Genomic DNA, 96,358 nt, shown 5'->3' with positions numbered 1-96,358 from the left:
ACCGGAATCGGCATTGGCGCCGCTGACGCCGAGCGACAGCGTCTGAGTACCCGGTCCGTCGGTGCCGAAGCTCGAGTTCGGCGTGACCACGGCGGAAGCGCTGGCCGCCCAGCCGATGGCCGTGCCAAGTGCCGCGAAGGCAGCGGGCAAGGAGATGAGCGTCTGGTCGTTCGAACTGGCATCGACGCCGGAAGTCTCGTCATGCAGCACCTTGGCCGCATTCTCGGTGAGGCCAGCCGTCGGGCCGTCATCGTTGGTGTGCAACTTGTCGCCGACGGATTCCGTGACCGTCACGCCTTGCGATAGGTCGACACGGCCGACGTCGAATTTTCCGACCACCGCCGTCGCCTGGAAGCGGTTGAAGGTCTCCACGGCCTGTGTGCCGCTGTTGTCGGTGAACCACTGCACCGTATAGCCATCGTTGAGATGCTGTGCGGTTATCGTGCCGCCATTGAAGGTGACGAAACTATTTGTCGCGGTCGTATCGGTGACTACCACCCCGTTGCCATCCCTGATGATGACGCGAACGATGGCGACCGCCGTGTCGTCTCTAAGCGCGCTTTGGTTGGCATCATTGCCAAGGTTGTTGCCGTTGCCGAGATTGTTGTCGATGTAGCTGCGGCCCGCCTCGGGATCAGTCGAAGCGCCGCCGGCGCTGAACGCGCCAATTTTCACGGTGAAGTTGGTGCCGGGACTCCCTTCCGTCTGGGAGATGAACAGCTTGGCGTCGGTGACGTCGATGAAGTCCGTATAGCTCATATTGTCGATGTCGCCGTACGTGCCCGGTGCCTGGCCCTTGACGAAGCTGAACACCGCGGTCTCACCCGGATCGAACATCTGGTTGTTGACGCCGATCGTGGCGCCGATGCCGCCCTGGCTGGTCTTGATGTTGTCGCCTGAGTTGTCGAGCGATCCGTCTGCCTTGATGACCGGATGTATGCCGCTCACCACCAGACCCGCGCCGGGTGTGCCTACGGCCACGAACAGATTGTTGCCCGAGGCGAGATTGTCGAAATTGAAGGATGTGGAGCCCGTCGCCGAGATGTTGAGAAGGTTGGTCCAGTCGATCGTGTCGTTAGGGTCGCCACTGTTCGGATGCGCAATGGCCTGGAAGGTCACCATCTCGACGCTGGCGGTGAGATTGTCGCCGGCCGCGTGCAGATAGAAGGCCGCGACGACATCGCCGACGCCTTCGGTGGCGCTGGTGGTGGCCAGCACGATCGTTCCGTTTGCATAGGAATGCAGATAGATAGATTGGCTGCCATCGACCGTCTGCAGCGGGCTGCCGTTGTAGATGACCTGGTCGCCGTCGAGCGGCGCGCCGCTGCCATCGGAGAAGAACAGCTTGCTGATCGTCGCCCCGTCCGCGTTGACCGTGACAAGGCCGGCGCCGCTGACCGCGGCCTCGACATTATCGGCAAAGGCCAGCTGGCCTGCCGACAGTTGCAGGTCGAGGGTTAGCCCATTGAGGAAATCCTTGAACGCCGTCGAAAGTCCGGTGAGATCGCTGCTGATGGCGGTATCGTTGGGTTGGATTCCGGAAGTCTGGTCGAGGGTCAGCGTGCCATTGATGACTATGGTGGTGGTCATGGAGATTCTCCCCTTTTTTTGAACGCATCAAGAAAAGGGCCCCCCTCTCCTGATGGCGGATGCCTCTACCCCGAGTGCATCCGCTGGCGCACATAATTGCGGCCTTTAATCCTCCATTGTGCCGCCGACGCGGAGGACGCGTCCATTCGCGGTTCGATAGTGTTATGGTGTACGCCCCTACCTGATCGAACGATATACATCCTTCGACAGATCGAGCCGCGACAGGCGCTGGCGGGTAACCGCGTTGGTATGGTGGATCGATCGATATGCCGTGGGTTTCCGGCCTGTTGCCGGTATCCTGTCGACGCAGCCTGCCTTGCCGGCTGGCCAAAGGGAGGGATCAAAGCCCGCTTTTGTGACCTGGTCCCAGATGGTCGGCGCCGTCGCCGAAAGTCGCCCAGGCGAGTTCCGCCCTGCTGCCGAGGCGGAGCTTCTCGTAGACGTGATGCAGGTGCATCTTCACCGTGCCTTCGGATACATGCAGCCGCTGCGCGATGATCTTGTTGCGCAGGCCGCGTGAAACAAGGCCGGCGACTTCCGTCTCGCGTCCAGTAAGCTTCGGCGCGGGCTGAGGCAACGGTCTCGGCATCAGCAGATGCTGGAGGATGTGGTTGTCGACCCACTTTCGGCCGGCTGCCACGGCATTGACGCATTCGACAAGGTAGCTATGGCTGACGCCGTCCATCAGCAGGCCGTCGGCATCGAGCCCCGGGATTTCGTTGAAGTCGAATCCGCCGTTTGGCTGCAGGATGTAGATGATGCCCAAACGGCTGCCGTTGGCTCTCAGCCTTGCCGAAAGACCGGCCGTCTGCCGGTCCGCAACATCCAACCCTATGATGACAAGATCAGGCCGGTGGCGCTCCACCAAGGGGAGAACCTCAATCGTGTGGTGGCATTCTGCGACAATGCTGTGCCCCGCCTTCCGCAAAACCCACTCCAGACCGGCGAGATACACCCCCCGCGGGTCCGCGACTACCAAGGTCGACATGTGTACACCGTCCGTAAAAAACGCAACGAACTTTGTTCAATATGTCAAGAAAACCAGAGCTTTGGGCGATTGTCAAGAAATTGCTAATATATCAATATAACCAAGGCTATAAAAGAACCCCTGGGCGTTCTCTGCGCGTTCGATGGGCACCACCGAGACGCTCATGATTGCGCAAGGTGCCTCTGAATTTTGACGACTGTTCATCAGCCAGTGATGACAGGTTTTTGAGGGATCTTCTCCCCGGGCAGACCGGTGGAGCTACTCGCAAAGCCAAATCATATGTTCTATGCTCGCGGGCATCACCGCGTTCGACCGCCGTGATCGGAACTGAGGTCTGTTGTCCTGAGGCGGGGCATCCATGTTCGAGGTCGGCGGATTTTTTCGGCAGCAAATGTCGATGTCAAAGGGCCGGCGCATCGTCGGCGCCCTTGCTCTGGCCGCCGCCGTATTCGGGCTGTTGCTGCTCGCACCGGAAGGGGCCAACGCGCAGCCGAACTGGACCCTCGATCCGGCGAATTCGACGCTCACCTATCAATCGGTGAAGAAGAACACCATTGTCGAAACCAACAAGATCAGAAACCTCTCGGGCACGCTGACAGCGGACGGCGCCGCCAAGGTCATCTTTGATCTCAACTCGGTCGACACCGGCATCGATCTCCGCAATGTGCGCATGCGGTTTCTGTTCTTCGAGACCTTCAAATTCCCGACGGCGGAAGTGACGGCGAAAGTCGACCCTGCCGCCTTCGCCGATCTGGCGACGAAGCGGCGGATGACGGCGCAGATTCCATTTCGGCTCAGCCTGCACGGCATCGACAAGGACCTTGTCGCCAATGTCGTGGCCACCATGATCACCGACTCGATGGTGTCGATCGCCTCGGAGGCGCCGGTCGCCGTGCATGTCGAGGACTTTGGCCTGCTTCCCAACATCGAAAAACTCCAGCAGGCGGCCAATGTCAGCAGCATCGTGCCGACGGCTTCGGTGTCCTTCGACTTCGTCTTCACCGCTGATGGCGCCAAGCCGGCCGCGCCGCCTGCCGTCGCCGCCGCAGCCGGGCCAGTTGCCACCGATGCCGGCAAGACCACCTTCAGCGATGATGAATGCCTGAATAGGTTCGAGGTGCTGTCACGCACCGGCGCCATCTATTTCCGGCCGGCCAGCGCCCGGCTCGACGAAAAGAGCCGCCCGCTGCTGGCCGAGGTGGTCGGCGTCGTCGGCAAATGCCCGAAATTGAAGGTCGAGGTGTCGGGCCATACCGATTCCGACGGCTCGCCGACGGCCAACAAGAACCTGTCGGAACGGCGCGCCAAGGCGGTCGCCGACGCGATCATCGCGGCGGGCATTCCATCGGCGCAGATCACGGCTTCCGGCTATGGCGAGGAAAAGCCGGTGGCGCCGAACGATACGCCGAAGAACAAGGCGCTGAACCGGCGGATCGAGTTCTCCGCCACGCCGCTCGCCAACTGAGCCGGCCCGTCAACCGAGAAGGAACCCGGTGCGTTTGGAGATGATGGCAGGTTGCGGCAATTTCATGCGCGGCATCGGCGTGGCCATGCTGGCGCTGGTGTTGACCGTGAGTACGGCCAGTGCCGAACGCCGCATCGCCCTGGTGCTCGGCAATTCCCACTATCAGAACGCGCCGGTGCTGCCCAATCCGGTGAACGATGCGCAGGCAATGTCCGATCGCCTGAAGGGCCTGGGCTTCGAAATCGTCTCCGGCCTCGACCTCACCAAGGCGCAGACGCAGGAAACGATCGCGCAATTCGCCAAACAGGTGCGCGGCGCCGATGTCGCGCTGTTCTTCTATGCCGGCCACGGCCTGCAGGTCTCCGGCAGGAATTACCTGCTGCCGGTCGACGCGGCGCTGGAGGACGAGACCTCGCTCGACTTCGAAGCCGTGCAGGTGGATTTCATCCTGCGGCAGATGTCGCGCGAGACCAGCATCAGGCTGGTGTTCCTCGACGCCTGCCGCGACAACCCGCTCGCCGATGTGCTGGCCAAGGAGACCGGCGGCGACAGCACGGCAAGCAGCGGCCTTGCCGAAATTCCGATCGAGAATGGCGGCGCAGGCACGCTGGTCGCCTTCGCCGCCAGTCCCAACCAGCTGGCCTATGACGGATCGGGCGAGCACTCGCCGTTTTCGGCGGCGCTGCTTGCTCATATCGGCGAGGCCAACGTCTCGATCAGCGAAGCGATGAACCGGGTTACGTCAGATGTGTTCAAGGCCACAGCCGGCCGCCAGCGACCCTGGATCAACGTCTCGCTGACCACCGACGTCGTGCTTCACAAGGTCGATCTCAACGCGCCGCTGATCGTCGGCGATTCGAACGCGGCTGCGCCCGAAGGCGATTCACAGGCGCGCACCGGCGCCGCCGCCAATGCGCCGGGTGCCGACGCCGGCGAGCAGGCGCTGGAACAGCTGCGTGAGGAAATTCCGAAGCTGGGCTCGGATGCGCCAGTCCTGTTCGACGTTCCGGTCAACTTTGGCGACCCGGCGATCGACGGCAAGAGCATCGCCCAGCTCATCCAGGGAAAGCCGCATTTCAGTCCGGTCGAGGGCCTGGAAAAGTCCGTCTGGGACAACCAATGCAGCAACTGCCATCAATGGACAGAGGAGCGGCTGTGCGACCAGGCCAAGACCTACGTCACCAATGATGTCTCGGTGTTGCGCCTGCAACACCCGCTGGGCACGCGCTTCAAGGTGGCGCTCGGCAAATGGGCGCAAAACGGCTGCAAATGAGACCGGTGCAAGTAGGAGCAGTCAGGCTCTGCGCAGCGCTTCGGTTTCGGCCAGATGGATGCCCATTTCGACAAAGGCGGTGAGCACCGAGAAACGATCCGCCACCGCAACCCGCGCCAGTCCGGCCAGAATGCCGGCGTTGACGGCATGGGCCGCGGGCAGCGGCCGCAGCCTCGACCCGTTGGTCTGATCCGCCAGGCCATTGATATGCCGTTGCACCGCCAGCGCGATCCAGCCGGCCGGCGTGTGCTGTCGCGTCATCGCCGCCTCGGCGACAGCCGCCCGGCGGCTTGCATTGTTGGGTTCGCCGACCCAGTCCTGGACCAACGCCAGCGTTTCGAGATCCTGCTCTTCGAGCAGCTCGGTCAGATGACCCAGGCACTCATGGCCCCACCAGATCGCTGCCCGATCGGGAAGGAGATAGGCGCAAAAGGTGATCGCTTCCTCGGGGATGCGCCCGGCCATCAGCCGGCGGCAGAACTCGAGCGACGGCTGGTCGGTGGGAACGGCCGTCATGTCCCAGGCAACGGCGCTGTTAGCGGCGAAGAGATCGCGTGCGGTCTGGAATTGAAGCCCGTTGACCATCGCTGCTGTTGTCCTCCCAGCTCTCACTCAACTCGCCTGCGAGGCGCGGGTCAAGCCTGCCGACCGCCACATGTCCATGACGTTGTTCACAGACAAACGCGCCGCGCTTTGGTATATTCCACAACCTGACCCACGATTCCGAAAAAAGGCGAAGCCGGCTTTCGGAGAGATGGTCGAACGGAACATGGAGCCTGACCGTCGTGGTCCGACGGATCGGGCTTTGGTGATATCGGAAGCTCAGAGCAATTCCAGGAAAGGTGTGAAGCGGCTTTCCGTCCGGAATTGCGTCGAAACAATGAGTCAGAGCAGGAGTAACCGTTATGCAGCGGGGCATTTCAGTCTTAGCGTTGGCGGCCGTGCTTTTTTCGACGCACGCCTATGCCGACCCACTTCAGAAATCGGAAGACATTGTGAAGTTCTTTGCCGGCGCGATCGATCACGGCGCTGCGCGCGGAATCTGCGTCGGCACCGAGGACGAGTGCAAGAGCAAGACCGGCCAGAAAGACAAGCCGCCGGAGAAGACCGGCCTCGACATGCTGATCAATTTCAGCCTGGATTCGTCCGAGCTCGACGCCAAGGCGCGCAGCGAACTCGACGAGTTCGCCAAGGCGCTGAAGGACGATCGGCTGAGCAAGCTGTCCTTCGTCGTCGAAGGCTATACCGACGCGTCCGGCTCAGCAAACTACAATGAGGGCCTGTCGCAGCGCAGGGCGCAATCGGTGACGGCTTTCCTCGAATCCAACGGCATCGAGTCCACCCGCATCAAGGCGGTCGGCCTCGGCGAGGCCAATCCGCGCAACCCCAACCCCTACGATTCCACCAATCGCCGGGTCGAGATGCGGATAAAGGCGCAGTAGCTTTGCTGGCTGCTCTCTGTCGATCTAACGGCAACGCCGCGCGTCCAGTGGACACGCGGCGTTTTTGTTGTCTGACGTGATCGATCAGTTCTTGAGCACGCCGCCGACCGCTACACCGGTACCGAAGATCAGCGCCTTGGTCAGGAAATCATTGTTGTCCTGAGGTGGCGGTTCGTCCTCGCGCACGACCTCGCGGTTGCGCCTTTTCTGCACGAACTGCTGTTGTCCGCGCGGCTTCTGGGCGTATTGCTTCTTGCGCGGCTTCTCCGCCACCGGCTTCAGCGTGCGGGCCTTTTGCACCACCTGTTTCTTCGGCTTGTCTACGCCGGCCTGGTCGGCCTCATGCTTGGCGCGCACGGCCCCCATCATCGGATCGGTCTGGATCTCCAGGAACGCCAGCTGCTCGCGCGTCAGGAAAGTGGTTGGCGGCAGCCCGTTCTCCTCTTGCCAGTCGCCGATCGCTTGCCGGGTCTTGGCGCCGATGTTGCCGTCGACGCGGCCAAGCTCGTTGCCCAGCGCCTCGACGCGCAATTGCAGGTCGATGCGGCCCTGGTGATCGAGACCGATGGCGTTTTCCGTCTCCGCGGTGCCGAGCACCTTCTTCATGTCGTCCGAAATGCCGACTGAGGTGCGCACGGCAGAGCCGGGGTTCGCCTCATCTGCATCAAGCGCCGCAACCTGGCGTTCCTGGGCTTTCGGATCCTTCAGCGCGTCGATGTTCAGCCGCGCCACCGTGGCGAAGCGGCCATTCGGGAACTGCTCGAGATAGGCTTCGTAGAATGGCGCGGTGTTGCGCTTCGACGCCTCGTCCCACAGGCGCTGCTCGACTTCCCACGCAGGCGGCTCGCTGGCGACGGGTGCAGGGGCGGGCGCAGCCGTGGCGTTGGCGGTATCGGCGGTTGGCTTCGCCGCGGCTTCCGCTGCTGGTTTGCCAAGGAAAACCTCGCGGCCCAGCGATGCGTTGTGCCATGGCCGCTGGCGGCCTTGGGTGGTCTCGGCGACTTCGCCGCGTACCCGGGTCAGCGCGCTCTGGATCTCGACGCCCGGTTCGGTCAGGTGCCTGGCGAGCGCGGTGGAGTAGGGGCTGTCGACGCCGTTGCCGTCAAAGGCGATGGCGCCCGGGTCGGTGGCATAGGCAATCAGGATGCCGCCGGTTCCGACACCTTCCGATTTCGGATCGATCGGCGCCAGGCCGGTGCCCAGCGCCGTGGAGCGGGTCTTCGGCATCGCGGCCGCCAGCGTCCGTGCCAGCGGATTGTCGCGGCAGGCATCGAGGATGATGACGCCGACCGCCGGATCGGGCGGCAAGGCGGCCATGAAGTCGTCGATCTGGATGGTGCGGGTCTTGAGATAGGCAGGTGACGTCAGTTCGGCGTCGACTGGGATCAAAAAGTTCTTGCCGTCGACCTGCATGCCGTGGCCGGCATAGAAAATGACGGCGAGGTCGGCATCGTAGGACTGCTCGGTGAATTTGCTGATCAGGTCGTGCATGCCGGCATTGTCCTGGTCGACGCCCTCGATCACCTCGAAGCCGGCATTGCGCAGCGTCGATGCGATGAGGCGTGCGTCATTGGCCGGATTGGGCAGCTCGACGGCATGGACGTACTTGCTGTTGCCGATGACCAGCGCGACACGTTTGGCGCCCGGTGCGCCGGCATCCGGCGCTGCAGCCTGGACGGTGCCAAGCGCGGTCAGCATTAACAGAAAAAATCCGCTCAAAAGGACGGCAAACGCTTTCATAGGATCAGCCCTCCGCCCCAATGGGGCGCGTTATTGATGTCTGCGCATGCTAAATTTCACCAGCGACAGCGTCGCTTCTGCCAAAATGGCTCCTGGGCGTATGTGATCCCAGCCACAGTTTTGGTTCACAAGGACCCAAAAAACCTTCCAAATATCCGCTAATATACCATTTTCCGGCCTCAAAACCAATCGGCTTGGCGAAAACCGGGGCGGCCACCCGCGGAAACTGCGGCTAGCCAGGCTCAAGGCTGTTCTGAAGCGAACCCACCAGCGCCGCGATGGCCTGCTTGTACTTTTCGAACTCCGGCGATGTCTGGCGAACTTCCGTCGTCGTCTGCTGGCCTGCATCGGTCGTAGCGGGCGTGGGCAATTTGTGGCCCATTTTCCGTTCCGCCCAGTCGACGACGTAGCTGGCGGTCTTGCCGGTGAGGAAAGGGTTGGCCTGGATGACGGCCGAACCGAGCACCGCGCTCAATTGCGCCGATCCCGGCGCCGCCAGCACCTGATGCGCGCCTTCCATGCCGAGGAAGTGGCAGAGATAGAGCCGGCCGGCGGTGATCTGATGACCGCGCGCCTTGAGATAGGCCTCGCCCTCGCGCGCCAGATTGCGCACCATCTCGCGCGAGATGGTGGCGTCGTAGCGCAGCGCCAAAAGATCGGCGGTCGACAGCGAGCGCGCCAGTTCGGGGCGATAGGTGTTCATCATCCGGATCCAGGTCTTGGAGATGAACTGGCCGGCGCCTGTCGCCGAAGACAGAGGGTTCTTCGCCCGAGCACTGCCGCCCGATTCGACATGGACGATACGGTCGGTCAGCGTTTCGACGGCGGGATCGCTGGACGTGGCGGCGATCGCGGCGGTTGCGGTGCCCAGGGGATCGATTGCCACGCCGCTCTGATAGAGTTCGAAATGCAGATGCGGCCCGGTCGACAGGCCGGTGGTTCCGATATAGCCGATGATGTCGCCGGCCTTCACCTTGGTGCCGACGCCGCTGGCAATGGCGAATTTCGACATATGCGCATAGCGCGTCTCACGACCGCCGGCATGCGCGATCTTGACCACATTGCCATAGCCGCCGCCGTCGCCTTGGAAGATGATCTCGCCATCGAAGGCGGCGGCGATCGGCGTGCCGACAGGTGCTGCCCAGTCGACTCCCTTGTGGATGCGGACCACGCCGAGGATCGGATGCTTGCGCGGCCCGAAGGTCGACGTCATGACGCCGCTGACCGGCGTCACCATGCCATTGGCCACTGTCAGCGAGCGCACCTGGTCGTCGCCCGAGACGCAGGAAAACTGGCCGTCGCTCTGCTGGAAAACGAAACAGTCGAGGGTCTTTTGCGTGCCTTGCACGCCGACATAGAGCACCCGCCCGTCGGTCTCGTTCTTGCCGCGCGGCGTCTGCGAATAGATCAGCACAAGGCGCTGGTCCTCGCTGGCAAAGGCGTCCAGATCCTGTCCGCGCGACAGATACATGATGGCTTCGCCGATGATGCCGCTCGGCACATTGTTGCGTGCGGCGGTCGAATAAATCGCGTCGAGCAGACGGTATTGCCGCTTCTGCGTGCCTTCGGTCTCGGCGCCCGAATAGTTGAACAAGTCCTCGCGCACCCAGGGGTCAACGCCTGACACGAACACGCCGGCCGCATTGCGTGTCAGCGTGCCGACAAAGACGTTCTTGGCATAGATCGAGACCTGCATCAGCGACATCGTCGTGGTCTCGCGCGTCGGCCTGAAACCGCGCATCGCCACGACATAGCCCGGCTGCAGCCCGTCCTTGTCGAACAGCGCCTTCAGCGCTTCGCCGGCAAGCTTTGCATCGTCGGCGGAAAAATGTGCATCCAGCGCAACGCTGTCCAGGCTGCGGTCGTTGAGGATTTTCACGAACGTGTCCTCGGTCGCCTCGAAGCGCTGATATTCTGAGGTGACGGTGGCAACGCTGGTGTTGTTTTCGACCGCTGTCTTCTGGAAGGCGGGGAGTGCTGCTTCGCCCTCATCGATCGTCTCGCCCCAGCCGGCTTCCGGGTCATCGGCGGCCGCCGAATCTGAAACCGCTGGTGCACCTGGAGCCGCCTGTGTATCCGGAGCTGCCTCTGGGCCGGGGGCCGCCGGAGCCTCGTCCGCGCCTGGCAATGGATTGAGATCGTTCTGCAGGTCATTCTGCTGATCGCCAGGTTCGGTCGGCGGCACAACTGCGGTCTTCCGCTGCGCCTGGAAGAAGGCAAAATCCTCCTGCGTCGACGGGATGGTCGTCATGAATTTTTCGCTGGCGCTCAGCATCACGTCGGACAGGACTTCGATTTGCGGAGAGATGCCGGCCTGGTCGAGCTCCGCCGGGCGCGGCATCTCGCGGCCTTTGGTTGCAGCGCCTGCCTCGGGCGCCAGCGTGATCCACATCGGGTCGCCGGCAAGATCGATGATGGCGGGCACATAGACGGAAGCGTCGGCCGGCACGTCGTCCGAGCCTTCGACGGCGTGCAGCTCCTCATCCTCGTCGCCAAACGACCAGTAGTCGGCGGTGAGGTAGAAGCCGGTGGCGATCGCGGCAAGGACGATTGTCGCCAGGCCAGCCGCCAGCCCGAGCCAGATCCTGCGCCTGCGCAGCGCGGCGCGTGCCTGCTTTTTCGCCTTGAAGCTGGTGTCGATGCTGTGCGTCACGGCGCGCTTCCGGTCAGGAAGAAGGTCCAGCGCACCTGTTCCTGCGTGTCGACTTCGAGAAACTTCGCTGCGATATGGCCGCGTTGCCAGCATTCATCGATGCCGCGGATCGAGAACCGCCGTCGCTCGATGCACATCTCGGTGGCGCCGGCCAGGATGGCGTGGCCGAAGACATCCGTGGCGTAGATGTAGATGTAGCGATTGGTCAGCTCCTCGCGGATGACGTTGACGCATTGATTGGCGCCGATGGTCCACCAGCCATCGGTCTGGTCGGCATCGTCGACCTTCTGGCCGACGGCAAGATTGACGACGTCGAGGGTCTGGTTGCAGACGGTGAATTCGGCACGCGCTTGTCCGGTGGAAAGAAGCGCCATGAAGAGCGTCGCAACCGCAATCGCGGCGAGCTTTGCGCGCGCATTCAGGGCAAGCAGGACGGGATCACGGCGACGGCGTTGCATCGGCGTCCGTGCTACCCGCCGAGGCGGAAATATTTGGCGGTCGCCGAAAATGTCGAGGTCCTGGCGCCGATCTCGTCGAGGATCCTGGGCAACAGCACCGAGGCCGGCGTCGGCGTCGAGAAGTCCGCCGCCTTGATCTCGTCCGGACCGGTGATCACCATGATGATCTGCGGCAGCGCCTTGCCTGCCGCCTTGTCGGCGGCGCCGAGCCCGATCGGGATGCTGAAGGTTGCCTTGTCGGCTTGTGCGACAACACGGTCGTCGAGGTTGAAGGCAATGCCCCTGTGGTCGATCAGAATCACACTCGACACCAGCCCGCCATGCGTCACCAGCGTGCCGTCGATCGGCGAACCGTCCGGCACCGATGTCTGGTCGAGCACCAGCTGCGGCCTGTCGGCCGCGCTTGCCCCCATGAAACGCAGAAAGTCGGTGATCCCGCATTGCGTCGGCTGGATGAGGCGGACGCTGATGTCCGGCTCGACATGGAACTTCGCCTGGAATTGCCCAAGCAACTGTTCGAACGGTGGCACCGACGTGCCGAAGCCTTCAATCGCGACACCCTTGTCGGTGGCTGATGTCACCGTTGCATAAAAACAGTCGCCACCATTGAAGGCGCGTACCCAGGTGACCCGCTCGGCGGCCGCATCGGCCGGCGGCGGCACCTCCGGCTTGGGCACATTCATGGCAATGTCGGGCTCTGCCGGCTTGTCGGCCTGCTCACCGCCGGCGATATCGGGCTGGATCGGCTTGGGCTCCGCGGTCGGTTCAGGCGCCTGCGCCTCGGGTTTGGGGGCTTGAGCGGTGGGTTCCGGCGTCGGTGCTACGGGTTTGGGTGCCTCGGCCGTTGGTTCAGGTATTTGCGTGGTTGGCTCTGTCGCCTTGGGCTCTACCGGCGGGCTGACAGGCTCGGGGTTCTTCGTGGCATCGGGCTGTGACGGGCCGGGTGACGGTTGCAACGCGACGGTCTTGTCGGTTGGTTCGGTAGGCTGCGGGGCCGTAGTGTTCGACCCGACTGGTGGTGTCGGCTGTTGCTCGACCGGCGCTTTGGCCTGATCTTCAGCCGGAGTCTCTGCTGGTTGCGGCTTTGGCACCATCTTCTCTATCGGCGCGAGGTCCGGGGCAGGCTTGTCCGCGACGATCGGCTTTGTCAGCTCGGGTTGGAGCGGCGGTGTCTTGGCGGTATCGGTGACGGGAGGCCGGTCTCCGAATCCCAGGATACCCGATGCATAGAGGCCCCCCAGCGATGCCACGACCACCGCTGCCAGTGCCGCGATCGTCAGGCTTCGGCCTGAAGTAGCAGGCTTCGTCGGTGTGCTCGCTCGCCTGGGAGTTTCAGCAACCGGTTTCGGTTGCGACAGATGCGCCGGGCGGACGTGCGGCACGAAGGATGGCTCTACCGTGCCACTTGCGGGGGCCGCACCGAGGCCCTGAGGCTGCGAGCCCTCGACCTTCGAGACGGGCCCGGCGGTTTGCCCGGTTCGCGGCAGACCGGGCCGGGGCGCAAGCGAGGCCGGCGGCAAGGTCGCGTCGCTGTCGTCGCGGGTCAACCGGGCGATTTCGGCCATGCTGGCCGGCCGATCGTTCGGATCGGGCTGCAGCATCGCTTCGACAATGTCCCTGAAATCGGCATCGATGCCGGAGAGATCAGGCACGGTCCGCCGCTTTTCGACGATCTCGTATTGCGAGCCGCCCATGTCGATCGGCTTGCCGCGCAGCGCCGCCGCCAGCACCAGTCCCAGGCTGTAGATGTCGGACTGTTCGCTGACCTCGCCGCCATAGAGCCCGAGCTGCTCGGGCGAGACGTAGTTGTATTTTCCGGCGAACTTGCCGCCGATCAGCGTCTCGCCACCGACCGCCGCAGATCGCGCAATGCCGAAATCGATGATCTTTGCCCGCTCGACCCGGCCGCCCGGCAGGATGATGTTGTCGGGCGAGAGATCGCGGTGAATGGCGCCGGCCTGGTGCACGGCGCTCAGGCCCGATGCCAGCCGGTGGCACAGCTTGCGCACATCCTGCGTCGCCATCGCGCCGCCGTGCATGACGTCGTAAAGCGACTGGCCGTCGACGAATTCCATCGCCAGATAGGGCCGCCCTATACCGGGATCGATGGTGAAGACGTGGTAGCGCACCACAGCGTCATGCGACAGATGGTTGAGGATCGAGGCTTCCTTGCGGAAAAGCGACAGGATCGTCTGGTCGCGGGCGAATTCCGGCAGCACGATCTTGATCGCGACGTGATCGCCGGTCTGGATGTTGTGGCCGCGATAGACCTCGCCCATGCCGCCCGACGCGATGCGTTCGTCGAGTTCGTAGATGCCGCTGAGCTGCGTGCCGACGCTGGTATCCGCCATATTGGGCAATAGCCGCGTCTTGTCGTCGGAGCTCATCGGTCGTGGCCTCCTGCGCGGGACAGGCCATTGCTTTTGTCTTTGATCTTGACCAGCACGATGGTGACATTGTCGGTGCCGCCGCGCTCCAGCACCATGGCAAGCAGCTTTTCGCAGGCAGCTTGTGGTGCTGCCGAGAGCACTGCGGCAGCGATCTCCGCATCGCTGACATGCGCCGTCAGACCGTCCGTGCTGAGGATGAAAATGTCACCGGCCAGCGTCTCGCCTTGCTGGAAGTCGATTGCGATCTCGTCGTTGACGCCGATGGCGCGCGTGATGACGTTGCGCCGCGGCCAGTTCTCGGCTTCGGCAGCGCTGATCACGCCGCTGTCGAGAAGCTCCTGGACCTCGGTGTGGTCGCGCGAAATCTGCGAGATCGCGGCGTCGCGCACCAGATAGACGCGGCTGTCGCCCGACCACAAGCAGGCAAACCTGCCGTCCATCGCCAAGAGTGCGGCAACAGTGGAGCCGATCGTCACGCCGCGCGAGCGCGAAATCCGGCGGATCTCGGCATGCGCCCGGTTCAACCGGTCCTCGAAGCGCGCACGCAGATCCGGCGCCGAGCTGGCGATGCCGATCGTTGCGAGATGCTCGACAATGCTTGCCGAGGCCACCTCTCCGGCCTCATGCCCGCCCATGCCGTCGGCAACCACCCAGAGGCCGATCTGCGGCTCGACCAGATAGCTGTCTTCATTGTGGTCGCGCACGCAGCCCTGGTGGCTCACGCCGTAGCTCTCAAAGGCGGCACCGCTCACTTGCCTACCCTCCGCAACGCATTGTCGGCCGTGCCTCGCCAGTCTGCCACAGGCCTATCCATTAGAGTATCGAAATCTAAGCCGCTGATGACGGACGGTGGGGTGCCGCTACTCTCTCTGCGCCCGGCAATCGCCGATTCTGCCATGCAATTCCCCATCAGAAAGCCTTCGGACAGCTGAAGGCGGAAAGCGCCGGCAGGGTGAACGGGTTGCCATCCTCGCCGGTCTTGATCGTGTAGGCGACATCGCGCCCGCCGATGACGAAATGCGCTTCGAGACTGTCGCCATTGGCGGTGACCTGTCCCTTGTCCAGCAATCGTTTCAACGCCCAGGGGCCGTCGAATTTGATCGCCGACTCGCGCCCCGGTAGCTCCGGCGTCAGGCTGAGACTGGCCGAGCCGGTCTTGCCCGGCCACGGAATCAGGCCCGGCGTGTTGCCGGCCTGGGTGGCCTGCAGCACCTGGCCATCGATGTTGAGCAGCGCCATGTCGGCATCGCCATGCAACGACAGCGGCGTGAAGGTGATGTTGATCGACGGCACCGGGCCACCAAGCGGAAAGAAGGCGGCGCGGATTTGTGCAGCAAGCTGGAAGTTCCTGAGCGTCGATTTCGCCAGATTGCGGCCGAACTTGGTATCCTGTTTCCAGTCCCAGTCCTGGCCGCTCATGTCGACCAGCGACGCCAGGTTTTGCGCGAAGAACCGGTCGAGAACCCCGCCCGGAGAAAACAGTCTGGCAAAGTCCGCCATGGCGACATCGTCGGTGCCGGCGGGGGCGAATGGAAAGCGGCCGGCAATCGCCTCTTCGCACGGCCGGCCGACGGTCTCTTCCAGCATTTCGTTGAGATGCGTGGTCGATGTTTCGGCGACGGTGCCTTCGAAATCATCCGCCGCCGCACTCACCATCCTGGCCAGCGCCTTGGGCAGCCGCGAGGCATTGGCGCGCAGCGTCGAGATCTGCAGCTGCAGATTGGCGTTGGCCTGGTCCGTCTGCGCGGGGACATCGGCCGCCAGCCGCACGCTCTGAAAGATTTCGCGGAAATTCTGGGTCAGTGCATCGAGCGGCCGCTGGCCGGACGCGCCGGCCACCAAAGCCTGGAAAGACCGGAACTGGGCTTCGATGTTGGCGCCGGGATCCTGGCTCTGCGTGCTGACAAAGGCGGTTCCGGCCCGGCTCTGCGATTTGCGCGCCGCAAGCTCGATGCCGATGCGGGCGAGACCCTTGGCGCGAGCGGCGATTTCCTGGTCGCTGTCTTGGGAAGGCGCGGCCGGATTACGCTCTTGCGTCAAAGCGGTTTCGCGCGCGATCGCCTCGAACAGCTGCATCAGCGGTGAGGTCGGCGAGCCGGCCGCGGACAGCGCCAGATATTGCGGCTTGTCGGCGGCCATCGCCTTGAACTTCAACCTGTCGAGCACCTCGTTCCACGCCGCAGCAAAACCCTTGCCATAGCGATCGAGAAGCTCGGGTCCGAGTTTGAGCAATTCCTGGTCGAAGCCGCCTTGCTCGCCGCCGCTGCCGATCACCCACTGGTCATCGACCAGCGCTTGCGCGATCTTGGCGAGCTGCGCCAGATAGAAGTCGAATCCGGCATGAGTGTAGAGACCGGGGACGCGAAGCGAGGTCAGGTCGTTGGCGTCGTTGCGCTCGAACAGCACCGGGGCTTCCGAGCCGGCCTGCTGCGACACCGAAAAATCCTCCAGCGCCGCTGCATAGGTGGCCGACTGGATGAGCGCGGTAGCCCGGTCGGCAAGGCTCATGCGGCCGAGCGAGCGCTGGGCGGATTCGACCAGCGAGCGGTTGAGCTCGAAAGTCGGATCCTGGTCGTCGTCGAGCGCCAGCATGGCGCGCAAATGCTTCTCCAGTTGCGCCCGGCCGTCGCGATTGTGGGCGCCGGGATAGCGGTTCTGTTCCCAGTCCCGCTTCAGCCAGGTGACGACCAGTTCGTCATCGACTTTCGGCGCCTTGCCGCCCAGCATCAGGTAGATCTTCAGCGGCTCGTACAGCGCCATCGGATCGGCCATCCTGGCGTCGATCGTGCGTTCGAGCTGGAACAGCAGGCGCGAGCGGAACATGCGCTCCAGCCCTTGCCGGTAGGCGGTCTCGGAGGCGGACAGGATACGCTCACGCTGGCTGAGGCCGAACGTCGCTTCGGCCGGCGTCGGCTGGTCTTTCGCGTCGTAGCCGGCCGGCAGGCCGCGCAGCGCATCGAGTGCTCCAATTACGGTTTCGAGGTCCGCATCGGAGACAGTCGTGGTTGTCAGCAATGGCGCGGCTGTCTCGCGGTATTGGCCTGCCGCCTGGCTGGTGGCGGCGACCAGCGATTTGTTTGTTGTAAAGCTCAGGCCGAGAACGCCAAGTCCGGCAGCCGCTACGGCCGCGATCGCCACCAGACCGGCATAGCGGGCGATCGCAACGCGCCTGTCGGCCGCCCTGTCATAGGAGACCCAGCCGGACTCGGCGAAGATGACCCGGCTCAACAGATCGTGCAGGAAGAAGCTTTTGCCGGTGCCGGAAAGATGCGCCTGGGCGTTCTTGCCGAAACTGCGGCCTATGCTGCCGAGCAGTTGGTCGATCGGCGTGCCTTCCTGCGTGCCTGAGGAAAAATACAGGCCGCGCAAGGGCGCGTTCAGCTGCTTGCGCGTCGGCTCGAAGACGCCGTCGAGGAAATTCACGATCCGGCCTTTCAGCGCGCCGAGCTGCGCGGCGAAGCCGAAAATGGCGATGCGGGCAACCGGGTCGGTCTCCGCCTGCAGCCGCTCGCTCATCTCCTCGCTCAGGCGCTTCACCAGCGCATCGAATTCGGCCGGCGCCTCGCCGACCATGTTCAGGCCGCGCTCGGCGGTCTGGAAGGTTGCGCCCCACACCTTGCGCCGGCGTGCTTCGTCGAATCCGCCGAAAGTCTCCATGAATCCGGAGACCAGGTCCGCCTTGGTGAACAGCACATAGACCGGAAAGCGGACCTTCAGGACCGCGTGGATTTCCTGCAATCGGCTGCGGATCTCGGCGACACGGGCGGCCTGCTCGCCGTCCGCCATCAGGTCGGCAAGGCTGATCGCCAGGATGACCCCGTTGATCGGCTGCCGCGTCCGATGCCGCTTCAGCAGCGACAGGAAAGCCAGCCAGCTTTTGCTGTCGGTCCCAGCATGCGAGTCCTGCGTCGTGTAGCGCCCGGCCGTGTCGATTAGCACCGCCTCGTCGGTGAACCACCAGTCGCAATTGCGCGTGCCACCGACGCCGGCCACCGGTTGCGCCTGGCCCGACCCGGCAAGCGGAAAGTTCAGCCCGGAATTGACCAGTGCGGTGGTCTTGCCGGCACCCGGCGGGCCGATGACGATGTACCAGGGAGCCTCGTAGAGGAAGTTGCGCTTGCCGCTCGACTGCCTGAGCGTCGCAACCGCCTCGCTCATGCGGGTTTCCAGAACCTTTGCGTCGCTGCCGTCATCCTCGGCGCTGGCCGTGGCGGCCTCCAGCGCCTTCTGCGCCTTGCGCCTTCGCCAGAACCGGACCGCGTAGGTGACCACCGCCGTTCCGACGACGGCGCCGATGATAAGTGCCCGCAGCCAGACGGGATCCAGCGGCCGGGCGCCGGCGAAGCGGATCAACGGGCCGGCGAACCAGACCGCGGCGGCAAAGCCGGCCAGCGCGAGCATGCTGAAGAGGCGCAGCAGCCAGCCGGTCACAGCGTCTCCTCCCGCGGGATCATCACATCGACACGGCGGTTTTTGGCGCGGCCCTCCGGCGTTGCATTGTCGGCGATGGGTTCGTCCTCGCCCTTGCCCTCGACCTTTGTCCGCGACGGATCGCTGAAATGCGCCGCGATCATCTTTTCGACCGACTGGGCGCGGGCGACGGAGAGGTCGAAATTCGACTTGAAAGCACTGGTCTTCTTCGGTTTCACGTTGTCGGTGTGGCCGACGATCCGGATCGGTCCGCGCTCGGCATTGAGAGCCGCCGCGATGCTGATGGCCACCGGCTCGAACTCGGCTTTGACGTCGGCCCGTCCGGACTGGAACAGCAAGGCGTTGCTGATTTCCACGACGATGAAATCGCCCTTGGTTCCGACGCTGACGCCACCGGCGTCTATCTCCTTGCCCAGCGCGGTGCGGATGCGATCGACCTGCGCAATCGTTGTTGGTGCGGCGACGACTTTCACCTCCTCGGTCAGCGGCACGAAGCCGGTGCGCTCGATGGTGACCGGCGTCACCGGGTTGAGCGCCAGCAGTTCGCCTGCGACTGCCTCGCCGTCATTGGTGATGAGAACCCGCAGCGTGAAAAAGGCTGCGGTCAAAACCGCGGCCGTCGCTGCGGCGACGGCCCAGAGCGGAATCCGCCTCGTGGCTTGCGCCGATGTGATCGACAGGCCTTGCCAGCGCGGCGAGATGTCGTCGTCGCTGCCTGTCCTGAAGTAGGCGAGCGTCTCGTAGACGTCGCGGCGGACACGTTCGAGGCCCTCGCGCGGCTGGCCGCGATACTGGCCTTCGAAGCCAAGCGACAGGCTGATATGCATCAACTCGATGAGGTTGCGATGCGGTTCGGGCGTCGCCAGCACCGTATTCAGCGCCTGGAAGAAACCGGCGCCGGTGGGTTTGACCTGGAAGAAGCGCAACAGCATGGCGTGCTGGGCCCACGCATCCCGGCCGGAGCCGGGCAGATTGGCGATGATATCGTCGGCGGTTTCGCAAAGCACATAGCTGGCAATGCGCGCATCCTCTTCCGAGGTGTCGGTCCTGGCGATCTTGCGGTCGAAATCCTCGATCAAGCCGGCGACATGCTCCGCCAGCGGCTCGGCCTGTCTTTCGACGGCCACCAGCCGCAGATGCCCAAGCAGCATCAGCAAGGGTGCTGCGGCAGCGACTATCGGGTTGGCCGTTCCATAGTCGACGCCGTCGCTGGCTTCGAGCAGCGCATCCCATGGCGCTTTCCCCGCCGTCTCGGCCGGGAACGACGGATCGGTGGGCGCTGCGGCGAACGGTGCACCTTGATAGATCACGGTCCCCGTGACGTCGGCCGGTGGTGGCGGCTGGCGACCGGCGTTGGGATGGAAAATCGTTGATTCCGGGATGCTGGCAGGGGCGATCACGGTGCTGTCGGGCGCCGGCGCATCGCGGGCGAGGACCGTCTTTTGCTTGCGGCCGGGATTGGGACGGCTGGGGCGGATGACGGTCTTGCCGGCCGGATCGAAAGGATCATCCTTCGAGCTCATCGCCGACCCTGCCTAGAGCAATTCCAGGAAAAGTGTGAAGCGGTTTTCCGTCCGGAATTGCGTAAAAACAAAGAGATAAACACCGGCGCGGCCGCGCGACGCGCAGCGCCAAGCCCGCGCGAACGCGGACCGCAGGACGCTATCTCGCCGTGACATGACATCTGCCGCAGACCCCCGAGGTCGACCAACCGTACCCGCGTGCTCAATTGTCGTATGTGATCGTAGTCTCAGAAGGTTCCGATTGAAACCCGGCGCAATTTTGGTCGCCAGCCCGTGCCCGGATCGGCCTCACGAAGTCTCGAGCGACAGGCCGCTGCGGCCAAACGGCCGGCACACTTGCAGGCGAGGTCAGTTCTTGCCTGTCGGTTTCTGTTTGGCGGCCTTGGCGTAGGCCTCGCTGAAATAGGTGAGGAATATGTCCAGCAGGCCGTTTTCGTGCGCTTCCTCCTTGGCCCGCCAGGTCGCGACCAGCGCGTCCCAGGCGCGCGTTTTCTTCGAGGCAAAGGAAGACGGCGGCAGTCTTTTGGCGATCGCCTCGGGCGACAGATCGTCGAGCAGCCGCGCCAGCGCCGCCTGCATGGCGGCGAAGGTGGCGAATTCGTGCGTCTTGAGGTCGTGGAAAGCGTCTTCGATGCTGTGCCTGGCATCGAGATAACCGGCTCTGCGCCGCGCAAACATGATGTCGAGGATTTCGTCCGTCCCGGGCACGAACTTCAGCGGATTGTTGTCGGCGGCGTTGATCATCGTTCGATCGCTGGTCTTGGCCAGGACCTTCGCGGCGGCGCGCGCCTTCAACAGCAGCACCAGTTCGTCGACGACGATCCGCAGCACGGCGCCGATCTCACCGGCAACCTCATGCGGCTGGCGCAGCAGAAGCACTTCGGGCGGGATGCCGGCGCCGGCGGCAATCGCGCGCAGGATCTCGTCGGCTGGCTGTGGCCGGCCGGAGACAGAAGCGGGTGGCGCGGTCGGCGACCGTGGCGCCGCAATATGGTCTGGAAAGGATCCGGCGACGGGCATTTGCCGTTGCGTTGAGCCATGGCCACCGAAGGCTTGGCTCCCGTCATCGATCGATACCGAGACGATATAGCGACCGATCCGGAGCCGGTCGCCTTGCGCAAGCCGGTGCGGGCCGGTCAGACGCTGGCTCGACCCGTTGACGAAGGTGCCGTTGCGCGAGACGTCGTGGAGAAAGAAAGCGCCGCCTTCATAGCGGATTTCGCAGTGCCGGCCGGAGATGAATTTGTCCGGATCGGGCAAGGTCCAGGCGCAGTTCTCGCGCCCGATCTCGAAGCCGCGGTCGCGCGATGCGTAACCGGGCGGCAGCCCGCCGGGCAGGACATCGACATTGCTGATCTGCAGACTGATGAACATCCAATATTGCCTGTTGACCGCTGGCTTTGCCGTTGATCCGATGCGCCACAGTCTAGCAGCTTGCGGGCACAGCGGGAGAGCGGCGTTTCACACTGGCGAAAGCGGCGCAAACAGGACCTGCCAGCCGCTCGTCCTCTTTGGTCTGCCACAGAACATGTGGTAGGCTCAACACGGCCTGGGGTGGCAAATTGCGAAAAGTCCCTGAACGTGAGGTCGTTAACACAAGAAGGGCTTCGAACCTGCCACACTAGCGTCCAGGAGGGGCACGACCCATGCCGAGTGAACAACGCGCCGCACTTGTGCAGACGCCGGTCGGCGCCGAGCTGCTGACCTTCACGCATCTCGTCGGTCGCGACGAGATCAGCCGCTGTCTTGCCTACACCGTGGGATTTGTCAGCACCAATGCGGATATCGACCCGCTGAAGATGCTGGGTGGCGTCGTTTCGATCGAAGGCGAGGCCGATCCCAAACGCTGGTTCAGCGGCCTCATCGCCGAGTTTCGCCTTACCCGCATCGAAGATCGGCAGGCTCACTACGAGGCGGTCGTCAGGCCGTGGCTGTGGTTCCTCGGCAATACCACCGACTGTCGCATCTTCCAGGACAAGACCGCTGTCGAGATCGTCGAGGAAATCTTCTCCAAATATGGCGGCATCGCCAAGTTCGAAAAGCGGCTGCAGGGGTCCTACCCGCCGCGCGAATATTGCGTGCAATACGACGAGAGCGACCTCGATTTCGTGCAGCGGCTGCTCGAGCATGAAGGCATAATGTATTTCTTCGAGCACGCCGAGGGCGAACACACGCTGATCCTGGCCGACGCCATGAGCAAGCTCAAGCCGGCGCCGGGCTATGAGACGGTGCTCTATCAGTTCGAAGGGCAGGGCTCGCGCCGCGACGTCGAATACATCACCGACTGGATTCCGGGCAGCGCGGTGCGCCCGGGCGCCTATGCCCACACCGACTACGATTTCGAAAAACCCGCCGCCGACCTGATGGCCAAGTCGGCGCAGCCCTTTGGCCACAAGCAGGCCGCCGGCGAGAACTATCGCCACCCCGGCGCGCATCTGGAAGTCGGCCGCGGCGATAGTCTGGCGGCGATAAGGCGCGAGGAAATCCAGGCGCCGCATATGCGCATTGCCGCCGTCGGCACCGTGCGCGGCCTGTTCTCCGGCTGCACCTTCAAGCTCGACGGCTTTCCGCGCGACGACCAGAACAAGGAATATCTGGTGGTCAGCGCCGAATACCGCCTGTTCGATCCGGGCTATCGCGCCGGCGTCGACACCGACGGCGAGAATTTCAAGGTCGTGCTCGGCGTGGCGCCGACCTCAGTTGCTTATCGGCCGCCGCGGATTACGGCGCGGCCGATCATGCGCGGGCCGCAGACGGCCACCGTGGTCGGTCCGTCCGGCGAGGAGATATTCACCGACAAATATGCCCGGGTGAAAGTGCAGTTCCACTGGGACCGCCTGGGCAAGAAGGACCAGAAGAGCTCCTGCTTCGTGCGGGTGTCGCAGACCTGGGCCGGCAGCGGCTGGGGCTTCATCCAGATCCCGCGCATCGGCCAGGAAGTGATCGTCGATTTCATCGAAGGCAATCCGGACCTGCCGATCATCACCGGCCGGGTCTACAACGCCTCGCAGATGCCGCCCTACGGGCTGCCCGGCAACGCCACGCAATCGGGCTGGAAGTCCAATTCGTCGAAGGGCGGTGGCGGCTACAACGAGCTGATGTTCGAGGACAAGGCCGGCTCCGAGCTGGTCAATTTCCAGGCGCAGAAGGATCATCACCTTCTGATCAAAAATGATCGCAAGAAGCTGGTCCAGCACGACCAGTCCGACCGCATCGACCACGACGCAAAACACTCCGTCGGCCACAACCTCGACGAGGACGTCGGCAACAACAAGACGGTCAAGGTCGGCGTCGACCAGACCACCAATATCGGCAACAACGATACCGAGACGGTGGGCGTCAACCGCTCGTTGACAGTCGGCTCGAACGAAACGATCAGCATTGGGTCGAACTCCACCGAGACGATCGGCGCCAATCACACGCAGACCGTGGCGATCGTCCAGACCATCACGGTAGGCGCAGCCCGCATCGACAGCGTCGGCGCGGCGGAGACGAGGACCGTGGGTGCGGTACAGACCAATACGATCGGCGCATCGCGCTCGGTCACCGTCGGCGCGGCGCAGTCGCACAGCATCGGCGCGGCGGACAGCTGGACGGTGGGCGCGAACCAGAGTGTGCAGGTGGCGGCCGATCAAAGCTTCACCGTCGGCGGGGCTCATTCCTCACAAATCGGCAAAGGGCGAGACGCCAAGATCGCAGAGGATGATGCGACCGATGTCGGTGGTTCGCGGTCGCTGAAGATAGCCAAGGGCAGCGCGGTCGAGGTAGGCGAGGATGGGCTCATCAAGATCGGCAAGGATTTGTTGATCGAGGCCGGCGACTCCATCGTAATCAAGTGCGGCTCCGCGGCGATCTCGATGAAGAAGGACGGCACCATCAATATCGAAGGCAAGGACATTTCGATAAAGGGTTCGGGCAAAATCAACGTGAAGGCTTCAAGCGACATCACGATGAAAGGCTCGGAGATCAAGCAGAATTGAGGGCGGCTGGATGACCAAGACCCGAAAGCGGATTGAGGGGGTGATAATCGGAGTTTTTCTTGGCTTCGATGACGAAGCACCGCTGGTCGTGTTCCCCGGGAATGCGAAGGAGACCGCGGTCAGAGCGCGCAGCCTGGCCGTGATGAGTTCGGACATGATCGGCTCGGAGGTTGCGCTGTTGTTCGAAGGTGGCGATGTTGGCCGGCCGCTGATTGTTGGGCGCATAGTGGGGCCAAGTCGCAAGCCGCGGGCGCAAGTCATACGCGATGGCGAACAGGTAAGGATAATCGGCGAAGAACGCATAGAGCTGCGTTGTGGCAAGGCCACGATCATCCTGGAAAAGGACGGCCACATCACCATCCGCGGCACTTATTTGACGAGCCATGCCAGCGCCACCAATCGCATTCGTGGCGGCTCCGTGAACCTGAACTGATGGCAGCGCCGGTTTTACACGATATTGTCCGGCAGCATGCCGAGATGGCGGCGTTCCTTTGGACGATTTACGACCACCACCTGCTTCATCCAGACGAAAATCCGGAGATGGACGAAGTGCGTCTTGGCCGCCTGATCGAAAGGCTGGAGGCGCATCTTGACGGTTTGCGTGTAGCTGGCGATCAGGGTCAAAAAATCGCGCAGGAGCGCTACGAGGAGTTCCCCGAGCCAGGCGAGCTCTTCGTGCTGCGAATGCTGGCCGCGCCGAAACCGATTCAGGTTGTCGATCTCGACCTTGCCAAAGTGAGGCAGTACCTGGTGGTAACGCTCAGCCAGACCCCATGAAACCGCCTTCGAGCTATCGATAGTTGTTCATATCGACGGTTCGAAGGAAGATGTTGCCGTCATACCCCATTTCGAAACCCGACCAGTCGGTGCCGTCGAACAGGAAGAATTCATGCCAACCGGCAACAACTAGAAATTCCTCGGTCGCGGTCATTGAAAAGCCCTGTTCGGTTTCCAGCAGAGGCACGAGCTCGCGCCCCTTCTGTACGGAGACGCCGTAGCTCATGTCCGACCAGTAGCGTGTGCCGCGAAACTCGCAGATATCGTAGTAGTCGACATCGTCCGCCTTCAGGGCAATCAGTTCGCTGTCACGCAGCTCGTAGGCTGCCCCGTTCGCACCGCCGAGGTATACCTCGCCCTGAGGTCCGGCCAGGACCGTATTGAAATTCTCCTCGACTCCCAGATCGATGCGGCTCCAGCGCCGCCCGTCGAGTTTGAGGAGAAGCCCTCGGTCACCGGCGCAATAGACCGGACTTCCGTCACGGCCATGTATATCGTTGAGCACTGCTTCTTCGAAGGTCTCCAACTGTCCCCATCGGCCCCGCTCCCGCAAATAACTTACGCCAAGATCTCCGACCGCAAAGACACGGTCGTGCGATGGCGCCCACAGGCGCGTCAGCGCGCCTTCCGGCAGTTCCGTGCGTGACGCCGAACCCGGTGGAAGGTCGTGGATGATCCCTCCCAACTCAAGCGCAATATGGTCCTGCGGTCCGAAACTAACGTGAGAACGGATCGCATCTTCGACCTGAAGGCGGGCATTGAAGCGAATGGTTCGGCCCAGCTCGATTTCCAGAAGGTAAGAGCGACTGAATTCGTCATCGGGGTCGCTCAGTTCAAAACTGGCGCTGAAGCGATTGCCGCCGTGATGATATCCGTCGACAGCCTGAACATCGATTTCTTCGGGGTCAAAGTCGGCGATGGTTTCGGGTTCACGCATCACTTCTTCCTTATCGGTTTGGCCAGCAACTCGGCGTGGGTTGGCTTGGGTGCCCGGGCACAATCAACGAGGTAGTCGAGGAGCACGAGCTTCAGGCATTCGAGTGCGTCCTTCTTCTCCTGCGGAGTGCTGCCCTGCAGCTTTTCGTGGTGGTCTCCCACGGCTTTCTGCACGGCCTTAATTGAATCGTCCAAGGTGGGACTGCGTTTTTTCTTCAGGAATTCGCGGACGGCCTTCGTCTTCTTGTTGTGCGGCGATCCGCGCTTCGATCCGGAGCCGGACTTGCGATATCCAGTCGCGGTCTTCTTGTAGGATTCCATACAGATGCAGGGTGCCGTGTTGACGTCGTAATTTCCCCAGCCAGAATAATTTTGGCCGCCGCGACTCCTCTGGAACATCTGGTTCTCAAAACAATGTTCGGACTCGGTTGGATGTTGGCAATCGGAATCCTTGTGCTGGTGGACGTAGATTTTGACGTTGTTCAGGATGGTCGCGCAGTCTTGCCCGTTGACGGTTATGGCTGCGGTGTGCGGCCACGTCACCGTGTTCCCGGTTGGTGAAGCGTGGTTGTTGGTGGCCAGATCCGTCATGCGTATGACTGGCTCGCCATCGAACTTCACATCGTTGGACCACGAGTTGAAGTAGCCCTTTCCGGTATTTTTGGATGTGATGACGCCCTTCTTTGCGGCGCAACCGGCCTCCGTGCCGGAGGTTCTGGACAGATCGGATTGGTTCTTGATGTTGACAGTCTTGCCGCCGATCTTGACGGTGCTGGTGCCCTGTTCGGTGTCACTGGCCATCCCGAAACTGGGGTATGGGACAGGCACCCCGGGCGGAGTCGCTGGATTTTCCGGGGGTGTGAAGCAGACGTCCGGGAAAGCGGCAATCGTCTGGGCGTTCACGGCCTTGCCGGAAATTTCAAGACCATTGGCGAACACGCCGCCCATCACGCGGCCCTCGACGCCACGATCGCCGCGCCGCAGGCGCCTGCATCGTTGGATGCCTCGATCAAGACCGGATTTCCGGCTGCGTAGCCTTTGCGTGCGGCGGTAAAGGCCATGCCGAGCATCAGCGGCACCACGGCGGCGCCGACATTGCCGAGAGATTCGCCTGGCGACCAGATGTCCTGGAATTCATGTCTGCCTCGCAGCAGGCGAAGGCTGGCCAGAGCGCTTTGCTTGAACCAGTACTGTTCTCCCACAAGGTCTGCGATCCGGTAGCCGAGACGGTTCATTTCAATCCCGGTTTCTTCGAATGCCGAGCGATAAGCGGCCGTCATGCCGTCTCCGCGCAGCGGCAAATCCTCGGCGTTGTAGATCGACGCATTTTCGCGCGTGAGTCCGAGGCCAAACAGCCGCATGCCCGTTTGCCGCCGTCGTGTGCAGATCACTGCGGCCGCAGCTTCGCCAGGTATGAACCCGTTCGGATTTTGTGGTGTCAGGATGCGGTTGCGTGAGATGTAATGCGCGACCGTCTGGCTCGTCAGGTAGCTGTCGACCCCTGCAATCATGACAAATGGCACTTCGCCAGACGCCAACAGCCGGCGAGCATGATCCAGAGCGACAATGCCCGAGGGCCGCCCATGCGCTATGATCCTGGAACTTGGATGCGGCTCGGTCTCCGCGATTTGGGCAATAGTTCGCAGCAGGGCGGAATTGTCCTCAACAACCCGGCCCGGCCGATCCTCCTCGGGAAGGCACAGAATTACTGCCGTCTGCCCACGTGCTTCCGGCACGCTCTCAAACGCTTCGCAAATAGCTCCCGCCGCTAGATGCGCCATGCGTCTGTCGCCGACCCAGTTGCGCGGCAATGCTATCGGCGCACCGATCTGCCACTCGCCGGCGGAGCCGAGAAGCCGTGTTTGCTGGAACCCGTCGAGCCTTGCGCGCATGGCCGCGCACGCCGATGGTGCGTCGAGTCCGACAGCGGTGACCATCCCAATCGAGACGATGTCGAGTCTCGCGCTCATGCGGCTTCGCTTTCCGGTGTCGGCGCGATGCGGCTGATGCGCACGTAGCGTTTGCCCTTCTTCCTCGCTGTCAGCATGGCTGGTGTCGGCGTGCCGACCCAGCACTCCGAGAAGTCGATGATGGTTCTCTGGATTCGTTGCGAGACACGCCATACAAGCGAGAAGCGGCGCTTTTCAGGATCGAGAAGAACGGTGTCGGGGTAGACGTCGGCCTCGTATGCCTTCTGCCTGCCCTTGAACAGGGTGATAGGTAGCGCCGTCGACGGCAGTCGGAAGTTCACGCGTCCCTCAGGCGTCAGGTTTACCAACACCAACTCCTCGCCGCCGCGCGGATGATCGATCTGCTGATCCTCAGGCGCCATCTGAAAATAGCGTTCGTCGAAGTCAGGCGGCAGGAACGGAAACACGTTGTCGATCCAGTTTTGATCGTAGGTGCCGCCATATTCGATCCGGCTAGGCCAGCCACGCCCCATCGGCCCGAAGCTCATCGGCTTGTAGTCGCCGAAAGGCGAGCGAATCTCTTCGCCTGGGGCTTGAGTATTTGGCAGCCGAAGGCCCGGAACAAGACGCTGGTTCTTCGCCCGCGACCAACCGGTGCCGACAGGGTTGTATTTGTAGCTGGCGGGAAGCTGGTCTTGCGGGTCGAGGCGGTCCACGCCGCCCCAAGCGACATCATATGAGATTGGTAGCTTCAAGAAGGGTTGCGGAGACGTGGCGCTGAATATTGGCCCGATGGCGCGCCACTCGCGATGACCGACGACTTCGAACAGCTTCGACCAGTTGCCGACCTTGATACCAACCGGCACACGTTCCGCCGGCTTGCCGTTTGGCGCGTAGGCACAGCCATTGGCGATGACGTCGCAGCGTGGTTTGCGAAAGGCGAAATCGGTTTCCCATTGCGTCGCCGAATAGCCTGGCACACCGGTTTGCGTGTCGGCCATGACCAGGGGAACCTGCTCGTCCGATTTCTTGACCAATCCGCCAGGCTTCGCGGGAAAGTCGAACGTAGCTTTCACCACGACGACGAGCCACTCATGGCCGGCTTTGTCCATGCCCATGGTGAACTGATGCGGATAGCCCATCTGGTTCCAGATCTGCATCAGCTGACCTCCCAGCTGCCGACGAGGATCGTCTCCAGCGTCGCTTGCGGCGATTGCGGATCGATGTCGAAAATGTCGGAGTGTGCCGTCCACATCACCATGTCGGCGATCAGCTCTTCGCCCGGCTCAGCCAGCGGCATCGGCAGTGCCGCTAAAGCTGCATCCAGTTGGTCTGGCGTCAGTTCGCCCCGTTGGGCGGCGGTGGCAGCCTCCTCGATTCCGGCAAACCATGCCTCGGCATGCGTCAGCGCGACAGGCGCTTCGGGTAGCAGCGCAACCACGCTCAAGGGGAATTGCCTGCCAACCTTGTCGGCGCTCTGCAGGATGATGCCCGCCGACGCGCCGAAGGAATTCGGGCCGGCGAGAAACCGCAACGCCGTGCTGGGGGCCCAGATGTCCTGGCCAAACAGCGGCACCAGATGCTGCGCCAGCCAGCGGTCCCACAGCCGCACGAACTCGCCCGTCAGCCGCCGCGTCACGAAATCGCCGGTGGCGGGCATTTTGCCGTAAAAGCCGGGCAGGATCAGATCTGCGGCGGACATGAGAATTTCTTGAACATCTGGAGGTTGTAGGGATTTTCGACGCTCGCCGCCTTGAGCTTGAAATCGGCGTACATGCCTTTCGTCCCCAGCCGCAGGCTGTAGACGTCGGACAGCGAGGTGCCGGTGAAGCGGCCGCCGCGCAGCATCCTCAGCCACGCCCAGCTGCCGGTCTCGTTGAGCATGATTTCGGGCGAGCCGTCGATCGGCTGGAAGGCGAGCGAGATGACGCCGGTGCCGTCCTTGCCGGGCCAGGTCATCGGCTGCGGCCGAGTCGCATTGTTGAAGTAGACCAGGCTCTGGCCGTCGAGATTGAGGGTGACGCGTGTGATATTGGGCGATAGGTCCGTCGGCTCCAGCGTGAAGGCCATCACAGGACCCTGACCGCCGGGAAAGAGATCGTCGCGAATGCGCCGCGCCTGTTCGAAGGCGGCAAGGGCGGACGGGTCGAGGCCGAAGTCGGCGCGCCATTTCCACGGCTGCGCCGAGGTGTCGACATAGCTGATCAGATGATCGTTGATGAAGCTGTCGATCATCCCTGCCGGTCCAAACAGGCGGGCGAAGTCGCGCACGTTGACGTCGACCGCGCTGTCGGGACTGAACGGATAGCGGTCGTTGAGCGCGGCTTGGCAGAAGGGCAGGATGTCGGCACGCCAGATGGCGTTGAGCTCCGAGGCCACGGCCTTCTGCGTCAGCCCGCTGGTGTCGCCGGCAATGCCGCTCAGCCAGGTGTTGACCGGGTCTGGCAGGATCTGCGCCTGACGGGCGACGGCGCCGGTCAGCTCGGCCAGCCCGCCCTGTTTCTTGATCGCATCCTGCGGGTCGGGATTGGCGGTCACCGTCTGCAGCACGTTGGACAGCGCCGTCAGCGCAACGACCGCGGCGTCTAGCGCCGGCGGCTGGCCATCAACCTCGGCAATCGTGCTCTTGAGCGGCTTGAAATGCTCGGCCACCAGCGTTCCGGTCAGGTCGACCTCGCTGGCCGAGCCGGCGCGCGGCAACAGCTTGGCGCCGGTCTTGACGATCTTGCCCAGCTTGCCGAGTTTGCCCAGCAGCTTCGAGCCGCCTTTCGCCGCCGCCTTGTCGTCGGTCGCAGGCGCGTCGTCCGAGCGGGTGAGGTCGACCTCCTGGACCACCGCCGTCAACAGCCGCTTCAGCGCGGAATCGGCGCTGGAAAGGTCCTTCAGATTCTCGCTGGCAATGTTGAGGTCGCTGAGCGGCGCCAGCCGCATGTCACGCAGGAAACTGTCCCACTGCGCGATATAGTCGTCATAGTAGAGCTTCAGGATATCTTCCGACAGCGCCGACACGGACGTCTCGGAATTTTCCGAGCAGCCGCCGGCAAACACGGCGCGGTCGAGTGCTGCCTGGGCGGCGACATCCTCCACCCGGTCAAGGATCGCATCGTGGAAACCGTCATAGGTGAACGCGCCTGATATGCCGACGCGCAGCGTCTTGTCGGAGCGTCGCGAAAATACCTTGGCGCCGTTCGGCCCGGCGAAATTGGCGGGGATCCATTCCTTCAACCCGGCCACCGCCGGGTCGGCCAGCAACTGCTTGTAAGCGCGCGCCGGCAACGAGATCGTGCAGACCGTTTTCAGCGCTTCGGCGACCAGCGCCTGGTCGGGCGTGATGTAGCTGTCATCGACCGCCATGCGGCGGATGGCGGCCAGCTGATGCTCTTCGGCATCGGCGGTCGGGAAGGGGGCGGCCGGTGCGAATTCGGGCAGGTCGTTTACCCACCAATTCTCTACGAAATCCGAATCCATCTGCGACAGGCCGGTCATCATGCGGTAGGTCTTGAGCGCGCCCAGCATGAAATCCGGATCGCGGATCTGCCGCCACATCGTTGCTTCGAGCAGCGCCACCATGCGCGGCTCCAGCACGTTGCGCAAAGCATGGTCGTAGGTGTCGGTCTGCGCCCGCATCATCTCGGCCGAAGCCGATGGCCCGAGCAGATCTTGCGCCTTGTCGGGAGGCGCAGTCCTGGCATTGGCGACCTCGTCCATGGCGTTGAGGGCAACGTCCATCGCCGGCTGCTGCACCGAGGCGGGCGTCGCGGCGGCCGAGGTCAGCGGTGCCTGCAGCGCCTCGAACTGGCCGGCCTGCGCGGCAATCGCATTGCGGTTGTCATAGTATGACCAGGTGAACAGCGAGCCGGCGAGGATGGCGGCAGCCGCGCAGGCTGCTGCTGCCCCGCGCCAGATCCATGTGCGCCGGCGCTGCGCCAACGGATCGAACGTGCCGAGCCCGGCTTCCTTGAAGATCACCTCGGTCAGAAGGTTCTTGAGGAAGAAGCTGCGCTTTTCAAAACGCTGCGCCGGCATCGAGCGCCGCGCCGGCAGGCCGAAGGAGGACGCCAGCGCTGCGGTCAGCCGGTCGATCGGCGCGCCTTCCTGGGTCGCCGACGTCAGATAGAGGCCGCGCAGCCAGGCCGCTTCCTCGTAGCGGCTTTCGCCGAACATCGCCTCGACCAGCACCTGGATCGGCTCGGACAGGCTTTGCAGCTGTGCGGGAAAGCGGAAGATCTCGGCACGCTCCGCCAGCTTGTCCTCATCCTCCAACCGCGGCACCAGCCGTTTTTCCAGCTCCCGCGACAGTGTGGTGATTTCACCCGCGATCGTCTTGGCGTCGACGCGCGCGTCGAGCGGGAAGGTCGTCCCCCACACCTGTTCGCGCGCCTGCGTCGACAGGCCGCCGAAGAAGGCCTCGAAGCCTCTGATCAGATCGGCCTTGGTCAGCATCAGGTAGACCGGCAGGCGGATTTCCAACCGCTCCTCAAGCTCGGCCAGGCGCCTGCGGATTTTGCGGCCATGCGCCTTGACGGCTTCGTCGCCCTCGGAAAGTGCATCGATCCCAAGCGCAACGATGACGCCGTTCAGCGCACGGCGCCCGCGATGCTTCTTCAGCAGGTCGAGAAAGCCTAGCCATTCGGCGGCGTCGACATCGGGCTGGCTCTCCTGCTGGACATAGCGGCCGGCGGTGTCGATCATCACCGCGTTTTCCGAGAAGAACCAGTCGCAGTTGCGTGTACCGCCGATCCCTTGCAGATCGTCGGTGAGGTCGATCGGAAAATTGAGGCCGGACTGGCGCAAGGCCGTCGTCTTGCCGGTCGCAGGCGGGCCGACGATCACATACCACGGCATTTCGCGCAGGAACTTGCGGCCGCCGAGTTTGCGCCGCTTCAGCTCGACCATGACGTCCTGGAATTTGGCGCCGACGGCGGCGACATTCTCCTCGCCCGGGCTGAGCCGCTTCTCCTCGACCGGTGCGGAAATCTCCGCGACGAACATGCGGTTGGCGCGGATCGCCCGGCGCTGCGCGACGATCAGCCAGATCAGCCAGAAGATCACCAGAAGCGCAATGATGACGATGCGCACCGTCTCCGACGCCATCGGCACATAGTCGCCGACCCGCACGATCGGACCGAACACCCAGATGATCAGCGACAGCAGCGCTAGGCCGATCAACGTCCACAGGAAACGCGAAGTCAGGACCGCCCAGAGGAAGCGCAGGATGAACATGTCACAGCCTCTTTTCGACCAGCACTTCGACGCGGCGGTTCAGGGCCCGCCCTTCGCGTGTGCCGTCGTCGGCGACCGGATCGGTGGCGGCGCGGCCTTCGGAGCGCACGCGATCCTTCGGCACGCCGTTCTGGATCAGGATGTCGGCAATCTCGGCGGCGCGCGCCTCCGACAGCCGCTGGTTGGTCGACAGCGGGTTGGTCTTCTGCAGCGGAACGCCGTCGGTGTGACCGACCACGGTGATATCGCCGATCAACTCCTGGTTTTCGAGGATCACCTTGGCGACCGAGGCAATGAGCGGATCGAACCCGTCGGACAGCTGCGCGCGCGACGACTGGAAGAGCTCGGGATTGGAGGCCTGGATGACCAGCCGCGCCAGTGACACGCTCTCGGTACCGCTCAGCGCTGTCTTGAGCTCGTCCGGCGCTGCCGCCTGGAACTCCGGCAGCAGCGCGAAATCCACCGCCACCGCCTCCGGTGGCGGTGCGTCGACCTTCGGCGAGGCGCGGCTGACGTCGGCGCGTGTCGGCGGCGGCAGTGCGCGCACCAGCGCCGAAAGCTCGACTGCCTGGCTGCTCAGCCCCATCGACAGGCCGACATGGATGGCGGTCGCGATCACCGCCGCGGCCGCCGCCATCACCCAGATCGGCACGATGAAGCGCTGCGGTTCGTCGGAGGCGATCACGCCTTTCCAGTTCGGCGACAGCGGTGCGCCTTCGGCGTCGCTGTCGCGCAGGAAACGCGCCGCCGCCACGCGCACGGCATTGAGCGAGCGATCGCCGGAGCGGCCGGGCACGCGGTATTTGCCGCGAAAGCCGAGCGCCATGCAGTGGTATTGCAGCTCCAGCATTTCGCGGTCGCGATTGGGATGGCGCTCGAGGTCTTCGAGGCGGGCGAAGAACTGCGCGCCGGCGTCGACATCGCCGCGCAGCATCACCACCAAAGGCTGGCGCGGCCATGCGCTGGCGCCGCCCCACGGTGTGTTCAGCGCCAGGTCGTCGAGAAGCGCCGCCACCAGCCAGGCGGCCTGGTCGGCGCGCTCCAGCGACGATCCCTGCGCCATGGTGGCATCTCGGCAGCGCACGAGCTCTTCGAGCAGCCTTGTGCGCAGCGCCTCCGGATTCTCCGGCGGCTGCGCGTTTTCCAGTTCGGGCGCAAATTCGAGCAGCGGCGAGAACGCGCTGACGAGCACGTTCGGATGAGCGCGCGCGGAGCGCTTCGCGGTGACGCCCGACGCCGGCAGCGGCATGGCGCGCGGCGTCGGCGCTCCGCTCAGGCGGATGCGCGTGCGCTCCCGATCCTCGGACAGTCCGAATGGATCGTCCCTGCTCATCATCTCACCTGTTGACCGAGTAGCAGTCGACCTGCGGTTCGCTGGGCAGCACGCCCGAAACGCCGATCACAAAACCGGGCGCTTCGAGCAGCGAGGCCCAGTGCTCGCTTTTCTGGTCGAGTTCGAGGCACAGCCGGTCGCCGTCATAGGGAATTTCGCGCGGCTGCGAATGCAGCGGCTTCAGCGGAATGCCAGGCAGGCGCGACTTCCACAGCCCCTCGAATTCGCTGGCCGAGCCGACCGTCGCCTGGTTGACGAAAATCTTGCGCAAGGCATCCTCCGACAGTTCGGAGCCGATCCGCACCACGATCCGGCTTGCCACCAGAAGTTTTGGGTTGTCGATGCGGATCTTCCACACATTGGTGGCATGCCGCATGACAGGCAGCGCGCGGGATTTAGGCTCGATGTAGCGCAGGCTGAGGATCAACGAGCGCAGCGCATCGGCCAGCGCCGAATAGGCGGGGCCAGGCGCCATGTGGTCGTAAACGGGCAGCTCGCCAAGCCGCCGCGCGCTCGAGCCGTAGGTTGCCATCGAGCCGGCAAGGCCGGCAAGTTCCATATAGACCTCGGCCGGATGGAAGACGTCCTGCGCCAGCATGTGCGCCAGTCGTGGCCGCGCGGCGTTGACCAGGTTCAGGATCAGAAGGTCCTCGACGCTGCGCCCCGGACCGCCCAGCACCATCTTGCCATGCGCCTCGGCGATCTGGTCGAGGCCGGTGACCACTTCCTGCAGCAGGCGGCTGTACCAGGAGGCCGCGCCGATGACCAAGGTCGGCGGCAGGAAGGTGTCGTCCAAGGCTACGCCGCCATCGGCGCGCACGCCCTTGAGCTCGCCCACCGGCAGGGCGGTGTAACCGCCGACGGCCGTGCCCGGCGCCAGCAACAGCGCCTGCGGTCGCGCGATCTCGATTTCTTCGGGGTCGGAGCCGCCATGCACGGCGTCACGCACCGACACGATCCGGCCGCGATAGCGTGCGCCGGACGGCTCGGCGTGAGCCGGGTCGAAGCCGACGCCGCCGGGCGGTTCGAGCGGCAGTGCGATCAGCACTGGCCCTGCGCCCATCTCCGGCGTCACCGCCAGCGGCCGCGGCGCATCCATCGTCTCGGGGATCGCGAACGGCGTCCCGTCGGGAAAGATGCCGCGCGCCGAAAGCACCGAGATCTGGCCGGCATCGAGCAGTGCCTGGTCGAGCGTCAACGTTCGAAAGCCGAACGTATGCAGATGCCCGGCCTGCAAGGCGCCGCGCACCGTCGCTTCGAAGAAGCGGTCCTGTTGCTGGAAATGCTGGGTGCGGAGAAACAACCCCTCCGACCACAGCACCCTGTTTGCATCGCTCATGCCGGCACTCTCTTCATCCTGCTCATCACCCTGGCGCGGCTTTGCGGAATTGCCGCCCCTAGGCGGAAATGCCGCCGCTGCCGAGCTTCACATTGACGGTGAACTTCGATCCCGGCGAAACCGACTTGGTCGTGCGCCAGTTGCGTCCGGTGGGTTCCCTGATCAGCGCGACGAAGCCGAGTGCGGCCACTTCCGGTTCGACCGTGATCGTCTTCGACGCGGTCTTGCCCGGCCCGACGGAAATCGTGTCGGAGCCGATCAGATCGCCGCCAAGTGCCGCGCCGGCACCGCCCTGCAGGGCGAAATAATCGGCCGAGTTGAAAGCGCCGGTGCTCTTCAGGCGCATGACCAGTACGGTCACCGGCCTGTCGCCGCCGCCCGGTCCCGGGTTCATGCCCGCGCCGCCGGCCAGATTGACCGTTATGACGGAAGGTTTAGGCGGGCCGCTCTGGCAAGCCGTCAGCAGTCCCGTAGCCCCGATGGCCAGAATGAATTCGCGTCTGTCGATCATGTCTCAGTCCTCCTCATATGCGTCTCGAAAATCAGCGCCGATTTCGCCCAGAAAGCGCGTCTCGGCGCTGTGAGCGATTTCACGGTGCCGTTTCTGGTACAGTTCCCAGAGCTTGGCGCCGCGCCCGCCGGTCAGCAGATTGCCGATCGCCGAACTCGACTTCAGTTCCTGTTCGATCGCCGCCGGATCGAAGCGGTCGATCATTCGCTTGAGCGCGCCCTGCACGCCGCGCCAGGCGCGAACGTGATGCTGCGCCAGATCGCGCACCGCGTCCTTGATCGCCGCTTCGGCGCCGAGGAAACCGGGGCTGCGCTCGGCAAGAATGGTGACCAGCGCATCGTCGACCGAAGGCAGGAATTTGAGCGGGTTGACCTCGGATGCGCCAACCACGGTTTGAGCGACGCGGGCGTTGCCCTTCTCTTCGGCGCGCTTGCGCAAAAGCTGCATCAGCCCTTCCATCATCAGCCGGTATTCGCGGCCGAATTTTTCCATGTCGGCCACCGGATCGCTGCCGGGAAAATCGGCCTCGTCCATACCCATGCCGCGCAGGAAAGCGGCGCGCAATTCCGCGTCCGACGGTCCGGCCGACGGCCGCGCCGCGGCCTGCCGGACAGGTGCGCGCGGTGGCGGCGGAGACGGGGCTGGGGGTGGCTGCGGTGGCGATGGCTCGGCCGCGCGGGCCGGCAGATCCCAGGGCGCCGGAGAGGAGGCAGGCGAGGAAGCATCCACTGCGCCGCCATCCGTCACGCCGGCATCGAGGCTGGTGGACTCGGCAGGGCCAAAACCAAACCCTTCATCAAAGGCCGGCGGCTTCTCAGGATTGGATCTGCTCGGCTCTCTCGACAGCGGCGCGGAGTCGAGGCCGAAGGGATCGTTGAACGATGGCTTGGCGCCATTTCTGTCAGTGGGCTCGGGCGCCGGCGTCGCCACCGGGTCGAGGCTGAACGGATCGTCGAACGCCTGCGAGCTGCGTTCGTTGGACTGCGCACGCGCGAATGCGCCGGGCACCGGCTTTTCGAACGGATCGGGCAGGTCGGCGGGCCGCGGCCGGCCCGGCTCCTCTTGCGTCGTGGACGAAAAGAAATCGTCGCCGCCGAGGCTGACCGGCGCTCGTGACACCGCCGGTCTGGCATCCGGCATCGAAGGCCTGGAGGCCGGCGCCTCGGTCTTGGCTGTTTGTAGATCGACGCACACCACATAGTCGCCCAGCCGCAGCCGCATGCCGCTTTGCAGGCGCGCCGAATTTCCCGCGCCGAGCGGGCTGGCGGCATCGTCGATGAACAACCCGCTGCTGGAGGTGTCGGTGACGAAATAGCCGCCCTGCTTGCTGGTGATCTTGCAGTGGGCGCGCGAGACGAACATGTCGGGATCGTTGATCTGCCAGTCGGCGTCGGCACTGCGGCCGATCACCAGCTCACCCTCGTCCAGCCGCGCCTGCCGCGTGACTTGCGCGCGTGGTCCCTGTTCGAGTGTCAGCAGCAGGCTCATGCCGCCACCTCTTCCCGCCAGCCGACGATGGTACGCAGCCGCATGTCGTCAGCGTCGCCCTTTTCGACCGGCCGCGCCAGCCAGGTGGTGCGGCCAAGCTGGACCGTTCCGAGCTTCGCCGGCGGCACTGCTTTCGCGGCAAGCACGATCCTGAGATCGACATCGATGGTCTCGCCGATCAGGTCGCGCACCGCCTGCTTCAACAGCTTCAGCCGCTCGCCGCCCGGCAGGAAGGCCTTGTAGTCGATATAGCTGAGTGCGCCGATGCGCAGTTCGATGCGGCTTTGCCGGCTGAAGCTGCGCGGGCCGATGGTGGCGCTGCGCCCGAGCGCGGCATAGCTGCCGGCAAGCCGCGTCTGCAGCGCCTTGGGGATGGTCATCCAGGCGGCGACGAACTCCTTCAGCACCACCGGCACCTTGAAAGCTTCGGCCAGAAACAGGGTCAGCCGCTCCGGGCCATCGACCTGGCTGGCGAGCGACGCGGCCTGGCGAAGCTTTACCGTATCGAGTTCGGCATCCTGCGTGCCCGGCAGCCCTATGCCGGCCATAGCCTCCAGCATCGAGCGGACGCGGCCGCCGACACCGCGTTCGACCTGCACCGCCGGATGCGCATCCGCCCAGGCGCGATAGTAGAGTGCGATCATCCTATGCTGCAGGATGTTGACGAAATCGACGAAGGTGGTGTCGCTCGTCTGCCGCGCCTCAGCACCCGCATACCAGCGCTGCGACAGGCGATCGAGCACCCAGCGCGTCAGATGCAGCGGCATCGGCCCTTCAGGCCCGAGCAGGCCGAGATTGTTGACCGTCACCCGTGCCGGGGACTTGTCCGTCGGCTCGCGGAAATCCACCACATCCTGCACCGCGAAGGACAGGCGCACATTCTGGCCGAGCCTTGCCGGCTCGCGGTCCGGCCGGCCGGAATGGCCGAACAGGCCGCCTTGCCGTTCGAGTCGGCGCAGCAGTTCGAAAAAGTCGAAACTCTCGGACAGGGTTGCGGCTCGCTCTAGATCAGGTAGCGATTGCCGGGCGTCATCGGCCATGGCACATCCTCCTGTTTCTGGAGCAACCGCGTGCGGGTGCGCACGAACCCGTTTATTCCGGCATGGCGGGCGAACAGCCGCGACAGCAGGCCCGACATAAGCAAAGTGCTCTGGCCCGCCAGCACCGACTGGTCGACATGCAACGTCACCTCGGTGCCGCGGCCGAAACACATCGGCCCTTCGATCGCCAGCCTTTCGATCACCGCGCGCGAGTCGATACGCACAATCGAGCGCACATTGCGGGCAAGCCCGGGATCACCGCGCTCGGCATAAAGATCGAGCAGGGCATGCAGCGGATCGACGCCGCGGCCTTCCTTGGCCAGGCTGAGGAAGTTGAGCGCCAACTGCGACACCAGCCGCCAGGCCAGGTCGTCGGCGCGCGACTCGCCGTCAGCGCCGGCCGGTAGCGCCGCGGGGATGGCCGGCTGCGGCGAACGCAGCGCGCCCAGCAGCCTGACCGATTCCACGGGGTCACCGGCTTCCAGCGTTAGCGTCGGCGTGTCGTCGAGAATGGCCAGGTCGCGGTTGGTGCAAAGCGCCATGATGTCGACGCGCTTGAGCGGCCGGTTGGCCTGACTGTGGACCGGGCGTGAGATCGCCAGGAAGACATCGTCGCCGGCATAGGAGGTGCGCGTCACGCCCTGGCGCCGTTCGTCCTCGGTTGGCCGGCGCGGCCGCCGTTCGGTCGAATACACCCAGCCGCTGCCGCGGTTTTGCCCGAGGCTGAAGAGCTCCGGTATCTCGGCATCTGGCCCTTCCGCATCGGCGTCCTCGACGCGGATGACGCGGTAGATCTCAAAGTCGCGCGCCCGCGTCCGGTCGGCGTGCAGCACCTGGCGCGTCTTGCGCTGGTCGAGCTCGATGACGTTGCACTCGCGCTCGAAGAGATTGATGATCGGCGTTGCGAAAAGATCGAAATCCGCCGGCGTCAGATCGGCGAGCTCGGGCACCGGACGCCGGAACAAAAAGACGATTTCGAGCCCGGCCTGGCATTTGCGCACGACCGGAAGCAAGCCAGTGACGCGCGCATAATGGAAGCGCTCGGGCATCATGAAATATTCCCGCAGCAGGCGATAGCCTTCGAAGGTCGGCCGCGTGCGCGGCATCAGCGCCTCGGCATCTGCGATGCCCACCATCTCCGGCGCCGGTAGCGGCGACAATGGATTGGTCTTGCCTTCCGGTCGCGCGCCGACACCAGAGCAGACGCCGAAGATGGCGTCGAAAATCAGCGGCGCCTTGGTGCGGTTGGCGAAATAGAAGTCGAGCCGGTCGAGCGCCAGTTCGTCGAGCTTGCCCTTTCCGGTCCGTGCCAGCGTGATGCGCAGGGCTGCTTCGCCGCCCTTGCCGTCGATCGGGCCGATGCCGGCGGCGGCCAATGCGCTGCGGTCCTGGAAATAGCCGACCGAACTGATCGCTATCGGAAACAGCGTCATGTCCTGCGCTGTGGTGAAGGTGCAGCGTGTCGACAGGCCGGCCTGCAGGCTGGAAACCAGCCGCGTGCCGCGCTTGACGACATGGCCGGCAAGCATCGTCTGCACCTGCTGGCCGGGCTTCAGCACCACCATGGCTGTCGCCGGCGCCGGCGTGACGAGATCTGGATAGAGCACGTCGAGGATGCTGCGCGAGAACCGCGAACGCTCGGCATCCACCTTCAGTCGCGTGCGCGCGGCGAGGAAGGCGACGCCATCGAGCAGCCGCTCGACATAGGGGTCCGGACACGGCACCGTATCCAGCGACAAATTGCGGGCGACGGCCGGGTGCATATCGGCGAACTCCGCCGCCAGCCCGCGTATGTGGGACAGTTCTTCCTCGTAATATTCTACGAAGACCCGGTCCATCTCAGGCTTCCCTGAACTCGGTGCGCGCCAGGCCGTTGTCGAGATTGATCGTCGTGCGAAGACGCATGCGCTCCGGCGTCGGCGTCATGATCAGCACGGCGTCGATTTCGATCTTCAGCCCCGTCTTGTCGCCAAGATTGACCGTGACTTTCGTCGCGCTCTCCTTCAGCCGCGGCTCGAAAGTGGCAAGCACGGCGCGGATTTCGCGGGCCAGGACATCGCGATCGAAATCGCGCGACGAACGGCCGGAGAAGGACGGCACGCCATAATTGACGACGCTGCGGCGCACCTCCGGAAAGTCAGCCAGAGATGTCGGACTGTCGGTCATCTGCTCGGCCTCGAGATCGGACAAAAGCGGCGCGGACTCGAAGCGCTCTGTGTTGAACAGCGCTTCGATGTCGCGCCGCACGGCCTCGCGAAGTACGTCAGGCGACACCACAATGCCGCGCGCTTCAAGTTCGCCGCGATGCCGGTTCTGAAACGCCAGCCGATGCAGCCGGCGTTTCTGGTCGTCGCTCAGCGCCGCGTCGGCGTCGATGCGCCTCGGCCCGTCCGCCAGCAGCTCGTCCAGACGCTCCACGCCGAGTTCGTCGTGCAGAGCCTGCCTGAGCCCGTCTATCTCGGAACTCAGGCCGGGCAAATCGTTGACGAGGCGGTCCCAGAGCGAAGGCTGTACTGCCTCGCGCTTCGCCCGTGAACCGCCCGCCTGTGCCTTGTCCGTGCCGGGGCGCTTTGCTCGCCCCTCACTTGCCGACATAGACATCCATTTCGGCTTCGTCATTGTCGTCATAGACGAACTTGATCTTCTTGTAGGCGAAGGAGACTTCCTCCTGGATCAGGTCGGCTTCATCATCGGCCTGCGACATGTCGTATTCCATGATCGAGGCATCGGTCAGGGTAACGACCAGATAGTCCTTGCTCTCGCCGTCGATGGTCCGCCGCGCGGAGAACTTGACCTCGTCCAGCGCCTTGTTCTCGAACAGGGCCTTGGCCAGATAGGGTGAGGCCTTGTCATAGTGCTTGGTGAACTTGATCATGCCCATCGACACGCGGCCTCGGCGCGAGAGGGAATTGGGGTCATAGGGCGCGACCATCTTGTAGTCGACGCCATGGATTTCAATCTCGTCGTCGTGGCCGTCGCGCGTGCTGGGGCCCTTGATATCCGGAACTTTCAAAAAACCGTCGATCTTCATTGTGGGCATTTTCGTTCTCCACCGCTTTCAAACAAAACAAGGTTGGTTGCTGCAATCAGGTCTTCACGGACGGCAATTCCGACACCAGCCTGAGCGAGGCGTTGATGCCTTCCAGCTGGTAGTGCGGGCGCAGATAGAAGCGGGCGTTGTAGTAGCCCGGCCGGCCCTCCACGCTGTCGACCTGCACCTCGGCGGCAGCAAGCGGACGCTTGGCGCGCGCCTTGTCGTCGGCGAAGGCCGGATTGGCCAGCACGTACCGGTTGATCCATTCGGTCAACCAGATCTGCATGTCGGTGCGTTCCTTGAACGAGCCGACCTTGTCGCGCGCAATCGCCTTGAGGTAGTGGGCAAAGCGCGAGACCGGGAACAGATAGGGCAGGTTGGCGGAGAGCCGCTCGTTGGACTGGGCGTCGGGATCGACCAGGCGTCCCGCCCGCGTCTCGTCGTCCTGCAACGAATGGGCGCCGATGAAGGCCGCGAGATCGGTATTCTTGCGGTGCAGGATCGGCATCAGGCCAAGCTTGGCCAGTTCCGCTTCGCGCCGGTCGTCGATGGCGACCTCCGTCGGGCACTTCATCGCGATCGATCCGTCATCGGTCGGGAAGGAGTGCACCGGCAGGTTGAGCACCGTGCCGCCATTCTCGACGCCGCGGATCTGCGTGCCCCAGCCATAGAGCTTGTGACTGCGGTTGATGTTTACGCCCATCGGGAAGGCGGCGTTCATCCAGACATATTTGTTGTGATCGCCCTGCACCTCTTCCTCGAAGGAGAAGCCCTTGACCGGAACGGTCTCGGAGCCATAGGGCAACCGCGCCAGCACGCGCGGCATGGTCAGCCCGATATAGCGCGCATCCTCGCTCTCGCGCAGCGATTGCCACGAGGCGTAGGCCGGGTTGGAGACGATCTGCTGCAGGTCCTGCGGGTTGGGCAGTTCCTGCCAGCTGTCCATGCGGAACAGCCGTGGCGAGGCTGCCGCAATGAACGGCGTGTGCGCCGAGGCGCAGATGCCGGAGATGTTGCGCAACAGGCCGACATCGCGCGGGTGGTTGGAGAACTCGTAGGCGCCGATCACGCAACCGATCGGTTCGCCGCCGAGCATCGAATACTCGTCGGTGTAGACCTTCTTGAAGATCGGGCTCTGGTCCCACATCTGGCCTTCATAGTCTTCGAGCGTGTCGGCCAGCTGCTCCTTGGAAATGTTCATCACCCGGATCTTCAGCTTCTGATCCGTCTCGGTGTTGTTGATGAGGTACCAGAGGCCGCGCCAGGTGCCTTCCATCTGCCGCACTTCCGGCGCGTGCAGGATTTCGTTGACCTGGGTCGTCAGCATCTTGTCGATGCCGGCGATCAGAGACTTGATCGACTTGATCGAGTTCGACGAAATGGTCGTCGTCTCGGAGCGCGACTGCGCCGCCAGCGCCAGGTTGCGCACCAGCTGCTGCAGCTTCTCGCTGTCGTCCTTCTTGACCTTGAAGTCCTTCTCCAAGAGCTGGCTGAATTCACCCAGATCGACGGCCTCGGCCTCGGCGACGGATGCTGCGGTCTTTTGCTGTTCGGCCATGATCTATTCCTCACCCTTGTCGTCGGACAGCGCCTGGGCGGCGATCTGGCCAAGCAGCGGCTGATTGTTCAGCAATTGGGCGATGCGCTTTTCGGCATCGACGCGGCCGTCCATGAAGCCGAGCAGTTCCTCGAGCTGCCGCCGCATCTTGAGGATCTCGGCCAGTTGGGGAACCTGTTCGGCGATCTTGTCGGGGGCGAAGTCGCCCATCTTGGTGAAGGTCAGGTCGAGCGCCAGCTCTTCGTCGCGCTCCTGGCCTTCCGCCTGCGGCAGTGTGTTCTTGACCCGCGCCTTGACCCTAGGCCCCAGCGCTTCCATGAATTTGGGAAAGCGGTTGGCATCGGTCTCGACGAAGGAACGGTCGAGAACCGTCTTCGACGCCTCCCTGGTCTGCGATGCGCCCGACAGGTCGGCCATCACGCCCATCACGAACGGCAGTTCGATCGTCGTCGGGCTGCCGTAGGTTTCGACATCGTAGGCGATTTGCACGCGCGGGGCGCGATTTCGCTCGATGACCTTCGCTTTGCTTTCGGCTGGCATGTGTTGCTACCTTTCATCTTTCTGGGCGGTCTTCTTGGCGTCGGGAACGCCGGCGAGCAGCCGGAATTCCTTCAGCCCCGACGGGGCGAGATCTTCCATCAGTTCAACAAAATCCATGTGCACCATGCGGCGCACCCGGCGGGCGAGATGCGGGATCGGGCTCGACGGCTCGGTGCGGTCGTAGAACGCCACCACAAGGTCGAGGCACTTCACCACATCGTCGCGCGAGGAAATCCTGTCGGGGAGCCCCGCACTTGGCTCTGCGTAGCTTGCCATCGTCTCGGCTCCATGACCGTTTCTGGCCGGCATTGCCGGGCTTGCCGCGGCAGGCGCCGGGCTGGCCGCGCCATTCGTTGCCGCCTCTTCTGTCGTCTCGACCGCCGTATTGCGTTCCAGCGTCGTCAACACGCGCTGCAAAAATCGCTTCAGGTCCGGGACGGTAGCCCCGCTGCCGTCAAGACGGGCATTCAGCGCCGTGTCGACCGCGTCGAGCGCCTCAAGCGCGGCATGGGCTGCGGCGATGAGCGCCGTCATCTGTTCACCGGCCTGGTCTTGCTGGGCGGCGCATCCGCTGCCCACCCGGTTCAGCAACTGTCCATGCGCGCTGACCAGCGCTGCCTTCTCCGTGGCATTCAATCCCGACGCCGCTTCCTGAAGCATGACACGATCGTCGAGCGCGCCCTGTTCGAGGTCGCGTCCGCTGATCGGCCCGATGGGCCGCGGCGCGAAGAAGACCATCTGCCTGAGGTTCGTCAGCAGGCCTTCCTGGCTATTCTGCAGGTCGGCCAGCGCGTTGAGGCGGCGCAAGGCGGCATCGCGCGGCTGACCGCCGGGCCGCAGCGCCGGGTGCATCGGCTCCCAATGTGTTTCGAAGGTCCGCGCTATCAGCGTCAGGCCTTGCGCTAGTCCGGCCAGCCCCTCTTCATTGGCGAGCGCCCGGGCGACGATGACAAGCAGGCGCAGGTCGCGGCCATGCGAACGCAGTTCCTCGGCCTTACCGAGAACAGCAGGCCAGTCGACGGGAATCGTCGATTGCGCGGCAGGCTTGTTGCGCCCGTCATGGACGACCTTGACCTGCGGCTCGGTAAGGCGCTCGAGCTCGTGAAAAGCCGGATCGTTGCGCAAGTCTTCACCTGACGGATTTTCACCGTCCAGCGGAGCGAGCCAAAGTGCGAGATCGATCACTGCTACCCCCGGCGACCGGACCTAAAACCGCGCATTAACGCAACGTTAGCACCCGTTGCACATTCCCACAATTCAACAACTGCCCAAAAGTTAACGGCAGCTGATGCAGTGCAATGTGACTGCGTCATGAATGGCGCAATCCATGGCGTGGCTGGCGAAGCTTGTATGTGAAGTGCGTCGCATAGAATCAGGCAATTCCGTGGTTGTCTGCATTTGGTGGTGCGGGACTTTCCACAAAGGGAAGCAGCCGGCTGAATCACGCGCTTTGTCAAGCGGCTGCTTATGTGGCAGGCTGTCGACGGGCAGATTTCAGGAGCAGGTTCGATGGAACAGCGCCGGTCGTCGCAGGGGTTTAAACGCAAGGAACTGGTCGGCAAGCTCAATCCGGTCTGCCTGCGCGCCTTCAAGGCCGCCGCCGACAGCGCCAAGCTGCGCGGCAATCCCTACGTCGAACTTGTCCATTTCATCGAGCAACTGGTGCTGTCCGAGCGTTCAGACGTGCAGATGATCATTGCCGACGCTGGGCTCGATGCCAGCCGGCTTACCAGCGACATGACCCGGGCCGTCGACAAGCTGCCTTATGGCGCCACTTCGATCGAAGAATTTTCCGACCACATTTTTCACGCCATCCAGGAAGCCTGGAACCTGGCCGGGCTGCAGTTCAAGGCCGATGAGGTGCGCAGCGCCCATATCGTGCTCGCCTGCCTGAAGACGCCGGTGCTGGAAGGTCTGGTGTCGAAGATCAGCGGCGAGTTCGACAAGATCGACGCCGACGCGGTCATCGCCCGTTTTGCAGAAGTGGTGGAGGGTTCACTCGAAGCCGGTGCCACTGCTGCGGTAACGCCCACTGCCGAGGCGCCGCGGCGGGCTCCCGGCGGGGACTCGGCCCTGGCCAAATACGCCACCGACCTTACCCAGCGCGCCCATGACGGCAAGATCGATCCGGTCGTCGGCCGTGACCCGGAAATCCGGCAAATTATCGATATTCTGATGCGGCGCCGGCAGAACAACCCGATCCTGACCGGCGAGGCCGGCGTCGGCAAGACCGCGGTGGTCGAGGGCTTTGCCTTGCGCATCGCCCAGGGCGACGTGCCGCCGCCGCTGCAAGGCATCAGCGTGCGCATGCTCGATGTCGGCCTGATGCAGGCCGGCGCCAGCGTCAAGGGCGAGTTCGAAAAGCGCCTGAAGGCGGTGATCGACGAGGTTCAATCCTCCGAGAGGCCGGTTATCCTGTTTATCGACGAGGCGCACACGCTGATCGGCGCCGGCGGTGCCGCCGGAACCGGTGATGCCGCCAATCTCCTCAAGCCGGCGTTGGCGCGCGGCGAATTGCGCACCATCGCGGCAACCACCTGGGCCGAATACAAGCAGCACATCGAAAAGGACCCGGCGCTTACCCGCCGTTTCCAGGTGGTCAAGATCGACGAGCCGTCGGAAGCGGTGGCCGTTCTTATGCTGCGCGGCGTCGCCGGCGTGCTCGAACAGCACCATGAGGTGCAGATCCTCGACGAGGCGATCGAGGCGGCGGTCGGCCTGTCGCATCGCTACATTCCGGCGCGGCAATTGCCGGACAAAGCTGTAAGCCTGCTAGACACCGCCTGCGCCAGGGTCGCGGTCTCGCAGCATGCGACGCCGGCCGAGGTCGAGGACATTTTGCGCCGCCGCCAGGCGCTGGAGGTCGAAAGCGGCATTATCGGTCGCGAGGCTGCGATCGGCATCGAGGTGGTCGACCGGAAGGCGCGGGTCGAGGCCGGGCTCGCCGAGACTGAAGTCACGCTTGCAGCCGCCGAGGAGCGCTGGGAGCGCGAAAAGGCGCTGGTCGCCGAGATCCTCGAACTGCGCGCGCGCCTGCGCGGCGACGGCGTGCCACTGGACGAGGCGGCGACCGCTGAGGCCCATGCCGAAGCGGAAGCGCCGGACGAAGAAAAGACCAAGGTGCCGAAGGCCGAGACGCCCAAGGCTGAAACGGCGAAGACGGAAACGACGAAGGCCAAGGCAGCCAAAGCCAAGACCGAAGCGCCTGCGGACGCTCAGGCGACGCCCGCGGATCCCGCAGCCGATCTCGCAAGGCTGCGCGAACTCATGGCTGAGCTTGCCACCGCGCAAGGCGAGACGCCGCTGATCCTACCCTCCGTCGACCGCAATGCGGTGGCAGCCGTGGTCCAGGACTGGACCGGCATTCCGACCGGACGGATGCTGTCCAGCCAGACCGAAAAGGCGCTGAAGCTTGCCGTGACTTTGTCCGAACGCGTGGTCGGCCAGGACCACGCCATGGAGATGATCGCCAAGCGCGTGCAGACCAGCCGCGCCGGGCTCGGCGCGCCGGAAAAGCCGGTCGGCGTGTTCCTGCTCTGCGGCCCCTCAGGCGTCGGCAAGACCGAGACAGCGCTGGCGCTGGCCGAGACGCTCTATGGCGGCGAGCAGAACCTGATCTCGATCAACATGTCCGAATTCCAGGAAGCGCACACCGTCTCGACGCTGAAGGGCGCACCGCCCGGCTATGTCGGCTACGGCAAGGGCGGCATCCTGACCGAGGCCGTGCGCAGAAAACCCTATTCGGTGATCCTGCTCGACGAGGTCGAGAAGGCGCATCCCGACGTGCACGAGATCTTCTTCCAGGTCTTCGACAAGGGCATGATGGACGACAGCGAGGGCCGGCGCATCGACTTCAAGAACACGCTCATCCTGCTGACGTCCAATGTCGGCTCCGAGGTCATCATGGAGCGGACCGGCAACGGCACGGTCAGGGCAGGGCTCGACGGTCTCGACGCAGCCTTGCGGCCGCCGCTGCTAAAAGTCTTTCCGGCGGCCTTCCTCGGTCGCGTGGTGACTATACCCTACTATCCGCTCTCGGATTCCATGATCGAGGCCATCACCCGCCACCAGTTCTCCAAGATCGCAAGGCGGCTGCGCGCCAGCCACGACGCCGAGCTGGTGATCGGCGACGGCGTCATGGCGCTGGTCAAGGCGCGCTGCACCGAAATCGAGTCCGGTGGCCGCATGATCGACGCCATTTTGACCAACACGCTGCTGCCGGAGCTCAGCCGCGGCGTGCTGAACCGGTCGCTCGACGGCGAGAAGATGACCAAAGTGACAGTCAGCGCTTCCGCCGACGGGTTTGCCTATTCGTTCGAATAGGCCTGACGCGAAGATCGCGCAGATCAGTACAGCGGCGTGGCCATGTGCCGGGGTGTCGGCCATTCCGTCGTGACGCCCGGTTGCACCGGCCGCTCGAGATAGGTCGACAGCACGACATAGCTTCGCGTCGAGGTGACGCCGGGCGTTTCGTAGAGCCTCGCCAGCAGGCCTTCGAGCGCCCTGGTGTCCTCGGTGCGAACCTTGAGCAGCATGCAGGTGTCGCCGGCCACCGAATGGATCTCCTCGACCTCAGGATATTGGGAAACGGCCATCAGCTCCGGCGTCTTGCCCCAGCCCTTGGTATCGATATGGACGAAGGTGAGCAGCGGCTTCTTCACCGCCTTGGGGTCGATGATCACCGCTGTGCCTCGGATGGCGCCGCTGCGCCGCAGGCGCTTCACCCGCTCATGCGCCGCCGGCGGCGACAGGCAGACGCGTTCGCCAAGTTCGGCGTAACTAATCGTTGCATCCTCGACCAGCACGCCTAATATTTTTCGGTCGATCGCGTCGAGCTCGCGGGCAGCTGCCTTGTTCTGCAGAACACCATCTGTTTCTTCATCCATAACGAAATTCCTTGTTGTCGCAGAATTTAATTCGGCCACTATGCCGATATGACGAACACACATCAAGCCGCAACGCTCCCAACAACAGCGCCGATCCCGGCGCTGGCCTATCTGCTGACCGGCTGCATTGCCGTCATCGGCTCGAACTCGCTGGTCCTTGGGCCGATTGCACCGGCGGTGGCGGCATCGTTCGGCACCAGCGTTCCAGCGGTGATGGCTGCGTCGGCCGCTTTCGGTCTCGGCACCTCGGCAAGCGCCCTGTTCCTCGCTCGCTATATCGATGGCGTCGGCGCCCGCCGCATGCTGCAGGGCGCGCTGCTGTTGCTGGCGGTTGGACTTCTCGCCAGCGCGCTGGCGCCAACGGTGATCATGCTGGTCGCGGCCCAGGCGGTCGCCGGCATCGCCGCCGGCGTCGCCATGCCGGCAATCTATGCCAGTGCGGCGGCAATCGCGCCGCCCGGCCGCGAAAGCGGCACGATCGGCGTCGTCCTGACCGGCTGGACGGTCTCTATGGTGGCCGGGGTGTCACTGTCGGCCGTGCTTGCCGACCTCGTGCACTGGCGCGCCGTCTTCGCCGCGGTCGCGGTGCTTGCAGCCATTGCGCTCGCCGCCTTGTCGATGACCTCGCTCAGTGACGTCAGGAAGAGTGGCCCGGCGCCGACGCCGTTCGGTGCGCTGGCCATTCCCGGCATCGTGCCGTTGCTCATCGCCTGCACCGCCTTCATGACCGCCTTTTACGGCGTCTATGGCTATCTCGGCGATCATCTGCACCAGGATCTAGGCGAGCCCGTCAGCGCCAATGCGCTCGCCGCACTCGCCTATGGCGCCGGCTTCGGCACGGCGGCCTTTCTCGACGGCGTCATCGACCGCATCGGCGCGCGGCGCGTCATGCCTTTCGCCTATCTGCTGGTCGCCGCCGTCTATGTCGCCATTGCGCTGGCGAGCAGCAATTTCGCGCTGATCCTGGCCATGATCGCCATATGGGGCCTTGCCAATCATTTCGGCCTGAACGTGCTGGTGATGCGCCTCACCGCGCTCGACCCGTCGCGCCGCGGCACCATTATGGGCCTCAACAGTTCGGTCACCTATCTCGCCGTCTTTATCGGCACCACCAGCTTCGGGCCGCTTTATTCGACATTCGGCTTTGCCACCTGCGCGATCGTCGCGGCCTTGCTGATGCTGGTCGCAGCCGCCGCTGGGACCTGGCGCTCGCCGGGTTGACCGGCGGTGCTCAACCGAGTTGGGGCAGCACGACAACCGTGTCCGCCGCCGGGATCAGCCAAGGACAGGCATAATAGTCGCTGATGCGATTGATGACCCCGTCGGTTGCTTCGATTCGCACCGGATAGGCCGGTTCCCAGCCGCTTGCGCCCCTGTGAAGGACGATCAGAACGGTCTCGCCATCGACCGCGCCGATCGTCATTTTCCAGTTCATCCGGCCGTTCTCATATTCGACGAAATAGGGCGATTGCGACAGCTTACCCCTGAAGCAATCCGAAACCCGCAACTGCGCGTCGTCGCTGGTCAATGCCCGCACGCCATCCCAGTCACGGCGGTTGAAGAGTTCGACATAGCGGTTCAGCAATCTTGCAAGCTGCGGATCTTGCCGAGGTTCTGGACGGGCAGCTGGCTCCGTCGGCAACGCGGCCAGCTTGGCGCGGCCACGGCTCAACGCCGCCTTGACGCCGCCCACTGTCGAACCGACGAGATCGGCAATCTCTTCCAGCGAATGGTCGAAGACATCCTTCAGCAGAACGCAGGCGCGTTCCTTCGGCGGCAGGTGGATCACCAGCCGTTCGATCGCGCGATCGGCGCCCTGGCCCGCCGGTTCGACCGGCAGGATGATCTCGTCCTCTGCGAAACCGGCTTCGGCGCGCCTGCGCGTCTGCCGGGTGCGCAGGAAATCGATGCAGCGGTTGTGCGCGATGCGAAACAGCCAGGGCCGAAGAGCGCCCGGATCGTCGAGTGTCTCGATCTTGCGATAGGCCTCGAACAGCGCTTCCTGCATGACGTCTTCGGCATCGATCACGGAGCCCGTCATGCGCGCGCAATAGCGATGTAGCCGTCCACGCAGATGCACCACCGTTTGCAGGAATGCGGCATAGCGCATGTCGAAGAGCCCTGCGGGGTCAAGTCTTGGCGGCACCGTCATGGCATCCCTGCCGAGGTAGGCGTTGAAAAGTTTGGCCATCTTACATCAGTCTGATGTCATCGGGAGGCCGATCGAAGCGATCGTGTCTGCCGTCGACATACATCACAGGCGCTGCCGCAAGCTCCTGCGGATCGATGCCGTCAAGGGCCGCCATCGGAATGGCGAAGACGATGCCACCAAGGGCCGGGATATCGCCTCGCGCCGGCAGGCGCGTGCCGCAGGTCGCGCAGAAATGATACTCGACGCTGGGCCGGTCCCTGCCGGGTGGCGTCCACTGATATTCGGCCTGCGCATCGGCTCCCGACACCAGGCGATAGTGCTGGGGGCCGACGAAACCCACCCAGGAACGCGTCTTGGTGCATATCGAGCAATTGCATTTGACGGTTCCCTGGCTAACGTCGATATCCGCCTCGAAACGGACTTTGCCGCAGTGGCAGCTTCCAGCATAGGTTTTCAGCATTGCCCGCGTTCTCCGCTGTTTGCGGGCCGGCACAATTGCCGACCAACATCCAAGACGTATGGCGACGGGAAAAGGATACGTGGACAGGCATCAGGATAGCCAAAGCAATGAAAACGATCCTTGAGACCACCGCCGAGCCCTTGGCCGAGGACCTCGCCTTTCTGGCCGAGCGGCTGACGGCGTTCAATGACCGTGATGTCGGTCACTCCGGCCGCAAGCCGCTCGCCGTTTTCGTGCGCGACGGGGCCGGCGCCGTCGTCGCCGGCATTTCGGGCTACACCGCCTGGGGCTGGCTCTATGTGCAATGGCTGTGGGTCGACGAACAACTGCGCGGCCAACATATGGCTGGCGACATGCTGGACGCCGCCGAACGGGAAGCGCTGGCGCGTGGCTGCCAGAACGCCTGGATAGACACGTTCAATCCGACAGCGGCCAAAGTTTACGAGCGGCAGGGCTACCGGCCTTTCGGCGCGCTGCCGGACTTTCCAGTCGGCCGCAGCCGCATTTTCCTGCAGAAGAAGCTCTAACCGGCGAGCTTACCGCCTTGCATCGGTCGTGGCGCCCCGGTCGTGCTCGGGAAGGAGATCGGCAGCCCGCGCAGCACGCGCACGGCGAGGAAAGCAAAACACTCGGCCTCCACCGCATCGCCCTTCCAACCAAGCGTCTCGGCCTGCACCACCTCGACCCCGGCGCGGCGGCCAAGCATCACCATCATCGTCGGGTTGTGGCGGCCGCCGCCGCTGACCGCCAGCCGCTTCGGCCGGCGCGGCAACAGGTCAAGCGCCTTGCCGACGGCCGAGACGGTGAAGGCCGTCAGTGTCGCCGCGCCGTCCTCGACGCCAAGCCCGTCGGCCATATCAGCGGTGAAGTCGAAGCGGTCGAGCGATTTCGGGTAGGGCTTGGTCAGATACGGATGCTGCAGCAGCTTGGCCAGGCGCGCTTCGTCGACCGTGCCGGCCGCACCCAGTGCGCCGTCGCGGTCCATTTCGCCTAGCCCGTTTGCCTTGATGAAATCGTTGAGCGGCGCATTGGCCGGGCCGGTGTCGAAGGCGACGATGTTGTCCTTGCCGTCCCACCAGGTGATGTTGCCGACGCCGCCGAGATTGAGCACGGCGGTGTCGCCGCTGGCATCGGCTTCCCTGAGCAGCGCCGCGTGATAGGCAGCCGCCAACGGCGCGCCTTGGCCGCCGGCACGCACATCGGCCGAGCGGAAATCATAGGCAACCTTGGCGCCGAGGATGGCATGCATCAGCTCGCCGTCGCCCAGCTGGCGCGTATCGCCGAGGCGACCGGGCTGCGGGGCGCGGTGCAGCACGGTCTGGCCGTGGAAGCCGACGACGCCAATATCGGCCATGGTCAGCCCGTAGCTTTCGACGAGGTCTTTCACCGCGGCCGACTGCGCCCGCGTCAGCGCCTGTTCGGCCTCAGCAAAGATCGCCGGCTCCGGCCCATCGAAATTCCACGCCCTGGCCTGGCGCAGCGTCTCCTCCAGCAAGGTGCGAATCGCTGTGGGGTAGGGGGCCAGCGTGTAGGTGCCGAAATCGGCGATGCGCTCGCCATCCGTCTTGATCAGCGCGACGTCGATATTGCCGTCAAGCACGGTGCCGGTCATCAGGCCGACGGCCCAGATTGGTTCCATGGTCGCCTTCTCGAATCGCCTTTGAACCACGTGTCGGACGGATCGGTCGAACAGGCAAGTCCTTTGCCTTTATTGATCAAAGCAGGCGTTTCAGGATCTGAATTTTCCCGTGCGTTGGCGCTGCCCCTCACCTGCCTGCCGGCATCCTCTCCCCGTATAGTGACGGGGAGAGGGGTCGCTCTCATCGATGATTTCGCCTCCGGCGTTGCTAGAATGGCGCCGAGGCCGCAGCCAGCCCCTTTCTCCCCGTCACTATACGGGGAGAAATGCCCGACAGGGCAATGAGGGGCGGCGCTGACATCGACCATCTGTCCGTGGCGCCTGCCCTGGGTTCCTAATGGGGTTGTCACATATGCCGATGGGCTTTTTGCTTCGAACGGCGAAAATCGAGCAACACCGTTCTTGTCTCTTGCCGCTTAAGACGCCAGCTATGTGACGAACGACATGGCATCGGCCGGAGTCGGTCCAAGGGAGAACGACATGGCATCCGAAGTCGCAGTGATCGCAGGCGCGGGCGCAGGCCTGAGCGCTTCGCTGGCCCGCCTTCTCACCAAAGAAGGCTTTCGCGTGGTGCTGGCCGCTCGCAACACTGCCAAACTGGCGGCGCTGGTCGAGGAGACCGGCGCGCTGGCCGTCGAAACCGACGTCGCCGATCCTGCTTCCGTCGCCACCCTGTTCGAGGCGGCCGACAAGCAAGGCCCGCTCGCGCTTGCCGTGTTCAACGCCAGCGGCCGCACGCGCGGCCCGATCGCCGAGGTCGATGCCGATGCGGTCAAACAGGCGCTGCTGGTCGGCGCCTATGGCGGCTTCCTGGTCGGCCAGCAGGCGGCGCGGCGGCTGCTCGCGCGCGGTTCAGGCTCGATCCTGTTCACCGGCGCCTCCGCCAGCATCAAGGGGTTTCCCGGTTCTGCCGGCTTTGCCATGCCGAAATTCGGCCTGCGCGGCCTGGCGCAATCCATGGCGCGCGAACTCTTCCCGAAGAACATCCATGTCGCGCATTTCATCATCGACGGCCAGATCGAACCGGTCGGGAAGAAACCCGAACGGCCGGATAGCCAGCTGTCGCCCGACGCGATCGCGCAGACCTATCTCGCGACGCATCGCCAGCATCGCAGCGCCTGGAGCTTCGAGGTCGAGCTGCGGCCCTGGGTCGAGACTTTCTGACCGGTCCGGCGCGGCCGTTCTCGTGAACGTGAAATCTTTGAGAGAATATTCCCGGCTTCGTGTTTGAGAAGAAATGCGGTTCTTTGATCCGGCAAAAAGCATTGCCGATGATGTCATCAAGGCTTGGTATTCCACCAAACCGATATGACTTCAGGATTACGAGGGATTGACAATGTCCGAACGCGGAAACGCTTCCAAATCTGTTCTTTTTTCAGCCATCAGCAGGCGTGCTGCCCTTGCGGCACTCTTCACCTCGGCCGTCACACTTGTCGGTCTGGCTCAGCCGACGCCGTCCTTCGCCGAAAACAAGAAGGCGATCAAGGTCGGCATCATCAGCGGCGAGGATGAGGATGTCTGGCGCGTGGTGGTTGCTCAGGCCGCCGAAAAAGGCCTGGCCATCGAGACCGTCGTGTTCAACGATTACACCCAGCCCAACGAGGCGCTCGAGCGCGGCGAGATCGACGCCAACGCCTTCCAGCACCAGCCCTATCTCGACAACCAGATCAAGACGCAGGGCTATCATATCGTGCGCGTCGGCTATACCGGCGTCTGGCCGATCGGCCTCTATTCCAAGAAATACACCAAGGTTGCCGAACTGCCGGAAGGCGCCGTCATCGGCCTGCCCAACGACCCCTCCAATGAAGGCCGCGCGCTGCGCGTTCTGCAGAACGAAGGCGTGATAAAGCTGAAGGACGGCACCGGCATCCTGGCGACCACCGCCGATATTGCCGAGAACCCGAAGAAGGTCGTCATCAAGGAGCTCGACGCCGGCATCGTCGGGCGCTCGGTCGAGGATCTCGACGCGGCCGTCGTCAACACCGACTGGGCGCTGAAGAGCGGTCTTGGCCCCGACAACCGCATCGCGCAGGAGCCGGTGGCCGACAATCCCTACCGCAACTTCATTGCCGTCAAATCCGGCAATGAGAACGAGGCCTGGGTGAAGACGCTGGTCGCCTCCTACCAGAACGAGAAGGTCAAGGCCGAGTTCGACAAGGTCTACAAGGGCACCGGGATCAGCGCCTATTGATCGGCGCCTGGCTATCAGGAGCAGGCGGCCCGCTGTTGAGCGGGCCGCTGTCGCATTTGTGCACCGCTAGAGCGATTCCAGGAAAAGTGTGCGCGGTTTCCCGGGAAAAGCGCGAAGCGCTTTCCCTTGGGAATTGCGTAAAAACAAAGAGATAGAGCGGTTCACCGTTTTCATGAAACCGGTGAAACGCTCGAAAACGGACAGTGAGATGAACCAGCACGTCACCGCCGAACCGGCCGATCCGGTCAACATAGCTGCCGCCGGGCAGGAGGATGTCGTCCGCCTTGTCGACCTCAAGCGGCGCTTTGGCGCGACGCCGGCGCTCGACGGCGTCTCGTTGACGGTGCGCAAGGGCGAGATTCTCGGCATTATCGGCCGCAGCGGCGCCGGCAAATCGACGCTGATCCGCTGCCTCAACGGGCTGGAACGGCCGGATTCCGGCGAGGTCTTCATCGAGGGCCGCGAGATCGGCCGGCTCGGCGAGCGTGAATTGCAGCCGCTGCGGCGGCGCATCGGCATGATCTTCCAGCACTTCAACCTTTTGTCGGCCAAGACCGTCGAGGACAATGTCGCGCTGCCGCTCAAGATCGAAGGCCGCCCTAAAGCCGAACGCCTGGCGCGCGCGGCAGAACTGCTCGAACTCGTCGGCCTTTCGGAGAAAGCCAAAGCCTACCCGTCCTCACTGTCGGGTGGCCAGAAGCAGCGTGTCGGCATCGCCAGGGCGCTGGCCGCGCGCCCGGCGCTGCTGCTGTCAGACGAAGCGACCTCGGCGCTCGATCCCGAGACGACGCGTTCCATCCTGGCGTTGCTGAAAGACATCAACCGCCAGCTCGACCTGACCATCCTGCTCATCACCCACGAGATGGAGGTGATCCGTTCGATCGCCGACCGCGTCGCGGTCATCGATGCAGGGCGCATCGTCGAGCAAGGGCCGGTGTGGTCGGTCTTCGCCGAGCCGCGCTCCGAAATCACCAGGAGCCTGCTCGGCGGCATCCGCCCGCAACTGCCGGCCGACATCGCCGGCCGGCTTGTCCCGGGCGCCGGCGCCGAGCTTATCCTCAGGATCGACGTCGCCGGCGAGGCGGCACGTGGGCCGCTGCTGTCCGATCTCGCGGTGGCGGTGCCGGGTCCGTTTCGCCTCGTCCATGGCGGCATTGACCATGTCCAGCAGCAACCGGTCGGCACGCTGTTCCTGGCGGTGGCGGGCGATGATGCCCGCCATCTCACCGAAGTAATCGCTTTCCTGAAAGCTCGCGACGCGCGGGTGGAGGTGCTTGGCCATGTCGCCGGTTCTGTTTGAACTTCTGCTGCGTTCGATCTGGGAGACCGTCCTGATGACGGCGGCGTCGGGCCTCATCTCGCTGGTCTTCGGCCTGCCGCTCGGCCTGGCATTGATTGCCACCGAGCGAGGCGGCATCGCTGAGAATATATGGGTGAACCGCGCGCTCGGCGCCGTCATCAACGGCTTCCGCTCTGTGCCTTTCATCATCCTCCTGGTGGCGCTGATCCCGGTGACGCGGCTGATCGTCGGCACCTCGATCGGCACCTGGGCGGCGATCGTGCCGCTGTCGATCGCCGCGACGCCTTACTATGCCCGCATCGCCGAAGTGTCGCTGCGCGAGGTCGATCGCGGGCTGATCGAGGCGGCGCGCGCCATGGGCGGAAACCGCTGGACGATCATCCGCGAGGTGCTGGTGCCGGAAGCTCTGCCCGGCATCGTCGCCGGTTTCACGGTTACGCTGGTGACGCTGATCGGCGCCTCGGCCATGGCCGGCGCGATTGGTGCCGGCGGGCTTGGCGACCTCGCCATCCGCTACGGCTACCAGCGCTTCGAGACCAGCGTCATGGTCGCCGTCGTCATCGTCCTCATCATCCTCGTCTGCGGCATCCAGTGGGCCGGCGACCGGCTGGTCGCAAGGCTGGACCGCCGTGGATGAGCGTCCCTGAACGTTATTTGCCCACCGGCAGCAAAAAGCAGCGCCGGCTTTCTTCATTCGCCTCGAGATTGGATTGCGTATTGCTTTGATTGGACCAGCCTGCGTGCCACCGTGAATGCGGGGCCGGCAAACAAGGAGCTTGACCATGCCCAGGATCGTACCCGTGCTTGACCTCAGCCGCCTCGAACAAGGCGCTTCCGAGCACCGAACGTTTCTGTTCGACCTGCGCACGGCCGCGCGCGACGTCGGCTTCTTCTATTTGACCGGCCATGGCATATCGGCTGTTGATACCGCTGAGGTGCTGGACGCCTCGCGCCGGTTCTTCGCTCTGCCGGAAGCCGACAAGCTGACGATCGAAATGGTCAAGTCCTCGCAGTTCCGCGGCTATACGCGCGCCGGTGGCGAACTCACCAAAGGCAAGGCCGATTGGCGCGAACAGCTCGACATCGGTGTCGAGCGCCCGGCCATCGCGCAAGGCCCCGGCGTGCCCGCCTGGACGCGGCTGCAAGGGCCGAACCAATGGCCGGCCGCACTGCCGGAACTGAGGCCGGCGCTGCTGGCCTGGCAGACCAAGGCGACGGCGGTGGCGATCCGTCTGCTCAGGGCCTTCGCTTTGTCGCTCGACCAGGCCGAGGATGCCTTCGATCAGATCTATCGGGCCGAGCCCAATCATCGCATGAAGATCGTGCGCTACCCCGGCCGCGACGTCACCGGCGACGACCAGGGCGTCGGCGCGCACAAGGATGGCGGTTTCCTGACGCTTTTGTTGCAGGACGAAAACAAGGGGCTGCAGGTCGAGTATGACGGCAGCTGGGTCGATGTCGATCCGCTGCCCGACACGCTGGTGGTCAATATCGGCGAACTGCTCGAACTGGCTTCGAACGGCTATCTCAGGGCGACCGTCCACCGCGTGGTGACGCCGCCGGCCGGTGTCGAGCGGATTTCGGTTCCGTTCTTCTTCAGCGCCCGGCTCGATGCGACCATCCCGCTGCTCGATCTCCCCGAGGAGCTTTCGGCCGAAGCGCGCGGGCCGGCCAGCGATCCCGACAATCCGCTGTTTCGCAATGTCGGCACCAACGTGCTGAAAAGCCGCCTGCGCTCGCATCCCGACGTCGCGCGCCGGCACTATGCCGATCTCCTGGAGACCGGCGCCTCGGCCGGCTGAAATCTTCGAAGACGAGAACGAAATTTCTGAATCTCGCGCTGTTTTAGAAAGCCGTTCGTCGTCAACCGCCGCGAATACGCGCATATAGGAATTATCGTTCGGCGGTTTCCTCCCATTCCACCGAACGGTGTTCCCCTCTGAAGGTTCTTGACCTTCTTTTGGCCGGGCCGCTTTCGCGCCCGGCCTTTTTTATTCAAGGGTTTCGCCGATTCACGAGACAGTTGTCGCTTCCGCCTCAAAGGCGGTTTAAAACGTTTGCAATTTTCCCAGAGGGCATTACAAACGTTTCAACTGCTCGTTCGGGAGGAACGATTGTCAACGCGCGTCACCACGCTGAAGGAACTTGCGGCGAGCCTCGACCTGTCGATCACGACGGTGTCCCGCGCGCTTGCCGGGCATGAGCAGATCGCGTTGAAGACCCGCGAGCGTGTCGCGAAAGCGGCGCACCAGGCTGGCTACGTCCCCAACACGGCGGCGCGCACGCTTGTCTCCGGCCGCAGCGGGTTCGTCGGCCTGGTGCTGCCGATCCGCGGCCCCAACCTGGTCGATTCCTTTCTCGGCGAATTCGTCACCGGGCTTGGCGAAGGGCTGGTGTCGCATGGCGCCGACCTCATCCTGGCCACGGCGGCTCTTGGCCAGTCCGAACTGTCGGTGCTGCGCCATGTCGTCGAATCCGGACGTGCCGACGGTGTCGTCGTCACCCGCATCGCCGAGGTCGACGAGCGGCTCGCCTATCTGCGCGAGCGCGGCTTTCCCTTCGTCGCCCACGGTCGCCTACTCGACGGCGACTTTGCCTACAATTGGCTCGACACCGATGGCGCCCACGCCTTCGGCGAAGCCTTCGACATGCTCTACGATCTCGGCCATCGCCATTTCGGCCTGGTGACGATTTCCGAGCCGATGACCTTCCGGCATCTGAGACAAGACGGCCTTGCCGCCGCCATCGGCCGGCGCGGCGATCCGTCGGTGCGGCTCGACGTGGCGACGGCGCCGCGCTTCGATCGTGGCGCTCGCATCCAGGCGATCAACCGCATGCTGCAGCAGCCCGAGCGGCCGACGGCTATCATCGCCTTATTCGACGAGCTGGCGCTGACGGTGATGGAGGAGGCGGCGCGTGCCGGCCTCAGCGTGCCGCGCGACCTCTCGGTTATCGGCTTCGACAATGTCGTTGCCTCGGCCTATGCGCCGCCCGGCCTCACCACCTTCGACGCCTCGATCCGCCAGTGCGCGCGCGAGATCGCCGACATGCTGCTCACCGTCATCGCCGACAAGCCGGCCGCGCCGCTGACGCGGCTGATCCGGCCGACTCTGGTGCAGCGGGCGAGCCACGGACCTGCACCGCGCACAAGAAACTGACGCCGCAACGACGGCGCATATCCAGGGAGGAAGACCATGATGAAGATGTTGAGGACATTGGCGGGCGCCGTGCTGGCGCTGTCGTTTGCCATTGGTGGCGCGCAGGCCCAGCAGGTGCTGTTCTGGTCGACGCAGGCGCGCCCGGTCGAGGAAACCCAGAAGATGCGCGACGAAGTGCTGAAAAGCTTTGACGGCGCCGTCGACTATCAGGTCGCCGAGGACGGCCCCTGGCTTACCCGCCTGCAGGCAGAACTGCAGGCCGGCACCGGCACGATCGGCCTGCTTGGCGGCCTGCATGGCGACTTCTCCACCGTCGGCTCCAACCTTGTCGATCTCTCGGCTGTCGATGTCGGCGGCGTCAAGGTCAACGAGGCCTACAAGAAGCTCGGCATGCTCGGCACCGGCGAACAGAAATACATGCCGTGGATGCAGGCGACATACCTGATGGCCGCCAACAAGCAGGCGCTGCCATATCTGCCGCAAGGCGTCGATCTCAACACCATCACTTACGACCAACTGATCGAGTGGTCGAAGAACATCGCCGAAAAAACCGGCTCGCCGAAATTCGGTTTTCCCGCCGGCCCGAAGGGGTTGAAGCACCGCTTCTTCGAGGGTTTCCTCTATCCGTCCTACACCGGCTCGATGGTGACCAAGTTCCGCTCGCCCGAGGCCGAGACCGCCTGGAACAAGTTTAGGGAGCTCTGGCAGTACACCAATCCGAATTCGACCAACTACGCCTTCATGCAGGAACCGCTGCTGTCGGGTGAAGTGTGGGTCGCGTTCGACCATGTCGCGCGGCTTGCCGATGCCTTCAACAAGAAGCCGGACCAGTTCGTCGCCTTTCCCGCACCTGCCGGCCCGGCCGGCCGCGGTTTCATGCCGGTGGTGGCTGGCGTCGCCATCCCCAAGACCTCGCCCGACATGGACAAGGCCAAGGCGCTGGTCGCCTATATGCTGAAGCCGGAAACGCAGATCGCGACGCTCAAGGCGACCAATTTCTTCCCCGTCGTCGACGTCAAGCTGCCCGACGACATGCCGGCTTCGGTCAAGGCGTTCGGCCCAGCGATCGCCACCATGACCGGCGCTCCCGACGCGCTGCCGGCGCTGCTGCCGATGGGGCTCGGCGACCTCGGCGGCAAGTTCAATCAGGTCTACACCGACTCCTTTGAGCGCATCGTTCTCGGCGGCGAGGACGTGCACGGCGTGCTCGAAGAGCAGGCGGCAGCGCTCAAGGCGCTCATCGACCAGGCTAAGGCGCCGTGCTGGGCGCCCGACAAGCCGTCCACGGGCGCCTGCCCGGTAGACTAGACCATGATCCCGAAAAGTGGACGCCGGTTTTCGGAAAAGATCATGGTCAAACAATAGGACATCCTCCCAAGGGGGCGTCCGGGGTTTGTTGCACTCCGGGCGCCCAGACCGCGGCATCGTAGAAGGACAAATACCATGCACGGCAAGGCTCTGCCCTATCTGCTGCTGATGCCGGCGACCTTGTTCCTGTGTGTCTTCTTTCTCTATCCGTTCGTGTTGGTCGCCTTCGAGGCAGTGACCCGCGACGGCGCCTTCACGCTCGACAATTTCCGCACCATGGCCGGCAGCTGGAAGTTTCCGGTCACCGTGCGCAACACGCTGCTGCTTGCAGCCATCGTCGTGCCGATCCAGCTCGCCATGGCGCTGCTGATGGCGAGCGTTGTGTCGCGGTTGGAGACCGGGCGCAGTGCCGCACTCTACATCTTCGCCATTCCGCTCGGCATCTCTGACCTTGCCGCCGGCCTGATCTGGCTCGCCATCTTCGACCAGTCCGGTTTCCTCAACACTTTGCTTTCCCACCTTGGCGTCGTCGACCGTCCGATCATGTTCCTCGGCTACCAGAGCAAGCTCACCATCTTCATCGCCGTGGCGCTGGCCGAGATCTGGCGCGCTACCGCCATCATGATGGTCATCCTCGTCGCCGGCATGGGGCTGATCCCGAAGGAATATTACGAGGCGGCGGAAGTGTTCGGCGCCGGCCCGTGGAAGCGTTTCGTGCGCATCACGCTGCCGCTGCTGCGCCCCAGCCTGCAGACGGCGATCATCTTGCGCGTCATCCTCGCCTTCGAGGTCTTCGCCGTCGTCGCCGCCCTTGGCGGCACCAATCTGCCGGTGCTGATGGGCGAAACCTACAACTGGCAATTCACGTTGCAGGACCGCAACGTCGCCGCCGCTTCGGCACTGCTCATCCTCGCCATCTCGATCGGCTTCACGCTGTTCTTCCTCAGGGCGCTACGTGTGCCCAAAGAGGCGCGGATATGAGCGCCGTCGCCGAGACACCGGTCGCAGCAGTCGCCGATGCGCGCAAGGCTGGCGACTGGTTGTTGATCGCCACCGCCATCCTGCTTTGTGTCTGGGTGCTACTGCCGATCTACCTGCTGATCGTTAATGCGCTGTCGTCGCCCGAACAAGTGACCGCTTTTCCCAAGCGCTTCTTCCCCGCCTTCGATCTCGGCAGTCTCTCGTTCTTCGTCAATTTCGCCGGCGTCGCCAGGGCGCTGTGGAACTCGGTGCTCGTCGCCACGCTGACGATGATCCTGTCGATCGGCTTCGGCGCGCCGGCCGGTTACGCGCTGTCGCGCTTCGATTTTCCCGGCAAAGGCACGTTCCGCTTCCTGGTGCTGATGACGCGCGCCTTCCCGCTGCCGCTGCTGGCGCTGCCGCTGGCGGTGATGTTCATCCGCACCGGCCTCGACGATACCGCGATCGGCCTGGCACTCGTCCACACCACGCTGGCGCTGCCCTTCGCCGTGCTGATCACCTTCTCGCTGTTCTCCGGCATTCCGGTCGAACTCGAGGAAGCCGCCTGGACGCTCGGCTGCACCAGGCTGCAGGCGTTTCGCAAGGTGATCCTGCCGCTGGCGCTGCCCGGCATCGCGGCCTCGGCGGTATTCGCCTTCACCATTTCCTGGAACGAGGTGTTCGCCGCCGCCGTACTCACCATCGAGAACCGCACGCTGACCGCCTTCCTTTTGCAAAGCCTCGGCGAGTCGCCGCTCTATCTCAAATTCGCCGGCGGTGCGGCGCTGGTCGTGCCGGCGCTGATCTTCATCTTCGCCGTGCGCAAATATCTGTTCGCCATGTGGGGGATCGCCAACCGATGACACGCGACACGGAGAAGGCTCATGGCTGAAATCGCGATCAAGGGCGTCGCCAAACGCTTCGGCGGTTTCACCGCGCTGCATCAGGTCGACCTCGCCATCGCCGACCAGGAATTCATGGTGCTGCTCGGCGCCTCCGGCTGCGGTAAGACCACGCTGCTGCGCATCGTCGCCGGGCTGGAGACGCCGAGCCAGGGCGAGGTCTGGATCGGCGGCCGCCGCGTCGACCATCTGCCGCCGCGCGAGCGCGGCATCGCCATGGTGTTCCAGAACTATGCCGTCTTTCCGCACCTGACCGTGTTCGAGAACATCGCCTTCGGCCTGCGCATGAAGAAGCTGCCGCAGGCCGACGTAGAGCGCCGCGTCAACCGCACCGCCGAGCTGATGCATATCGAGCAGCTGCTGAAACGCTATTCCGGCCAGTTGTCCGGCGGCCAGCGCCAGCGCGTCGCGGTTGCCCGCGCGCTCGCCATGGAGCCCGACGTCATCCTGATGGATGAGCCGCTGTCCAATCTCGACGCGCTGCTGCGGCTCGAAATGCGCGCCGAACTCAAGGGCGTGCTGGCGGCGTCGAAGACCACAACCATCTATGTCACGCACGACCAGGTCGAGGCGATGAGCCTCGCCGACCGCATTGCCGTCATGCATCAGGGCCGCATCGTCCAGGCGGCGTCGCCGGTCGAGGTCTACCGCAATCCGGCCGCCCGTTTTGTCGGCTCGTTCATAGGCAATCCGCCGATGAATTTTATTCCGGCGACCAAGGCCGCAAACGGCTGGAGCGTCGCCGGGCTGACGCTGCCCGGCCCGAAATCGGACAAGCAGACAATAGAATTCGCCATCCGCCCGGAAGATGTCGACGCCGGCAGCGAAGGGCTGCACGCCACAGTGCGCGTCATCGAGCCGCTTGGGCCGCACACGCTGGTCACCTGCGATGTCGAGGGCGGCCTGTTCCGCGCCATCCTGGAATCGAGTGCCAGCGTCAAGGTCGGCGAGCAGCTGCGGCTGGCGCCCAAGCCCGACCGCATCCGCTGGTTCGATCCCGAAACCACCAACGCCCTTTGAACCAGAAAGACGAATACCTTCCATGACTTCTCTTGCCGTCGACGAAACCATCGCCCGCGCCGTCGAGGTGCTCAGGGAAAACGACCAGGGCGCCTACACCATCCCTACCAAAGGCCTCTACCCCTTCCAGTGGAACTGGGATTCCTGCCTGACCGCGCTGGGCCTCGCTCATTACGACGAAGCACGCGCCTGGACCGAGATCGATACTTTGTTCGCCCACCAATGGCCGGATGGCATGGTTCCGCACATTATCTTCCACGTCTGGAACGACGGCTATTTTCCCGGGCCCGACGTCTGGCAAACCAACCGCCCGACGGCGACCTCCGGCATTACCCAGCCGGCCGTCGCCGGCTTTGCCGTACGCCGCCTGCTCGACCGCGCCAGGGACAAGACATTGGCGGCCGCGCGGGCGGGCGCTCTGCTGCCCAAGATCGACGCCTGGCACCGCTGGTTCTACGAAAACCGCGATCCCAAAGGCGAGGGGCTGGTCGCCATCATCCATCCCTGGGAGTCCGGCCGCGACAATTCCATCGACTGGGATGATGCCTTCGAGCGCGTGCCCACCGAAGGCGTCGAGCCCTATATGCGCCGCGATACGCTGCATGCCGATCCGGCGCATCGCCCGACAAAGGCGCAATACGATCGCTATCTCTGGTTGCTGCAGCATTTTCGCGCACTCGGTTGGGACAATGGCAGGCTGCACGACGCCTCGCCGTTCCAGGTCGTCGATCCCGGCTTCAACGCTATCCTGATCCGCGCCTGCACGGATCTAGCCGATCTCGCCGAAGCGCTCGGCGAGAGTGAGATCGCCGAAGCCAACCGCGCTCGTGCCCAAAAGGGCCTGGCGGCGATGGAGCGGCTGTGGAGCGACGCGCACGGCCAGTATCTCTGCCTCGACCGCATCACCGGCAAGCTCATCGACAGCGCCTCCGTCGGCGGTATTTTGGCCGCCTTCGCGGCCATTCCGGAAAGACGAGCAGCGGCGCTGGCGGCACGCGTCGAGCATCTTGCCGGCAGAACGCGCTATATCGTGCCATCACACGATCCCGACGATCCGCGCCTCGACGCCAAGCGCTACTGGCGCGGTCCGGTCTGGCTGGTCGTCAACTACATGATCGCCGACGGCCTCAGTGCTGCCGGACATGGCGACGTCGCCCGGCGCATCACGCAATCCAGCCTCGACCTGATCAGCGAAAGCGGCTTTGCCGAATACTATGACCCGCTCACCGGGGAGCCATTGGGTGGCGGCCGCTTCACCTGGACGGCGGCAATGGTGATCGAGTTTTTGCGGAAGGAGTAGGGCGATCTCCCCCCTTGTGGGGGAGATGTCCGGCAGGACAGAGGGGGGGCGCTGTCCCGCCGGCTTCTCAGTCCTTTACGATTATGCCGTCAGGCTGTTCCCGCCTGGTGCAGAGCGAGCAAGGTAGCGTTCCTTCACGCCCCCCTCTGCCCTGCCGGGCATCTCCCCCACGAGGGGGGAGATTGGCTATTCACCCAAACTTCGGATCAAGGCTGCCCGACTTGTACCGCTTGGCCATCTCAGCAACCGGCAGCGGCTTGATCTTTTGCGCATTGCCGGCGGTGCCGAACTGCTCGAAGCGCTCCTTGCACAGCTTGCGCATCGCCGCCATGGCCGGCGTCAGGTACTTGCGCGGATCGAACTCGCTCGGGTTCTCGGTCAGCACCTTGCGGATGGCGCCGGTCAGCGCCATGCGGTTGTCGGTGTCGATGTTGATCTTGCGCACGCCATGCTTGATGCCGCGCTGGATCTCTTCCACCGGCACGCCCCAGGTCGGCTTCATCTGGCCGCCATATTTGTTGATGATCTCCTGCAGATCCTCCGGCACCGAGGACGAGCCGTGCATGACCAGATGCATGTTGGGCAGGCGGCGATGGATCTCCTCGATCACATTCATCGCCAGCACCGCGCCGTCGGGCTTGCGCGAGAATTTGTAGGCGCCGTGGCTGGTGCCCATGGCCACCGCCAGTGCGTCGACATGGGTGTCCTTGACGAACTCGACCGCCTGCACCGGATCGGTCAGAAGCTGGTCGTGGCTGATCGCGCCTTCGACGCCGTGGCCGTCTTCCTGCTCGCCGCCGCCGCTCTCCAGCGAGCCGAGCACGCCGATCTCGCCTTCCACCGACACGCCGCCCCAATGCGCCATGTCGACGACGCGCCTGGTGATGCCGGAATTGTAGGCATAGTCGGCCGGCGTCTTGCCGTCTTCCTTCAGCGAGCCGTCCATCATGACCGAGGTGAAGCCGTACTGGATGGCGGTGACGCAGGTGGCTTCGTTGTTGCCATGGTCGAGATGCATGCAGACCGGGATGTCGGGGTGGATTTCGACCAGCGCGTCGATCAGCTTGGCCAGCACCACGTCATTGGCATAAGCGCGGGCGCCGCGGCTCGCCTGCAGGATGACCGGCGACTTGGTCTCCTCGGCCGCCTCCATGATGGCGAGGCCCTGTTCCATATTGTTCATGTTGAAAGCGGGTACGCCGTAGCCGTATTCGGCGGCGTGGTCGAGCAATTGTCTCAGTGTTATGCGAGCCACCCAATAGTCTCCCGTATCTGGTTTCAAGCGCAACGTCGCGGCCGGCTGGTTGCTGGCCCGATGCTTCTGGCCGGATTTCGCCAGAACCGCAACCATCTGCGGCCACGGAGGCCGCAATTCTTGTTGCAGGGCTGAAATCCGGCCGTTTTGGCGGCATTACGCGGCGATCAGCTCCCGTGCTGCCAGAATCTGCACGCAGGCATTAGCCGCTTCCTTGCCCTTGACGGTGAAGTGCTCGAAGAAGAAGCGGTGATGCTCGGCGCTGTCGTGATAATTGTGCGGCGTCAGCACCGCCGAAAGTACCGGCACGCCGGTCGACAGCTGCACTGTCATCATGCCGTCGAGCACCGCGCCCGCGACGAAGTCATGGCGATAGATGCCGCCATTGACGACGAAGGCGGTGCCGAGGATCGCGGCGTAACGGCCGGTAGCAGCAAGCGTCTTGGCGTGCAGCGGGATTTCATAGGCGCCGGGCACGTCGAAGACATCGACGGCAAAACGCCCGCCGCCGAGCAGGCTAAGCTCAGCCTCGAAGGCCTGCACGCACTGGTCGACAATATCGGCGTGCCAGCGCGCGCGAATGACGGCGATGCGGGTGGTTTCGTAGTTTTTCGGGGTATGCTGATTCATGGGTCCATCCTTCCGTTTCGAACCAGAATCAGGACGCACGACGCAAAAACCGGCCCGCGAGCGAGCCGTCCTTTGCGATCGTTCTCTTCCATCCGGACTGTAACCGTCGGCTCCGGAATCACACCGGATCTGCTGACCCTTCCGTTGCCGGGAGGCGCTCGCGGGCTTGGGCCGAAACCCTTACCGCCGGTGGGGACTTTCACCCCGCCCTGAGAACATTAACGGGGGTTTTATGCAAGGACGCCGCGGCTCTGTCAATCGGCGACGACATTTCGGTCGTCATCCTAGGGCGGAGCAAGGAGCGAAGCGACGCGCGCAGACACTAGGATCCATGCCGTGAGGCTAAGGCGTTGCAACGATTGCAGAATTCTGCACAGTTGCGCTTGTGGTAGACGTCACGGCATGGATCCTCGGGTCAAGCCCGAGGATGACGAAGTGTCGGGGGCTTCACCCCCGTTCCGGAAACATCGCCTTCAACCCCTCACGCGAGGCCTTCGCCACCCCGCGCTCGGTGATCAGCCCCGTCACCAGCCGTGCCGGCGTCACGTCGAACGCCGGGTTGGCCGCCGGCGTCGCTTCGGGCGAAACCCGCACCTGCGTGATCTTGCCATCCGCCGTCTTGCCCCAGACCAGCGACACCTCATCACCCGAACGTTCCTCGATCGGGATCTCCGCCAGCCCGTCGGCCACCGTCCAGTCGATGGTGGGCGAGGGCAGGGCGACGTAGAAGGGCACGTCATTGTCGGCGGCGGCGAGCGCCTTGAGGTACGTGCCGATCTTGTTGCAGACATCGCCATTGGCCGTCGTGCGGTCGGTGCCGACGATCACCATGTCGACTTCGCCATGCTGCATCAGATGGCCGCCGGCATTGTCGACGATCAGCGTGTGCGGCACGCCATGGCCGGCCATCTCCCAGGCAGTGAGCTGGGCGCCCTGGTTGCGCGGCCGCGTCTCGTCGACATAGACATGGACCGGAATGCCGGCCTCGACGGCGAGATAGATCGGCGACGTCGCCGTGCCGTAGTCGACGGTCGCCAGCCAGCCGGCATTGCAATGGGTGAGGATGTTGACCGGCTCGCCAGGCTTCTTGCGCGCGGCGATCTCCTTGATGATTTTCAGACCATTCTCGCCGATGGCGCGGTTTAAACTCACATCTTCGTCGGCGATTTCGGCGGCGCGTTTGTAGGCGGCTTCGGCGCGTTGCTCGGGTGCGATCGGCCTGAGGGAGCGCCGCATCTCATCCAGCGCCCAGCGCAGATTGATCGCGGTCGGCCGGGTCTTGTTGAGCGTCTCCCACACCGTGTCGAGTGCGGCGTCCGACGGATCGTTCGCCATCTGGATGGCAACGCCATAGGCCGCGGTGACGCCGATCAGCGGCGCGCCGCGCACCCACATGTCGCGGATCGCCGTGGCCACACCTTCAACCGTTCCGAGTGTCTCGACGCGGAATTCATGCGGCAGCCAGCGCTGGTCGATGATCTCGACCGAACGCTTGTCGTCGCTCAGCCAGATGGTGCGGTAGTGGCGCTCGCCAACGTTCAAATCCTGCTCTCCCGTTCGATCAGCGCGGCGAGATTGTTGACCTCGTCCATGCTGTAAATCTGGCGCCGGTTGACGGCGAGGTGGCGGCCGAATTTCAGCGCCTTGGCCTCACAGGAGGAGCGCAGATCTTCGTCCTCGATGGTCTCGAAATCGGCATTGTGGGCAAGACCTAGAATGCGGCGGTGCACCTCTATGCCGGCAAAGCCGAGCAGATCGGTCCAGATCTGGTGCAGCACATGGTCGAGCGCTTGCTCCGAGGCAAGGATGTCGCCCTGATCCTCAAACAGGCTCTTCTGGTAGAGCATGCCGGTGCGCTCTGTGCGCCACAAAGCCGAGAACTCGGCGCGGAACACCGCCCATGTCTCGTTCGTCACCCCGAGCAGATAGGCGCGCATTGCGTCGCGCTTGCCATTCTGTTCGTGGCCGCGCTGCGAGAAGAACGACATCCAGAAATTGGCGAGCAGCATGCCGACGTCGAAAGCCATCGGACCGTAGAAGGCGAACTCCGGATCGATCATCCGCGTCTCGGTGTCGGTGACCATGATCGAGCCGGAATGCAGGTCGCCATGCAGCAGCGTTTCGGCATTGGCGGCGAAGATATGCTTCAGCCGCTGCGCCTCGACCTTGAGGTCGCGGTCGGCGCGCAGCTCGGCCACCAGGCCGTCCAGCTGCGGCGAGGTGTGCCGGTTCAGCTTGGCGTCGAAATAGGGGTCGGAAAACACCAGATCCTCGGTGATGCCGCAGAGTTCGACATTGTCGGCGAACAGCGCCAGATCGGCCTTGCGGTCCTTGGTCGGCATCGAAAAATCGGAGCCGCGGAACAAGGTGCGGGCCATGAACAGGCCGATGTCGCGGGCGATGTTGGGCAGCTGGCGGCCGTCAATCAGGGCGCGGCGCAGGATGATGTGCGGCGGCGCGAGATATTCCATGATGATCAGCGCCTGGGCCTCGTCGAAATGGAAGATCGCGGGCACCGAACCCGGCGCGCGCGCCTCTTGCCTCGTCAGTGCGTGATATTCGAAAAAGGAACGCTTCAGCGGCAGCGGCCAGCTGTCGCCGACCAGGCGTACATAGGGCAGGGCCTGCTTGACCACGGCCGCGCCCGAGGCGCCCTCGACGATGAAGACGAGGTTCAGATTGCCGTCGCCGACCTCTCGCACCTTCCACGCGCTCGTGTCTTTGCCGATTTTCGCGCAGAGCGCTTCGTTCGTGCTGAGGCGCGTTGCAAGCGTCTCCACCGACAGTGCTTCGAACGGCAATTTCCCAGTCATTCCTCACCCTCGCGCTTGGTCGCTCCGATCATAGAGGAGCGATGGCGGCGGGGCCAAGCTAGGAAGCTGTCTGGCAATTGTCAATCGAGTTGACAATTGATGACATAGCCCATAGCGTCATCGTCAGGGAGGAACGAATGGGCAATGATGCCGTGTTCCGCGTGGACGGCCTGAGGAAGTCCTTCGGCCATATCGAGGTGCTTGGCGGCGTCTCGCTCGAATTGCATGCCGATGAGATCACCGTGCTGATGGGCGCCAATGGCGCCGGCAAATCCACCCTCGTGAAGATCATCAGCGGCGTTTACGACCATGCCGGCGGCACCATGCACCTCGCTGGCGCCAGCTTTGCGCCGAACACGCCGGCCGAAGCGATCCGCGCCGGCGTCGTCACTGTGCACCAGAACATTAATGACGGCGTCGTCGCCGATCTTGATGTCGCCACCAATCTGACGCTCGACCGGTTGAGCGGCAAAGGCGCGCCGCTGCTCTTCAATCCCGGCCGCGTGCGCCGTGAGGCCAGCGCAGTGGCCGAGCGCATGGGGCTCGCCATCGACCTCAAGGCACGCATCAGCGATCTGTCGCTGGCCGACCGCCAGATGGTGGCGATAGCGCGCGCCATGGCGCATCAGCCGAAAGTGCTGATCCTCGACGAACCGACCTCGTCGCTGTCCAGCGCCGAGGCCGACAGGCTGTTTGCGCTGCTCGACCGGCTGCGCGAACAGGGCGTGGCCATCCTCTACATCTCGCATCGCATGTCCGACATCAGGCGGCTTGCCGATCGCATCGTGTCGATGCGCGACGGTGTCATCTCCGGTGTCTTCGACAGCAAACCGCTCGATTACGAAGGCGCCGTCAACGCCATGCTCGGCCGCAAGATCCATCTCGACCAGATCGAAGCGAGGACTTCAGCCAAGCCGGTCCTGACCATCGATGCACTGCGCATCGCCCCAGGCGCCCGGTCGATCTCGCTGACGCTCGGCGATGGCGAGGTTGTTGCCGTCACCGGTCTCGTCGGCGTCGGCAAGACTGCACTGGCCGAGACGCTGTTCGGCCTGCGCAAGCCGCTCTCCGGCACGATGACTTTGAGTGGCAAACCCTACGCGCCCGCGTCGACGGGCGAAGCCATCGCCGCCGGCGTGTTCCTCGTCGCCAAGGACCGCGGCGAAAACGGCATCGTTGGCGGTTTCAACATCCAGGAAAACATCAGCCTTCCCTTCCACAAGCGCATGTCGCGCTTTGGGGTTCTCAAGCGCGTCCTCGAGCGCTCGACGGCCCGCCGCCAGATAGAGGATCTCGGCATTGTCTGCCGCTCCGAGAGGGACGAGATGACGACGCTGTCGGGCGGCAACCAGCAGAAGGTGATGGTTGCGCGCTGGATGGCGCAGTCAGCGACACTGTTCATCCTCGACGAGCCATTCCAGGGTGTCGATATCTCGGCTCGGCGCGACATCGCCGCCAAGCTGAGGGCAAGCGCCAATGGCCGCGCCACGCTTCTGTTCGTCACCGAACTCGACGAAGCGCTGGAGACGGCGGATCGTATCCTGGTGATGTCCGAACAGACCATTGTCGGAGAACACCACAATGCCGATGTCGATCTCGACCGCCTGCTGGCCGAAGTCGCCGGCGGGCCGCTGCACAGCGCGGCTTGAGCAAAGAGAATTGGAATGGAGCGCATGGGTTTGAGTTCTTTGGAAATGGCGGGCGCTGAATGACGCTGCGCGACTACGCCATCCGCTATGGATTCATCGTGCTTCTGTTCGGGCTGATCGCGTATTTCGCCATCGCCGCCGATGGGTTCGTCTCGCCGCAAAGCGCTGTCTTCATCTTCCAGTCGGTCGCCATCACCGGCGTACTGGCGCTCGGCGTCACCGCCACGCTGGTCGTCGGCGGCTTCGACCTGTCGATCGGTTCGGTCGCGACGTCGGCCATGATGGCGGCGGCCTATGTCATGGTCGTGCTGGAGCAGAATGTCGTCGTCGCGGTCGTCGTCTGCCTGCTCATCGGCGCCATTGTCGGCCTGATCAATGGCTGGCTGATCGTCTATATGCGTGTGCCCGATCTCCTGGCGACGCTCGGCATGATGTTCCTGCTCGTCGGCCTGCAGCGCATCCCGACGGAGGGACGCTCGATCGCCACGGGAATGACCATGCCCGACGGTTCGGTCGCCAACGGCAAATTCGCCGACGCTTTCCTGGCGCTTGGCCGCCACCGCTTCGACTTCTTCATTCCGAACCTCATTCCGGTCTCGGTGGTCGTGCTCATCGTGCTTGCCGTGCTGATCTGGTTCTTCCTCGAATACACCCGCTTCGGCCGCATGATGTATGCCGTTGGCTCCAATGAGCGCGCGGCCGAACTCGCCGGTGCGCCTGTCAAGGCATACAAAATCTGGGCGTATGTCATTTCAGGAGTTTTTGCCTCGATCGGCGGGATTTTGCTCGCTGCCCGGCTTGGACGCGGCGACATCGCCTCGGGTAATAATCTGCTGCTCGATGCGGTTGCCGCGGCGCTGATCGGCTACGCGGTGCTTGGCGCCGCAAAGCCGAACGCCTTCGGCACCGCCATCGGCGCGCTGTTCGTCGGCATCCTGCTGCAAGGCCTGACGATGATGAACGCGCCTTACTACACGCAGGATTTCGTCAAGGGCGTGGTTCTGGTCGTCGCCCTTGTCTTCACCTTCGCCCTGTCAGGCAGGGGTCGGAGATAGTTTTGGCCGGAACAGGATTTTGTAAGTTCAACAAACGGAGGAAAAACGTGAACATCACAAGACGACTTCTGGGGAAGGTCGCGCTCGGGCTGGCCGGCGCAACAATGCTGATGCAGGTCCCGGCCTTTGCCGCCGACAAGCCGGCGCCGTTCGACAAGCCGGGCGTCAAGATCGCGCTGGTGCGCTATCTCTCGACCGGCGATTTCTTCCAGGCCTATCTCTCGGGTGTCGAGTCGCAGTCCAAGGCGCTCGGCATCGATTTGCGCGTGCTCGACAGCCGCCAGGATGCCGCTCTTCAATCCGACATGGTCGACCAGGCCATCGCGCTTGGCGTGCAGGGCATCATCATCCAGCACGGCCTGACGGAATCGATGAAGGACGCCGCTCAGCGCGCGGTCGACGCCGGCATCAAGGTCGTCGCCTTCGACGTCAATGTCGAAAACCCGAAGATCCCGCAGATCGAACAGTCGGACAAAGACCTTGCGCGCCTCGCGCTCGAGCAGGCGGTCAAGGACAATGGCGAAAGCTGGAATGCCGGCTATGTCTATGTCGCCGGCATCGCGCCGCTCGACCGCCGCAACGAGACCTGGGTCGATGTGAAGAAGAAGTATGCCGGCATCAAGGAAGTCGCGATGTTCGGCACGCTCGACAACCCGATCGCCAACTCCGTCGCCAACCAGGCGCGCTCGGTGCTGCAGGCGCATCCCGACATCAACGTGATGTTCGCGCCCTATGACGAGTTCGCCAAGGGCGTGAAGATCGCTGTCGACGAGGCCGGGCTGAACAACAAGATCAAGATCTATTCGGCCGACATTTCGACCTCCGACATCGCTGCCATGCGCGAGACCGACAGCGCCTGGGCCGCCACCGCCGCCACCAACCCGGCCGTCGTCGGCCAGGTCTCGGTGCGCGCGCTGGCACAGCTGCTCGCCGGTGAAGATCCCGGCCACAACGTCATCGTGCCGCCGACGCTGATCACCCAGAAAGACCTGATCGACAAGGACATCAAGAACATGGAAGACCTGTCGGCCAAGCTGCCGCAGTTCGCCCATGCCGATGTCGCCATGCCGGCCTGGATGCCAAACCCGAACGCGAAGTAAGGTCTGATAAAAGCGAAAGGGGAGCCGTCGACCCCCACTCCGTCGAGCTTCGCTCGACACCTCTCCCCCGATCGACGGGGGAGAGGAAAGGCGCGACCTTATTCCAGCTGGCGCCTTCCTCTCCCTCCGGAGGGGGGAGAGGTGGCGCCGCGAAGCGGCGACGAGTGGGGGAAGGCGCTCATGAAACGCGCACTCGCCGAAAAACAGGCACAACCCAGCAAGCACGAAAACTCAGGCAAGCAGTTAAAGCCGACCTTCAGCCCGACCGCCCCGCGCGCGCCAACCCATGCGCCACCAGCCGGTCGATGACCTCCGGATAGCTGACGCCGCTTGCCGCCATCGCCTTGGCGTACATGCTGATGTCGGTGAAGCCAGGGATGGTGTTGAGCTCGTTGATCACGAACGTCATGTCCGGCATCAGGAAAAAGTCGACGCGTGCCATCGCATCGCAACCGACGGCTCGGAAAGCTTTTGCCGCCATGGCGCGCATGGCTGCCTCGACCTCCGGCGCCAGCTCGGCGGGCACCATCAAGGCTGCGCCATTCTCGTCTATGTATTTGGCGTTGTAGTTGTAGAAGCCGTGGCTTTCCGCGGGCACGATCTCGCCTGGGCGTGAGACGAAGAGTTCGCCTGCCGGGCTCTCCAGCACGCTGTATTCGATCTCGCGGCCGCGAATGAATTCCTCCGCCAAAAGCTTGCGATCGTGCTGGAAGGCCTCGGCGAGCGCCCGCTCGAATTCCTGGCTGCCATTGACCTTGGCGACGCCGACCGACGAGCCCTGCCGCGCCGGCTTGATGAAAATCGGCAGGCCAAGCTGGTCTTCCAGCACGGCCAGCGAAGGCGCCGCACCCTCCTCGATCGTCACCGAGCGCGCGACGGGCACACCGGCCGCCTTCAGCAGCCGCTTGGCGATGTCCTTGTCGAGTGCAGTGGCGGACCCCAATATGCCGCAGCCGGTGAGCGGCACGCGCGCCACCTCGGCCAGCCCTTGCACCGCGCCGTCCTCGCCATGCAGGCCGTGCAGCACCGGAAACAGGATGTCGATGGCGGGCAGGTCATGGGGCGCGCCCTTGGCGGGGATTGCCAGCATCCGCCCATGTCCGCCGGGCACCAGGCAAAGCTGCGTGCCGTCAGACGGTGTCGCCAGCACGCCGTCTTTGAAGTGGCTCAGCAGCCATTGCCCTTCGCGGGTGACGAAGATCGGAATGGCATCGTATTTCGCCGGATCCAGCGCGGCCATGACGTTGGTTGCCGAAAGCAGCGAAACCTCATGCTCGGCGGAGCGCCCGCCGAAGAGCACGCCGATACGAAGTCTTTTCGCTGCCATCGATAACTCCACCAATAATCAGGGCTGGAGCTCGCATGCGAAACACAAGGCGCTCCCTAAAACTGGTCGAGCAATAGACGGAGGATTGGAGTGGGATTTTGACCGGTTCGAGCAGTTTTTCAGCACGACGTGCGAAAGCGTTTTCCGCCTGGAGTTCGCCCAAGACCGGAGGTGGAGCGGTTCCTCGTTTTGGTGAAACGATGAACCGCTCCAGTACTACGCTCAGCGCAGCGCCGCCGCGATGTTGCCGCCGTCGACCGTGGTCACATCGGCGGTGGTGCGCTCGGCCAGGGCGTGGTGGAGGAAGGCCTGCGCCACGTCTTCGGCCGTCACTTCCTGCCCGAGCAGATTGCCGGACATGTATTCCTTCTCCGACACGCCGCGCGCGCCGGAGCGGCTGGCAATCATGGCGTCGGTCAACAGGCCGGAGCGGATGCGGTCGGCATTGACGGCGTTGGAGCGGATGCCGTACGCGCCGTAGTCGAGCGCATACTGCCGGGACAGGAACAGCGTCGCCGCTTTCGGCACGCCATAGGCACCGAATTTCGGGCCGGGATTGACCGCCTGCTTGGAGGTGTTGAACAACAGCACGCCGCCGGTGCTCTGTTCCAGCATGATGCGCACCGCGTTCTGCGCCGCCGACTGGTGGGCGAAGAAATTGAGCTCAAAACTCTTGCGCAGCAGCGCGTCGTCGAGTTCGCCGATGCGGCCTTCCCAGGCTGCACCTGCATTGGAGACCAGGATGTCGACGCCGCCGTAGACAGCGACCGCCTTGTCGAAGGCGGCGCGCAACTCGGCGGGATTGGTGATGTCGGCGCCGACGCCGATTGAATTATTGCCGGCCGCCTTTGCAGCCTCGGCCGCCTTGGCCGCATCGAGATCGACAACCACGGCGTGCGCGCCATTGGCGGCGAACAGTTTTGCTGTCGCAGCACCGATCGCGCCGGCGCCGCCGGTGATCAGCACCACCTGGCCGGTCAGCGGCTTCGGCTTGTTGGAGGCAAGCTTGGCCTGTTCCAGCGACCAGTATTCGAGCGGGAACAGATCGGCCTTGGACAGCGGATGGAAACTGCCGACGGCCTCGGCACCACGCACGGCCTCGATCCACATCTCACCGACATCGGACGCGATCTTCGCGTCCTTCAGCGTCCGGCCATGACCGAACATGCCGAGGCCCGGCACCAGCGTCAGCCGTGGCATCGGATCGAGCATGGTGCGCTTGACATCGTCAAGCGCATCATTGGTCTCGAAATAGGCGCGGTAGTCGCTGGCGAAGGCGTCGACATGGCTCTTGATGACGGTCTTGTAGTCGCCAGCCTTGTCGGCGTCCGGCGCCGGCACGGCCATAGGCCCGGTCTTGATGCGGATCGATAGGTCGGGGGTCGACACGCCGCGCGCGGCATAGTCGGCGATCCCGGCCGAATTGATGAAATCGACAATGGCATCCGAGGTGCGGAAATCGCTGATCATGCGGTCGAAGCGGCCTTCGCCGCGCGATACCGCCACCGCGCCGCGTAGTGTCGGGGCGATTGCTGCGGGCGTCGCGAGCTTGGCCGGCAGCGCGGCCTTCGCAGGCTGCGGCTTGCCGTTCTTGGCGACATAGTCTTCGGCCACGTTCACATAGTGGATCATGCGGTCATAGGCCTGCCTGGCATCGTCGCCGAAGGTGAAGATGCCATGCTTGTCGAGGATCAGGCCTTCGACATCAGGATCGGCGTCGTAGACATCGGCCGCCACCTTGGCGAGGTCAAAGCCTGGCTTGATGTAGGGCACGTAGCCCATCCTGTCGCCGAACACGGTTCTAATCAGCGGCTTGCTGTCCGCCTGGTCGACGATGGCGAGGATCGCGGTCGAATGCGTGTGATCGACGAATTTGTGCGGCAGGAAGGCGTGCAGCAGCGTCTCGACCGACGGGTTGGGCGAGGCGGGGTCGATCAGGTTCGCCCGCTGCAGCGCCACCATGTCTTCGTCGGCGAGGCTGGCCAGCGCGCGCGCTTTCAGCAATGCGCCCATCTTCACCGCCGGCAGGCCTTGCGGCTCGATGACGCCCATGTCCCAGCCGCTGCCCTTGACGCACAGCACATCCCATTCATCGCCGACGAGGTCGATCGCCTTGGTCTTGCACGACGTGTTGCCGCCGCCATGCAGCACCAGCCGTGGCTCGCCGCCGAGCAGCCGGGTCGTGTAGACGCGCAGCGCGAGTTCGCGGGCAACGCCCTTTTTCGCATAGTCGGCAACCAGTCTTTCCGCGTCGCCATCATTCCAAAGGTTCTTCATGTCGCTTCGTCCGCTTTGCTGTGTTTGTTGTGTTGGTGTGAACAGGAATGCCGCGACGCCTTGATGACAATGCGCCGGCTGCAGGGATTTCGTTTGTCAGGAAGCTTTTTTTGCCCCCGCACTGGCTCCGGCATGGTCGAGCAGCCGCCGCGCCATGCTGGCGCCGACGACGAGATGCGTGCAGAGCCCGCCGGCGAGTGCGGCGATCAGCGGTTCGAACTTGCTGTCTTCCTGCACCACCATCAAGCGCTTTTCGATCTGCCGCAGTGACGACAGCGAGGCCGAGATAACGCGCCGGTTGTAGCTGCAGTCGAGCGCCTTGCCCGAGGCGTCGATGATCTGGCCGGCGATAACGCCGGCGGCTCCGGCCTCGCGCAACAGGGTCATCTCGCCGGCGCTGAGCGCGCCGCATTTGACGACATGGCTGTCGGCATCGACGGTGCCGACCGAATAGAGCGCGAGGTCGCAATCGCTGATCCCCGACAATTGTTCGCGGATCACCGGTTCGGCGCGCAGCCCATGCGCCAGCGCTTCCGTGGTCAGCACAAGCGGCGCGTAGAAATTCAGCCCCTTGGCGTTGAGCCGGCGCGCGATTTCCATCGTGCACTGGTCGGGACGGTAGGAGTAGGGCGCGCCGAGATTGCCGCAGAGCTGCACCACGGTGACGTCCTGCAGGTCGGCATAGGACATGATATCGGCGATGGTGTAGACCGTGCGGCCCCAGGCGACGCCAATGCGGTAGCCTTTCTTCACCAGCTCCAGGAAGACGCTTGCCGCCAGCACCGCAATGTCTGTCGACGGATCGAGGACGTAGTCGTTCTCCGGTGCGATCCAGACGGCGTCGAGCCCCAACGCATCCTCGAGCTGGCGCGCCAGCACGTCGTCGGTGAACAGCTGCGTCGAGGTCGAAATGTTGACGATGCCGGTCTCGCGCGCCTTGCGCAGATACATGGCGACGGAGGCGCGGGAAATGTTAAGCTGGCTTGCGACCTGGTCCTGGCGCAAGCCATGGGCATAATAGAGCCACGCGGCCTTGTGGATAAGCTGTTCTGCCGGTCGGATCGTCATGCCGTCTCCTCGGCTGACATTATTCACGGCTCTCGACAAAAGTCAAACTGGCGTGGGTACACGATGCCTTTTTGCCCGGCGAATCTGGACAATCATTGCGCCAAATGTGCCGAGTCGGGAATCGCTGATGGTGACGTGGCCGGAACCTGCGGTTAGAAGTTCTCAACAAAAGAAAATTCGGGGAGAACGGGATGGGCAATCCCTACGATCAGGATCTCGGCAAGAACGCTGCTAACCACCAGCCGCTGACGCCGCTCACCTATCTGGAGCGGGCGGCGAGGACCTATCCCGACCAAGTCGCCATCATCCATGGCAGTCAGCGCATCACCTATCGCGACTTCTGGCGGCGCTCGCTGAAGCTCGCCTCGGCGCTGTCGAAGCGCGGCATCGGCAAGGGCGATACGGTCACGGTGATGCTGTCCAACACGCCGCCGATGCTGGAGGCGCATTTCGGCGTGCCGATGACCAAGGCGGTGCTGCATTCGCTCAACACCCGCCTCGACGCCGCCGTCATCGCCTTCCAGCTCGACCACGCCGAGACCAAGGTGCTGATCGTCGACCGCGAATTTGCCGCCGTCGTCAAACAGGCGCTGGCGCTGGCCAAGGTCAAGCCACTGGTCATCGACTATGACGATGCCGACTATGCCGCCGACGCGCCCTATCCCAAGGGCGAGCGCATCGGCGCGCTCGACTATGAGGATTTCGTCGCCGGCGGCGATGCGGACTATGCCTGGTCGATGCCCGACGATGAATGGGACGCCATCTCGCTCAACTACACCTCGGGTACCACGGGCAATCCCAAGGGCGTCGTCTACCATCACCGCGGCGCTGCCCTGATGGCCTACACCAACACCATCCATGCTGGCATGGCCAAGCACGCCGTCTATCTCTGGACGCTGCCGATGTTCCACTGCAACGGCTGGTGCTTTCCGTGGACGCTGGCCGTCCAGGCCGGCACCCATGTCTGCCTGCGCTGGGTGCGGCCGAAGCCAATCTACGATGCCATTGCAGATCACGGCGTCACCCATCTTTGCGGTGCGCCGGTAGTCATGTCGGTGCTGATCAACGCCAGGGACGAGGACAAGCGCCATTTCCGGCAGACGGTCACCTTCAACACCGCCGCCGCTCCGCCGCCGGAAGCGGTGCTGTCGGGCATGGCCGATGCCGGCTTTGCCGTCACCCACCTCTATGGCCTGACCGAGACCTACGGCCCAGCGGTGGTCAACGAATGGCACGGCGCCTGGGACGAGCTGGACAAGGGATCGAAGGCGCAGAAGAAGGCCAGGCAAGGCGTGCGCTACGCCGCACTCGAAGGCCTGACGGTGATGGATCCCGAAACGATGCAGGAGACGCCGGCCGATGGCGAGACCATCGGCGAGGTCATGTTCCGCGGCAACATCGTCATGAAGGGCTATCTCAAGAACAGGAAGGCAACGGACGAGGCCTTCGCCGGCGGCTGGTTCCATTCCGGCGATCTCGGCGTCATGCACCCGGACGGCTACATCCAGCTCAAGGACCGCTCCAAGGACATCATCATCTCCGGCGGCGAGAACATTTCCTCTATCGAGGTCGAGGACGCGCTCTACAAGCACCCGTCCGTAGCGTCCTGCGGCGTCGTCGCCAGGGCCGACGACAAATGGGGCGAAGTGCCGGTCGCCTATGTCGAGCTTAAGCCGGGCAAGGCGGCGAGCGAGGCCGAGATCATCGACCACTGCCGCGCGCTGCTCGCCCGCTTCAAGGTGCCGAAGGCGGTGATTTTTGCCGAGATCCCGAAGACGTCGACGGGGAAGATCCAGAAGTTCCGGCTGCGCGAGATGGCGAAGGTGGCTTAGGCCGCATCGCCACTCTTGCTATCGTCTCGACAATTTGCCGCGGGCCTTTGCGACCTCGTCATCCTAGGGTGGAGCAGTCGCGAAGCGACGTTGCGGAAACCCTAGGATCCATGCTGTGACCTTGCGGCCGTACCCCCACGGTCGAGAATGACTCCTGCTCGTTGATCAGCGTAATGTCTTGATCCGCATCACTTTTTGGCAGACGTCGCGGCATGGATCCTTGGGTCTGCGCCGCGTCGCTTCGCTCCTTGCTTCGCCCTAGGATGACGACGGGACGGGCGTCATTCGCCTACCTCCGGCGTCAGCGCCTCCGCAACCCATGTCACCATCTGTCACCAATTATACACGTACGTCGAATCCGCATTGACAGCGCGATCATTTGGATTTACGACTGACGAAAATTGAAATTCGTCACTCGTTAACTGACAGAGAGCCATGTCCGAAGCCGCCAGCATCATGGTCGACGCCGCCCGCCAGGAGAATGTCACGCGCATTCTCGACTGCGCCGAGCGCCTCTTCCGCCACTATGGTTACGGCAAGACCAATGTTGCCGATATCGCCCGCGAACTCGGCATGTCGCCTGCCAATATCTACCGGTTCTTCGCCTCCAAGGTCGAAATCCACCAGGCCGTCTGCGGCCGCATGCTGCTTGCCAGCTACAATATGGCCTACGCGATATGCCGCCTGCCGATCAGCGCCGAGGAGCGGCTGCGTCGCTACGTGCATGCGCAGTACAAGATGACGATGGAGGTCATGCTCGACGACCAGAAGGTCCACGAGATGGTCATCGTCGCGCTCGAGCGCGACTGGGGTGTCATCGACAAGCATATCGACAGCATCCACGACCTGTTTGCCGAGGTGATCCGCGAAGGCATCGAGGCCGGAGAGTTCAGAGAACAGGATCCGGTCATCGCATCGCGCTGCTTCGGCGCCGCCACTGTCATTTTGTGCCACCCGCAAATGGTGGCGCAGTGCCTTGCCAAGACCAATCGGGCGATGCCCGACGACCTAATTGATTACGCGATCAAGGCCCTGAAATAGCCGCCGCCCGCCGGGCGCCGGTGTCGACCGTTCATCTCCAGTCGGGAGTACGAAAGTGTCTTTGTCCAGTTCCATCATCCGCAAGCTGCCGGTTGCCGGCCTGATCGTCGCCACGCTCGGGCTCGCCGCCTGCAGCCAGGAAAAGACCGAGGTCCAGGACATCATCCGTCCGGTCAAGGTGGTCGAGATCGGCCAGGCCGAAAACAGCCGCGAACTCGCCTATTCCGGTTCGGTGCGCGCCCGCACCGAAATGAATCTCGGCTTTCGCATCTCGGGCAAAGTCACTGAGCGCCTGGTCGACATCGGTCAGCACGTGACCACGGGCGATGTGCTCGCCCGCATAGATCCCACTGACTATGAGCTGTCGGTCAAAAGCGCCAAGGCCAGCCTTGACGCCGCCGAGCGCCAGGTCGAGACCGTCGATCTGTCCCGCAAGCGCGCCGAGCAGCTTTTTGCCAAGAACTTCACCTCGAAGTCGCAGCTCGAGCAGGCGACGCTTAGCTACAACCAGGCGGTGGCGACGCGCGATGCCGCCCGTTCGACCCTTTCACAGGCGCAGAACCAGGTCGTCTACACCGATCTCAAGGCGAGCGAGAATGGCATCGTGACTGCGGTCTCCGCCGATGTCGGCCAGGTGGTCGGCGCCGGAACGCCGGTCATGACGGTTGCGGTCGATGGCGAAAAGGAAGTGCTGATCGCGGTTCCTGAAATGGACATCGCCGCCTTCAAGCCAGGCAAGGATGTCACGGCCAGCTTCTGGTCCGACGATGCGCTGAAGCTCTCCGGCAAGGTTCGCGAAGTGGCCGGCAGCGCCGACCAGCAGTCGCGCACCTTTGCCGTCCGTGTCTCGCTGCCCGACGATCCGCGCGTGCTGCTCGGCATGACCGCAAACATCGAGGCTTCGGTGGCCAAGAAGCAGGAGATGGTATCGATCCCGCTCAGCGCATTGGCGGAGAAGGATGGTCGCAAGATTGTCTGGACCGTCGACCGCGCCGGCGAGACGGTGCACGAGCGCCCGGTCAAGGTTGCGGAGTTTACCGCCGACGGCGTCAGTGTCGCCGACGGGCTCAAGCCGGGGGATGTCGTCGTTGCCGCCGGCACGCAGTTCATGACCGAGAATCTCAAGGTCAAGCTGACCGGCGACGCGGTGCAGGCAGCCTCCGCGGAAGGCGATGCGGCAAAGGCCCTGCGCTGAAGGCAGACGCATGAAGCCGGCTTGATCGTCGCTTCGGCGAAAGGGCTGGGCAAGCAATTCAAGGTTTCCGGGCGGCGAGTGCCCGATGGTTGAGACGCCAAGGTCGAGTTCCCCCGCATCGATCCACGCGTCCCACCGCGATGAGAGTCTCTCCGCTCGGAAAGCCTCGCCGCCCGGAAGCCAGCATCGGAAATCCCCATGGCATGCCAAGCGCATGCCGTACGATCAACGAATTGGACTGACGCCGATGACCACCACCAACGACAGTGAAAAGCGGCCTTTCAATCTTTCGCGCTGGGCCATCGGCCATCCGTCGATCGCGCGCTTCCTCTTCGGTCTGATCATCATTGCCGGCGGGCTCGGCCTGATGCGCATGGGCCAGAAGGAAGACCCCGATTTCACGTTCCGCGTCATGGTCGTCCAGGCGATCTGGCCGGGGTCCTCGATCCAGGAGATGGAAGACCAGGTCGTCAACAAGATCGAGCGCAAGCTGCAGGAAACGCCGCATCTCGATTTCGTCCGCTCCTACACCCGCGCCGGCAGCGCCATCATCACCGTCCAGATCAAGGGCGACACCAATGCCGAGGAGGTGAAGGACGCGTTCTACCAGGTGCGCAAGAAGGTCGGCGACATCTCTGGCGACCTGCCGCAGGGCCTGCTCGGCCCCTATTTCAACGACGAGTTCGGCGACACCTTCATCACGCTGCATTCGATCAGCGGCGACGGCTACAGCTACCCCGAGCTGAAGAAGTTCGCCATCCAGGCGCGCGACATGCTGTTGACGACGCCGGGCGTCGAGAAGGCCGTCATCATCGGCGACCAGCCGGAGAAGATCTATATCGACATCTCGTCCAAGGCGCTGGCCGAACGCGGCCTGACGCTCACCGATTTGCAAAACGCCATCAAGGGCCAGAACAATGTCGATCCGGCGGGCTCGGTCGACACCGGCCTGCGCTCGGTGCGCATCTCGGTTGAGGGCGATGTCACCAAGGCCGCCGACATCAGGGAATTGCGCCTGCGCGCCGGCGGCCAGGTGACGCGTCTCGGCGACATCGCCACCGTGTCCTCCGGCCTAGAGGATCCCTATCAGCGCAAGTACCGCTTCAACGGCCACGAAAGCGTCCAGGTCGGCGTCGTCATGGCCAAGGGCTTCAACGTCACCGATGTCGGCACGAATGTCGAAGCGACCTACAAGCGTTTCGAAGAGGCGCTGCCCTATGGCGTTTCTGTCGACCAGATCTCCGACCAGCCGGAAGTCGTGCGCGATGCGGTGAAGGAATTCATGGAGGCGCTCGGCGAGGCGCTGCTGATCGTGCTGGCTGTCTCGCTGCTGTCGATCGGCTGGCGCTCCGGCCTGGTCATCGCCATCGCCATTCCGCTGGTGCTGGCCGCGACCTTTGCCATCATGTACGAGCTCGGCATCGACTTGCAGCGCATTTCGCTCGGCGCGCTGATCATCGCGCTCGGCCTGCTCGTCGACGACGCCATGATCGTCGTCGAGATGATGGAGCGCAAGCTGGAGGAGGGGCTGGTCAAGATCGAGGCGGCGAGCTTCGCCTATTCCTCGACAGCCTTCCCGATGCTGACCGGCACGCTGATCACCACCGCCGGCTTCATCCCGGTCGGCTTCGCCGCCTCGACGGCCGGCGAATATGTGCGCACGCTGTTCTATGTCGTCGGCATCGCGCTAGTCGTGTCGTGGTTCGTCGCGGTCTATTTCACGCCGTGGCTCGGCTACATGATCCTCAAGCAGCGCAAGCATGCCGGCAACCATCACGATGCCTTCGACACCCGCTTCTACCGGCGGCTTCGCGGCACCGTCGGCTGGGCCGTGCGCCACCGCATCATCGTGCTGGTGATGACGCTAATGACCTTTGCCACCAGCCTGTGGGCGTTTCAATTCATCCCGCAGAATTTCTTCCCGCAATCGTCGCGCCCGGAAATCCTCGTCGACCTCTGGCTGCCGGAAGGCACCTCGATCAAGGAGGTCGAGACGCAGGCCAAGGCGCTCGAAGCCAAGATGATGGGCGACACCGACAAGCGCTTCATCGCAACCTATATCGGCGAGGGCGCACCGCGCTTCTTCCTGCCGCTCGACCAGCAGCTGCGCAATCCGAACTTCGCCCAGCTTCTGGTGATGGCCAATGACGAGCCGGCCCGCGAGCGGCTGATCGTCAAGCTGCGCTCCATCCTGGCGCAGGATTTCCCCTCGATCCGTTCCAAGGTCGATCGCCTGTTCCTCGGACCGCCGACCGGCTGGCCGGTGCAGATGCGCGTCATGGGTCCGGACCGCCAGGAAGTGCGCCGCATCGCCGATCAGGTGAAGGCGAAATTCGCCGAAAATCCGCTGCTCGGCGCCGTTCATGACGACTGGCTGGAGCCGGTGCCGGCCATGAAGCTGGTCATCGACCAGGACCGCGCCCGGGCGCTCGGCGTCACCTCGCAGCGCATCCGCCAGATGCTGCAGGCATCGATGTCCGGTGCGCCGCTGGATGACTTCCGCGACGGCGAGGAGACGGTGTCCATCGTCGCCCGCGAACCGGACGCCAGCCGCAACCTGCTGTCGTCGGTCGACTCGGTCTATATCCCTACCGATTTCGGCGGCTTCGTGCCGCTGTCGCAGGTGGCCAAAGTGGTGCCGGTGCTCGAGCAGGGCGTCGAATGGCGGCGCGACCGTCTGCCGACCATCTCGGTGCGCGCGACGCTGCCGGACGGCGTGCAGTCGAACGATGTCGTCACCAAGCTCTACAATGACATGCAGGGCATGCGCGCCGGCCTGGCGCCCGGCTACAAGATCGAGATCCAGGGCGGTGCGGAGGATTCCGCCGAAAGCCAGGCCTCGATCGCCGCCAAGGCGCCGGTCATGCTGGCCATCATCGTCGTGCTGTTGATGATCCAGCTACAGCATTTCGGCAAGGCGATGCTGGTGCTGGCCACCGGTCCGCTCGGCATCATCGGCGCGGCGGCAGCGCTGCTGATCAGCGGTGCACCGTTCGGCTTCGTCGCCATCCTCGGCGTCATCGCGCTGCTCGGCATCATCATGCGCAACTCGATCATCCTGGTCGATCAGATCGACCAGGACATAGCGAGGGGCATGGACCGATCGGAGGCCATTATCGGCTCGGCCGTGCGCCGTTTCCGGCCGATCGTGCTGACGGCGATGACGGCGGTGCTGGCGCTGATCCCGATCTCGCGTGCCGTGTTCTGGGGCCCGCTCGCCTACGCCATGATGGGTGGCATCCTGGTCGCCACAGTGCTCACCATCCTGGTGCTGCCGGCAGGCTATGCGCTGTTCTTCGGCCGCGAGCCGAAGAAGGCCAAGGAGCCGGCAGGCGAGGCGGTGCAGGACAATGAACAGCCGCAACTCGCCCTGGCAGCCGAGTGATCCCCGCTGGCGCATAGGATGCGGCCTTGGAAAAATGCTACAACGCCGTACGTTTGACGTGCGGCGTTGTGGCGTTCCGGCGGCCATGGTGCCCCACCTTCCGCGTGGAGGATGATCATGACCCTGGCCCAGACCTCGATCGCCCTGCGCCTGCCGATCGACGGACGCCATCGGCAGATGTTCATCGATGGCGCCTGGGTCGATGCCCGCTCGGGCCAGACCATGGAGACCCGCAACCCGGCGACCGGCGCGGTGATCGCCACGGTGTCGCGCGGCGACCGTCAGGACATAGAATTGGCCGTGGCCGCGGCGCGAAAAGCCTTCGAAGGACCGTGGAGCCGGTTCAAGCCCTATGAGCGGCAGGTGCTGCTGCTGAAAATAGCCGACCTGTTCGAAAAGCACTGGGAAGAGATCAGCCGCTCCGACACCACCGACATGGGCATGCCGATCGTGCGCACCCGCGCCAACCGCAACCGCGTCATCGGCATGTTGCGCTACTACGCCGGCATGGCGACGGCTCTGCATGGCGAGACCATCAACAATTCGCTGCCGGGCGAAATCGTCTCCTTCACCCGCAAGGAGCCGGTCGGTGTCGTCGGCGCCATCATCCCGTGGAACGCGCCGACCGCGGCATCGATCTGGAAGATCGGCCCGGCGCTCGCCACCGGCTGCACCATCGTGCTGAAGCCGTCGGAAGAGGCGCCGCTGACGCCGCTCTTGATTGCCGACATCATGAGTGAAGCCGGCGTTCCGCCAGGCGTCGTCAACATCGTCACCGGCACCGGCGCCGAGGCGGGTGCCCCACTTGCCGAACATATGGGCGTCGACAAGATCGTCTTCACCGGCTCGACCGCGACCGGCCAGTCGATCGTGCGGGCGTCAGCCGGCAATCTGAAGCGCGTCTCACTAGAGCTCGGCGGCAAGTCGCCGGTCATCGTCTGTGCCGATGCCGATCTCGACAAGGCGGTACCGGTGGCGGCGATGTCGGTGTTCGCCAATTCCGGCCAGATCTGCATTGCCGGCTCGCGCCTGTTCGTCGAGCGCTCCATCCATGACGAGTTCGTCGCGCGACTCGCCGCTTACGCTGAGAGCCTGCGAATCGGCGACGGCATCGACCCGGCAACCGAGATCGGTCCGCTGGTCTCGGCGCGGCAGCTCGAACGGGTGACGGGCTACCTCGAAGCCGGCGCCGCCGAGGGCGCGAGGCTGGTCACCGGTGGCACCCGCCTCACGAAGGGCGCGCTCGCCGCCGGCAATTTCGTCGCGCCGACCGTCTTTGCCGGCGTCTCCGACGACATGAAGATCGCGCGTGAGGAAATCTTCGGGCCGGTGATTTCGGCGCTGCCTTTCGACACGCTGGACGAGGCCGTCGAGCGCGCCAACAACACGCCCTACGGCCTTGCCGCCGGGGTGTTCACCCAGAACGTCGCCACCGCGCATCAGCTGTCGCGAAAAATCCGTGCCGGCTCGGTCTGGGTCAACACCTATCACGCCATCGATCCGGCGGTGCCGTTCGGCGGCTACAAGATGAGCGGCTACGGCCGCGAGGGCGGCGCCGAGCATCTCGGCGAATATCTCAACACCAAGGGCGTGTTCATCAAAATAGATTGAACGGCGGCCCACACGAAAATGCTCCGCGACGCGGGTTTCGCAAAACAGAATTCCTTTCCACGACGGCAAAGCCGTCCGATCTTGGCGATTTATCGGAGCGGTAGCATGATCCCAAAAAGTGGGTACCGGTTTTTGGAAAAGATCATGCTCCAACAAAGGTAGAGCTCGTCCACCTCAGGTGATCACCCCATGGCAGACAACAAGCAATTGCGGCTCGGCGCCTTCATGCGTCCGGTCAGTCTTCACACCGGCGCCTGGCGCTACCCCGGCGCCTATCCCGACGCCAACTTCAACTTCGCCCATCTGAAGCGCTTCGCGCAGACGCTGGAGGCGGCCAAGTTCGATGCCTTCTTCATGGCCGACCATCTGGCCGTGCTCAACATGCCGATCGAGGCACTGCGGCGCAGCCACACGGTGACCTCGTTCGAGCCGTTCACGCTGCTGTCGGCGCTCGCCGCCGTCACCGACCATATCGGCCTGGTTGCCACGGCATCGACCACCTTCGACGCGCCCTATCACATTGCGCGCCGCTTCGCCTCGCTCGACCACATCAGCGGCGGTCGCGCCGGCTGGAACATCGTCACCACGTCCAACCCCGATGCGGCGCTGAACTTCGGCCTCGACGAACATGTCGAGCATGACGAGCGCTATCACAACGCGCGGGAGTTCTACGATGTCGTTACCGGCCTGTGGGACAGCTTTGCCGACGACGCCTTCATCCGCGACGCCGAAAGCGGGCTCTACTTCGACCCCGCCAAACTGCATGTGCTTGACCACAAGGGCGAGCACCTCTCGGTGCGTGGCCCGCTCAACATTGCGCGTCCGGTGCAGGGCTGGCCGGTCATTGTCCAGGCCGGCGCGTCGGAGGCTGGGCGGCAACTGGCCGCCGAAACGGCGGAGGTGATTTTCGCCGCCCATGGCGATCTTGCCGCGGGGCAGCGCTTCTTTGCCGATGTGAAAGGGCGTGCGCAAAAACTCGGTCGTTCGCGCGACGACATCAAGATCCTGCCCGGCGCCTTCGTCATCGTCGGCGACAGTGTCGAAGAAGCGCAGGCCAAGCGGGCGAAGCTCGACAGCCTGGTCTACTACGAGAGCGGCATCGCCTCGCTGTCGATCGCGCTCGGCCATGACGCATCGGGCTTCGACCCCGACGCGCCCTTGCCTGAAATCCCCGAGACCAACGCCTCGAAGAGCGGCCGCGAGCGCGTCATCGAACTGGCGCGAAGGGAGAATTTGACCGTTCGCCAACTGGCGCAGCGGCTCGGCGGCTATTCCGGCCTTGCCTTTGTCGGCACGCCCAAAACTATCGCCGACGCGATGGAGGAATGGTTGCTTGCCGAGGGATCCGACGGCTTCAACGTCATGTTCCCCTACCTTCCCGCCGGATTGGACGACTTTGCCGAAAAGGTGGTGCCCGAGCTGCAGCGGCGAGGCCTCTTTCGGCGCGAATATGAGGGCACGACCTTGCGCGAGAATCTCGGTCTGAAGCGGCCGCCGAACCGGTTCTTCGAAGGCTCCGAAGCGGCCATCCGCAAGGCCGGCTGAGTCCCTTCAGATCAGAGATTGTGCAAAAGAAACGGGCGCGCCGAAGCGCGCCCGTTTTCATTCGTTGGCGGTGTCAGATGACGAAGTACCAGTTGGCGAGCAGCATCACCACCACGCCGGCGACCAGCGTCAGATAGGGCAGCATGCCGGCTTTCTTGACCGAGAGGTCGGCTCCCGTCATGCCGAGGTCGGCCAGCATGTGGTCGGGGAACTTGCCCTTGTCCTGGACATAATGCCGGTAGCAGAACACCGGGATGATCAGGGCCGCGGTGATCAGGCCGGCCCACAGCGCCATCGGGTTCCACACCTTGGCGCCGGCGCCCATGAAGATCGCATTGACATAGGCGAAGATGGCTCCAATCCCGAGCAGCCAACTCGGCGCCTTCCACGGCCGGTTGATGTGGCCGTTGTCGATGCGGTGAATCCAGCCGGCATTGAGGTTGAGGAAGTTGAAGATGATGTAGCCGCAGTTCGACACGGCGAGGATGAAGAAGAAGCTCGTCGCGTCGGCGGAGGCGATGGCCAGCACGATCAGGTTGAAGACGAGATCCGTCCACATGGCGCGGGTCGGTGCGCCGTGTTCGTTGACGTGGCTGAGATAGCGCGGCAGCCAGCCGTCGACCGAACCCTGGTAGAGCGTGCGCGAGGATCCTGCCATCGCCGTCATGATGCACAGCACCAGCGCCAGGATCATCAGCATCACCAGCAGGCTGTGGATGAGCGCGCCGCCGCCGACCATGCCGGCCAGTGCATCGGCGACGCCCGAGCCGTCGACGATCGGCGTCGCGAGCATGCCGTTGAGGCCAAGCACACCCTGGAAGGTGAAGGGCACCAGGATGAACAGCAGCATGCAGAGCAGGCCGGAATAGAAGATGGCCTTGAAGGTGTCGGTGCCCGGGTTCTTGAACTCGGAGGTGTAGCAGACCGCGGTCTCGAAGCCGTAGGTCGACCATGCGGCGATGAACATACCGCCGAGAACCAGCGTCCAGCCGGCAATGTTCCACGAGCCAGGCTCCGGCGCGTAGGCGGCGGCGAGCGGCACCAGCGGCGAAAAATTCGCCCAGTTGATCTGGCCGGTGACGATCGGCACGACACCGACGATCAGCATCGGGATGATGACCAGCAGGCCGATGTACTTCTGCACATTGGCGGTGCCGAGAATGCCGCGATGCTGGATCGAGAAGATGATCAGCATCAGCACAGCGCCGATGAAGAAGGTTGCGTTGAGGGTGAAGGAGACAGGACCCAGCGTGTGGCTGAACAGCGTCCAGGTGCGGATCGCCGGCGTGGCCGCCGCGGTCACCGCGGCGATGGCGTCGGCGGGCGCCGTTCCGGCATGCGCCGCGATATAGGCGACGACATCCGGCGACGCCTCGGTGAACAGCGGCACCGGCGCCAGCGCATTGAGGATATAGGCGGCGGCGATCGAGCAGCCGAGCGACAGCACCGGCGACCAGGCGAACCAGTTGCACCACACCGACAGCGGCGCGATGAATTTCGAATAACGCAGCCAGGCGGTGGCGCCGTAGATCGAGGCGCCGCCGGACTTGTTCGGGAACAGGCCGGCGATCTCGGCATAGGTGAAGGATTGTAGGAAGCCCATGATCATGGAGGCGATCCAGATCCCGAAGGCCAGCGTTCCCGTCGTGCCGGCAATGCCGCCGATCGAAAACAGGACCAGCGCTGGAACGCCGCTCGCCACCCAGAAGGCGCCGCGCCAGTCGATATTCCGGTGTAGCTTGCTTTCGGCAGGCTGCTCCAGGGCCGTGCTTATGGTGCTCATGTCTGTGAATTCCCCTTTTTCGCTGTTCCCGCCGGCGATGCCTCGACTCTCGCGAAGCTTGTTCCCGGCACCTGACCGTCACGACTCCGGTGTTTCCACTCAGTCGCATTTTTTTCTTAACAGTGAAGATTGATCCGGCGCGCTTTCACGTCAAGCGATTTGTGATGTCGTGCACATCACGCTTGCGGAAACATGGGTCGGAGGGCCGCCGGCAACAGCCGGCGAAGGAGTTTTGTCCGACCCTGAAGGGGCTATCAGGAACGCGGCTTGGTCTTTTGCGGATCGTAATGGGCGAAGGCCACCACCCGCGCCGGCAGCCGCTTGGCATGGCCATCGAGCTTGCCGATCTCGACCTCCGTGCCGATGGCGGCATGGGTGACGTCGAGCCGCGCCAGCGCGATGTTCTTGTTCAGCACCGGCGAGCGCATGCCCGAGGTGACGACGCCGATTTGGGCGCGGCCGACATGGACGCAGTCGCCGTGGCCGACCGCGACATTGCTGTCGATGTCGAGGCCGACGAGCTTGTGCTGCGGGTGTTCCTTGCGCCGGATCAGCGCCTCGCGACCGATGAAATCGTAGGTCTTGGTCTTCAACGGCACCGTGAAACCGATGCCGGCCTCGAACGGGTCGGTCTGGTCGGAAAACTCGTAACCGGCGAAGATCAGCCCGGCCTCGATACGCACCATGTCGAGCGCTTGCAGCCCCATCGGCTTGAGCCCATGCGGCTGGCCGGCCTCCCAAATGGCGTCGAACACTTTTTCGGCGTCGCGTGGGTGGCACCAGATCTCGTAGCCGAGTTCGCCGGTGTAGCCGGTGCGTGACACCACGACCGGAATGCCATTGCCGCCGCCGATGCGCGCGACCGCAAAGCGGAACCATTCGAGTTCGTCGATGGAGGGCTGCAGAGGCGAGGTCCAGATCACCTCGCGCAAGATGTCGCGGCTCTTCGGCCCTTGCACGGCGACATTGTGCATCTGGTCGGTCGATGAGCGCACCAGCACGTTGAGGCCGAGCTTTTTCGCCGTTTCGCGCAGCCATTCGCCGGACAGATCATCGCCGCCGACCCAGCGGAAATTGTCCTTGCCGAGCCGCAGCAGCGTGCCGTCGTCGATCATGCCGCCATGCTCGTAGCACATGGCGGAATAGACGACCTGGCCGACACCGAGCTTCTTGACGTCGCGGGTCAGCGTGTATTGCAGCAGCGCTTCGGAATCCGGGCCGGTGACCTCGAACTTGCGCAGCGGCGACAGGTCCATGATCACCGCGTCCTGCCGGCAGGCCCAGTATTCGGCGATCGGTCCTTCCTTGGCGAAGGCGTTGGCCAGCCAATAGCCCCTGTATTCGGCGAAGTTGCGGGTGTGCTTGGCAAACGATGAATGGAAGGCGGTCTCGCGGGTCATTTTCGGTTCCGAATCGGGCGTCATGCGTCTGGCGATCGCTCGCGAGAATTTGTGCTGGCCGGAATAGGTTCGCACATGGATGTCGGTGAGGTCCCAGCCATTGGCTGGCGTGGTGTCGTCGGGGCAGGCGGAGGAAACACAGACGATGTCGGTCAGCGCCCTGAGCAGCACATAGTCGCCGGCACGCGACCACGGTTCATCGGACACCATGACGCCATGCGCATCGATCGCCGTGTTGAAGAAGAAGTTGATCGCCATCCAGCCGGCGCGGGCATTGACACCTTTGTCGGCCAGCGCGCGGTTGAAATTCTCGGAGCAGTTGGTGTGGCCGGGATAGCCGATGTCGTCATAATATTTGGCCGCACACGCCAGCGCGAAGGCGTCGTGCCGGCCGCACGTGTCCTGCACCACCTCGACCAGCGGTTCCATGTCTTGGTCGTAATATTTAGAATGCAGGCCGGGCATCGGATAGCTGGCGCCCATCAGCGTGCGCGTTGTCGTCACGTCGAGCGGGTGGTCGAGGCCCTTGTCCAGCTTGCGTGCCGAAAAACACTGGAAGTCGGTGCACTGGCGTCCATCGACATCGATGATTTGCAGATAGTCGCCGGCTTTGACGAAATAGGATTCCGCCGTTGCCGAATGGACGCGAAGATCGAGCACCGGATCGGCGAGCGGATCGGCCAGCTGCGACTTTGATTTCAGGCGCACCGTGGCGCGGCGAACGATGACGGTGAGCGGCGTTGCCGTGTCGTGGCCATCGACCAGCATCGGCCCGCCGGGTGCTGCCATCAGCATCGCGCCGTCGCGCGCGACGGTGAAGGCCTGCTCGGTGCCTGCCGGCGTGGCGCCGCCGAACACGCGCACCGCCTTGGGCTGGTCGAGTTGCACCTGGCGGCGCTCGAGTCCGCGGCGCACGGAAGCGAGGCTGTCATCGCCCTCTGCGAGTAGCGCTTTGATCCCCGCTGCATTGCTGTTGGATTTTTCGCCCAGGATGGAAGGGTCGGTCGCGCCTGACTTGTCCCAGGCCAGCAGTTCGCAGGCCTGCCCGCCCTCGACATTGCGCACCGTAATCGTATCGCCGGCCTCGACATCGATCAGCACTGCACCATTGCCCGGGATCGTATAACGCTCCATGCCCGGCGGCAACGCGATCTGTCCGGGCCTCAGGATCAGGCTCGGCCGCGGCGGTCCGGCTGCGACAGTGGGGTAGGGCGACTGGCTCATCTCAGCCTTACGGTTCGAAGTTTGCCTGTGTGTAAAATTACTTTAGCAGCAAGAATAGCAGCGCGGTTGCGTTTGGCAAGGCGGAGGTGGCGTTCACAGCGGTTGGACCCTTCCAGTCAAACCCATCTTCCGAACATCGGCGCTGCCCCTCATCTGGCTGCCGCCATCTTCTCCCCGTAAACGGGGCGAAGGACGCTGTCGTCGCCGGTTTCGCCAATCGCCAACGTTGCAGGACGCGCCGAGGCTGCGGCCAGCCTCTTTCTCCCCGTTCACGGGGAGAAATGCCCGGCAGGGCAATGAGGGGCAGCGCTAATATCTACGATTGGAGCGCTAAAGTTCCTCGGAGTGCCCGATCTCCACGCCATACTCAGCAGCCGAATCCAGCATCGTGTGCAATAGGCTTTCGGCAAAGGTCGCAAACACCAAGACGTTGAGCACCGCCTGCCCATCCGGCCGGTCATTGCTGCGCCACAGCGTGACGCTGGTGTGATCCATCGAGGTCGCCGCCGCCGCGCCAACCGAGAACGCATCGGAATGCAAATCGATTGACGACAGTTTCGCCAGCATCGTTCGCGCCTTGGCGCCGGAGATGCTCATAAGCACGCGCGCATGCGACTGGTCCGACAGCGACGCGGAAGATGCAAACGTCTGGGCGAGTGCTTCAGCCGTGTGCTTGCCGCCCTTCGACAGAACGAAAAACTGGTCCGGTCCCGACCAGATCAGCGTCGCGTCCGAACTCTGCACTGCCTTGGGTGCATCCGGAGCCGCGGCGCCGAAGCGTGCCTTCGCGGCTTTGCTCATCTCGGCCGCTTTGCCGCGCCGCGCCATCACCTGGATCAGGTCGAAGTTGCGGATTTCGGTCAGCGACACGCCGGCATCGCCCGGCGCACCATACGGCCCGACAACAAGCGCACGCTCGAGCGGACTACGAACGTCCCAGGAAAACTCAGCCACGCTGGCGCCCTCCATCCGGATCGTAGAAGACGGGATTGCAGAGCTCGACATCATAGTCCTCGCCGCGCAGCGGATCATGCGCGTGGATGATCTCGCCGATGCGCTCGCGCCCGCGTTCGACCAGACCAAGCCCGATCCACTGGTCGAGTGTCGGCGAGAAGCAAACCGAGGTGACGTAGCCCTGGTCGTTGTCCGGCCCGGGCGTCTGCCCCTTCGGAATGATGTGCGCGCCCGAGCGCAAACGGCGCGCCTTGTCGACCGGTTTGATGCCAACCACGACCTGCCGGTCCGGCGCCACCAGCGCCTCGCGGCCGGCCATGACGCGGCCAATAAAGTCCTTCTTGGTCGACATCATCTTGCCGAGGCCGAGATCGGCGGCGGTCGTTGTGCCGCTCAGTTCCGGCCCGGCGACATGGCCCTTCTCGATCCGCATGACGCCGAGCGCCTCGGTGCCGTAGGGCGTCACACCAAATTGCTTGCCCACCTGCATCAGATTGCGCGCCATCGCCTCGCCATAGCGGGCCGGCACCGAAATCTCGAACGCCATCTCGCCGGAGAAGGAGATGCGGAACAGCCGCGCCTTGATGCCGCCGCGCAGCGCCACTTCGCGCGCGCCCATGAAGGGGAAACCTTCGTTGGACAGGTCTTCGGCCGGCTCAACGATCTCTTTGAGCAGGTCACGGGTCTTCGGCCCGGCGATGGAGAATTGCGCCCACTGGTCGGAGACCGAGGTCAGCTGCACATCGAGTTCGGGAAACAGCACCTGGCGGCAGAATTCGAGATGCTGCATCACCAGCCCGGCCTTGGCGGTGGTGGTGGTGAGGAAATAATGATCCTCGGCCAGCCGCGACGTGGTGCCGTCATCATAGACCAGGCCGTCCTCGCGCAGCATCAGCCCGTAGCGCGCCTTGCCGACGGCAAGGCTGGAGAAGGTGTTGATGTAGACGCGGTCGAGGAAGGCGCCGGCGTCGGGGCCATGCACGTCGATCTTGCCGAGCGTCGAGACATCGCAGAAGCCGACGCCACCGCGCACCGCCTTGACCTCGCGGGTGACCGAGTCCAGCCAGTCCTTCTCGCCGGCGCGCGGATACCATTGCGCCCGCTTCCACAGGCCGGTGTCGACGAAGATCGCGCCCTGTTCGGCGGCCCAGTGATGCGACGGCGTCAGCCGTGTCGCATGGAACGTCTCGTCGCGATGGTGGCCGGCAAAAGCGCCGATGGCGACCGGCACGTAAGGCGGCCTGTAGATCGTCGTGCCGGTCTCAGGGATCGACTTGCCGGACACCGCCGCCATGATGGCGAGGCCGGCGACATTGGAGGTTTTGCCCTGGTCGGTCGCCATGCCGAGCGTGGTGTAGCGCTTCAGATGCTCGACCGATTCAAAACCTTCGCGCTGCGCCAGCTCGATATCGGAAGCGGTGACGTCGTGCTGCTGGTCGACAAAGGCCTTGCCCTTGCCGGCGACATGCCAGAGCGGCGTCAGCGAAAACGCCTCGTCGTCGGCAACCGGCGTCGATCCCGAATTACCGGTCCGGCCGGCATCACGCGCGGCTGTCGCACCGGCGGCAAAGCCTTGGCTGAGGCAGGCGCCGAGGCCGAAATCGCCGTTGGCGGCACCTGCAGCGACCATACCTGGAGGCGCGCCATCGGGCACGAAGGCGGCGATATCGTCACGCCATTTCGGCCGGCCGCGATGATAGGAGGTGAGCCCGACGGCCGGGTTCCAGCCGCCGGAAACGGCGAGCCCGTCCGCCTCGACCTCGGCGCGCGCGCCACCAGTGAGCGAAACCGCTATTTTCCGTACACCGTCCTTGCCGCCATCGACGCCGCTGACGGAGCCGTGCAGCACGGTGAAGCCATTCTTGGAGGCGAGCGAGCGATGAGCAGGCGAGACATCAGACCGTGCGTCGACAACCGCCGCGATCTGCAATCCTGCGCCGAGCGCGGTCTCGACCGTGCGCCAGCCATCCTCATTGTTGGTGAACAGCACGAGGCGTTTTGCCGGCGTGGCGGCATAGCGTGAGACATAGGTCCGCATCGCCGACGCGATCATCACGCCGGGCGTGTCGTTGCCGGCAAAGACGATGGGCCGCTCGATCGCGCCTGCAGCGACGACGCAGCGCTTGGCGACGATCCGCCACAGCCGCTGCCGCACCTGGTGTTCGGGCGGTGTCGGCAGATGATCGTTGACGCGCTCGATCGCGCCATAGGTGCCGCCATCATAGACGCCGAACAGCGTCATGCGCGTCATGATGCGGACATCGGGCATCGAGCCGAGTTCGGCTAGCGTATGCGACAGCCATTCTGCCGCCGGCA

At 63.9% G+C, this 96,358-nt stretch carries 72 protein-coding genes and 1 riboswitch (1 of these 73 cut by a window edge); of the genes, 29 read left to right on the top strand and 43 right to left on the bottom strand.

Annotated elements, in window-relative coordinates; genetic code table 11:
* Both AC1D1B_RS11365 and AC1D1B_RS11360 read right to left on the bottom strand, forming a co-directional pair.
* Positions 1-1,590, bottom strand: a 1,590-nt coding sequence (locus tag AC1D1B_RS11365; protein ID WP_477332079.1) for a hypothetical protein, incomplete at its 3' end; no start/stop codon positions are given.
* 340 nt (positions 1,591-1,930) lie between these two features.
* On the bottom strand, positions 1,931-2,578 hold the full coding sequence (locus AC1D1B_RS11360; RefSeq protein WP_477332077.1) for a LuxR C-terminal-related transcriptional regulator: 648 nt from the start codon (positions 2,576-2,578) through the stop codon (positions 1,931-1,933).
* Positions 2,579-2,975: 397 nt separating this feature from the next.
* Here AC1D1B_RS11360 and AC1D1B_RS11355 point away from each other — a divergent pair, with 397 nt between their 5' ends.
* The gene (locus tag AC1D1B_RS11355) at positions 2,976-4,043 is read left to right on the top strand and encodes an OmpA family protein (protein WP_477332075.1); all 1,068 of its coding nucleotides are present in this window, start codon (positions 2,976-2,978) and stop codon (positions 4,041-4,043) included.
* A gap of 28 nt (positions 4,044-4,071) precedes the next feature.
* Positions 4,072-5,316 carry a caspase family protein gene (locus AC1D1B_RS11350; protein WP_477332073.1) on the top strand — a complete coding sequence of 415 codons (1,245 nt, stop codon included), beginning with the start codon at positions 4,072-4,074 and terminating at the stop codon, positions 5,314-5,316.
* A gap of 21 nt (positions 5,317-5,337) precedes the next feature.
* Here the strand turns inward: AC1D1B_RS11350 and AC1D1B_RS11345 are convergent, their stop codons facing one another.
* The gene (locus tag AC1D1B_RS11345) at positions 5,338-5,901 is read right to left on the bottom strand and encodes a DUF6931 family protein (protein ID WP_477332071.1); all 564 of its coding nucleotides are present in this window, start codon (positions 5,899-5,901) and stop codon (positions 5,338-5,340) included.
* 320 nt (positions 5,902-6,221) lie between these two features.
* Here AC1D1B_RS11345 and AC1D1B_RS11340 point away from each other — a divergent pair, with 320 nt between their 5' ends.
* Positions 6,222-6,758 carry an OmpA family protein gene (locus AC1D1B_RS11340; protein ID WP_477332069.1) on the top strand — a complete coding sequence of 179 codons (537 nt, stop codon included), beginning with the start codon at positions 6,222-6,224 and terminating at the stop codon, positions 6,756-6,758.
* An 84-nt stretch (positions 6,759-6,842) separates the two neighbouring features.
* Here AC1D1B_RS11340 and AC1D1B_RS11335 read toward each other — a convergent pair whose 3' ends face one another.
* The 8 genes from AC1D1B_RS11335 to tagH (AC1D1B_RS11300) form a co-directional block, all read right to left on the bottom strand.
* Complete coding sequence (locus AC1D1B_RS11335; RefSeq protein ID WP_477332067.1) at positions 6,843-8,456, bottom strand: caspase family protein; 1,614 nt, start codon at positions 8,454-8,456, stop codon at positions 6,843-6,845.
* 274 nt (positions 8,457-8,730) lie between these two features.
* A complete protein-coding gene (locus AC1D1B_RS11330) occupies positions 8,731-11,151 on the bottom strand; it encodes a M23 family metallopeptidase (RefSeq protein WP_477332065.1) in 2,421 nt (806 codons plus the stop codon).
* Positions 11,148-11,525 carry a DUF1036 domain-containing protein gene (locus tag AC1D1B_RS11325; protein WP_477332134.1) on the bottom strand — a complete coding sequence of 126 codons (378 nt, stop codon included), beginning with the start codon at positions 11,523-11,525 and terminating at the stop codon, positions 11,148-11,150. Before AC1D1B_RS11325 ends, AC1D1B_RS11330 begins: the two co-directional genes overlap by 4 nt.
* Before the next feature lie 95 nt (positions 11,526-11,620).
* On the bottom strand, positions 11,621-13,996 hold the full coding sequence (locus AC1D1B_RS11320) for a serine/threonine-protein kinase (protein WP_477332063.1): 2,376 nt from the start codon (positions 13,994-13,996) through the stop codon (positions 11,621-11,623).
* Complete coding sequence (locus AC1D1B_RS11315) at positions 13,993-14,751, bottom strand: PP2C family protein-serine/threonine phosphatase (RefSeq protein ID WP_477332061.1); 759 nt, start codon at positions 14,749-14,751, stop codon at positions 13,993-13,995. Before AC1D1B_RS11315 ends, AC1D1B_RS11320 begins: the two co-directional genes overlap by 4 nt.
* Before the next feature lie 157 nt (positions 14,752-14,908).
* Positions 14,909-18,430 (bottom strand): type VI secretion system membrane subunit TssM, encoded by a 3,522-nt coding sequence (gene tssM, locus AC1D1B_RS11310; RefSeq protein WP_477332059.1) that lies wholly within the window; start codon positions 18,428-18,430, stop codon positions 14,909-14,911.
* Positions 18,427-19,953 (bottom strand): type VI secretion system protein TssL, long form, encoded by a 1,527-nt coding sequence (tssL, locus tag AC1D1B_RS11305; RefSeq protein ID WP_477332057.1) that lies wholly within the window; start codon positions 19,951-19,953, stop codon positions 18,427-18,429. Before tssL ends, tssM (AC1D1B_RS11310) begins: the two co-directional genes overlap by 4 nt.
* Positions 19,954-20,301: 348 nt before the next feature.
* A complete protein-coding gene (gene tagH, locus AC1D1B_RS11300; protein WP_477332055.1) occupies positions 20,302-21,327 on the bottom strand; it encodes a type VI secretion system-associated FHA domain protein TagH in 1,026 nt (341 codons plus the stop codon).
* Positions 21,328-21,599: 272 nt separating this feature from the next.
* Here tagH (AC1D1B_RS11300) and AC1D1B_RS11295 point away from each other — a divergent pair, with 272 nt between their 5' ends.
* From AC1D1B_RS11295 to AC1D1B_RS11285, 3 genes are read left to right on the top strand one after another with little or no spacing between them, the layout of a single operon-like run.
* Complete coding sequence (locus AC1D1B_RS11295) at positions 21,600-23,933, top strand: type VI secretion system Vgr family protein (RefSeq protein ID WP_477332053.1); 2,334 nt, start codon at positions 21,600-21,602, stop codon at positions 23,931-23,933.
* Between the two features lie 10 nt (positions 23,934-23,943).
* Entirely contained in the window at positions 23,944-24,366 is a 423-nt protein-coding gene (locus AC1D1B_RS11290; protein ID WP_477332051.1) for a DUF6484 domain-containing protein, read from the top strand.
* Positions 24,363-24,710: a hypothetical protein gene (locus AC1D1B_RS11285; protein WP_477332132.1), complete on the top strand. Its 348-nt coding sequence runs from the start codon at positions 24,363-24,365 to the stop codon at positions 24,708-24,710. Before AC1D1B_RS11290 ends, AC1D1B_RS11285 begins: the two co-directional genes overlap by 4 nt.
* 13 nt (positions 24,711-24,723) lie before the next feature.
* On the opposite strand, the gene AC1D1B_RS11280 is transcribed toward AC1D1B_RS11285, so the two are convergent.
* From AC1D1B_RS11280 to tssA, 17 genes are read right to left on the bottom strand one after another with little or no spacing between them, the layout of a single operon-like run.
* Positions 24,724-25,647: a beta propeller repeat protein gene (locus AC1D1B_RS11280; protein ID WP_477332049.1), complete on the bottom strand. Its 924-nt coding sequence runs from the start codon at positions 25,645-25,647 to the stop codon at positions 24,724-24,726.
* A complete protein-coding gene (locus tag AC1D1B_RS11275) occupies positions 25,647-26,594 on the bottom strand; it encodes a DUF4150 domain-containing protein (RefSeq protein WP_477332047.1) in 948 nt (315 codons plus the stop codon). Before AC1D1B_RS11275 ends, AC1D1B_RS11280 begins: the two co-directional genes overlap by 1 nt.
* Entirely contained in the window at positions 26,594-27,616 is a 1,023-nt protein-coding gene (locus AC1D1B_RS11270; protein ID WP_477332045.1) for a 3-oxoacyl-ACP synthase, read from the bottom strand. The genes AC1D1B_RS11275 and AC1D1B_RS11270 overlap by 1 nt, the downstream gene beginning before the upstream one ends.
* On the bottom strand, positions 27,613-28,716 hold the full coding sequence (locus AC1D1B_RS11265) for a DUF2169 family type VI secretion system accessory protein (protein WP_477332130.1): 1,104 nt from the start codon (positions 28,714-28,716) through the stop codon (positions 27,613-27,615). The genes AC1D1B_RS11270 and AC1D1B_RS11265 overlap by 4 nt, the downstream gene beginning before the upstream one ends.
* Entirely contained in the window at positions 28,716-29,258 is a 543-nt protein-coding gene (gene tagF, locus AC1D1B_RS11260; protein ID WP_477332043.1) for a type VI secretion system-associated protein TagF, read from the bottom strand. The genes AC1D1B_RS11265 and tagF overlap by 1 nt, the downstream gene beginning before the upstream one ends.
* Complete coding sequence (gene tssM, locus AC1D1B_RS11255; protein WP_477332038.1) at positions 29,240-32,779, bottom strand: type VI secretion system membrane subunit TssM; 3,540 nt, start codon at positions 32,777-32,779, stop codon at positions 29,240-29,242. Before tssM (AC1D1B_RS11255) ends, tagF begins: the two co-directional genes overlap by 19 nt.
* Position 32,780: 1 nt before the next feature.
* A complete protein-coding gene (gene icmH / locus AC1D1B_RS11250) occupies positions 32,781-34,112 on the bottom strand; it encodes a type IVB secretion system protein IcmH/DotU (protein WP_477332036.1) in 1,332 nt (443 codons plus the stop codon).
* Positions 34,113-34,116: 4 nt separating this feature from the next.
* Complete coding sequence (gene tssK / locus AC1D1B_RS11245) at positions 34,117-35,451, bottom strand: type VI secretion system baseplate subunit TssK (protein WP_142868833.1); 1,335 nt, start codon at positions 35,449-35,451, stop codon at positions 34,117-34,119.
* A 58-nt stretch (positions 35,452-35,509) separates the two neighbouring features.
* A complete protein-coding gene (gene tssJ / locus AC1D1B_RS11240) occupies positions 35,510-35,962 on the bottom strand; it encodes a type VI secretion system lipoprotein TssJ (RefSeq protein ID WP_477266202.1) in 453 nt (150 codons plus the stop codon).
* A gap of 3 nt (positions 35,963-35,965) precedes the next feature.
* Positions 35,966-37,450, bottom strand: coding sequence for a type VI secretion system-associated FHA domain protein TagH (gene tagH, locus AC1D1B_RS11235; protein WP_477332034.1), 1,485 nt, complete (start codon positions 37,448-37,450; stop codon positions 35,966-35,968).
* Entirely contained in the window at positions 37,447-38,490 is a 1,044-nt protein-coding gene (tssG, locus tag AC1D1B_RS11230; RefSeq protein WP_477332032.1) for a type VI secretion system baseplate subunit TssG, read from the bottom strand. Before tssG ends, tagH (AC1D1B_RS11235) begins: the two co-directional genes overlap by 4 nt.
* Positions 38,454-40,328, bottom strand: a complete 1,875-nt coding sequence (gene tssF, locus AC1D1B_RS11225; protein WP_477332030.1) for a type VI secretion system baseplate subunit TssF — start codon at positions 40,326-40,328, stop codon at positions 38,454-38,456. Before tssF ends, tssG begins: the two co-directional genes overlap by 37 nt.
* A 1-nt stretch (position 40,329) precedes the next feature.
* Complete coding sequence (gene tssE, locus AC1D1B_RS11220) at positions 40,330-41,085, bottom strand: type VI secretion system baseplate subunit TssE (protein ID WP_477332128.1); 756 nt, start codon at positions 41,083-41,085, stop codon at positions 40,330-40,332.
* Entirely contained in the window at positions 41,072-41,521 is a 450-nt protein-coding gene (locus tag AC1D1B_RS11215; protein ID WP_023673716.1) for an Hcp family type VI secretion system effector, read from the bottom strand. Before AC1D1B_RS11215 ends, tssE begins: the two co-directional genes overlap by 14 nt.
* 55 nt (positions 41,522-41,576) lie before the next feature.
* Positions 41,577-43,082, bottom strand: coding sequence for a type VI secretion system contractile sheath large subunit (tssC, locus tag AC1D1B_RS11210; RefSeq protein WP_023682611.1), 1,506 nt, complete (start codon positions 43,080-43,082; stop codon positions 41,577-41,579).
* Positions 43,083-43,085: 3 nt separating this feature from the next.
* Positions 43,086-43,622 carry a type VI secretion system contractile sheath small subunit gene (gene tssB / locus AC1D1B_RS11205; RefSeq protein ID WP_023673718.1) on the bottom strand — a complete coding sequence of 179 codons (537 nt, stop codon included), beginning with the start codon at positions 43,620-43,622 and terminating at the stop codon, positions 43,086-43,088.
* A 6-nt stretch (positions 43,623-43,628) separates the two neighbouring features.
* Complete coding sequence (tssA, locus tag AC1D1B_RS11200; protein ID WP_477332027.1) at positions 43,629-44,807, bottom strand: type VI secretion system protein TssA; 1,179 nt, start codon at positions 44,805-44,807, stop codon at positions 43,629-43,631.
* A 324-nt stretch (positions 44,808-45,131) separates the two neighbouring features.
* Between tssA and tssH the strand changes: the two genes are divergently transcribed.
* Positions 45,132-47,945, top strand: coding sequence for a type VI secretion system ATPase TssH (gene tssH, locus AC1D1B_RS11195; RefSeq protein ID WP_477332025.1), 2,814 nt, complete (start codon positions 45,132-45,134; stop codon positions 47,943-47,945).
* A gap of 23 nt (positions 47,946-47,968) precedes the next feature.
* Here the strand turns inward: tssH and AC1D1B_RS11190 are convergent, their stop codons facing one another.
* Positions 47,969-48,508: an Lrp/AsnC family transcriptional regulator gene (locus AC1D1B_RS11190; protein WP_477237297.1), complete on the bottom strand. Its 540-nt coding sequence runs from the start codon at positions 48,506-48,508 to the stop codon at positions 47,969-47,971.
* 48 nt (positions 48,509-48,556) lie between these two features.
* Between AC1D1B_RS11190 and AC1D1B_RS11185 the strand changes: the two genes are divergently transcribed.
* A complete protein-coding gene (locus AC1D1B_RS11185) occupies positions 48,557-49,729 on the top strand; it encodes an MFS transporter (protein ID WP_477332023.1) in 1,173 nt (390 codons plus the stop codon).
* Between the two features lie 10 nt (positions 49,730-49,739).
* Here the strand turns inward: AC1D1B_RS11185 and AC1D1B_RS11180 are convergent, their stop codons facing one another.
* Together AC1D1B_RS11180 and AC1D1B_RS11175 are read right to left on the bottom strand one after the other, a co-directional pair.
* The gene (locus AC1D1B_RS11180; RefSeq protein ID WP_477332021.1) at positions 49,740-50,699 is read right to left on the bottom strand and encodes a sigma-70 family RNA polymerase sigma factor; all 960 of its coding nucleotides are present in this window, start codon (positions 50,697-50,699) and stop codon (positions 49,740-49,742) included.
* 1 nt (position 50,700) lies between these two features.
* Positions 50,701-51,120, bottom strand: a complete 420-nt coding sequence (locus AC1D1B_RS11175) for a GFA family protein (protein WP_477332019.1) — start codon at positions 51,118-51,120, stop codon at positions 50,701-50,703.
* Between the two features lie 107 nt (positions 51,121-51,227).
* Here AC1D1B_RS11175 and AC1D1B_RS11170 point away from each other — a divergent pair, with 107 nt between their 5' ends.
* Positions 51,228-51,647, top strand: a complete 420-nt coding sequence (locus tag AC1D1B_RS11170) for a GNAT family N-acetyltransferase (RefSeq protein WP_477332017.1) — start codon at positions 51,228-51,230, stop codon at positions 51,645-51,647.
* Here the strand turns inward: AC1D1B_RS11170 and AC1D1B_RS11165 are convergent.
* Positions 51,644-52,759, bottom strand: coding sequence for an anhydro-N-acetylmuramic acid kinase (locus tag AC1D1B_RS11165; RefSeq protein ID WP_477332015.1), 1,116 nt, complete (start codon positions 52,757-52,759; stop codon positions 51,644-51,646). The two genes, AC1D1B_RS11170 and AC1D1B_RS11165, sit on opposite strands and share 4 nt — an antisense overlap.
* Positions 52,760-53,239: 480 nt before the next feature.
* Here AC1D1B_RS11165 and AC1D1B_RS11160 point away from each other — a divergent pair, with 480 nt between their 5' ends.
* The 11 genes from AC1D1B_RS11160 to AC1D1B_RS11110 all read left to right on the top strand — a co-directional run bounded on the left by AC1D1B_RS11160 (position 53,240) and on the right by AC1D1B_RS11110 (position 64,898).
* On the top strand, positions 53,240-53,923 hold the full coding sequence (locus AC1D1B_RS11160) for an SDR family NAD(P)-dependent oxidoreductase (RefSeq protein WP_477332013.1): 684 nt from the start codon (positions 53,240-53,242) through the stop codon (positions 53,921-53,923).
* Positions 53,924-54,095: 172 nt separating this feature from the next.
* Positions 54,096-54,950, top strand: a complete 855-nt coding sequence (locus tag AC1D1B_RS11155; protein ID WP_477332011.1) for a MetQ/NlpA family lipoprotein — start codon at positions 54,096-54,098, stop codon at positions 54,948-54,950.
* Positions 54,951-55,158: 208 nt separating this feature from the next.
* Entirely contained in the window at positions 55,159-56,250 is a 1,092-nt protein-coding gene (locus tag AC1D1B_RS11150) for a methionine ABC transporter ATP-binding protein (RefSeq protein WP_477332009.1), read from the top strand.
* Complete coding sequence (locus tag AC1D1B_RS11145; RefSeq protein WP_477332007.1) at positions 56,231-56,887, top strand: methionine ABC transporter permease; 657 nt, start codon at positions 56,231-56,233, stop codon at positions 56,885-56,887. The genes AC1D1B_RS11150 and AC1D1B_RS11145 overlap by 20 nt, the downstream gene beginning before the upstream one ends.
* 145 nt (positions 56,888-57,032) lie before the next feature.
* Positions 57,033-58,052: an isopenicillin N synthase family dioxygenase gene (locus tag AC1D1B_RS11140; RefSeq protein ID WP_477332005.1), complete on the top strand. Its 1,020-nt coding sequence runs from the start codon at positions 57,033-57,035 to the stop codon at positions 58,050-58,052.
* 312 nt (positions 58,053-58,364) lie between these two features.
* Entirely contained in the window at positions 58,365-59,408 is a 1,044-nt protein-coding gene (locus tag AC1D1B_RS11135; protein ID WP_477332003.1) for a substrate-binding domain-containing protein, read from the top strand.
* 36 nt (positions 59,409-59,444) lie between these two features.
* Complete coding sequence (locus tag AC1D1B_RS11130; protein ID WP_477332001.1) at positions 59,445-60,716, top strand: ABC transporter substrate-binding protein; 1,272 nt, start codon at positions 59,445-59,447, stop codon at positions 60,714-60,716.
* 135 nt (positions 60,717-60,851) lie between these two features.
* A complete protein-coding gene (locus tag AC1D1B_RS11125; RefSeq protein ID WP_477331999.1) occupies positions 60,852-61,697 on the top strand; it encodes a carbohydrate ABC transporter permease in 846 nt (281 codons plus the stop codon).
* Positions 61,694-62,539: a carbohydrate ABC transporter permease gene (locus tag AC1D1B_RS11120; RefSeq protein ID WP_477331997.1), complete on the top strand. Its 846-nt coding sequence runs from the start codon at positions 61,694-61,696 to the stop codon at positions 62,537-62,539. The genes AC1D1B_RS11125 and AC1D1B_RS11120 overlap by 4 nt, the downstream gene beginning before the upstream one ends.
* A 21-nt stretch (positions 62,540-62,560) precedes the next feature.
* Positions 62,561-63,598: an ABC transporter ATP-binding protein gene (locus tag AC1D1B_RS11115; RefSeq protein ID WP_477331995.1), complete on the top strand. Its 1,038-nt coding sequence runs from the start codon at positions 62,561-62,563 to the stop codon at positions 63,596-63,598.
* Between the two features lie 22 nt (positions 63,599-63,620).
* Positions 63,621-64,898: an amylo-alpha-1,6-glucosidase gene (locus AC1D1B_RS11110; protein WP_477331993.1), complete on the top strand. Its 1,278-nt coding sequence runs from the start codon at positions 63,621-63,623 to the stop codon at positions 64,896-64,898.
* A 190-nt stretch (positions 64,899-65,088) separates the two neighbouring features.
* Here the strand turns inward: AC1D1B_RS11110 and fba are convergent, their stop codons facing one another.
* The 4 genes from fba to mtnK form a co-directional block, all read right to left on the bottom strand.
* Positions 65,089-66,153: a class II fructose-bisphosphate aldolase gene (gene fba / locus AC1D1B_RS11105; RefSeq protein WP_023729260.1), complete on the bottom strand. Its 1,065-nt coding sequence runs from the start codon at positions 66,151-66,153 to the stop codon at positions 65,089-65,091.
* Between the two features lie 156 nt (positions 66,154-66,309).
* Complete coding sequence (locus AC1D1B_RS11100) at positions 66,310-66,783, bottom strand: 6,7-dimethyl-8-ribityllumazine synthase (protein WP_477331991.1); 474 nt, start codon at positions 66,781-66,783, stop codon at positions 66,310-66,312.
* A 76-nt stretch (positions 66,784-66,859) separates the two neighbouring features.
* Positions 66,860-67,004: riboswitch (FMN riboswitch) on the bottom strand.
* A 226-nt stretch (positions 67,005-67,230) separates the two neighbouring features.
* Positions 67,231-68,325: an S-methyl-5-thioribose-1-phosphate isomerase gene (gene mtnA / locus AC1D1B_RS11095; protein ID WP_477331989.1), complete on the bottom strand. Its 1,095-nt coding sequence runs from the start codon at positions 68,323-68,325 to the stop codon at positions 67,231-67,233.
* Positions 68,322-69,596 (bottom strand): S-methyl-5-thioribose kinase, encoded by a 1,275-nt coding sequence (gene mtnK / locus AC1D1B_RS11090; protein WP_477331987.1) that lies wholly within the window; start codon positions 69,594-69,596, stop codon positions 68,322-68,324. The genes mtnA and mtnK overlap by 4 nt, the downstream gene beginning before the upstream one ends.
* Before the next feature lie 137 nt (positions 69,597-69,733).
* On the opposite strand from mtnK, the gene AC1D1B_RS11085 reads away from it, so the two are divergent.
* Genes AC1D1B_RS11085 through AC1D1B_RS11075 form a run of 3 tightly spaced genes read left to right on the top strand, consistent with a single transcriptional unit; the run spans position 69,734 to position 73,400 of the window.
* Complete coding sequence (locus AC1D1B_RS11085) at positions 69,734-71,245, top strand: sugar ABC transporter ATP-binding protein (RefSeq protein WP_477331986.1); 1,512 nt, start codon at positions 69,734-69,736, stop codon at positions 71,243-71,245.
* A 59-nt stretch (positions 71,246-71,304) separates the two neighbouring features.
* Complete coding sequence (locus AC1D1B_RS11080; protein WP_477331984.1) at positions 71,305-72,300, top strand: ABC transporter permease; 996 nt, start codon at positions 71,305-71,307, stop codon at positions 72,298-72,300.
* Between the two features lie 47 nt (positions 72,301-72,347).
* Positions 72,348-73,400 carry a substrate-binding domain-containing protein gene (locus AC1D1B_RS11075; protein WP_477331982.1) on the top strand — a complete coding sequence of 351 codons (1,053 nt, stop codon included), beginning with the start codon at positions 72,348-72,350 and terminating at the stop codon, positions 73,398-73,400.
* Between the two features lie 256 nt (positions 73,401-73,656).
* Here AC1D1B_RS11075 and AC1D1B_RS11070 read toward each other — a convergent pair whose 3' ends face one another.
* The 3 genes from AC1D1B_RS11070 to AC1D1B_RS11060 form a co-directional block, all read right to left on the bottom strand.
* Positions 73,657-74,727, bottom strand: a complete 1,071-nt coding sequence (locus AC1D1B_RS11070; RefSeq protein ID WP_477331980.1) for a D-alanine--D-alanine ligase family protein — start codon at positions 74,725-74,727, stop codon at positions 73,657-73,659.
* A 222-nt stretch (positions 74,728-74,949) separates the two neighbouring features.
* Complete coding sequence (locus AC1D1B_RS11065) at positions 74,950-77,004, bottom strand: bifunctional aldolase/short-chain dehydrogenase (RefSeq protein WP_477331978.1); 2,055 nt, start codon at positions 77,002-77,004, stop codon at positions 74,950-74,952.
* Positions 77,005-77,100: 96 nt separating this feature from the next.
* Positions 77,101-78,072 (bottom strand): sugar-binding transcriptional regulator, encoded by a 972-nt coding sequence (locus AC1D1B_RS11060; RefSeq protein ID WP_477331976.1) that lies wholly within the window; start codon positions 78,070-78,072, stop codon positions 77,101-77,103.
* 191 nt (positions 78,073-78,263) lie between these two features.
* Between AC1D1B_RS11060 and AC1D1B_RS11055 the strand changes: the two genes are divergently transcribed.
* From AC1D1B_RS11055 to AC1D1B_RS11030, 6 genes are all read left to right on the top strand, one after another.
* The gene (locus tag AC1D1B_RS11055) at positions 78,264-79,904 is read left to right on the top strand and encodes an acyl-CoA synthetase (RefSeq protein ID WP_477331974.1); all 1,641 of its coding nucleotides are present in this window, start codon (positions 78,264-78,266) and stop codon (positions 79,902-79,904) included.
* A gap of 435 nt (positions 79,905-80,339) precedes the next feature.
* Positions 80,340-80,945: a TetR/AcrR family transcriptional regulator gene (locus tag AC1D1B_RS11050; protein ID WP_477331972.1), complete on the top strand. Its 606-nt coding sequence runs from the start codon at positions 80,340-80,342 to the stop codon at positions 80,943-80,945.
* A gap of 55 nt (positions 80,946-81,000) precedes the next feature.
* Entirely contained in the window at positions 81,001-82,140 is a 1,140-nt protein-coding gene (locus AC1D1B_RS11045; RefSeq protein ID WP_477331970.1) for an efflux RND transporter periplasmic adaptor subunit, read from the top strand.
* A 247-nt stretch (positions 82,141-82,387) separates the two neighbouring features.
* Positions 82,388-85,525, top strand: coding sequence for an efflux RND transporter permease subunit (locus AC1D1B_RS11040; RefSeq protein ID WP_477331968.1), 3,138 nt, complete (start codon positions 82,388-82,390; stop codon positions 85,523-85,525).
* A 117-nt stretch (positions 85,526-85,642) separates the two neighbouring features.
* On the top strand, positions 85,643-87,136 hold the full coding sequence (locus AC1D1B_RS11035; protein WP_477331966.1) for an aldehyde dehydrogenase family protein: 1,494 nt from the start codon (positions 85,643-85,645) through the stop codon (positions 87,134-87,136).
* 189 nt (positions 87,137-87,325) lie between these two features.
* A complete protein-coding gene (locus AC1D1B_RS11030; RefSeq protein ID WP_477331964.1) occupies positions 87,326-88,681 on the top strand; it encodes an LLM class flavin-dependent oxidoreductase in 1,356 nt (451 codons plus the stop codon).
* Between the two features lie 73 nt (positions 88,682-88,754).
* On the opposite strand, the gene AC1D1B_RS11025 is transcribed toward AC1D1B_RS11030, so the two are convergent.
* The 4 genes from AC1D1B_RS11025 to AC1D1B_RS11010 form a co-directional block, all read right to left on the bottom strand.
* Positions 88,755-90,464: an APC family permease gene (locus AC1D1B_RS11025; RefSeq protein ID WP_477331963.1), complete on the bottom strand. Its 1,710-nt coding sequence runs from the start codon at positions 90,462-90,464 to the stop codon at positions 88,755-88,757.
* Positions 90,465-90,718: 254 nt separating this feature from the next.
* Entirely contained in the window at positions 90,719-93,088 is a 2,370-nt protein-coding gene (locus tag AC1D1B_RS11020) for a DUF1989 domain-containing protein (protein ID WP_477331961.1), read from the bottom strand.
* Between the two features lie 330 nt (positions 93,089-93,418).
* Positions 93,419-94,042, bottom strand: a complete 624-nt coding sequence (locus AC1D1B_RS11015) for a sarcosine oxidase subunit gamma (RefSeq protein WP_477331959.1) — start codon at positions 94,040-94,042, stop codon at positions 93,419-93,421.
* On the bottom strand, positions 94,035-96,358 hold the 3' portion of the coding sequence (locus tag AC1D1B_RS11010; protein ID WP_477331957.1) for a sarcosine oxidase subunit alpha. The gene runs 658 nt beyond the window's last position; the window shows 2,324 of its 2,982 coding nt (coding positions 659-2,982); the start codon falls outside the window, past its right edge; the stop codon is at positions 94,035-94,037. The genes AC1D1B_RS11015 and AC1D1B_RS11010 overlap by 8 nt, the downstream gene beginning before the upstream one ends.

The organism is Mesorhizobium sp. P2_C5_2, from assembly GCF_056404535.1.
The sequence above is the reverse complement of the archived record's forward strand: the minus strand, read 5'-3'. Positions and strand labels throughout refer to the sequence as shown.

Excerpts from the sequence above, each read along its gene's own strand:
- AC1D1B_RS11190 (WP_477237297.1), bottom strand. The coding sequence starts at position 48,508 with ATGGATGAAGAAACAGATGGTGTTCTGCAGAACAAGGCAGCTGCCCGC.
- tagH (WP_477332034.1), bottom strand. The coding sequence starts at position 37,450 with ATGAGCCTGCTGCTGACACTCGAACAGGGACCACGCGCGCAAGTCACG.
- AC1D1B_RS11080 (WP_477331984.1), top strand. The coding sequence starts at position 71,305 with ATGACGCTGCGCGACTACGCCATCCGCTATGGATTCATCGTGCTTCTG.
- AC1D1B_RS11035 (WP_477331966.1), top strand. The coding sequence starts at position 85,643 with ATGACCCTGGCCCAGACCTCGATCGCCCTGCGCCTGCCGATCGACGGA.
- AC1D1B_RS11120 (WP_477331997.1), top strand. The coding sequence starts at position 61,694 with ATGAGCGCCGTCGCCGAGACACCGGTCGCAGCAGTCGCCGATGCGCGC.
- AC1D1B_RS11050 (WP_477331972.1), top strand. The coding sequence starts at position 80,340 with ATGTCCGAAGCCGCCAGCATCATGGTCGACGCCGCCCGCCAGGAGAAT.
- AC1D1B_RS11115 (WP_477331995.1), top strand. The coding sequence starts at position 62,561 with ATGGCTGAAATCGCGATCAAGGGCGTCGCCAAACGCTTCGGCGGTTTC.
- tssF (WP_477332030.1), bottom strand. The coding sequence starts at position 40,328 with ATGGACCGGGTCTTCGTAGAATATTACGAGGAAGAACTGTCCCACATA.
- tssC (WP_023682611.1), bottom strand. The coding sequence starts at position 43,082 with ATGGCCGAACAGCAAAAGACCGCAGCATCCGTCGCCGAGGCCGAGGCC.
- AC1D1B_RS11160 (WP_477332013.1), top strand. The coding sequence starts at position 53,240 with ATGGCATCCGAAGTCGCAGTGATCGCAGGCGCGGGCGCAGGCCTGAGC.
- AC1D1B_RS11185 (WP_477332023.1), top strand. The coding sequence starts at position 48,557 with ATGACGAACACACATCAAGCCGCAACGCTCCCAACAACAGCGCCGATC.
- AC1D1B_RS11175 (WP_477332019.1), bottom strand. The coding sequence starts at position 51,120 with ATGCTGAAAACCTATGCTGGAAGCTGCCACTGCGGCAAAGTCCGTTTC.
- AC1D1B_RS11180 (WP_477332021.1), bottom strand. The coding sequence starts at position 50,699 with ATGGCCAAACTTTTCAACGCCTACCTCGGCAGGGATGCCATGACGGTG.
- AC1D1B_RS11265 (WP_477332130.1), bottom strand. The coding sequence starts at position 28,716 with ATGCAGATCTGGAACCAGATGGGCTATCCGCATCAGTTCACCATGGGC.
- AC1D1B_RS11270 (WP_477332045.1), bottom strand. The coding sequence starts at position 27,616 with ATGAGCGCGAGACTCGACATCGTCTCGATTGGGATGGTCACCGCTGTC.
- AC1D1B_RS11065 (WP_477331978.1), bottom strand. The coding sequence starts at position 77,004 with ATGAAGAACCTTTGGAATGATGGCGACGCGGAAAGACTGGTTGCCGAC.
- AC1D1B_RS11055 (WP_477331974.1), top strand. The coding sequence starts at position 78,264 with ATGGGCAATCCCTACGATCAGGATCTCGGCAAGAACGCTGCTAACCAC.
- AC1D1B_RS11145 (WP_477332007.1), top strand. The coding sequence starts at position 56,231 with ATGTCGCCGGTTCTGTTTGAACTTCTGCTGCGTTCGATCTGGGAGACC.
- AC1D1B_RS11340 (WP_477332069.1), top strand. The coding sequence starts at position 6,222 with ATGCAGCGGGGCATTTCAGTCTTAGCGTTGGCGGCCGTGCTTTTTTCG.
- AC1D1B_RS11320 (WP_477332063.1), bottom strand. The coding sequence starts at position 13,996 with ATGAGCTCCGACGACAAGACGCGGCTATTGCCCAATATGGCGGATACC.
- AC1D1B_RS11030 (WP_477331964.1), top strand. The coding sequence starts at position 87,326 with ATGGCAGACAACAAGCAATTGCGGCTCGGCGCCTTCATGCGTCCGGTC.
- AC1D1B_RS11020 (WP_477331961.1), bottom strand. The coding sequence starts at position 93,088 with ATGAGCCAGTCGCCCTACCCCACTGTCGCAGCCGGACCGCCGCGGCCG.
- tagH (WP_477332055.1), bottom strand. The coding sequence starts at position 21,327 with ATGTTCATCAGTCTGCAGATCAGCAATGTCGATGTCCTGCCCGGCGGG.
- tagF (WP_477332043.1), bottom strand. The coding sequence starts at position 29,258 with ATGTCCGCCGCAGATCTGATCCTGCCCGGCTTTTACGGCAAAATGCCC.
- AC1D1B_RS11110 (WP_477331993.1), top strand. The coding sequence starts at position 63,621 with ATGACTTCTCTTGCCGTCGACGAAACCATCGCCCGCGCCGTCGAGGTG.
- icmH (WP_477332036.1), bottom strand. The coding sequence starts at position 34,112 with ATGAGCAGGGACGATCCATTCGGACTGTCCGAGGATCGGGAGCGCACG.
- AC1D1B_RS11150 (WP_477332009.1), top strand. The coding sequence starts at position 55,159 with ATGAACCAGCACGTCACCGCCGAACCGGCCGATCCGGTCAACATAGCT.
- AC1D1B_RS11280 (WP_477332049.1), bottom strand. The coding sequence starts at position 25,647 with ATGCGTGAACCCGAAACCATCGCCGACTTTGACCCCGAAGAAATCGAT.
- AC1D1B_RS11215 (WP_023673716.1), bottom strand. The coding sequence starts at position 41,521 with ATGAAGATCGACGGTTTTTTGAAAGTTCCGGATATCAAGGGCCCCAGC.
- AC1D1B_RS11290 (WP_477332051.1), top strand. The coding sequence starts at position 23,944 with ATGACCAAGACCCGAAAGCGGATTGAGGGGGTGATAATCGGAGTTTTT.
- tssK (WP_142868833.1), bottom strand. The coding sequence starts at position 35,451 with ATGAGCGATGCAAACAGGGTGCTGTGGTCGGAGGGGTTGTTTCTCCGC.
- AC1D1B_RS11335 (WP_477332067.1), bottom strand. The coding sequence starts at position 8,456 with ATGCTGACCGCGCTTGGCACCGTCCAGGCTGCAGCGCCGGATGCCGGC.
- mtnK (WP_477331987.1), bottom strand. The coding sequence starts at position 69,596 with ATGACTGGGAAATTGCCGTTCGAAGCACTGTCGGTGGAGACGCTTGCA.
- AC1D1B_RS11355 (WP_477332075.1), top strand. The coding sequence starts at position 2,976 with ATGTCAAAGGGCCGGCGCATCGTCGGCGCCCTTGCTCTGGCCGCCGCC.
- AC1D1B_RS11025 (WP_477331963.1), bottom strand. The coding sequence starts at position 90,464 with ATGAGCACCATAAGCACGGCCCTGGAGCAGCCTGCCGAAAGCAAGCTA.
- tssL (WP_477332057.1), bottom strand. The coding sequence starts at position 19,953 with ATGAGCTCGAAGGATGATCCTTTCGATCCGGCCGGCAAGACCGTCATC.
- tssJ (WP_477266202.1), bottom strand. The coding sequence starts at position 35,962 with ATGATCGACAGACGCGAATTCATTCTGGCCATCGGGGCTACGGGACTG.
- tssB (WP_023673718.1), bottom strand. The coding sequence starts at position 43,622 with ATGCCAGCCGAAAGCAAAGCGAAGGTCATCGAGCGAAATCGCGCCCCG.
- AC1D1B_RS11100 (WP_477331991.1), bottom strand. The coding sequence starts at position 66,783 with ATGAATCAGCATACCCCGAAAAACTACGAAACCACCCGCATCGCCGTC.
- AC1D1B_RS11360 (WP_477332077.1), bottom strand. The coding sequence starts at position 2,578 with ATGTCGACCTTGGTAGTCGCGGACCCGCGGGGGGTGTATCTCGCCGGT.
- AC1D1B_RS11060 (WP_477331976.1), bottom strand. The coding sequence starts at position 78,072 with ATGACGATCCGACCGGCAGAACAGCTTATCCACAAGGCCGCGTGGCTC.
- AC1D1B_RS11275 (WP_477332047.1), bottom strand. The coding sequence starts at position 26,594 with ATGGGCGGCGTGTTCGCCAATGGTCTTGAAATTTCCGGCAAGGCCGTG.
- AC1D1B_RS11125 (WP_477331999.1), top strand. The coding sequence starts at position 60,852 with ATGCACGGCAAGGCTCTGCCCTATCTGCTGCTGATGCCGGCGACCTTG.
- tssE (WP_477332128.1), bottom strand. The coding sequence starts at position 41,085 with ATGTCGGCAAGTGAGGGGCGAGCAAAGCGCCCCGGCACGGACAAGGCA.
- tssG (WP_477332032.1), bottom strand. The coding sequence starts at position 38,490 with ATGGCCGATGACGCCCGGCAATCGCTACCTGATCTAGAGCGAGCCGCA.
- AC1D1B_RS11155 (WP_477332011.1), top strand. The coding sequence starts at position 54,096 with ATGTCCGAACGCGGAAACGCTTCCAAATCTGTTCTTTTTTCAGCCATC.
- tssM (WP_477332038.1), bottom strand. The coding sequence starts at position 32,779 with ATGTTCATCCTGCGCTTCCTCTGGGCGGTCCTGACTTCGCGTTTCCTG.
- AC1D1B_RS11165 (WP_477332015.1), bottom strand. The coding sequence starts at position 52,759 with ATGGAACCAATCTGGGCCGTCGGCCTGATGACCGGCACCGTGCTTGAC.
- AC1D1B_RS11325 (WP_477332134.1), bottom strand. The coding sequence starts at position 11,525 with ATGGCGCTTCTTTCCACCGGACAAGCGCGTGCCGAATTCACCGTCTGC.
- AC1D1B_RS11085 (WP_477331986.1), top strand. The coding sequence starts at position 69,734 with ATGGGCAATGATGCCGTGTTCCGCGTGGACGGCCTGAGGAAGTCCTTC.
- AC1D1B_RS11345 (WP_477332071.1), bottom strand. The coding sequence starts at position 5,901 with ATGGTCAACGGGCTTCAATTCCAGACCGCACGCGATCTCTTCGCCGCT.
- AC1D1B_RS11040 (WP_477331968.1), top strand. The coding sequence starts at position 82,388 with ATGACCACCACCAACGACAGTGAAAAGCGGCCTTTCAATCTTTCGCGC.
- AC1D1B_RS11170 (WP_477332017.1), top strand. The coding sequence starts at position 51,228 with ATGAAAACGATCCTTGAGACCACCGCCGAGCCCTTGGCCGAGGACCTC.
- AC1D1B_RS11140 (WP_477332005.1), top strand. The coding sequence starts at position 57,033 with ATGCCCAGGATCGTACCCGTGCTTGACCTCAGCCGCCTCGAACAAGGC.
- AC1D1B_RS11070 (WP_477331980.1), bottom strand. The coding sequence starts at position 74,727 with ATGGCAGCGAAAAGACTTCGTATCGGCGTGCTCTTCGGCGGGCGCTCC.
- AC1D1B_RS11295 (WP_477332053.1), top strand. The coding sequence starts at position 21,600 with ATGCCGAGTGAACAACGCGCCGCACTTGTGCAGACGCCGGTCGGCGCC.
- AC1D1B_RS11130 (WP_477332001.1), top strand. The coding sequence starts at position 59,445 with ATGATGAAGATGTTGAGGACATTGGCGGGCGCCGTGCTGGCGCTGTCG.
- tssH (WP_477332025.1), top strand. The coding sequence starts at position 45,132 with ATGGAACAGCGCCGGTCGTCGCAGGGGTTTAAACGCAAGGAACTGGTC.